The 111,807-nt window shown below is 44.0% G+C and carries 120 protein-coding genes and 3 pseudogenes (1 of these 123 only partly in view); 92 read left to right on the top strand and 31 right to left on the bottom strand.

All coding sequences use genetic code 11. The features are described 5' to 3' along the window. From CYJ37_RS27045 to CYJ37_RS04660, 6 genes are all read left to right on the top strand, one after another. Window positions 1-93, top strand: the 3' portion of a protein-coding gene (locus CYJ37_RS27045) for a hypothetical protein (protein WP_022544001.1). The gene continues 69 nt to the left of window position 1, outside the view; the window shows 93 of its 162 coding nt (coding positions 70-162); its start codon lies beyond the left edge, outside the window; it ends in the stop codon at window positions 91-93. Window positions 94-442: 349 nt separating this feature from the next. Then, window positions 443-1,804, top strand: a complete 1,362-nt coding sequence (locus tag CYJ37_RS04680) for an MATE family efflux transporter (RefSeq protein ID WP_101548218.1) — start codon at window positions 443-445, stop codon at window positions 1,802-1,804. 14 nt (window positions 1,805-1,818) lie between these two features. Further along, a complete protein-coding gene (locus CYJ37_RS04675; protein ID WP_101548217.1) occupies window positions 1,819-2,319 on the top strand; it encodes a GNAT family N-acetyltransferase in 501 nt (166 codons plus the stop codon). Window positions 2,320-2,553: 234 nt separating this feature from the next. Next, a complete protein-coding gene (locus CYJ37_RS04670; RefSeq protein ID WP_050767296.1) occupies window positions 2,554-2,823 on the top strand; it encodes a hypothetical protein in 270 nt (89 codons plus the stop codon). Between the two features lie 119 nt (window positions 2,824-2,942). Next, a complete protein-coding gene (locus CYJ37_RS04665; RefSeq protein WP_101548216.1) occupies window positions 2,943-3,563 on the top strand; it encodes a YdcF family protein in 621 nt (206 codons plus the stop codon). A 15-nt stretch (window positions 3,564-3,578) separates the two neighbouring features. After that, a complete protein-coding gene (locus CYJ37_RS04660; RefSeq protein WP_035402266.1) occupies window positions 3,579-4,289 on the top strand; it encodes a peptidase E in 711 nt (236 codons plus the stop codon). Window positions 4,290-4,594: 305 nt separating this feature from the next. Here the strand turns inward: CYJ37_RS04660 and CYJ37_RS04655 are convergent, their stop codons facing one another. Beyond that, window positions 4,595-5,185 (bottom strand): YhcN/YlaJ family sporulation lipoprotein, encoded by a 591-nt coding sequence (locus CYJ37_RS04655; protein ID WP_101548214.1) that lies wholly within the window; start codon window positions 5,183-5,185, stop codon window positions 4,595-4,597. Between the two features lie 169 nt (window positions 5,186-5,354). On the opposite strand from CYJ37_RS04655, the gene CYJ37_RS04650 reads away from it, so the two are divergent. From CYJ37_RS04650 to CYJ37_RS27610, 8 genes are all read left to right on the top strand, one after another. Next, window positions 5,355-5,567 carry a helix-turn-helix transcriptional regulator gene (locus CYJ37_RS04650; RefSeq protein ID WP_101548212.1) on the top strand — a complete coding sequence of 71 codons (213 nt, stop codon included), beginning with the start codon at window positions 5,355-5,357 and terminating at the stop codon, window positions 5,565-5,567. Then, window positions 5,564-5,845 carry a hypothetical protein gene (locus tag CYJ37_RS04645; RefSeq protein ID WP_101548209.1) on the top strand — a complete coding sequence of 94 codons (282 nt, stop codon included), beginning with the start codon at window positions 5,564-5,566 and terminating at the stop codon, window positions 5,843-5,845. Before CYJ37_RS04650 ends, CYJ37_RS04645 begins: the two co-directional genes overlap by 4 nt. Then, on the top strand, window positions 5,846-6,034 hold the full coding sequence (locus CYJ37_RS04640) for a hypothetical protein (protein ID WP_101548207.1): 189 nt from the start codon (window positions 5,846-5,848) through the stop codon (window positions 6,032-6,034). A gap of 131 nt (window positions 6,035-6,165) precedes the next feature. Further along, window positions 6,166-6,732, top strand: coding sequence for an RNA polymerase sigma factor (locus CYJ37_RS04635; protein WP_101548205.1), 567 nt, complete (start codon window positions 6,166-6,168; stop codon window positions 6,730-6,732). Beyond that, on the top strand, window positions 6,710-8,314 hold the full coding sequence (locus tag CYJ37_RS04630) for a DUF4179 domain-containing protein (protein ID WP_101548203.1): 1,605 nt from the start codon (window positions 6,710-6,712) through the stop codon (window positions 8,312-8,314). The genes CYJ37_RS04635 and CYJ37_RS04630 overlap by 23 nt, the downstream gene beginning before the upstream one ends. A gap of 785 nt (window positions 8,315-9,099) precedes the next feature. Beyond that, a complete protein-coding gene (locus CYJ37_RS04625) occupies window positions 9,100-10,164 on the top strand; it encodes a hypothetical protein (RefSeq protein ID WP_142385221.1) in 1,065 nt (354 codons plus the stop codon). Between the two features lie 39 nt (window positions 10,165-10,203). Then, a complete protein-coding gene (locus CYJ37_RS04620) occupies window positions 10,204-10,686 on the top strand; it encodes a hypothetical protein (protein WP_101548199.1) in 483 nt (160 codons plus the stop codon). A gap of 32 nt (window positions 10,687-10,718) precedes the next feature. Next, window positions 10,719-10,844: a hypothetical protein gene (locus CYJ37_RS27610; protein ID WP_257964171.1), complete on the top strand. Its 126-nt coding sequence runs from the start codon at window positions 10,719-10,721 to the stop codon at window positions 10,842-10,844. A gap of 227 nt (window positions 10,845-11,071) precedes the next feature. Here the strand turns inward: CYJ37_RS27610 and CYJ37_RS04615 are convergent, their stop codons facing one another. After that, window positions 11,072-11,410, bottom strand: a complete 339-nt coding sequence (locus CYJ37_RS04615) for a YlbF family regulator (RefSeq protein WP_101548198.1) — start codon at window positions 11,408-11,410, stop codon at window positions 11,072-11,074. A 138-nt stretch (window positions 11,411-11,548) separates the two neighbouring features. On the opposite strand from CYJ37_RS04615, the gene CYJ37_RS04610 reads away from it, so the two are divergent. From CYJ37_RS04610 to CYJ37_RS04595, 4 genes are all read left to right on the top strand, one after another. Then, window positions 11,549-12,391, top strand: a complete 843-nt coding sequence (locus CYJ37_RS04610; protein ID WP_101548196.1) for an alpha/beta fold hydrolase — start codon at window positions 11,549-11,551, stop codon at window positions 12,389-12,391. Further along, window positions 12,384-13,268, top strand: coding sequence for a GNAT family N-acetyltransferase (locus CYJ37_RS04605; protein WP_101548194.1), 885 nt, complete (start codon window positions 12,384-12,386; stop codon window positions 13,266-13,268). Before CYJ37_RS04610 ends, CYJ37_RS04605 begins: the two co-directional genes overlap by 8 nt. 14 nt (window positions 13,269-13,282) lie before the next feature. Further along, window positions 13,283-14,296 carry an SDR family oxidoreductase gene (locus CYJ37_RS04600; protein WP_180827245.1) on the top strand — a complete coding sequence of 338 codons (1,014 nt, stop codon included), beginning with the start codon at window positions 13,283-13,285 and terminating at the stop codon, window positions 14,294-14,296. Between the two features lie 138 nt (window positions 14,297-14,434). Continuing rightward, window positions 14,435-16,123: a methyl-accepting chemotaxis protein gene (locus CYJ37_RS04595; RefSeq protein WP_101548190.1), complete on the top strand. Its 1,689-nt coding sequence runs from the start codon at window positions 14,435-14,437 to the stop codon at window positions 16,121-16,123. 35 nt (window positions 16,124-16,158) lie between these two features. Here the strand turns inward: CYJ37_RS04595 and CYJ37_RS04590 are convergent, their stop codons facing one another. Beyond that, window positions 16,159-16,494: a hypothetical protein gene (locus CYJ37_RS04590; protein WP_101548189.1), complete on the bottom strand. Its 336-nt coding sequence runs from the start codon at window positions 16,492-16,494 to the stop codon at window positions 16,159-16,161. 313 nt (window positions 16,495-16,807) lie between these two features. On the opposite strand from CYJ37_RS04590, the gene CYJ37_RS04585 reads away from it, so the two are divergent. Next, complete coding sequence (locus tag CYJ37_RS04585; RefSeq protein WP_101548187.1) at window positions 16,808-17,395, top strand: DUF2441 domain-containing protein; 588 nt, start codon at window positions 16,808-16,810, stop codon at window positions 17,393-17,395. A 42-nt stretch (window positions 17,396-17,437) separates the two neighbouring features. Here CYJ37_RS04585 and CYJ37_RS04580 read toward each other — a convergent pair whose 3' ends face one another. Further along, entirely contained in the window at window positions 17,438-17,764 is a 327-nt protein-coding gene (locus tag CYJ37_RS04580; RefSeq protein WP_101548185.1) for a hypothetical protein, read from the bottom strand. Between the two features lie 239 nt (window positions 17,765-18,003). Between CYJ37_RS04580 and CYJ37_RS04575 the strand changes: the two genes are divergently transcribed. From CYJ37_RS04575 to CYJ37_RS04560, 4 genes are read left to right on the top strand one after another with little or no spacing between them, the layout of a single operon-like run. Further along, complete coding sequence (locus CYJ37_RS04575) at window positions 18,004-18,720, top strand: response regulator transcription factor (RefSeq protein WP_101548184.1); 717 nt, start codon at window positions 18,004-18,006, stop codon at window positions 18,718-18,720. After that, window positions 18,710-20,185 carry a sensor histidine kinase gene (locus CYJ37_RS04570; protein WP_101548183.1) on the top strand — a complete coding sequence of 492 codons (1,476 nt, stop codon included), beginning with the start codon at window positions 18,710-18,712 and terminating at the stop codon, window positions 20,183-20,185. The genes CYJ37_RS04575 and CYJ37_RS04570 overlap by 11 nt, the downstream gene beginning before the upstream one ends. Next, complete coding sequence (locus tag CYJ37_RS04565; RefSeq protein WP_101548182.1) at window positions 20,175-21,236, top strand: LolA family protein; 1,062 nt, start codon at window positions 20,175-20,177, stop codon at window positions 21,234-21,236. Before CYJ37_RS04570 ends, CYJ37_RS04565 begins: the two co-directional genes overlap by 11 nt. Before the next feature lie 12 nt (window positions 21,237-21,248). Continuing rightward, window positions 21,249-22,949, top strand: a complete 1,701-nt coding sequence (locus tag CYJ37_RS04560) for a M56 family metallopeptidase (RefSeq protein WP_101548181.1) — start codon at window positions 21,249-21,251, stop codon at window positions 22,947-22,949. A 56-nt stretch (window positions 22,950-23,005) separates the two neighbouring features. Here the strand turns inward: CYJ37_RS04560 and CYJ37_RS04555 are convergent, their stop codons facing one another. Continuing rightward, complete coding sequence (locus CYJ37_RS04555) at window positions 23,006-23,779, bottom strand: class I SAM-dependent methyltransferase (protein WP_101548180.1); 774 nt, start codon at window positions 23,777-23,779, stop codon at window positions 23,006-23,008. 1,029 nt (window positions 23,780-24,808) lie between these two features. On the opposite strand from CYJ37_RS04555, the gene CYJ37_RS04550 reads away from it, so the two are divergent. From CYJ37_RS04550 to CYJ37_RS04515, 8 genes are all read left to right on the top strand, one after another. After that, on the top strand, window positions 24,809-25,501 hold the full coding sequence (locus CYJ37_RS04550) for a response regulator transcription factor (RefSeq protein ID WP_101548179.1): 693 nt from the start codon (window positions 24,809-24,811) through the stop codon (window positions 25,499-25,501). Then, entirely contained in the window at window positions 25,479-27,716 is a 2,238-nt protein-coding gene (locus CYJ37_RS04545; protein WP_257964170.1) for a sensor histidine kinase, read from the top strand. Before CYJ37_RS04550 ends, CYJ37_RS04545 begins: the two co-directional genes overlap by 23 nt. 11 nt (window positions 27,717-27,727) lie before the next feature. Continuing rightward, window positions 27,728-28,243 (top strand): RNA polymerase sigma factor, encoded by a 516-nt coding sequence (locus tag CYJ37_RS04540; RefSeq protein WP_101548178.1) that lies wholly within the window; start codon window positions 27,728-27,730, stop codon window positions 28,241-28,243. Window positions 28,244-28,438: 195 nt separating this feature from the next. Then, window positions 28,439-29,290, top strand: coding sequence for an AraC family transcriptional regulator (locus CYJ37_RS04535; RefSeq protein ID WP_101548176.1), 852 nt, complete (start codon window positions 28,439-28,441; stop codon window positions 29,288-29,290). Between the two features lie 368 nt (window positions 29,291-29,658). Further along, the gene (locus CYJ37_RS04530; RefSeq protein ID WP_101548174.1) at window positions 29,659-30,393 is read left to right on the top strand and encodes a hypothetical protein; all 735 of its coding nucleotides are present in this window, start codon (window positions 29,659-29,661) and stop codon (window positions 30,391-30,393) included. A gap of 78 nt (window positions 30,394-30,471) precedes the next feature. Then, window positions 30,472-31,410, top strand: coding sequence for a catalase family peroxidase (locus tag CYJ37_RS27605; RefSeq protein ID WP_101548172.1), 939 nt, complete (start codon window positions 30,472-30,474; stop codon window positions 31,408-31,410). Continuing rightward, on the top strand, window positions 31,328-32,341 hold the full coding sequence (locus tag CYJ37_RS04520) for a halocarboxylic acid dehydrogenase DehI family protein (RefSeq protein ID WP_308302643.1): 1,014 nt from the start codon (window positions 31,328-31,330) through the stop codon (window positions 32,339-32,341). Before CYJ37_RS27605 ends, CYJ37_RS04520 begins: the two co-directional genes overlap by 83 nt. A gap of 254 nt (window positions 32,342-32,595) precedes the next feature. Next, a complete protein-coding gene (locus CYJ37_RS04515; protein WP_101548168.1) occupies window positions 32,596-33,888 on the top strand; it encodes a histidine--tRNA ligase in 1,293 nt (430 codons plus the stop codon). Between the two features lie 50 nt (window positions 33,889-33,938). On the opposite strand, the gene CYJ37_RS04510 is transcribed toward CYJ37_RS04515, so the two are convergent. Continuing rightward, a complete protein-coding gene (locus tag CYJ37_RS04510) occupies window positions 33,939-34,196 on the bottom strand; it encodes a hypothetical protein (protein WP_101548166.1) in 258 nt (85 codons plus the stop codon). Window positions 34,197-34,395: 199 nt separating this feature from the next. On the opposite strand from CYJ37_RS04510, the gene msrA reads away from it, so the two are divergent. The 3 genes from msrA (at window position 34,396) to CYJ37_RS04495 (ending at window position 36,847) form a co-directional block, all read left to right on the top strand. Continuing rightward, complete coding sequence (msrA, locus tag CYJ37_RS04505; protein WP_101548164.1) at window positions 34,396-34,926, top strand: peptide-methionine (S)-S-oxide reductase MsrA; 531 nt, start codon at window positions 34,396-34,398, stop codon at window positions 34,924-34,926. A 265-nt stretch (window positions 34,927-35,191) separates the two neighbouring features. Next, window positions 35,192-35,734, top strand: coding sequence for a GNAT family N-acetyltransferase (locus CYJ37_RS04500; RefSeq protein ID WP_101548163.1), 543 nt, complete (start codon window positions 35,192-35,194; stop codon window positions 35,732-35,734). Next, window positions 35,735-36,847 carry a DUF1835 domain-containing protein gene (locus CYJ37_RS04495; RefSeq protein ID WP_101548161.1) on the top strand — a complete coding sequence of 371 codons (1,113 nt, stop codon included), beginning with the start codon at window positions 35,735-35,737 and terminating at the stop codon, window positions 36,845-36,847. It begins immediately after the preceding gene. Window positions 36,848-36,853: 6 nt separating this feature from the next. Here the strand turns inward: CYJ37_RS04495 and CYJ37_RS04490 are convergent, their stop codons facing one another. Beyond that, window positions 36,854-37,330, bottom strand: coding sequence for a small multi-drug export protein (locus CYJ37_RS04490; RefSeq protein WP_101548159.1), 477 nt, complete (start codon window positions 37,328-37,330; stop codon window positions 36,854-36,856). 241 nt (window positions 37,331-37,571) lie between these two features. Between CYJ37_RS04490 and CYJ37_RS04485 the strand changes: the two genes are divergently transcribed. The 5 genes and pseudogenes from CYJ37_RS04485 to CYJ37_RS04465 all read left to right on the top strand — a co-directional run bounded on the left by CYJ37_RS04485 (window position 37,572) and on the right by CYJ37_RS04465 (window position 42,982). Continuing rightward, a complete protein-coding gene (locus CYJ37_RS04485; RefSeq protein WP_101548157.1) occupies window positions 37,572-38,273 on the top strand; it encodes a response regulator transcription factor in 702 nt (233 codons plus the stop codon). A gap of 1 nt (window position 38,274) precedes the next feature. Continuing rightward, window positions 38,275-39,303: a sensor histidine kinase gene (locus tag CYJ37_RS04480; protein WP_101548154.1), complete on the top strand. Its 1,029-nt coding sequence runs from the start codon at window positions 38,275-38,277 to the stop codon at window positions 39,301-39,303. A gap of 64 nt (window positions 39,304-39,367) precedes the next feature. Continuing rightward, window positions 39,368-40,132, top strand: coding sequence for an ABC transporter ATP-binding protein (locus CYJ37_RS04475; protein ID WP_101548451.1), 765 nt, complete (start codon window positions 39,368-39,370; stop codon window positions 40,130-40,132). Continuing rightward, a complete protein-coding gene (locus tag CYJ37_RS04470; protein ID WP_101548153.1) occupies window positions 40,107-41,987 on the top strand; it encodes an FtsX-like permease family protein in 1,881 nt (626 codons plus the stop codon). Before CYJ37_RS04475 ends, CYJ37_RS04470 begins: the two co-directional genes overlap by 26 nt. A gap of 135 nt (window positions 41,988-42,122) precedes the next feature. Next, window positions 42,123-42,982 (top strand): annotated as a pseudogene (locus CYJ37_RS04465) (DMT family transporter). Between the two features lie 49 nt (window positions 42,983-43,031). Here the strand turns inward: CYJ37_RS04465 and spoIIP are convergent. Further along, window positions 43,032-44,165, bottom strand: coding sequence for a stage II sporulation protein P (spoIIP, locus tag CYJ37_RS04460; RefSeq protein ID WP_257964169.1), 1,134 nt, complete (start codon window positions 44,163-44,165; stop codon window positions 43,032-43,034). A gap of 203 nt (window positions 44,166-44,368) precedes the next feature. Here spoIIP and CYJ37_RS04455 point away from each other — a divergent pair, with 203 nt between their 5' ends. Both CYJ37_RS04455 and CYJ37_RS04450 read left to right on the top strand, forming a co-directional pair. Beyond that, window positions 44,369-44,827 carry a hypothetical protein gene (locus tag CYJ37_RS04455; RefSeq protein WP_101548151.1) on the top strand — a complete coding sequence of 153 codons (459 nt, stop codon included), beginning with the start codon at window positions 44,369-44,371 and terminating at the stop codon, window positions 44,825-44,827. Between the two features lie 28 nt (window positions 44,828-44,855). Further along, window positions 44,856-45,338 carry a hypothetical protein gene (locus CYJ37_RS04450; protein ID WP_101548149.1) on the top strand — a complete coding sequence of 161 codons (483 nt, stop codon included), beginning with the start codon at window positions 44,856-44,858 and terminating at the stop codon, window positions 45,336-45,338. A 33-nt stretch (window positions 45,339-45,371) separates the two neighbouring features. On the opposite strand, the gene CYJ37_RS04445 is transcribed toward CYJ37_RS04450, so the two are convergent. Beyond that, window positions 45,372-45,563: a hypothetical protein gene (locus CYJ37_RS04445; protein WP_101548147.1), complete on the bottom strand. Its 192-nt coding sequence runs from the start codon at window positions 45,561-45,563 to the stop codon at window positions 45,372-45,374. Between the two features lie 265 nt (window positions 45,564-45,828). Here CYJ37_RS04445 and CYJ37_RS04440 point away from each other — a divergent pair, with 265 nt between their 5' ends. Both CYJ37_RS04440 and CYJ37_RS04435 read left to right on the top strand, forming a co-directional pair. After that, entirely contained in the window at window positions 45,829-46,647 is an 819-nt protein-coding gene (locus tag CYJ37_RS04440) for an STAS domain-containing protein (RefSeq protein ID WP_101548145.1), read from the top strand. A 162-nt stretch (window positions 46,648-46,809) separates the two neighbouring features. Continuing rightward, entirely contained in the window at window positions 46,810-47,586 is a 777-nt protein-coding gene (locus tag CYJ37_RS04435; protein ID WP_101548143.1) for a LysM peptidoglycan-binding domain-containing protein, read from the top strand. A gap of 52 nt (window positions 47,587-47,638) precedes the next feature. Here the strand turns inward: CYJ37_RS04435 and CYJ37_RS04430 are convergent. Both CYJ37_RS04430 and CYJ37_RS04425 read right to left on the bottom strand, forming a co-directional pair. Then, a pseudogene (locus tag CYJ37_RS04430) lies at window positions 47,639-47,752 on the bottom strand (5-methyltetrahydropteroyltriglutamate--homocysteine S-methyltransferase); the annotation flags it as partial. 91 nt (window positions 47,753-47,843) lie between these two features. After that, the gene (locus CYJ37_RS04425; RefSeq protein WP_035402415.1) at window positions 47,844-48,029 is read right to left on the bottom strand and encodes a hypothetical protein; all 186 of its coding nucleotides are present in this window, start codon (window positions 48,027-48,029) and stop codon (window positions 47,844-47,846) included. Between the two features lie 741 nt (window positions 48,030-48,770). Here CYJ37_RS04425 and CYJ37_RS04420 point away from each other — a divergent pair. Then, window positions 48,771-49,214 (top strand): CBS domain-containing protein, encoded by a 444-nt coding sequence (locus tag CYJ37_RS04420; RefSeq protein ID WP_101548141.1) that lies wholly within the window; start codon window positions 48,771-48,773, stop codon window positions 49,212-49,214. Window positions 49,215-49,628: 414 nt separating this feature from the next. Here CYJ37_RS04420 and CYJ37_RS04415 read toward each other — a convergent pair whose 3' ends face one another. The 3 genes from CYJ37_RS04415 to CYJ37_RS04405 form a co-directional block, all read right to left on the bottom strand. After that, window positions 49,629-50,378, bottom strand: a complete 750-nt coding sequence (locus CYJ37_RS04415; protein ID WP_101548139.1) for a class I SAM-dependent methyltransferase — start codon at window positions 50,376-50,378, stop codon at window positions 49,629-49,631. An 876-nt stretch (window positions 50,379-51,254) separates the two neighbouring features. Next, window positions 51,255-51,767 carry a DUF3231 family protein gene (locus tag CYJ37_RS04410; RefSeq protein WP_101548137.1) on the bottom strand — a complete coding sequence of 171 codons (513 nt, stop codon included), beginning with the start codon at window positions 51,765-51,767 and terminating at the stop codon, window positions 51,255-51,257. A 139-nt stretch (window positions 51,768-51,906) separates the two neighbouring features. Beyond that, on the bottom strand, window positions 51,907-53,157 hold the full coding sequence (locus tag CYJ37_RS04405; protein WP_257964168.1) for an MFS transporter: 1,251 nt from the start codon (window positions 53,155-53,157) through the stop codon (window positions 51,907-51,909). Window positions 53,158-53,526: 369 nt separating this feature from the next. On the opposite strand from CYJ37_RS04405, the gene CYJ37_RS04400 reads away from it, so the two are divergent. From CYJ37_RS04400 to CYJ37_RS04380, 5 genes are all read left to right on the top strand, one after another. Continuing rightward, window positions 53,527-54,141 carry a hypothetical protein gene (locus CYJ37_RS04400; protein WP_101548136.1) on the top strand — a complete coding sequence of 205 codons (615 nt, stop codon included), beginning with the start codon at window positions 53,527-53,529 and terminating at the stop codon, window positions 54,139-54,141. Between the two features lie 19 nt (window positions 54,142-54,160). Beyond that, window positions 54,161-55,057, top strand: coding sequence for an alpha/beta fold hydrolase (locus tag CYJ37_RS04395; protein WP_101548135.1), 897 nt, complete (start codon window positions 54,161-54,163; stop codon window positions 55,055-55,057). Then, a complete protein-coding gene (locus tag CYJ37_RS04390; RefSeq protein WP_101548134.1) occupies window positions 55,057-55,968 on the top strand; it encodes an aminoglycoside phosphotransferase family protein in 912 nt (303 codons plus the stop codon). Before CYJ37_RS04395 ends, CYJ37_RS04390 begins: the two co-directional genes overlap by 1 nt. Before the next feature lie 103 nt (window positions 55,969-56,071). Beyond that, complete coding sequence (locus CYJ37_RS04385) at window positions 56,072-56,905, top strand: STAS domain-containing protein (protein WP_101548132.1); 834 nt, start codon at window positions 56,072-56,074, stop codon at window positions 56,903-56,905. A 231-nt stretch (window positions 56,906-57,136) separates the two neighbouring features. Beyond that, a complete protein-coding gene (locus tag CYJ37_RS04380) occupies window positions 57,137-57,985 on the top strand; it encodes an STAS domain-containing protein (protein WP_257964167.1) in 849 nt (282 codons plus the stop codon). Window positions 57,986-58,044: 59 nt separating this feature from the next. Here the strand turns inward: CYJ37_RS04380 and CYJ37_RS04375 are convergent, their stop codons facing one another. Together CYJ37_RS04375 and CYJ37_RS04370 are read right to left on the bottom strand one after the other, a co-directional pair. Further along, window positions 58,045-58,845, bottom strand: a complete 801-nt coding sequence (locus CYJ37_RS04375; RefSeq protein ID WP_257964166.1) for a cytochrome c oxidase assembly protein — start codon at window positions 58,843-58,845, stop codon at window positions 58,045-58,047. Beyond that, entirely contained in the window at window positions 58,832-59,335 is a 504-nt protein-coding gene (locus tag CYJ37_RS04370; RefSeq protein ID WP_101548129.1) for a DUF2243 domain-containing protein, read from the bottom strand. Before CYJ37_RS04370 ends, CYJ37_RS04375 begins: the two co-directional genes overlap by 14 nt. A gap of 150 nt (window positions 59,336-59,485) precedes the next feature. Between CYJ37_RS04370 and CYJ37_RS04365 the strand changes: the two genes are divergently transcribed. Next, window positions 59,486-60,055: a DUF6434 domain-containing protein gene (locus tag CYJ37_RS04365; protein WP_101548127.1), complete on the top strand. Its 570-nt coding sequence runs from the start codon at window positions 59,486-59,488 to the stop codon at window positions 60,053-60,055. Window positions 60,056-60,081: 26 nt separating this feature from the next. On the opposite strand, the gene CYJ37_RS04360 is transcribed toward CYJ37_RS04365, so the two are convergent. Then, window positions 60,082-60,255, bottom strand: coding sequence for a DUF4083 domain-containing protein (locus CYJ37_RS04360; RefSeq protein WP_101548125.1), 174 nt, complete (start codon window positions 60,253-60,255; stop codon window positions 60,082-60,084). A gap of 299 nt (window positions 60,256-60,554) precedes the next feature. On the opposite strand from CYJ37_RS04360, the gene CYJ37_RS04355 reads away from it, so the two are divergent. After that, entirely contained in the window at window positions 60,555-61,076 is a 522-nt protein-coding gene (locus CYJ37_RS04355) for a DinB family protein (RefSeq protein ID WP_101548123.1), read from the top strand. Between the two features lie 30 nt (window positions 61,077-61,106). On the opposite strand, the gene CYJ37_RS04350 is transcribed toward CYJ37_RS04355, so the two are convergent. Together CYJ37_RS04350 and CYJ37_RS04345 are read right to left on the bottom strand one after the other, a co-directional pair. Continuing rightward, a complete protein-coding gene (locus CYJ37_RS04350) occupies window positions 61,107-62,102 on the bottom strand; it encodes a TIGR03943 family putative permease subunit (protein WP_101548121.1) in 996 nt (331 codons plus the stop codon). Between the two features lie 14 nt (window positions 62,103-62,116). Next, on the bottom strand, window positions 62,117-63,112 hold the full coding sequence (locus CYJ37_RS04345; RefSeq protein WP_101548119.1) for a permease: 996 nt from the start codon (window positions 63,110-63,112) through the stop codon (window positions 62,117-62,119). Between the two features lie 516 nt (window positions 63,113-63,628). Here CYJ37_RS04345 and CYJ37_RS04340 point away from each other — a divergent pair. The 10 genes from CYJ37_RS04340 to CYJ37_RS04295 all read left to right on the top strand — a co-directional run bounded on the left by CYJ37_RS04340 (window position 63,629) and on the right by CYJ37_RS04295 (window position 72,290). Further along, window positions 63,629-64,801 carry an FAD/NAD(P)-binding protein gene (locus CYJ37_RS04340; protein WP_101548117.1) on the top strand — a complete coding sequence of 391 codons (1,173 nt, stop codon included), beginning with the start codon at window positions 63,629-63,631 and terminating at the stop codon, window positions 64,799-64,801. 41 nt (window positions 64,802-64,842) lie between these two features. Then, the gene (locus CYJ37_RS04335; protein WP_101548115.1) at window positions 64,843-66,021 is read left to right on the top strand and encodes a GTP-binding protein; all 1,179 of its coding nucleotides are present in this window, start codon (window positions 64,843-64,845) and stop codon (window positions 66,019-66,021) included. 136 nt (window positions 66,022-66,157) lie between these two features. Further along, complete coding sequence (locus tag CYJ37_RS04330) at window positions 66,158-66,457, top strand: DUF5316 domain-containing protein (RefSeq protein WP_101548113.1); 300 nt, start codon at window positions 66,158-66,160, stop codon at window positions 66,455-66,457. A 4-nt stretch (window positions 66,458-66,461) separates the two neighbouring features. Beyond that, entirely contained in the window at window positions 66,462-66,944 is a 483-nt protein-coding gene (locus tag CYJ37_RS04325; protein WP_101548111.1) for a tetratricopeptide repeat protein, read from the top strand. Between the two features lie 259 nt (window positions 66,945-67,203). Further along, the gene (locus CYJ37_RS04320; RefSeq protein ID WP_101548110.1) at window positions 67,204-67,494 is read left to right on the top strand and encodes a hypothetical protein; all 291 of its coding nucleotides are present in this window, start codon (window positions 67,204-67,206) and stop codon (window positions 67,492-67,494) included. Window positions 67,495-67,514: 20 nt separating this feature from the next. Further along, window positions 67,515-67,961: an SRPBCC family protein gene (locus tag CYJ37_RS04315; RefSeq protein ID WP_180827243.1), complete on the top strand. Its 447-nt coding sequence runs from the start codon at window positions 67,515-67,517 to the stop codon at window positions 67,959-67,961. A 54-nt stretch (window positions 67,962-68,015) separates the two neighbouring features. Next, window positions 68,016-69,227, top strand: coding sequence for a TolB family protein (locus CYJ37_RS04310; protein ID WP_101548106.1), 1,212 nt, complete (start codon window positions 68,016-68,018; stop codon window positions 69,225-69,227). Between the two features lie 899 nt (window positions 69,228-70,126). Continuing rightward, the gene (locus CYJ37_RS04305) at window positions 70,127-70,330 is read left to right on the top strand and encodes a helix-turn-helix transcriptional regulator (RefSeq protein ID WP_101548104.1); all 204 of its coding nucleotides are present in this window, start codon (window positions 70,127-70,129) and stop codon (window positions 70,328-70,330) included. Further along, window positions 70,327-70,758 (top strand): hypothetical protein, encoded by a 432-nt coding sequence (locus tag CYJ37_RS04300; protein ID WP_101548102.1) that lies wholly within the window; start codon window positions 70,327-70,329, stop codon window positions 70,756-70,758. The genes CYJ37_RS04305 and CYJ37_RS04300 overlap by 4 nt, the downstream gene beginning before the upstream one ends. Before the next feature lie 14 nt (window positions 70,759-70,772). Then, window positions 70,773-72,290, top strand: a complete 1,518-nt coding sequence (locus tag CYJ37_RS04295) for a CPBP family intramembrane glutamic endopeptidase (protein WP_101548100.1) — start codon at window positions 70,773-70,775, stop codon at window positions 72,288-72,290. 30 nt (window positions 72,291-72,320) lie between these two features. On the opposite strand, the gene CYJ37_RS04290 is transcribed toward CYJ37_RS04295, so the two are convergent. Both CYJ37_RS04290 and CYJ37_RS04285 read right to left on the bottom strand, forming a co-directional pair. After that, the gene (locus CYJ37_RS04290) at window positions 72,321-72,911 is read right to left on the bottom strand and encodes a protein kinase (RefSeq protein ID WP_101548098.1); all 591 of its coding nucleotides are present in this window, start codon (window positions 72,909-72,911) and stop codon (window positions 72,321-72,323) included. A 31-nt stretch (window positions 72,912-72,942) separates the two neighbouring features. Beyond that, complete coding sequence (locus CYJ37_RS04285; RefSeq protein ID WP_101548096.1) at window positions 72,943-73,380, bottom strand: hypothetical protein; 438 nt, start codon at window positions 73,378-73,380, stop codon at window positions 72,943-72,945. Window positions 73,381-73,786: 406 nt separating this feature from the next. On the opposite strand from CYJ37_RS04285, the gene CYJ37_RS04280 reads away from it, so the two are divergent. Together CYJ37_RS04280 and CYJ37_RS04275 are read left to right on the top strand one after the other, a co-directional pair. Then, window positions 73,787-75,808 carry an LTA synthase family protein gene (locus tag CYJ37_RS04280; protein ID WP_101548443.1) on the top strand — a complete coding sequence of 674 codons (2,022 nt, stop codon included), beginning with the start codon at window positions 73,787-73,789 and terminating at the stop codon, window positions 75,806-75,808. 284 nt (window positions 75,809-76,092) lie between these two features. Continuing rightward, a complete protein-coding gene (locus tag CYJ37_RS04275; RefSeq protein ID WP_257964165.1) occupies window positions 76,093-76,530 on the top strand; it encodes a hypothetical protein in 438 nt (145 codons plus the stop codon). A gap of 39 nt (window positions 76,531-76,569) precedes the next feature. On the opposite strand, the gene CYJ37_RS04270 is transcribed toward CYJ37_RS04275, so the two are convergent. Beyond that, window positions 76,570-77,031 carry a BsuPI-related putative proteinase inhibitor gene (locus tag CYJ37_RS04270; RefSeq protein WP_101548094.1) on the bottom strand — a complete coding sequence of 154 codons (462 nt, stop codon included), beginning with the start codon at window positions 77,029-77,031 and terminating at the stop codon, window positions 76,570-76,572. A gap of 154 nt (window positions 77,032-77,185) precedes the next feature. Here CYJ37_RS04270 and CYJ37_RS04265 point away from each other — a divergent pair, with 154 nt between their 5' ends. The 6 genes from CYJ37_RS04265 (at window position 77,186) to CYJ37_RS04245 (ending at window position 82,463) form a co-directional block, all read left to right on the top strand. Beyond that, entirely contained in the window at window positions 77,186-77,374 is a 189-nt protein-coding gene (locus tag CYJ37_RS04265) for a hypothetical protein (protein WP_009793387.1), read from the top strand. A gap of 58 nt (window positions 77,375-77,432) precedes the next feature. Next, window positions 77,433-79,223, top strand: a complete 1,791-nt coding sequence (gene pepF / locus CYJ37_RS04260) for an oligoendopeptidase F (RefSeq protein WP_101548092.1) — start codon at window positions 77,433-77,435, stop codon at window positions 79,221-79,223. Window positions 79,224-79,327: 104 nt separating this feature from the next. Then, window positions 79,328-80,326: a DUF3231 family protein gene (locus CYJ37_RS04255; protein ID WP_101548090.1), complete on the top strand. Its 999-nt coding sequence runs from the start codon at window positions 79,328-79,330 to the stop codon at window positions 80,324-80,326. Window positions 80,327-80,415: 89 nt separating this feature from the next. Beyond that, window positions 80,416-81,282: a DUF2268 domain-containing putative Zn-dependent protease gene (locus tag CYJ37_RS04250; protein WP_101548088.1), complete on the top strand. Its 867-nt coding sequence runs from the start codon at window positions 80,416-80,418 to the stop codon at window positions 81,280-81,282. 35 nt (window positions 81,283-81,317) lie between these two features. Then, a complete protein-coding gene (locus CYJ37_RS27040; protein WP_180827242.1) occupies window positions 81,318-81,494 on the top strand; it encodes a hypothetical protein in 177 nt (58 codons plus the stop codon). Window positions 81,495-81,593: 99 nt separating this feature from the next. Then, on the top strand, window positions 81,594-82,463 hold the full coding sequence (locus CYJ37_RS04245; RefSeq protein WP_101548086.1) for a GNAT family N-acetyltransferase: 870 nt from the start codon (window positions 81,594-81,596) through the stop codon (window positions 82,461-82,463). Window positions 82,464-82,657: 194 nt separating this feature from the next. Here the strand turns inward: CYJ37_RS04245 and CYJ37_RS04240 are convergent, their stop codons facing one another. Further along, window positions 82,658-82,855 carry a hypothetical protein gene (locus tag CYJ37_RS04240; protein WP_101548084.1) on the bottom strand — a complete coding sequence of 66 codons (198 nt, stop codon included), beginning with the start codon at window positions 82,853-82,855 and terminating at the stop codon, window positions 82,658-82,660. 175 nt (window positions 82,856-83,030) lie between these two features. On the opposite strand from CYJ37_RS04240, the gene CYJ37_RS04235 reads away from it, so the two are divergent. Then, entirely contained in the window at window positions 83,031-83,585 is a 555-nt protein-coding gene (locus CYJ37_RS04235) for a GNAT family N-acetyltransferase (RefSeq protein WP_101548082.1), read from the top strand. A 174-nt stretch (window positions 83,586-83,759) separates the two neighbouring features. Here the strand turns inward: CYJ37_RS04235 and CYJ37_RS04230 are convergent, their stop codons facing one another. Then, the gene (locus tag CYJ37_RS04230) at window positions 83,760-84,272 is read right to left on the bottom strand and encodes a CBO0543 family protein (RefSeq protein ID WP_101548080.1); all 513 of its coding nucleotides are present in this window, start codon (window positions 84,270-84,272) and stop codon (window positions 83,760-83,762) included. Window positions 84,273-84,416: 144 nt separating this feature from the next. Between CYJ37_RS04230 and CYJ37_RS04225 the strand changes: the two genes are divergently transcribed. The 4 genes from CYJ37_RS04225 (at window position 84,417) to CYJ37_RS04205 (ending at window position 88,736) form a co-directional block, all read left to right on the top strand. After that, entirely contained in the window at window positions 84,417-84,941 is a 525-nt protein-coding gene (locus tag CYJ37_RS04225; protein ID WP_101548078.1) for an NUDIX domain-containing protein, read from the top strand. A gap of 618 nt (window positions 84,942-85,559) precedes the next feature. Further along, on the top strand, window positions 85,560-86,003 hold the full coding sequence (locus tag CYJ37_RS04215; protein ID WP_101548074.1) for a hypothetical protein: 444 nt from the start codon (window positions 85,560-85,562) through the stop codon (window positions 86,001-86,003). Between the two features lie 430 nt (window positions 86,004-86,433). Beyond that, window positions 86,434-88,101 (top strand): ribonuclease J, encoded by a 1,668-nt coding sequence (locus CYJ37_RS04210; RefSeq protein WP_101548072.1) that lies wholly within the window; start codon window positions 86,434-86,436, stop codon window positions 88,099-88,101. 281 nt (window positions 88,102-88,382) lie between these two features. Continuing rightward, window positions 88,383-88,736: a hypothetical protein gene (locus CYJ37_RS04205; protein WP_101548439.1), complete on the top strand. Its 354-nt coding sequence runs from the start codon at window positions 88,383-88,385 to the stop codon at window positions 88,734-88,736. Window positions 88,737-88,834: 98 nt separating this feature from the next. Here CYJ37_RS04205 and CYJ37_RS04200 read toward each other — a convergent pair whose 3' ends face one another. Continuing rightward, window positions 88,835-89,686 carry a pentapeptide repeat-containing protein gene (locus tag CYJ37_RS04200; RefSeq protein WP_101548070.1) on the bottom strand — a complete coding sequence of 284 codons (852 nt, stop codon included), beginning with the start codon at window positions 89,684-89,686 and terminating at the stop codon, window positions 88,835-88,837. A gap of 232 nt (window positions 89,687-89,918) precedes the next feature. On the opposite strand from CYJ37_RS04200, the gene CYJ37_RS04195 reads away from it, so the two are divergent. From CYJ37_RS04195 to mgrA, 9 genes are all read left to right on the top strand, one after another. Continuing rightward, window positions 89,919-90,527 (top strand): alpha/beta hydrolase, encoded by a 609-nt coding sequence (locus CYJ37_RS04195; RefSeq protein ID WP_101548068.1) that lies wholly within the window; start codon window positions 89,919-89,921, stop codon window positions 90,525-90,527. A 117-nt stretch (window positions 90,528-90,644) separates the two neighbouring features. Beyond that, the gene (locus CYJ37_RS04190; RefSeq protein ID WP_101548067.1) at window positions 90,645-91,229 is read left to right on the top strand and encodes a GNAT family N-acetyltransferase; all 585 of its coding nucleotides are present in this window, start codon (window positions 90,645-90,647) and stop codon (window positions 91,227-91,229) included. Between the two features lie 127 nt (window positions 91,230-91,356). Next, a complete protein-coding gene (locus CYJ37_RS04185) occupies window positions 91,357-92,796 on the top strand; it encodes a glycoside hydrolase family 1 protein (RefSeq protein WP_101548065.1) in 1,440 nt (479 codons plus the stop codon). Between the two features lie 353 nt (window positions 92,797-93,149). Further along, the gene (locus CYJ37_RS04180) at window positions 93,150-94,460 is read left to right on the top strand and encodes an ABC transporter substrate-binding protein (RefSeq protein WP_101548063.1); all 1,311 of its coding nucleotides are present in this window, start codon (window positions 93,150-93,152) and stop codon (window positions 94,458-94,460) included. A 63-nt stretch (window positions 94,461-94,523) separates the two neighbouring features. Further along, complete coding sequence (locus CYJ37_RS04175) at window positions 94,524-95,489, top strand: carbohydrate ABC transporter permease (RefSeq protein ID WP_101548061.1); 966 nt, start codon at window positions 94,524-94,526, stop codon at window positions 95,487-95,489. Beyond that, window positions 95,486-96,328: a carbohydrate ABC transporter permease gene (locus CYJ37_RS04170; protein WP_374703140.1), complete on the top strand. Its 843-nt coding sequence runs from the start codon at window positions 95,486-95,488 to the stop codon at window positions 96,326-96,328. The genes CYJ37_RS04175 and CYJ37_RS04170 overlap by 4 nt, the downstream gene beginning before the upstream one ends. A gap of 90 nt (window positions 96,329-96,418) precedes the next feature. Continuing rightward, window positions 96,419-97,435, top strand: a complete 1,017-nt coding sequence (locus tag CYJ37_RS04165; RefSeq protein WP_101548059.1) for a LacI family DNA-binding transcriptional regulator — start codon at window positions 96,419-96,421, stop codon at window positions 97,433-97,435. An 18-nt stretch (window positions 97,436-97,453) separates the two neighbouring features. Next, window positions 97,454-98,407: an ROK family protein gene (locus CYJ37_RS04160; protein ID WP_257964164.1), complete on the top strand. Its 954-nt coding sequence runs from the start codon at window positions 97,454-97,456 to the stop codon at window positions 98,405-98,407. A 129-nt stretch (window positions 98,408-98,536) separates the two neighbouring features. Beyond that, on the top strand, window positions 98,537-99,529 hold the full coding sequence (gene mgrA, locus CYJ37_RS04155; RefSeq protein ID WP_101548057.1) for an L-glyceraldehyde 3-phosphate reductase: 993 nt from the start codon (window positions 98,537-98,539) through the stop codon (window positions 99,527-99,529). Between the two features lie 31 nt (window positions 99,530-99,560). Here mgrA and CYJ37_RS04150 read toward each other — a convergent pair whose 3' ends face one another. Together CYJ37_RS04150 and CYJ37_RS04145 are read right to left on the bottom strand one after the other, a co-directional pair. Further along, window positions 99,561-100,121, bottom strand: coding sequence for a membrane-spanning protein (locus CYJ37_RS04150; RefSeq protein WP_101548055.1), 561 nt, complete (start codon window positions 100,119-100,121; stop codon window positions 99,561-99,563). Beyond that, window positions 100,122-100,739 (bottom strand): DUF421 domain-containing protein, encoded by a 618-nt coding sequence (locus CYJ37_RS04145; RefSeq protein ID WP_101548053.1) that lies wholly within the window; start codon window positions 100,737-100,739, stop codon window positions 100,122-100,124. It lies immediately after the preceding gene. Window positions 100,740-101,062: 323 nt separating this feature from the next. On the opposite strand from CYJ37_RS04145, the gene CYJ37_RS04140 reads away from it, so the two are divergent. After that, on the top strand, window positions 101,063-101,440 hold the full coding sequence (locus CYJ37_RS04140; RefSeq protein ID WP_101548051.1) for a DUF4181 domain-containing protein: 378 nt from the start codon (window positions 101,063-101,065) through the stop codon (window positions 101,438-101,440). A 14-nt stretch (window positions 101,441-101,454) separates the two neighbouring features. Here the strand turns inward: CYJ37_RS04140 and CYJ37_RS04135 are convergent, their stop codons facing one another. Beyond that, window positions 101,455-102,678 carry a Bcr/CflA family efflux MFS transporter gene (locus tag CYJ37_RS04135; RefSeq protein ID WP_101548433.1) on the bottom strand — a complete coding sequence of 408 codons (1,224 nt, stop codon included), beginning with the start codon at window positions 102,676-102,678 and terminating at the stop codon, window positions 101,455-101,457. Between the two features lie 319 nt (window positions 102,679-102,997). Here CYJ37_RS04135 and CYJ37_RS27035 point away from each other — a divergent pair, with 319 nt between their 5' ends. Then, on the top strand, window positions 102,998-103,144 hold the full coding sequence (locus CYJ37_RS27035) for a hypothetical protein (RefSeq protein WP_180827241.1): 147 nt from the start codon (window positions 102,998-103,000) through the stop codon (window positions 103,142-103,144). Window positions 103,145-103,269: 125 nt separating this feature from the next. Here CYJ37_RS27035 and CYJ37_RS04130 read toward each other — a convergent pair whose 3' ends face one another. Continuing rightward, window positions 103,270-103,758 carry a DinB family protein gene (locus CYJ37_RS04130; protein WP_101548049.1) on the bottom strand — a complete coding sequence of 163 codons (489 nt, stop codon included), beginning with the start codon at window positions 103,756-103,758 and terminating at the stop codon, window positions 103,270-103,272. Window positions 103,759-103,903: 145 nt separating this feature from the next. Between CYJ37_RS04130 and CYJ37_RS04125 the strand changes: the two genes are divergently transcribed. The 6 genes from CYJ37_RS04125 (at window position 103,904) to CYJ37_RS04100 (ending at window position 109,490) form a co-directional block, all read left to right on the top strand. After that, window positions 103,904-104,374: a GNAT family N-acetyltransferase gene (locus tag CYJ37_RS04125; protein WP_101548047.1), complete on the top strand. Its 471-nt coding sequence runs from the start codon at window positions 103,904-103,906 to the stop codon at window positions 104,372-104,374. 47 nt (window positions 104,375-104,421) lie between these two features. Next, on the top strand, window positions 104,422-104,994 hold the full coding sequence (locus CYJ37_RS04120; protein ID WP_257964163.1) for a GNAT family N-acetyltransferase: 573 nt from the start codon (window positions 104,422-104,424) through the stop codon (window positions 104,992-104,994). Next, the gene (locus CYJ37_RS04115) at window positions 104,987-105,562 is read left to right on the top strand and encodes a histidine phosphatase family protein (protein WP_101548045.1); all 576 of its coding nucleotides are present in this window, start codon (window positions 104,987-104,989) and stop codon (window positions 105,560-105,562) included. Before CYJ37_RS04120 ends, CYJ37_RS04115 begins: the two co-directional genes overlap by 8 nt. 57 nt (window positions 105,563-105,619) lie before the next feature. Further along, window positions 105,620-105,820: a hypothetical protein gene (locus CYJ37_RS04110; RefSeq protein ID WP_101548043.1), complete on the top strand. Its 201-nt coding sequence runs from the start codon at window positions 105,620-105,622 to the stop codon at window positions 105,818-105,820. Window positions 105,821-106,057: 237 nt separating this feature from the next. Continuing rightward, window positions 106,058-107,671, top strand: a complete 1,614-nt coding sequence (locus CYJ37_RS04105) for an aminotransferase class V-fold PLP-dependent enzyme (protein WP_101548041.1) — start codon at window positions 106,058-106,060, stop codon at window positions 107,669-107,671. After that, on the top strand, window positions 107,658-109,490 hold the full coding sequence (locus CYJ37_RS04100) for an LTA synthase family protein (RefSeq protein WP_101548040.1): 1,833 nt from the start codon (window positions 107,658-107,660) through the stop codon (window positions 109,488-109,490). The genes CYJ37_RS04105 and CYJ37_RS04100 overlap by 14 nt, the downstream gene beginning before the upstream one ends. Window positions 109,491-109,501: 11 nt before the next feature. Here CYJ37_RS04100 and CYJ37_RS04095 read toward each other — a convergent pair whose 3' ends face one another. Continuing rightward, window positions 109,502-110,365, bottom strand: coding sequence for a hypothetical protein (locus tag CYJ37_RS04095; RefSeq protein ID WP_101548039.1), 864 nt, complete (start codon window positions 110,363-110,365; stop codon window positions 109,502-109,504). A 108-nt stretch (window positions 110,366-110,473) separates the two neighbouring features. Between CYJ37_RS04095 and CYJ37_RS04090 the strand changes: the two are divergent. Beyond that, window positions 110,474-110,953: pseudogene (locus CYJ37_RS04090) on the top strand (NUDIX hydrolase). Window positions 110,954-111,245: 292 nt separating this feature from the next. On the opposite strand, the gene CYJ37_RS04085 reads toward CYJ37_RS04090, so the two are convergent. After that, window positions 111,246-111,566 (bottom strand): hypothetical protein, encoded by a 321-nt coding sequence (locus tag CYJ37_RS04085; RefSeq protein WP_101548038.1) that lies wholly within the window; start codon window positions 111,564-111,566, stop codon window positions 111,246-111,248. Window positions 111,567-111,807: the final 241 nt, after the last annotated feature.

Below are 111,807 nucleotides of genomic sequence, written 5' to 3'. Positions count from 1 at the left end.
GCTCCTTTCCGCAGCTTTGCCATACTGCCAATATTGGTTATGTGGGTTGTCTATTATTTGTGGATTTATGTTGAGAATAAGAACAGTCATTAGCAATAGTCTGCAGCAGCAGGCTTTTTTGCTTATAAATGAGGGCTGTTGATTTCCGTTCCAGGCACTTCGCTTTCCGCGTGGCGGCGCTGAGCCTCCTCTTCGCTTCGCTCATGCGGGGTCTCAGCCCTGCCGCTGCCTCCCGCAGGAGTCTGCGTGCCCTCCACTCCAATCAACAGGCTGCTATAATTTGATTGGCAAGAGCTATCCATAAATGGTAAAAGCTTTTACAGCCAGCATCCTGCCCTTCCTTTCTACAGGAGATTTTCTAACAATTACATTTTTTCCGCCCGCAGATGCTTTCTTTGGCTTATAATTATCCTTGTGACTTTGATTACCAAGGAGTACCATCATGAATCAGACTTTTACAGTAAAAGAAAAAATCAAACAGATCTTCATATTATTGATTCCCATCTTGATTACGCAGCTTGGGATGTTTTCAATGGTTTTCTTTAATACCATTATGTCCGGTAAATACAGTGCTTCCGATCTTGCAGGGGTTGCTATTGGGTCATCGATTTGGAATCCTGTTTTTACAGGGCTGAGCGGAATTCTCCTGGCTGTTTCGCCGATCGCGGCGCAGCGGTTTGGCGAGAAAAAGCATGGAGAAGTTGCGGCAGTTGTCAAAAACGGCATGTATCTGGCAATCATGATTGCACTGGCTGTCATTGCGGCCGGTTTTTTCCTGATAGGACCCATCTTGGACCGGATGGATCTGGAGAGCGGTGTTGAACAGACGGCAAGAGGTTATTTGGTTGGATTAAGCTTTGGAATCATTCCTCTATTCTTATTCAATGTTCTGCGCTCGTTCATTTATGCTCTCGGGAAGACACGGGTCGTTATGGTCATTCTTCTCTGTGCGCTTCCTGTTAACTTCTTCCTGAACTTTGTCCTGATCTTTGGATACTGGGGCTTTCCTGAGCTTGGCGGGGCAGGGGGAGGCTATGCTACTGCTGCCACCTATTGGGTAATACTAGCGCTGACGATTTTCATTATCAGAACACAGCAGCCGTTTGCAGTGTATAAGGTGTTTTCCAATTTGGGAGACTTCTCATGGTCCCAATGCAAGGAAATTTTAAAAATCGGTGTTCCGATGGGTCTGTCGATCTTTTTTGAAACAAGCATGTTTGCGGTGGTGACGATTCTGTTAAGCCGTTTCAGTGTGGAGACGCTTGCCTCCTATCAGTCGGCACTCAATATCGTTTCCTTCCTTTATATGATTCCGATCAGCATTTCGATGGCACAGACTGTGCTGGTCGGCTATGAGGTGGGGGCAAAGAGGAATAGAGATGCAAAGGCGTACAGCTGGATCGGCATTTATTTGTCGGTTGTCATTGCACTTGTCACTGGCCTTCTTGTTGTCCTTTTCCGCTATCAGGTTGCAGGCTTTTACTCCAATGATGCAGCAGTAATATCCCTGACGGCACATTTCCTGATTTATGCTTTGTTCTTCCAGATTTCAGATGCCATCCAGGCAACTGCCCAGGCAGCGCTAAGAGGCTATAAGGATGTTAATCTTGCATTCATCATCACGCTTATTGCCTATTGGCTGATCTGCCTGCCGCTCGGATATGGGCTGGCCCATTATACCAGCCTCGGTGCCCCGGGATATTGGATCGGACTTACCGCCGGTCTTTTGGCAGCGGGCATATGCCTGTCAGCAAGGCTGATTTATATCCAAAAGAAAAAATTCGCTCCGGCCGAAGGGGTATAATTGGAGGAAATGACATGTTGATCCGCAAGCTTGTACCAGAGGATGGAGAAGCTTTTGCCGAGCTTATTAAAGATGTGGAAAATGAATCGTCATATATGCTGTATGGGCCAGGGGAACGGAATGTTTCCGCAGACATTCAAAAAAAGATGATCGAGGCGCTTTCCAGCCGGGATAATGCCGCCATTTTCGCAGCTGAAGAAGACGGCCGTCTGGCGGGGTATTTAATTGTCAATGGCGGAATGGCCGGCAGGGTGCGCCACTCTGCTGCCCTCGTTATAGGCATTAAAAAAGACTTTCGGGGTCAAGGAATCGGCTACAGTCTTTTTCAGAAGCTTGACAGCTGGGCGAAGGAAGCCAGCCTGTACAGATTGGAGCTTTCAGTGGTCAGTGAAAATGAAAATGCGCTTGCGTTATATAAAAAAGCAGGATTCGAAGTTGAAGGTGTTAAGAAAAACTCCTTACTCATAGATGGGAACTATCATGATGAATATATAATGGCAAAGCTTTTAAAATAAGTTCTGGCAAGAACCTGTCTTTTCAGCAGGTTCTTATTTAATTTGTCCTGAATAAGGAATTTATAATTTTTGCCTCCAATCCTGGGTAAATGTCTATTCAACGAGGCCTTCTCTGACATATTCTAGACTGAAACCTATACGATGAGGGGGCTTTGACATCATTGTTGCTGCCCCTCATATGGAAAAAAAAGATAGAATATGAGAGGAGAAGGCATGATGAATCAACAGCAGTTTATGTATCGCCCTGAAGCAGCAGCTTCTCATGGAGATTTGAGCCGCTTTGGCTTTGGCCGTCCAGGCTTTGGCAGATTCGGCTTCGGCCGCCCGTTTGGATTCGGGTTTGGCCGTCCGTTTGGATTTGGGTTCGGACGTCCATTTGGCTTTGGGTTCGGTTTCCCATTCCTGGGAGGGTTAGCAGGAGGCCTGCTATTGGGAAGCGCCCTCGCCGGACCGTATGGATACGGCTATCCTTACCCTTATCCGCCTTACCCATACTATTATTAAAAATGGTTTAAGGCGGGACGGCGGAAAAGCAGCCCGCCTTTCTTACATAAAATATAAATATGACAGGAATTTCAGAGAGGCTGGAGAATAATATACTTGTGAGTAAAGAGGGGCAATCCATGAAAACACTAATATCAAAGCTTAATTTCAATCAGTTATCAGACAGGCAGATTGGGGATCTTCTTTATAAAAATATCGCGGATGATAAAAAATCGGGAGAATGCATATTCGTCCTGGGAAGCAGCAAGGCTGCTGAATACAGACTGCCAAAGGCGCTCGAGCTGTATAACAGCGGCAGGGCAGGCAAGCTGCTTTTTTCCGGCGGCGTAGTCTGGGCACCGTCCCGGCTATGCGAGGCAGACCTTTTAAAAGAGAAAGCTCTGGCACTTGGTATCCCGGCAGCAGATATTTTAATAGAAAATCAATCTCTCCACACAAAGGAAAATGTGCTTGCTTCACTGTTGGTCCTTGACCGGGAGTTCAATCTCCACAAAATAAAAAGGATATTGGTTGTGACAGCTTCCTGCCATATAAGAAGGGCATATCTGGCCATGAAAACCTATATGCCGGACTGGATAGAATACTCGCTTTGCCCTGTGGACGACATCCATACAATAGAAGGGAACTGGCAGCTTTCAGAAGCAGGCAGGCTGAGGGCAAAGAGGGAAGCGGAAAAACTGATCTACTATGTTAAACAAGGAATCATCATAGACACTGAGGTTGAGATTTCAGATTCTTAAAGAGAGGAAATGAAAATGAGGCAGATCATCGCAATGGGAGGAGGAGGATTTTCCATGGAACCTGAAAACCTCCTTCTTGATCAATATATCATTGGGCAGTCGCAAAATAAGAAACCAAAAATATGCTTTCTGCCAACGGCAAGCGGAGACCAGCAAAACTATATAGACCGATTTTATGAAGCATTCGAAAAAATGGAGTGCATACCGGCCCATCTGTCGCTGTTTGAGCCAAACTTCAATGATGCTGAAGAATTTTTGCTTGGACAGGATATCATCTACGTTGGAGGCGGGAATACCCGCAATATGATGATTCTTTGGAAAGAATGGGGACTGGATAAGCTTCTGTTGAAATGCTATCAAAAAGCAATCATTTTGGCCGGCATAAGCGCAGGAAGCATCTGCTGGTTTGAAGAAGGCCTTACAGATCCTCTTAACGGACCGCTGTATCCCATTAAAGGTTTGGGCATCCTAAAAGGCAGCCATTGCCCGCACTATGACGGGGAGAATAAGAGAAAGCCAGCTTACAGAAAATATATCAGGGAAGCGCTCATGAAGCCGGGCTATGCGGCAGATGATGGGGCTGCACTTCATTTTGTGGATGGGTCGCTTTATCAAACGGTCTGCTCCAGAAGGAATGCCAGCGCTTATTATGTAGAAGTCAATGATAACAAAGCTGAAGAAACAAGACTCGATTGCATTTATCTGGCAGACCTTTCCTATACATGAGTGGTATCTTTTGATGGCCGTCATGCATTGAATGGGCCATGATCTATACATGAGTGGCTTCTTTTGAGGGTTGTCATGCATTGAAAGGCCCTGATCTATACATGATTGGCTTCTCTTAAGGGTCTTCATGCATTGATTAGGCCTCTTTCTATACATGAGTGGCTTCTTTTATATGCCATGATGCATCGACTGGCTCTCTTCCTATCTATCAGAGTGACTCAGTGCAAATAGGATATACTATTGTTTGAACCCTGCAGTATCAAATAAAATCGCCCGCTTCCTATTTGGAAACGGGCGATTTACTGTTATCGTAATTCAGGGAAAATTCTTTGCACTGTTTCGGAAAATTGATCAAATAATCCTCTTACAGGGTTACCATTCTGAATATCATCCCTATATCCGAGCATGCGTTCCATGAAATCAGGATTGCTTGAAACAAAAACTTCATTGATATTTTGATCTGCTGCCTGAACCTGATCGGAAACCTTCTTTTTCATTTCATCATTTACATCAGCATTTTCCCCATTTGCGAGCTTTACAGCTGCATATGCCTTGCTTCCGGCTGTAATGACTACCGCCTTATCAACTTCTTTCATGGCTTCAACTTTCTGCTGGGCATCTTCTGAATTGCGAAGATCATTCTGATCGCTGCCATTCTGTTCATTGCCGTTCTGCCCATTATCTTCCAGTCCATTGTTATACTGCTTGTTGTTATTTTGTTCGTCGTCCATTAAGTTATTGTCATTGTCAGTTGCATCGCTGTCGGTGACATTTCTCATGGATAATGTGCCGGATTGGCCGTCATTTCCATCCTGGCTGCCCTGGTTGGATGAGGCACAGCCGGTAATCAGCACAGACGCAGCAGCGCCTATTAAAAGCCATCTTAACTTTTTCATTCTAATACCTCCTAATTAATATTCATGAGTAATTTTTCCAAAAACATAAATGTTATACACTTTTTTTAGGTCAATGTTAAATGGGCTTTACATAATGTAAAGTCTTCTATACAATTGACTTAATTGATGTTAAGTTGACTTAACAAAGAGACGGTGAATGAGGTGCTTTATGGAAATTGGCAATTGTGTCAAAGAGCTGCGTGCCAGAAACAGCTGGACACAGGAAAAGCTGGCCCAGGCTTCAGGTGTGACGAGGCAAACAATCGCAGCACTTGAAAAAGGGGATTATATCCCATCACTGCTGCTTGCCCTGAAGATATGTGAGGCATTCCAGCTGAAGATGGAAGAAGTATTCTGGCTAATAAAGGAGGAAGAAAGTTGAAAACGAATCGGACAGTTTTATTAAGCTTTGTTTTATATGCCCTGTTTGCCTGGGCCATGATCGCGATGTACGATGCCCAGACCCAGTTTGCGGAAGTGCTACGGAATCCTGAGCCGCCATGGTCACTGACAATTAATTTCACGCCGGTTGCAGTTTTTTTGCTGATAGGGGGAGTGATCAGCTGGTTTCTTTACAGCAAGAAGAAGAAAAAGCGGTCAAGTATAAGTGCTCTGCTTCTCCTGCCGCCTGAGTTCGAGGAACAGGATGAACGGGAATAAATGATGACTGCCAGAGCCTGCAGAAGCTCATATATCTCCCTGTATTTTGCGGTACCCCTCACAGCGGCCCTTATGCTTTTCTATCCTTTGCTCGAGGATAAAGTCCCGTTCTTCCCGATTCTGGTCATTCTGCTGATCCCGGCCATTCAGATGCTTTCTTATTATCTGTCCATACGAAAAAGTCTGTGAAAATAGTAAGGCGGCTGCAAATATCCTGCAGCTGCTATTTTTTTTTGAAAAAACTTGAGATTTTTTTACCTCTGTATCCGTTATTATAGAAGAATCGGACAAAAGGACATGAGAAGGAACGGGAGGTACATATGGAAGAGGAAGCAATATGGATAAAGAAGGTGCTGGCCGGAAACAAGCAGGCTTACGGGCATATCATCAATAAATACAAAAACCCTTTGTACGCAACGATACTGAGGATGACAAAAAACCCGCAGGATGCCCAGGATCTGGTCCAGGAGGCATTTATCAAAATTTACAATCAGCTTGGCAAGTATGACCATAAAGGGGCATTCTCAAGCTGGCTTTACCGGGTTGCGGTGAATCACTGCATGGATGAATTCAGGAAGAAAAGCTCCCAAATCAAGCAGGCGGAAATAAACGAGGCCTCTGCCATCAACACAAAGCACCCGGAAGTCATTCTTCTGAAAAAAGAGAAAAACAGGCAGGTAGAAAAGCTGATCAGCACACTGCCGGAGGATGAAAGGATTATTATACTCCTTCGCTATGCCAATGAATTGCCATATGAGGAAATTGCAGAAACGACAGGCATGCCCTTATCCATGGTCCGGAACAAGCTTCACAGGGCCAAAAAGAAAATGAGGGAAACAGTAAAAAAACAGGGAGGCTATTATAATGAATTGTCCAACGGCGGATAAAATCTCTCAATATACCGATCAGCTTTTAACCGAAAAGGAACAGTCTGAACTGAAAAGCCATATCGCAGGCTGTCCGTCTTGTGCTGAAGTTGCTGGTTTATTTGAACATGAAGCTGAATTCATGAAAGAAACCCTGCAGATGCCGAAGCTTCCCGACGATTTTGCAGAGGTCATCATTGGGCAGCTTGAATCATACAGACCAAAAAGAAAGTTTGTACCAGGGAAACGGATTGCCGCAGCGGCAGCCGGACTGCTCCTGGCTGCAGGAATCAGCACGGTCCCCGGTTTTGCAGACTGGGTGGGAGGGTTATTTTCCTCCAGTGAGGTAGATGACGGTCTGAGACTGGCATCTCAAGAAGGACTGGCGACCCGGGTGGATATTGCTGCAACAGATCAGAACACAACGTTCAAGATAGAGGATGTAGTCGCGGATACATCAAGAATTGCGCTTTCTTTTAAAGTATTGGATTCAAACGGTAAACCGCTTGATACCAGTATCAGTATGGATGACACAGAAAACAGGATCGCAGCATATGACCAGAACGGCAAAGAAATTGAAGGCCACGCGATGCGCTGGACAGAAGACTCCGAGTATGGATTGATAGAGTTCTCATTGAGGGATCGGAACGACTTGGAAAACGTCCTCGTTAAAATCGATCTTAAGGAGCTGAACGGAAAACAGGGGAACTGGAATGTTGAAGTTCCTGTTGATTTGAAAGAAAAACAAAAGTATACCAGCAGGCTGGCGCTTGATGAGCACAGCACCACTTCCAATGGAGTCTCCATTAACCTCAAGGAAGTGCAATTTGCACCTTCTTCAAACGAGCTGATCTATGAGACAGCTTTTACGAAAGAGGAAAAAGCTGAAGTGGAAGCCAGAATTAAAGACCTTGAAGAGAAGTTTTGCAAGGAAAATGTAGGGATGTTCTCCGGATTCGGAACGGCGATTCAATATCATATTGTGAATGATAAAAATGAAGCTGTTTATAAGCATAATACCTTTGCTGAGGGGCAGGGCCATCCCAGCGATGAGGGCTCCATATCAGGTTCCGGCAAAGATCTTGACGAACTTGGGGCTGTACGATGGAATGAATCATTTATCCCGCAGAAAAATAGAAGCAGCTATGCCATGGTACTCGATGGCGTAATCAAAACCCTGCCAGCCGATTTTTCAATTAAAATTAAACCGGACGATCTCAGGAAGAAACCAGTCAGCTTTGAATACGAAGGCAATCACTTAACGATCAAAGAAGCAAAGAAGAAAAATGACTACTCGCTGCGAAAATCGCTGCTGCCAATTCAAAAGGAAACCTATTTTGAAATCGAGATGGAGGGTGGCAAGGAAGTACCTTCCGCTGATTTTGAGTCATGGGTGATGACGGATGATAAAGGAAATGTCTATCCCCTGTATCATAGTGGTTCCATATTAAATGAAAAAGACAAAAATGGGCGCTTCAAAACTTCTATCGATCTCAAAGCGTATGATCTGGAGAAAGAGCCGGAAGAACTGACATTGCATCTCATATCTGTAACCCGATATTATGAAGCGGATAAAGAATGGAGAGTCCCGCTCTCTAAATAAATCCTTACAAGGAAAACAGGCAGAAAGATGCCTGTTTTCTTTTGGCTCTTTTAGTAAAGAATGTTGCCATTTTATTAAGAAAATATTTTTTACATTTTATGGTATTGTAACCTAATAGAGTGGCCCGGAAGCCTTAATATAAGGGGAGGTTCTCCGGTTAAACTGCTGATTATGGCACGGGTAGGTATTAATAAGCGGAGAATTTCCGGTTAAGCGTAGCAAAGTTGTCCATTTTCCTGTTTTTTGAGTCGATAGGCGGAATTTCTCCGTCTATATAAGCCAATTTCAGGGTTTTTTCGAAATTAGGGGAAATTGCTCCGCTTATTTTTCAATCTGTTACTAATCCTCATTCAGGGGCGGGAAGGTCCGCTCTTTTTTTGCTGGGGGGGAAGAACCCGCCTCATGAAAGAAAGAGTACTCTCTCCGACTTATAAGGATGGCAAGACAGAAGCAACCAATAAGAAAAGAGCCTTTCTTTTTTATAGGAAGGGAATATTTGCAACTTTTTGGAATCTTATTCGTATATAAATTAACTTGGTTTGGCTGTACAGCTGCAGGGGGGGATATTCATGGAAGGAAAAAGTACAAAGAGAAACACAAAATGGCAGCGTCCCATTTTATGGGGATCCGGCGCATTATTGATCATAATGGTGATGCTATATTTTGACAAAGAAAAGGTTTTTAAGGAAGAAAAGCCGCCCATGCCAGTGATTACAGTCGGGAGCACCGAGGTGCAGGCCATCTTGGGGTCTTATCGGTGGAATGATGGACTCGTGGAGAGAGAGATGAAGGATATTACCAAATCTCTGAAATATCAGCATGTATACGAAAATGAGGAAATGAAGGTTGATTTTCCCGACGAAGGTGACATCCCTGTTTTTATAGGAAAAAGCACTCTGATGCCTAACGGAAAAAAATTTCCTGACTTATTGCCGAGTATATTGGGAGAAAACGGCTTATTCAGTGAAGGCGAGGGAATTCGAACAGCAGTCTTACAGGCATATTGGAAGGATGGAAAAACAGCTGAGTATTATCTTCCTATAAAAATTGAGAAACAGCCCCAGAAAGAACCTTATTTTCCAAGGTTCAAAGGCCAGTATTCCATCGTGATAATAGAAGAAGAGGTCACCCTGGAAAAAGATTTGGAGATAAGAGCGAAGTTAATACAGCAGTATCCCCCTTCATTTATAACAATAGGGGGGTATACAGATTTACAAAGAGCAGAAGAAGAGCTATCGGAATTAAATATTAAAGAAGTACCTTCCTATATACTATTGGACGAGGAAGGAGAAGTTTTCCGCAGCAAAGAACTCGGGTCAATGGAAAAATTTATTGATGAAAATGTACTTCCTGAAGCAACCAGCAAGGAAGGAATTGTAACCGAAGTCAACCGTGAACAGGGCTTTATTAAAATAGATGAGGTTCCATTCTGGATTGATAAGGGAGCAAAGTATCATACAGGCCAGAAACTTGCACTTAAAGCGAGATATCCAGAAGACGGTCAATTATGGTTTCCAATTCTGGAAGAAGTCAGGGTTCTCGAGGAACAGGATAAAATCTTTAATGGCAGTAACTGGCTGTCGAATGAAAGTGGTAAACTGTCCATACTTGCTATCGGAAATAAATCAAAAGAGAAAATGGACTTTTTGAAAAAAGAGGGAATTAAAACTGTTGTGAAGACTTCAGCTGAAAACTCTCTTAAAATGGAGAACGGAAAAGAGCTGACCGATTATACAGTTTTTGTTTTTAACGAAAAAGAGCTTATTTTTCAGACAGATGTTTATGATAAATTGCTTAAATTCCTATACTCTAAAGAGAACTTAGATACACGAATGAGTATCATTCCCTAATGAAGGTATTTTAGGAGCGGTAAAAGGAGGAATCAATAATTGAGGCTTAGAAAGCTGATCCAGAGAAAATTGACTGCTTCGTTTGCTGTCTCAGCAGCCGTCTCCATACTGTGTGCTTTTTTTACTGTCTATGATACTGAATCTGCCCCTGGACTAGGGACTGCCTTTCTAAGCTGGCTTCTGTTTTTTATGCTCTATGCCGGAACTATTATCTTTTTATACGGAAACCTTGTTTCGTTTCTGCTTGAAACTCTGCAGAAACGGGTAGCTATCCTTAGGAAAGACTGGTTTTATATTTTTCTCCACGGACTTTTCGGATTGGCAAACGGACTGCTTTTTCAGAATACGATTGCAGCATTATGGGGTACGGGAGCTGCTCTTTTATACGCTCTACTGGACAGGCGGCTTTTCAAAAAAGAAGGCAGTACTTTATTTATTGTATTGCCTCTCTTATGCGCCGGTTTGCTATGGGGCTATTTCCTGCTGGCATCAGATCCGCTGCCCCCTTTTACTGAGAAGTAACGCTTGATTTTGCTTCACAGGGAGAAGGGTCGATGACTGATCACTTTACCAAGAGCGAAGGAAAATGGAAAGGCAAGATTAAAGGTTATCAGGTGGTAAAAGAAACGTCATCGAAAAAAATAGGGAGAGAAAAATTCATTATTACATATAAAGAATGATGGGAAAAAGTTGAAAGTCCGGTTCATGGTATTTTTCGTATGAAGTTGGCCGCCAATCTTTAAATGGCAAAGGATGGGTAGGAGAGGAGCCGCCATATTATAAGGAAGAGGGCTGACCATAAATTGGCACAGCTTGTACCTCATTTAAAAGGAAAGCAAATATGCTTTCCTTTTTTTAATATGGAAACTGAACTAATCTATAAAGCATATTGCCTGACGATCTTCACTCAGCCATAAATTTCTTCCATCGGCCTGGCCAAAATCATATTCAGTTCCTGGATGGCCTGGAAGATTTGTTCTTCTGCCTGCAGGTAAGAAGCGGTTTTTTGATTTTGCATCAGACTGGATTCCAGCATCTGCAATTTTTGAATATCAGCAGCGCCAAGATTTTCCCCGCGGATTTGCTTTTCCTGCAGTAAGTGGTGGATGCTGCGGAAATCCTCGATCAGCTGCCTTGCTGCCGGATCAGCATTAATTTCTGCTGCCAGCTTCCTCAGCAGCTGGTATTCCCTGCTTCCGCGTATAATGGTTTCCAATGCAGGCCCCTGCTCTAATAAAGCTCTCATTGTATCCCCTCCATTAGCCTAGATAATACAGCGTATGTGCAAATGAAAAAAAAGTTCGAGTAGCCAAAAATAGCTGGATTAAATTCAGAATAAAATGATAATATTAAATAGACTAACTAGTTTATTTGGGGGGGACCTATGGAATCTGCTCTTGTTACGTTAAGAAATGAATCTATTTTTGTTAAGCAAATGGGGGAAGGTAAACCAATCGTGTTTTTGCATGGGGGCCCGGGAAGTGAGCACCGTTTCTTTCTTCCTCATCTTGAACCTTTGGCCTCACAGTTCCAACTGGTATTTTATGATCAGCGAGGCTGCGGTGAGTCTTCTTTTAGTGAAGAAGCGGTTTACACCATGGAGGAAGAAGTTGAAACTTTGGAAGCGCTTAGGCAGCATCTTGAAATCGGCAGGCTGAATTTGGTCGGGGAGTCGTGGGGTTCCATGCTTGCACTGCTGTATGCCTCAAAATATCCGGCAAACGTAAGCAGGTTATTTCTAACCGCGGCAGTCGGAGCAAAAACAGAAGGATATGAGAATTTTGGCCGTTTGCTGATGGAAAGGCTCTCTGAAGAAGAGCAGGAGCGGTTCCATCAAGTTACAGAGGACTACAAAAAAGGCAAGGCAGCTGCCGCAGATATCTTTCAGATCATTGATCCGTATTATTTATATGATAGTGATAATCTTGCCAAGAAAACTGCGACGATTAGCAATAGCATTGTAAATTCACAGATCGGGGAAGATATTCTGCAAAACTACGAATCCCGTATCAGTCCGGCCGCACTGGCTGATATTCCTGTTATGGCAGCACAGGGTGAAGGGGATATCCTGACTCCCGATATGCTGGAGGAGCTGCTGCTTCCCCTTATTCCACATGCGGCAATTGAAGTGATACCTAAGTGCGGCCACTGGACTGCTATTGAACAGCCGGCAATACTAATGGAAAAAATAATAGATTTTTTTTCAAAGGAGAAGAGAAATGATTGAAATCAGACGCTTGTCAGATTGCTCGATAAATGAAGCGGTAACAGCCTGGAACAAAGGGTTTGAAGGATATTTCTTCAATGCAGCTACAACACCGGAAAAGTTTGTTGCAAGGATGGCAGCTGAAGGCCTGTCGCCGGATTTGTCGATTATCGCTTTTGCAGAAGGAGAGCCAATCGGCATTGTTAAAAGCGGCATCCGGGAATTCAGGGGAAGAAAGATTGCCTGGAATGGCGGCACAGGTGTTGCTTCTTCCTGGCGCAGCAAAGGGGTCGGACGGAGGCTGATAGAAGAATCTATAAAAATATATAAAGAAAAAGGTGTCCAAATTGCCACGCTTGAAGCAATCAGTGAGAATACGAAAGCCATTAGCCTTTATGAAAAATTGGGGTATCAAAAAGTGGATGACCTTGAATATTTAGAGCTGAAAGGACGATTGGAGAAAAATCCTTTATCACTGGCTGATCAGAAATTTTACGAAGTAATGTCAGTATATCCTCAAGAGGTATCCGCCCTGGACTTTTACAAGGGAACAGATCCATGGCAGACTTGCTGGCAGAATGCAGCAGGCGGCGAATCATTGATTGCATTAGAAGGTGGAAATGCCATTGGGTATGCTTTCTTCCGCAAGGGCTTCTCTGCTGAAGGAAGTCATATGGCAACCACCCTGTTCCAGCTGGAAGCGGAACAGGGCAGGAATGATCGGCGGGAAATAGGCGCTTATCTGCTGTCCAGAGTATTTGGGGATTTTAGCGATGATATTCGAAGAGTTATACCTAACTTTCCTGTAAGCGGCAATAAAGAAATCTATGAACTATTGTCAGCTATAGGATTTACGCCTGCCGTAAACCAGGTTTATATGATGAAAGAGTTATCATAAAGGGGGTCATGCGAATGAAGGTTTTAATCATTGGCGGTACAAAATTCATGGGTCCGTATGTGATAGAAGAGCTTTCTCAAAAAGGCCACAAAGTTGCTGTTTTTAACAGAGGGCAGACAGAAGCATCCCTGCGGGAGGATATTATTCGCATCCACGGTGATATCAGTGAAATTAATAATCACAAAGATGAGCTTAGGGGCTTTCGTCCGGATGTTGTCCTTGATATGATTCCCTTCACTGAAAAGCATGCTGAGACTGTGAGGGATATTTTCGAAGGAACCGCAGACCGGCTTGTGGCAATCAGCAGTGCAGATGTATACCTCAGCTTTGGCCGGCTGCTTGGAACAGAACCCGGAGAACCAGTTCCCACACCTTCCAGAGAGGATTCTCCATTGAGGGAAAAGCTTTATCCCTACAGAGAAAATGTAAGCGAGGAACACTTTTATTATCATTATGACAAAATTCCCGTAGAAAAAGTGTATATGGAAAGCGAAAAACTTAAAGGCACAGTCCTGAGGCTTCCGATGGTGTATGGGCCTGGCGACAGACAGCACCGACTTTATCAATATATTAGGAGGATGGCAGATAAAAGGCCGTATATATTATTGGATGAAGTTCACAGCAGGTGGAAGACCTGCAGAGGGTATGTTGAAAATGTCGCCCATGCAATTGTCGCTGCTATTGAAAATCCCATGGCTGCAGGAAAGATTTATAATGTTGCAGAAAATAATTTTTCAGAGAAGGAATGGGTCGGCAAAATTGCAGAAGCAATGGGGTGGCAAGGTTCAATAGAGGAGGTTGAGGAAGGGAAACTTCCTTTAGGCATGAATGCCCGCCAGAGCATTGATCTTTCATCCGAAAGGATTAGAGAGGAACTGGGTTATAAAGAAATCATCCCATTAGAAAATGGGCTCCAGAAAACCATTGAATGGGAGCTTGAAAATCCGCCTGAAGATTCTGCTTCACAAGATATTGATTACGATAAGGAAGACAGCATAATGAGGGATAGAAAAATTCATAAAGAATAGGCATTTCAGGAGAATGAAAAAAAGATTTTAACTACTTCAATAACTGAATAATTCGAATTCAACATATTGACTGAAAATCCTGCAATATCTGCCGATATGTCATATGAACAAGCTGACAACAGAGAGAGAGGGAGCTTAATGAGAATGACAATCGGGAGAAAGCTGTTTGCGGGGTTTTCAGGAGTTCTGATTCTGCTGGCAGTCATGTCGGTGATCAGTATTACGCAAATTAATTCAATCGACAGCCAATATTCGGAGCTGATAGACGATCAGGCTGCAAAGCTTATGAAAATCAAGGAGCTTAACATTAATATTGCAGAGCAGCAGAGCAATCAGGGCAGCTACCTGGCGCTTGGCGAAGAGAAGTATTTGAAGCAGTTTGAGGAAGGGCACTCTGCCTATCAAAAATCAGGCAAAGACCTTCAATCCACTATCAAACAGGAAAAATCGAAGGAATTATTAAAGGATCTGAATAAACTTGAGCTGCAATATTATCTTTTCTCGCAATCAGTGTTTCAATTAAAGCAACAGGGAGAAATGGAGCAATTGGCAACACTTGTTTCCAAACAGCAAATTGTAGAAAACTTTAATAAAAAAATTAAAGAACTCTCCCAGTATCAGGAAGGTCTTATGGCAGATGGGCAGTCAGCGGTATCAGAGAAATCCGGGCAAATTATGCTGGCAGTTTCTTTGATCGGGCTTGCAGCTATGATTATAGGAATTCTTGCCGCTTATCTGACAGCAAGGATCATTTCAAGGCCTGTCAAGCTTCTATCAGTTGAAGCAAAGGAAATTGCAGGCGGAAATCTGGCAGTCCGGAAGCTGAACGTGCGGAATAAAGATGAAATCGGCCTTTTGGCAGAATCTTTTAATCTAATGGCACAAAATTTGAGGAATGTGATTCAAAGAACTGTTGAAAATGCCGAACAGGTGGCTGCTTCCGCCGAACAGCTGACAGCTGGTGCAGAGCAGTCAGGGGCTGCTGGCAGACAGATTGCTGCTGCCATGAATAATGTGGCGTCAGGTTCTGATAAGCAGGTGCAATCGGTAGAGCAGGCTTCTATTACAGTAGGGCAAATGTCTGCCGGTGTAAGGCAAATTGCAGATAATGCCGCTGCTGTTTCCGAAACTGCCGCTGGTGCAGTAGGCCTGTCAGCAGAGGGCGGCAAGGCGATCGGTTCCGCAATCGAACAAATGAGTTCTATTCATGAAACCTTTGCAGGGCTGGAAGATGTCATTAAAAAGCTTGGCCAGCGGTCACATGATATTACGCATATAATAGAGGCCATTACTGGTATAGCAGATCAGACCAACTTGCTTGCACTGAATGCGGCAATTGAAGCTGCACGTGCTGGCGAGGCTGGGAAAGGTTTTGCAGTGGTTGCAGATGAGGTCAGGAAGCTGGCAGAGCAGTCGGCAGATTCTGCCCGGCAGATTTCCGGGATCATTTCAGCCATTCAGCAGGATACAGGCAAAGCCATTTCGTCGATGGCCGATGCAGGCAAGGAAGTAGAAAGAGGAATCACGGCAGTTGGTGATGCAGGGGGAGCCTTTAAAGAGATCGGGGATTCTGTATCAGGAGTTACAGCACAGATTGAAGAGGTTTCAGCTGCTGTGCAGCAGCTTGCAGCAGGAGCCGAACATATTGTGCAGGCGATAGATGACATAGCTGCTGCAGCCGAAGAGTCAGCTTCAAGCACCCAGGAGGTTTCTGCGTCAACAGAAGAGCAGCTGGCTTCCATGGATGAAATGTCTGATTCTGCGGCATCGCTTGCAAAAATGGCAGAAGAGCTGAATGAGTCAGTCAGCCGGTTCAGATTGAAATAGCAAAGCAATTGAGCATCGCATTAGCGGTGCTTTTTTTAACATCCTTTAATCGTGATGGAAATAGGTTCGGCGGCAGGAATGATGGGCAGGTCTTCAGGTGGAGGGTCAAAAACAAAGGGGCTGGGATTGTCATTATTAAAAAGAATCTGTTCAATGGCACTTGCGGCATAATCAATCGATTGAAACCTCAAGGTCCGCTGATTGAATACAGATTCTACAGGCACGGAAACCAGCAAGGAATAACAAAAGCTTTCTTTTAAAAAACTGACCTCCATACGCAAATTCCGCTCCGTAAAGATATGGGTTATGTCACAATCCCTGTAATACATAAGATTCAGAAGCATGTTCCGAATTTCTGTTTTTGTGGTCATCCTAATTCCTCCTATCCTTCGAGATGGGATGGGACTAAGAAAAGTCTGAAGGATCCCCTAACACTTCTTGCTTTAATACTAACAGTAAATTCCAACATAATCGATAAGCATTTATGTATAATTATGGGAGCGCTTGGCGCTATTTGGCGGTTGTAGCTGAAATGCTACGGTATCTGGGGAAAAATGCAGGTGGAATGTATAAATTGGATCAGTTTAATGAGTGAAAATGTATTATTAAAGATTTTCTTGCAGACAAATTCCCAATAAAAATTAATATAATTAGAATAAATTAGAATAGTAGAGGAGGACGAAAATGGACAGTGAATTTTATGTGTATCATCTTGTGACTAACACTAAAATGGAGCCTGGGCAGCGAATCCAGTTCGACCGCAGTCAAAAAAATTCATTATATCGGTTTTTCTTTGAAAGGGAACAGTTTAATTCCAGAGGTGAAGACTTTATTCAAATCTTATATGGGAAATCTACAAATGAAGGACTGAATTTGGACAGAGAAAATACAGAGACAGCCATAAAGTATATGAGCCAGACAATTAGAGCTATTAGAGAAGTAATTGTTGAAATGGTCAGGCTCCAGGAATATCCACAGTATCCTTCCAGATTATCCTGCCTTTATGCAGCTGAAAGCTATGAAGACGTATTGAAGTGGAAAGAAATATTTGATTTTTACAATAGAAAAGTTTTACAGATCGTTAAGCTTCGAGTATTCGGGAAATCTTTTAGAGGTGATGGTGATCTTCTGCCAAAAGAGGATGGAGCTCCTTTTGCTCAGAAAATTGAACAAGCCAGAGAATATTGGAGGGGCGGCAGCAACCATGTACTCCCGGAAATATTAATAGATGGAATCATTGAAGTGACAGAAATAATGGAGGATTTTTCATAATCCCCAAAAAAAAGATGGGCAGCTAAGAGCCCATCTTTTATGCTACTGACAGCTGCAGCGGTGTAAGCGGCAATAGAGTCTGCCGCAGCGGGTGCAAACTTTATATTCCTCAGCTGGTATCTGCTCTCCGCATTCCCCGCAGGCTGCTTCTGGAGACACATGGATGCCATTATTAAAAAATAGGTCTGCCTCAAGAGAGAGGACCTGGTTTTTTTGTTCTGCAGGAGAAAGATATTGAAAGTCTACAAAATAATCTTCTGTTATTAGATTCTCCACCTTCTTGCTCCCCATATAAATACCCTTGGCCAATCTGACAAGACTATAATTTCCTCCAAAATCTTTAATAATATATAATTCTCCTGATTTCACCGAACCACTCCTTTATATACTACTTCTGCAAAAAGGGACGTATCCCTTTTTAAACCGGATTGATAGTGTTGTAATATATCAATATAATAAATAGAATAAAAGGTAAATGATGGTTTAAAATTTCAAACTGCCGGGAACAGGCCTGGCAGTTTTATTTGTTTTAAAAATTATGAAGAGTTTATAAAGTTTTCAGAGATACATTTATCATTTTTTATAATGGACTGGAAGGGGAGGGGCATATGGCAAAGCAAGCAAGACTGCTGCTCGTGGAGGACGATGGGCAGATCGCCAAAATCATTTGTGATCACTTACGGAAGGATGGTTTTAGTGTGGCATGGGCATCTACCGGAAAAGAGGGGCTGGAGGAATTTGCTGCAGAGGTCTTTGATCTTGTGCTCGTCGATCTCATGCTTCCTGAGCTGGACGGTTTCACCCTGCTGCGGACCATTCGGAAGACGCATGAAATTCCAATGCTGATCATCAGTGCAAGGTCAGAAGATGAAAGCAAAGTGAAGGGTTTTAATCTGGGAGCGGATGATTATATCACAAAGCCATTCAGCCTTGAAGAACTGAGTGCAAGGATTTCTTCCCATTTACGCAGGTACAGAAGATATCAGGGAGTAGAAGATACCAGCGAGGTGAATGTTTATCAAAAAGGCCTTTCAATCGACTTTTCTCAAAAAGCAGTTCACTTGGACGGTCAGTTGCTGAATCTGACTGCAAAAGAATATGAGCTGCTGCAGCTCCTGGCTAAAAATCCGTTTGAAACATTTACAAAAGAAGCTCTGCTTGAAATGGTCTGGAAACAGGAGGACATTTCCGCAAGCAATACGGTAACCGTGCATATCAAAAGTCTGCGCAGCAAGCTGAAGGATACTTCAAGGTCAGCTGTTTTCATACAGACGGTGTGGGGTACTGGCTACCGTTTCATTGGAGAAGAAAAGGATGAAAATTAAAAACTGGCTCAGAATCAGTTATCTGGCGGTGATGCTGCTTCCGCTGCTGTTTCTCTTCCTTTTATATCTCAGTATTTCTGAGTGGGATGAACAAAGAGATGTTATGGAATACATGGAAGTGCAGCAAAAAATGCAAGAGCTCAGTCCCAGCCTGGAAGACAAAAATCTTTATGAAATTCAGCCGGCCAGCAAGTATGAGAAGCTCAGACAGCTTTCCACCGAAAAGCTCAAAATCGCTCTCTACCGCCCAGATGGAATTTCCCTTTTTTCCTCACTGGAGGACATGTCGGTGAACAGGCTCCAGCAGAGGAGGCCGGAAGATTTGTATAAAGGGCTTAATGAAATGAACAAAAACATGAGATCTTATGTTGTAAAAAAACCAGTATTTGAGGATGGCAATTTAATAGGGATTTATGAGGTGACCTTCGCCAGGCAGACCTGGATGGAAGGCGTTGAAAACCGCACCCTTCTTTACGGGATATCATTGGCAGCATTCCTGCTGGCAGTGTATGCAGCAGCAGCGCTTCTGATAAACAGAAAGCTGAATCGTCCGCTGGAGCGGCTTGAAAACCAGATGGAGCGCTTTGCCGGCGGAATGCCAATCGAAAGGGAAAAGGCTGCAGGAGATGAAATTGGTGCACTATACGAAGGCTTCTATCAAATGAAGGCCCAGCTGGAAAAGTCCCGGGAGGAAATCATTCAGCAGCAGAAGGAGAAGGAATTTATTTTAGCAGCATTATCCCATGATATGAAAACACCGCTCACTGTCATACAGGCCTATGCAGAAGCATTGACTGGCAGCCGTCCCTTAACCGCCCAGGAAAATAGAGAATACAATGAAATTCTAATGGAGAAGCTCGGCTACATGAAGCAGCTGATCGATGATCTAGCTCTTTATGCATCCTTGCAGACCGGCCAGAAAAAAATTGAGCTTACAGATGTTGAAGGTGAAGAGTTCTTTGAATATCTTTTGTCAGGATATGAAGAGCCTTGCTTGAAAAAAGGAATCAGGCTGAAAGTGGAAACGCCGGTCACCGGAATATACAGCCTGAATGCAGGCCAGATGATAAGGGTAGCTGACAATCTAATGGCAAACGCCATCCGGCATACTGGTGAAGGAAACAGCATCCTCGCCGCAGCTGTCTCTGGAAATGAATCACTGCCTGATGCTGTTTACCCTCCATTTAGGGATGAACTGGAAGAGTGGAGAAAAGATGGAGCAATACTCCTGGTACAAAATGAAGGAAGCTATATCCCGGAAAAGCTGCAGAAGACAATTTTTCTCCCGTTTGTCCAGGGTGAAGACTCAAGGACGCATGGAGGAAGCTCAGGTATCGGGCTGAGCATAAGCAAGATGCTGATAGAGCAGCATGAGGGGAAAATTAGTGTATGGTCCAGTAAAGGCTATGGAACCTTATTTGCCTGCTGGATTAGAGAAAGGATGGTAACCAATAATGACATTTAAAAAGATGATAACAGCAGCAGGTGCAGCGGTCTTGATTCTTTCAGGCTGCAGCGGAAGCATCGATGTTTCTTCTGATGAGATCGTTTCAAATGTATTGGAATCTGGAAAAGAACCGGCAGCATATTTTGGGACAGGATCTTACAAGATTTATAGTGATGGGGAACTTGCCGAGAATGCTTCTTTTGAAGAATATGCAGATAAAGACGGAAAAAGGAAAATAATCATGGAGAACAGCGGAGAAGATGGAAAACGGTTCATTGCCATCAATGACGGCAAACAGCTCATCAGCTATGAGGAAGGAAGCAAGACGGCACAAGCAATGGACATCAGTGGGCTTGAGCTTCCAACCGCAATGACGCAAAAAGAGCAGATTACCGGAATGCTTGAAAATCTCAGCGGTACGCATTCATATGAAGTGGCCGGGGAAGAAGAGATGAGCGGAAGGGATGTTTATCATTTGAAAATAAATGCCAAGTCAAAGGAAAACCTGCTTGGCGATATGGAATTCTGGGTTGACAAAAAGACATGGTTTCCGATTAAGTCGGTTTCCAATTCAGGGGATAATCGATCAGAAGTGATCTATGAAAGTGTTGATTTTTCCCCGGATTTTGCAGCTGATGAATTTAAGGCAGATCTGCCCGAAAATGTTGAGATCGTATCGATTGATTCCAGTATGGAAGCCACTGAGGGCACGGCTGAAGAGGCTGCAGAAAAGCTTGGCATGCCTATCCTGATCCTGGAAGAAAGCTTGGAGAGAATTGAATGGACAGAGCTTGGGGGAGAGTTGGCACGGACCGAGGTGACGGCCTATTATTCCAAAGACGCTATTCCAAGCTTCAGCATCTCAACATTCCCGGTTCCTGAAGGAGAGGGCATGGAGCTTGACGGCAAAGAAGTCACTGTAAGGAATATTGCTGGTTTTTATGAAAAAGAACTCCGCATGATCAGCTGGGATGAGGAGGGACTCCGCTATGTGCTGATGATTGAACATCCTGATTTGAGCAAAGAGGAAGTCATTCAGGAACTCGAAGGCATGGAGCCTGTCAGCTAAAGGAGGAGAATCATGCTGCCAAGTATAACTGAAATGCTGGTCCCGATATTTTTGGGATCTGCGATTGCCGGAATCGGCCTGCTGACCGGCAAACACCGAAAATGGGCAGCTGCCGCAGAAATCCTGCTGGCTGCTGCTTCAATCGGCTGGCTGATCTATAAAAATGGATTTCTGGATAGCCTTTTGCTGATTTCCCTTCTTTCCAGTGCCTATTTCTCCCTTTTTCTGGCCGGATTCGGCTATAGAAAGTACCGGGAGCTGAAAGAGGAGCTGGGCCGGATTGAGGCTGAAGAATGGATGGTCAGCAGGAATGCCGCAAGAATCTGGACTGATATTCTGATCAGCCTGGCCGTCTTTCTGGGAGCCATATTATTTCTTATATACGGCCCTGAGGCCAGTCCGCTTAAGGTGTTTCTCCTTTTCGGACTCATAGCTGCCGGGGCAGAACTGGGAAAACGTGTAATTGTCTTTATTACATTAAGAATCTATTTTTCTGAAGAAAAAAATATGATATTCATTGTTTCCAAGCTCGATTGCCGGGAGCTGCCTCTTTATGCTTTGAAGGAATACAGGGAAGAAGAAGCGGCAGATATTCTGAGGCTTCACCCCCTGCTGACTCTTTTTACTTCAAACAGCGATTTTACAACGAGCCTGGGGCAAGTTCAGCGTATAGGGGCAGCAAATGAAACGATCTTCCTCAATGTAGCCGATACTGTCAGGCTGAAAGAAATCATCAGACGCTGTCCGGAATGTCAAACAGGAAAAGAAGCTCCAGCTGTTCTGCCTCTTTATCACTGGAAAAACCTGAAGCGGCTGGCGGGAAAGCTTTATTATGCAGTCACAGTAAAAGGAATATCAGCGTATACATCAATCATTCTTATCCTCTACTTCTTAGAAGCGAACTCCTGGGTAATTGCAGCCTCAGCGTTCTTGTATTGGCTCATCAATTTGTATCTGTCTGACAGAGTTTTAAAAGCAGCTATGGATGCAAAGGAAATAGAAGATGCGGAAATCAGGCAGATGGCTGAGAGAATTTTTACTAAGGCAGGAATAGCGGGAGTAAAGGTTTATGAAACTGACTCTCCGCAATATAATGGCCTGGCCACTGGCATGAACATCGGGCGCGGGATGGTAACAGTGACAACAGCTACCCTGGCTTTGCCTCCTTCAAGCATAGAAAGCATTCTTGCCCATGAAGCTATACACGTCAAAAAGAGGGATGTCCTATGGTCACAAATCTGGAGGATCGCCTACTTTGGCCTGCTGGGATTAGCTATATGGCTTCTTTTAGATAAGGTTCCCGATATTGCTGATTATCCAATTCCTGTTTTTATTGGCGTCTGGCTTCTAATGATGTTTCTGCCTATATATCAATCTTTTATTTCTCAATGGATGGAAGTAAGAGCAGACCAGCTGGGGGCACAGCTTCTTGAGGGTGGCTATAGTCAGATGGCTGAGGGGCTTGCAGACCTGGCAGAAAGGCAGGACCAGGAAGTTAATCAGTCAGCCGAATACCGTGCGGCTAAAGATGAAAAAAGGAGAGTCATCTCCTCACTTGAACGCGATAAGCTCATCTGGCGCCTCATTGAGTTCCAGTTTATGCCCCATCCGCCGATGTATTGGCGAGTGCAAAGCTTGAGAAACAGCACTTCACCTGAAGGAATGATCAGGAGATGGGCGGCAGACAGGATGAAGGAATCGTTTACAAGGTAATGGTTGAATGACCTGTGCTTTCCCGATGGAAAGTCGCAGGTCATTTTTTCTTATGGCTAAACAACTGCCCGGACGATATATCTGGAATGAGTGGCCGCAAGTCCTCCGGCTTCGGCATGCTGATTAAAAATCCTGGTAATTTCAGGTCCATATTTTTCCTCAACGAATGCTGTAATTGAAGGCAGCTGCCCAAAACAGGCAAGTCTGATGACGTCCTGCGGTGATTTGAGATATTCAATACTGGAAACCTCTTCAATTGTTGCATGAGAAAAATTGGATTTCTCTACGCGATTCTCCAGGCCTTTTAAAATGGGAGTGCCTGATTTTTCTTCAAATAGCAGCGGAAACAAGCCAGGCAACTCCCGGCTCTGACTGTCGCCAGGGTGAAGGCCCCGGATATGCCCGCCGTCTTTCACAGCTCTCTTTAAGAGAGGATAAGCTGATGTGGGTCCTTTTCTTATATAGGCGAAATCAAATTCCTTATATGTAAACGGCAGGCCGCTTTTTGTATGTGCAACGATAAAAGTTACATTATTCTTCCTTTGTCGAATTCCTTCCATAATGAACGGCTCTGCTGCATCAACCCCCACTATTTCCTTGGCAGCTGAGGCGCAATGCATGGTAAACAGGCCTTCTCCGCACCCTACGTCAAGGACTTTTTGATTGACCGCCAATTCTCCAGTTTCGCTGTCAAAAATGGATTCTCCATTCGGCTCAGCGATGAATGATTCCCAAGGGTACACATATTTCCCTTCCAGTCTTCCGAGCTGTTCATACCATTCTAATGAATGGGGTCTCAGCCAGCCTGGGATGGAAGTGAGTTTCGTCAATTTATTTCCTCCTTTTTCAATGGTCGCTAAGTATGTCTTCTTCATAAGTTTATGGTTTTCCTGTTATATGGAAAAAAGGGAAGGATACAGTTGACATATTCAAGCTGAGCGGTTTTACCGGCAAACGAAGGATTCGGGGAGTTTAATGTATTGAACATTATGTGCTGCTGGAGCCGCTATTTCGCATTAACGGCAGGATAGTAGTTCCAGCCGGAGAAGCTGGAACCACTATTTGGTGCGAAAAGAGAAATAGCGGTTTCAGCCGGGGAAACTGGAACCACTATTTAGTGCGAAAAGAGAAATAGCGGTTCCAGCCGGGGAAACTGGAACCACTATTTAGTGCGAAAAGAGAAATAGCGGTCCCAGCCGGAGAAACTGGAACTACTATTTCATGCGAAAAGAAAAATAGCGGCCCCAGCTGGAGAGGCTGGAACCACTATTTAGTGCGAAAAGAGAAATAGCGGTCCCAGCCGGAGAATCTGGAACCACTATTTCATGCGGAAAGAGAAATAGCGGTCCCAGCCGGAGAGACTGGAACCAATATTTGATGCGAAAAGAAAAATAGTGGTCCCAGCTGGAGAGACTGGAACCACTATTTGGTTCGGAAAGAAAAATAGCGGCCCCAGCTGGAGAGACTGGAACCATTATTTGGTTCGGAAAGAAAAATAGCGGTCCCAGCTGGAGAGACTGGAACCGCTATTTCATGCGGAAAGAAAAATAGCGGTCCCAGCAGAAACACTTAATCCCAAATAGCGAAAAGCTATTTAATTGCAGAGATGGCCAGCCGGAATCTTTCTTTAATAATAGTCAGCGCACAGCTAACTTTCTCCACATAAATATTGCCTTTAATTATGCTGCCCCACAGAATGCTTTTTCTTTTTCCATGCTTTCACCGCAAGATTTCTAGTATACAATAGTGGAGACAACAACCAATATTAAGAAAATCTTAAGATATTTATAAAAGGAATATTAAGATTTGCTCTTTATGATAGATACATAAGCAGCTGCTAAGAAGGTAGGAATAGGGGAATGGAAAATTATAATGTACTTGTTGTAGATGATGAAAAGGAGATCCGGGACGCGATCGAGATTTATTTAAAAAATGAAGGAATTACAGTCCTTAAGGCTGGCGATGGCATTGAAGCGCTCGAGATGCTCAGTGAACACCAGGTCCACCTGATTGTCCTGGATGTAATGATGCCGAACTTGGATGGTATTTCTGCCACCTATAAAATCAGGGAAAAAAAGAATATTCCGATCATCATCCTGAGCGCGAAAAGCGAAGATACCGATAAAATCCTGGGGCTTCAGGTCGGGGCTGATGATTATGTGACCAAGCCTTTCAATCCTATGGAACTGGTCGCAAGAGTCAAGTCACAGCTGAGAAGATATGTGTCATTCGGGACTTTTGAAGGCATCAGAAAAATCGTGGATCTGAACGGGCTGACGCTTGAAAAGGAAACAAAGGAAGTCAAGGTCAATGGCGAGCATGTCAAGCTCACACCGATTGAATATAAAATCGTAGAGCTGCTGATGCTCAATGCCGGCCGGGTATTTTCCATCCAGGAAATCTATGAACTGGTCTGGAAGGAGCCTGGCTATAATGCAGAAAATACGGTTGCCGTACATATTAGGAAAATTCGTGAAAAAATTGAAATCGATGCAAAAAATCCAAGATATTTAAAGGTGGTTTGGGGAGTTGGATACAAGATGGAAAGGTAGGCTGATGATTGGCGTCTGGGCGCTGTTATTTACAATTACTATAAACGGCGTTCTTTCAGCTTTTCTTTTAGCAAGCAATTATTCTAATCGTGATTATTTTCATACAAATACTTTCCAATATTCTGTAGATGAAGCTGCCGGTTACTTAAGCATGTTCGAGCTGTATGATCTCACATTGGAAGAGGCTAAAGACGAGATAACTGTTACTGAGGCAGATATTGAAGAACATCGTACCCGATATGGTTCCCTGCCGGCACAGATAGATAATATCAATGCACAGTACGAAGCTGTCATTATGGGTGCGGGCGATGCAGGCAATAAAGAAGCAGAGAAAGCTTTCATCAAGGAAAGAGATGAAAAAATAGCTGATATAACCAAAAACTTTCAAAGCGATGACCATGTAAGGCCTAAGGTGGTCAAGGAAAAGGAAGAAAAGCTTGAAGCGCTTTTCAAACAAAGGGAACAGTACCGGGAAGACTATCAAAGGGTGAAGAAAGATTTACTCTATTACTTTAAAAATGACCACACAGGAGAGGTTCATACAAATATTCATTTAAAGAGCGGTGAAACAGCAGAAGAGTATTTCCGCGGGGATAAGGTTCAGTATGCAGCCAATTATTATGCCGGATCGGATTTATTTTTCTATAGTTTGCCCCATGAAACTGATATGATCGACCCCCTCTTAAATTCGTTTGGGGATTTTGAGGGAAAAATAGCAGTTGCAGCTAATATTGGCCCTTCCAATTCTTATTTTTATGAAAACCAGGCATATAAGCTGGATCAAATGGTGCTGGCCATCCTTACAGCAGCAGGGTTGGCAGCTTTCCTTCTTTGGGTTTTAGTCTCTCGCAGATCAAGAGTGTTAAAAACTGAACTGGGAAGATGGGAGCCATATTATAACAAGCTACCGATCGATTCAAGAATCCTTTTTCTCCTGCTTTCTGCCATAGGTGCAATGACTTGCATGCCGGTTATTCTGGATACAATCCTGAACATGGTGGATGTCCCTTATGACAGGCTGGAATTGATAATATTTTTTCCTGCTGCCGCTGCCTTATGGGGATTGGTGATTATGCAGTGGAAATATCTATTTGCAGTCCTGAAGAACGGGGAGCGGACCAGGGAGGAATGGCAGAATAGCTTGCTTTATGAAGGCAGCCTCCTTTCAAAGAAGTTATACAAAAAATCGAATCGGGCGATGGAAGATGCTTTTATCAATAGGAGCACAGGCACCAAAATGCTCATCATGTTCATCCTCGTGTTTGGCATGGGAGCCCTCTCCATCATCATTTTTATAGATCCAATATTTATTATTGTATATCTTATCATTCTCTTTGGTCTGGGCACGCGGATTGCAATAAGCCTGGTAAAAAAGACCGGCTATTTTAACCGCATCATCCAATATACGGAGGAATTGTCTTCGGGAAATCTGGGTCCGGATCTCGAGGTTTCCGGAAGATCTGTTTTGTCTGACCTGGCTGCTAATGTCAATCTATTGAAGGAAGCGGTAAGAACTTCCCAGAGCCAGAAAGCCAAGAGCGAGCGTCTGAAAACAGAGCTGATCACGAATGTGAGCCATGATCTTCGGACTCCTTTGACATCGATTATCACTTATACGGAGCTTTTAAAGCAGGAGGGCATTGAGCCGCATGAGAGGGAGGCATATCTGGAAATCATAGACCGCAAGTCGCAAAGGCTAAAGGTGCTGATTGAGGATTTGTTCGAAGTAAGCAAGATGGCAAGCGGAAATATAGAACTTGCCAAAACGAAAGCAGATCTTGTCCAGCTTCTGCAGCAGTCCCTCGGAGAATATGATGAAATGATCCAGGGATCAAGCCTGAATTTCCGTGTCACAAAACCTGAAAAGCCGCTGGTTGCTATGGTTGATGGACAAAAAATCTGGAGGGTATTTGATAATCTGATCGGCAACATCCTGAAGTATTCCCTGGAAAACAGCCGTGTGTATATCTCTATCCGGGAGACAGGACGAAATGCGGAAATCACTTTCAAGAACGTTTCAAAATATGAGCTTAATGATAATGCTGAAGAGCTGTCCGAGAGATTCAAACGGGGTGATGAATCCCGCCATACTGATGGATCCGGCCTGGGGTTGGCCATCGCAAAATCGATCATTGATTTACATGAAGGGGAGCTTGAAATCGGGACAGATGGCGATCTCTTCAAAGTAATTCTTATATTGCCGGTGGAAGAGTAAGGAGTGGAAAAATGACTGGAGCAGAAATAGCAAATTCATATGAAACTCATAAAAAACGACTCTTCCATATCAGCTACTCTATTACAAGAGACTCTTATTTAGCCGAAGATGCTGTCCAGGAAACATTCATTAAGGCACTTAATAAGGCACACACCATTTTAGACAAGGAAAAGCTGGGAGCATGGCTGAATGTTACTGCAGCCAGAACAGCAATCGACTTTGTACGCAGAGAACGGAAGAAAAGCTGCCAGCCTATGGAAATAGAGGCAATCGATGCGCTTGGAAATGTTAAGAGCGAAGCGGTGGAGAGCATGGTAGAGGCACAGCTGATGGAGGCACAGATCAATCGGGCGATTAATACTCTGGGGGATGGCTATAGAGATATCCTGCACCTTAAAGCAAGAAAGGGTCTGAAGGAAAAAGAGATTGCAGAGATGCTTAACCTGAAGCCATGCACTGTGAAAACAAGATTGTACAGGGCAAGGAAAAGATTGAGGCCACTATTTATCGGATTAGCAAATATGTAGAACATAAAGACAAAAGGAGCCAAACATGAGCTCCTTTTGTCTTTATATTGATAGAGAAATCTTCACGCATTTAAAAGGGAGTTCGGTACTTTACATAGAATAGGTTACAGAAAAGAAATTGCTGTCATCAAAGAGCATAAATTGACAGGAGACCAGCAGGAACAGCTGCTACTATAAAAGCAGGGAGTGAGCGATATGGGATGGGCTGAGGGGCTGCAAAAAGCAATTGATTATATGGAGGACCATCTCTTGGATGAGATTTCGGTGGAGGAAATTGCAATGCGGGCCAATGCTTCTTCCTTCCACTTTCAGCGGACATTCTCGGTGCTGACGGATATCTCGATTGGAGAATACTTGCGAAAGAGGAGGCTGACGCTTGCAGCGCAGGAGCTTATAGCATCAGATGAAAAGGTCATCGATATCGCCCTGAAATATGGCTATGACACTCCTGAGGCGTTCGCAAAAGCCTTCCGCCGCCAGCATGGGCTGACACCAACAGATGCGCGGAAAAAGGCCGGACAGCTGAATGCCTATAATCGCCTGGTTATACAGGTAACCTTGAAGGGAGCGGAACCAATGAAGTACAAAATCATCGAAAAAGAAAGCTTTACAGCGGCAGGGATCAGAAAGGAATTTTCCATGGAGAACGGAGAGAATTTCAAAGGCATTCCACAAATGTGGAAGCAGGTGCATGAAGACGGCATCAATAAAATCCTTTTCACGCTCAATGAACATGTTCTTGGAATTTGTGTCGATAAAAGGGGTGAGACCGGAGAGCCAAAGATGGACTATTGGATCGCGGCTGAGTGTAAAGAAGAGAAGCCTGAAGGATTAGAAGAGCTGTTGCTTCCTGCCTCCAAATGGGCTGTTTTCGAGGTTCATGGGAAGATGCCTGATGCTATGCAGAATACCTGGAAGCAAATCTTCTCAGAGTGGTTCCCTTCCAACCCGTACGAACATGCAGGGACACCTGAGCTTGAGGTCTACAATGACAATGATCCCTACAGCCCGGACTGCTATTCTGAGATCTGGATACCGGTAAAATAAGCAGATAAAGTGAAAGAGCGGCAGAGAGCTGCTCTTTTTTTCCGTAAAGAAGTGTGTTTAGACTGTCTAGAGTCAGGTTATGGAATATTAGGCTTCGGATAGCTTGTGGTTTGTGATAAATCAAGTATTTTTATTGAGGTTTTTATATGTACAGCTGGCTTTTTAATCAATTCGGCGGTTAATTCGATCAATTCAACAAATAATTCAATCAATTCGAGGGATAATCTGCCATTTCAGCAGATATTCTGCCATTTCAAAAGATAATCTGCCAATTCGCAGTTAAAAGCCAGCCGCCCATTCAATCAAACCTGCCGTCCTGACAGTCCAGCAAGCCCGAAGCAGACACCCTACTAAAAAGGAATGATCATATGCTCTTTTGGCTCAGCATGATTTTTGCAATCGGTTTTGCGCTCATCCATTTTTCCTCGAAATATATGAATTTTATTAAGGAAACCCCAAGGAGCCGGATCCTTTCCATAGCCGGCGGCATCGCTGTTGCTTATGTGTTCCTGCATCTGCTTCCGGAATTGAATGGCTATCAGGAGAGCTTGGAGGATTTGATCGGGACGGATGCAGGAAAATATATTGAGAATCATATTTACCTGATTGCCATGATTGGACTGGCAATATTTTATGGCCTTGAACGGATTGTGAAGGTTTCGAAAAAGAAGAAGAAAGACAAGACGGGAAACCAGACTTCTGCCGGCGTGTTCTGGATTCATATCGGATCTTTTTTTATTTATAACAGCATCATCGGTTATCTCCTCATACGCGAGGAATATGAAAGCCCGTGGGGAATGTTCTTTTATTTTATAGCTCTAAGCATCCATTTCATCACCAATGACAGAGGACTCAGGCGTGATCACCGTGAAGTTTATGACAAATACGGCCGCATACTCCTGACTGCAGCCATTTTGCTCGGCTGGGTGATCGGAGCGGTTATGGAAGTTCATGATCTTATCATTTCAATTCTTGTCGCTTTCCTGGCTGGAGGCGTGGTGCTGAATGTGCTGAAGGAAGAGCTGCCGGAAGAGCGGGAAAGCAGCTTTGCGGCATTCTGCATCGGCCTTGCTGGCTATTCAGTCCTCCTTATGGTCATTTAAAAACACACACCCGTTTGTTTCTAAAAGCCGGGTCAAGGGAAGAATAGAGTAATCAAGAATAGAAAAGGGGGCCAACTGATGAGTAGCATTAAAAAGACCGATCTTGCCGGACGTGCCATAGACAGTATTGAAGGGGCAGCCGGAAAGTTCCCTGGCCGCAAAAGGGCTCATGCACGGGGAAGCTCCTATAAAGGAACCTTTAAACCAAACGGAAAAGCCGCCTATTTGACTTCTGCCCCACATCTTCAGGGAGGCGAGGTGCCGGCTATTGTCCGTTTTTCCAACAGCTCGACCAATCCTGGACACAGTGATGCGATGACTTCTCCTAAAGGAATGGCAGTTCAATTCCAGCTGCCTGATGGAGACGTTACAAATCTTGTATGCACGACCGTTCCGCTATTTTTTGCAAGGACGCCCGAATCTTTCACCCAAATTATTGAGCTGTTTGCCTCTATACGCAAAGGGAAACCTGATCTTAAATCATTGGCAGGCATTGCTAAGGACTTTCCTGAAAGCAAGGCGTTCATTGAGCTGATCCAGGAGGTAAGGCTGCCTGCAAGCTATGCAGCAGCTCCCTACTATTCTATCCATGCCTTTTACCTTACCACCAGGGAAGGAGGACGGCAGGCAGTTAAATTCATCTGGGAGCCGGAAGAAGGCGTCAGCATGTACACGAAAAAAGAAGCGGCCGGCCATCTTGCTGAAACATATCTAGAAACAGAGCTGGATGAGAGGCTGGCAAAAGGTCCTGTCCGCTTTACATTATCTGTGCAGCTGGGAGAAAAAGATGACCCGACAGATGATCCTACAGTGCTATGGCCGGGCGACAGGCAAAAGCTTGCAATAGGAGAACTGACAATCACACAAAAGAACGAAGAGCCAAATGAAATGTTTTTTGATCCAACCATTCTACCTGAAGGCATTGAATGCAGCGATGATCCTATCCTCCATTTCCGGCATCAAGCCTACCATGAATCGAGGAAGAGGCGTGAAAGCGAGAAGGAGGAAGGGCTTTAAGCTGGCTGCTGTAAAGGCAGCTATTCTTACATATTCCATTTTCCCGAGCATATGTTTAATGAAAAAGGAAACGGTGGCCATTTTGAAACAACGGCAATTCGGAATCCCGGAAATTTTTGAGGAGAGCGCTTCAGGTTCACTGCAATTGCTGTATGGTGATATTAAGCATGTATTAAAGGTACCCATTGTCAATTTTATCTTCCGTGCGCTGGCACATTATGAAAAATTCCTTTATACAGGGTGGCAGCAGGTGCGCCCCAGCATGCTCACCATTCATGCAGAAAGGGCAGCAGAAGGTTTAAGAGAGCCCGGCCTTTCTTTTGTGCCTGAACGATACAACTGGGAAAGGATTTTGGGGATGGAGCGTCTGAAGAGAGTTGAAAAAATCGTTTTTACTTTCAACTATGTTAATCCAAAGCTTCTCCTGATTGCATTGGCATGGCAGGAAAGTTTGGGGTACAGGCCGATAAAGGGCGGGGCTTTGCCCAGCGGGCTGATAGAGCCGGGGATTTTACCAGGGCTGCCATCCATTCGGCTGATTGATTTTCCGGAAGCTGACAGGAGACAAAGGGATATACTCTGGGATATCATGACTGCGAAGCACAGCTATGATACCGCCAGCGATTATCGTGCACTTGTTTTATACCCGGAATTTCTGCAGCCGGTCTGGTACGGGATGAAAGAGTATGTATCTTCTGAAGAGTTTTCACTGAGATCCAGGAATATAAAGGAGCAAGCAAGGCAGCTGGTTCATACCAGCTTTCCTTACCCTGTTGCCATCACGCCAGATGAGCTGGCAGCCATGTACTCACAGAAGGATGCTGCCGGAATAATGGCAGTGATTGCCCTTTTTTCTGATTTTCTCGCAGATCTTATCATTGAAGGTGAGTGTATCCGCCGTTTTTTGTATCCGCCGTCTAAATCCAGTTGATATAACTGTTTTTCTATGCTACATTATATGGAAATTAGAGGTGATCCTTATGCAGCCGGATAGAAGCTGTTGTCCATTTTCACAAAACCATCATCATAAAAACTAGCCTTGCTATCGATTTCTAAAAATCGCAAATAGGAAGGCTATTAATCATGAACCGCATTATTTTAAGTGTCCACTTAAAAGAGTGCGGTTTTTTTGTATTTCTAAAAGGGTGTGGATGATCTCTAAAAATTATTCTGGAGGATGAGCCGATGAAAAAGATGGATTATCAAAATGTAAAAGGCACTAAAGATTATTTGCCGGAAGAGGAGATTTTAAGGCGAAGGATCCAAAGGGAGCTGGAGGATGTATTCATTCAATACGGATGCAAACCGCTGGAGACCCCGATTCTGAACTATACTGAACTTCTTGCTTCTAAGTATGGCGGGGGAGCAGAGATACTTGAGGAGATGTATACACTGTCTGACCGCGGCGGGAGAGATTTGGCTTTAAGGTATGATTTGACCATCCCATTTGCAAAAGCTGCAGCTATGAATCCTGGATTACGGCTTCCTTTTAAGCGCTATGAAATCGGCAGGGTTTTCCGCGATGGTCCGATAAAAACCGGTCGTCTCCGCGAGTTCACACAGTGTGATGTTGATATAGCAGGGGCAGATTCCCAGCTTGCTGAAGCCGAGCTGATGGTGATGGCACTGGATGCATTCTCGAGAATTGGCTTGGATGTGACAATCCAATATAATAACCGCAAGCTGTTATCAGGCATGCTTCAGGAATTTGGAGTGCCGGAAGAGAAGAGCAATGAGGCAATCCTGGTGCTGGATAAGCTGGAAAAAGCAGGTTGGAAGAAGGTTTCTGAAGAACTGGCTGCTAAGGGAATAGGAGACGAAGCGATTCAAAGGACTGCCAGCTTTATTTCTGACACGAACATTGGAAAACTTGCCTACTATAAGGAACTGGAGGATAAAAACGTCCTCTTAAAAGAAGGATTGCAGGAATTGAAGGAGCTGGAAGGTTATCTAACCTATTTGGATTGCTGCCGGAAAGCGAATTTCAATCCTTTTTTAGCAAGAGGCCTGGACATATACACCGGCACGATATATGAAATATTCCTCACTGACAGAACGCTTGCCTCAAGCATAGGGAGCGGCGGCAGATATGATAACGCAATCGGCGGCTTCATAGGGAGCGGGAAGAAGGTAGCGACCGTTGGAATCTCGTTTGGGTTAGATGTCATTTTCACCGCAGTCAGCCAAAGCCTGTCCAGGAAGGAACCGGAAAGTACAGCAGATTATTATCTTATTCCCATTAATACGCCAAAAGAATCCCTTGCTCTTGCACAGTATCTGCGCGGAAAAGGGTGGAGAGTAGAGATGGAGCTTGGCGGCCGCAAAGTCAGCAAAGCTCTTGAGAAGGCAAACAAAGATAATATCCGGGAAGTAATTCTGCTTGGAGCAGAAGAAGTATCAAATAATCAGTACAAAATTAGGGATATGAAGACAGGGGAAGAAAAAATCGTGAAATTTGATTTTTCGAAGACTGGCTGAAAAGAGAAAACATGCAAAGCATTTGCTTTGCATGTTCCTCCAATTATTTATTAATACCAAAAGCCTGGTCGTCCGAAGCCATAGCCCCATCCAGGACGTCCATAACCCCAGCCAGGCCTGCCATAGCCCCATCCGGGACGGCCATAGCCCCATCCAGGACGTCCGTAGCCAAATCCGTAACCGCCATAGCCCCATCCAGGGCGGCCAAAACCGAACCCGCCGGTAGCTGCACCAATTGCCAGAAGCGGAAGGAACCTTTCATCATGCTGCTGATATGCATACTCAGGAATTGCCATATAAGGATTCATTTGCATAGCCTCCAGTCTCTTTTTCTCTGTATGCTATGCAGCAGGAGGGCGGTTGCCCCCAATTATGGCGGGGAATTTGAAAAATGGACATTTGCCCAGTAAAAGTTTTTAATACTAAACATGAGAATATCCAAAAGCCTTTCGAGGTGGTAAACTGGTAGAAAAGCTTCTCATATTTAATAGAAAAGGTGATTTGCGAATGACAGAGAGAAAAGAATTGGCAACTTTTGCTGGGGGCTGCTTTTGGTGCATGGTCAAGCCATTCGATCAATTTGACGGAATTCATAGCATCATTTCCGGCTATACCGGCGGGCATGTTGCTGATCCCACATACGAAGATGTGAAAAAAGGGGACAGCGGCCATTATGAGGTTGTCCAAATCGAATTTGATCCTGAAGTGTTTCCATATGAAAACCTGCTTGAACTATTCTGGCAGCAGATAGATCCTACAGATGAAGGCGGCCAGTTCCATGACCGCGGGGACCAATACCGGACTGCTGTCTTCTATCATAATGAAACTCAGAGAGACAAAGCGATTGCTGCCCGCAATAAGCTTGCTGAAAGCGGAAAGTTCAGCAAGCCGATTGTCACAAAGGTGCTGCCTGCTGATACCTTCTACCCGGCTGAAGATTATCACCAGGACTATTATAAGAAAAATTCCGCCCATTATAAGGAAGATAGAGAAAAATCAGGGCGCGATGAATTTATTAAAGAGCACTGGGAAAAGTAAAGCTCTTCCAGGCCCCGCAAACTAGGATGCGGGGCTTTTTATTTTATCTATGAAACTTCCTTGCTGCCATAACTCCAATAGCAAGCTGCATCACTTTCTCATCTTTTTCTGTGCCTGCGGTTCATGATAACAAAGTGCTTTTACTGTTAAAAAACGATAAAAGTAGTTTGCATCTTCAACTGAAAAAAACAAACCCGCTCAGCAGGAATTCCTCTATTAAATGCCGAATATTGTCAGTTGATCTGAATACAAAGGAGCATAATCAATGTATATAGAAACAGAACGGCTGATCATTAGGGATTTTCATGAGGAAGACTGGCGTGAACTTTATACTTATACCTCTGATGCAAAAGTCATGGAGTATATTCCGGAAGGTGTTTTCAATGAAGAAGCTGCCATGAAGTTTGTGAAGGAAAACATGACTGTAGCGAGAAATTATCCAGTCATTATGAAAGAAAACAGCCAGCTTGCCGGCCATATCGTTTTTCACCCCTATTTTGGAACACATACATATGAGATCGGCTGGGTGATGAACCCTCATTTTCATAACAGGGGCATAGCATCTGAAGCAGCATATGCTGTTTTGAAGCATGGGTTCGAGCAAATGAAGCTTCACAGGATCATTGCTACCTGCCAGCCGGAAAATATTGCTTCCTTTAAAGTAATGGAAAGAATCGGGATGAGAAGAGAAGGATTTTTCAAGAAATGCATTCCGCATGGTGACGGATGGTGGGATGAATACTATTATGCGATTCTTGGGGAAGAATGGCTGCAAAATCATACTGCCGCAGTAATGGAGGATGACTGAATGTCTTCAAGAATCAGATACCCTTTTGTCTATTTCTATGCTGAGCCGAACATTGTTCTTGTCTACAAAATAAAAAGTACAGGATTGCTGGATTTCAATAATTTCCATGAACTGGAGAAGCAGACCTATGAGATGGCACCTGGGGAGGATTTCTCAGATTTCAATCATGAAAACCATCAGCCTTTAGAAGGCCGGGGATATTTTATGAGGCTTGAAAACCACTATAAAATGATCAAAATAATCAACAGGGCGATTCAGCAGCATAACAAAAAGACAGAGAGCAGGAGAAATCCCGCTTATACCGCTGTCCATATTGCACCATCAGAATCCGCTGCCGGCAGCATAAGGGTTATGCTCCCTCAGCAGGTGAAAGTGATCAGCCAGATAGAACATCTTGGCATCGGGCCATTATGGAAACTGGATACAGAAGAGGGAAAGAAGCATCGTGCTGACTGGATGTTTGACCATATCAACTATCCAATAGAAGACTTTGAACTGGATCAGAAACATGACAATATGATCCTGGAAATAGCTGATATTCCTGAAGATCTGCCCATCTGCATATGGGCAGGTGAAAATGCGGACGAGCAGACCGGCTTGCGCTTTTTGATGAATCTATTAAAAGAAAAGAACAATGATATCATCGTTATAAATTCTACTGGCCTCTTTGCCGAACTGGGGCTGTCCAATGCGTGGCCTGCCCGTTATACAAACCAAATAGAGCCTGACAATCTGTCGCTCATTTTTGAAAAGGGCAAAGAAAATCTCCCTCTGACCGAAATAGAGCGTATGAAGCTGCTGAGTGAGTGGGAAGAACTTACCCGAACTCAATCTGTTTTGCGCATATGGGAGAACGGAAACATTGTCTCCGTTCAAGAGGACCATTTAGACAGCTTAATCGTGGAAACGATAATAGAAATAGAAGCAGATAGTGAAGATGACTTTGTCAAAGCAGGGCACCTTATTGGAGCTATAGCAGAAAAAGGGTTGCCGGACACAGATTCATTTTACCTGGAGTATCGTATCAGGGAGCTGGTTTACACAGGTACCCTCGAAATGAGGGGTATCCCAAAATCGATGCGCCATTACCGGGTTAAGCTGCGTCAAAGGTAACACTTCTTATGTGAATTTCAGCAAGCTGATGCCATAGGCAGAAGCGACTGCAAATATGACAGTCCATACAGCAAGGCTGACTGTCATCCATGCAAGCACCCGGGAACGGGAGGCTCCGAAGGAAAAAGCCGCAATGGCTGCAATATCTGTCCCGACTAAAATCGGCGCAAGAAGGGCAAGCCCGGGGATTCCGTATTTCTCCCAAATCTGCCGGGAGCGCTTATCTCTTTTCGTAGGGCCTGCCGCTCCTTTTTTCTCTCTTCTTGCGTTCCTCCACTTAAAGAACTGCTCAAAAAAGAGGGCTAGCAAAAGAAGCAGAAGCAGGTTGCCGGCAAATGCCGCCACACCTGTCCAAAACGGCGGGAGACCCCAAACCACTCCAAGCGGCACAACGATGGACACGTCCATCCAGGGTGCAGCTGCCAGTATGAAAATAATAACATATTGCCAGAACTCGCTGGCAGATTGAGCCCATTCAAGCATTCATTTTTTCTCCTTCCACATAAAATTAAAACCATTTATTCCCATTATAATGCCAGCAGGTTAATATAGGGTAAGCTGATGTTTAAAAATTGTTTAAAAATCAGATAGAGCTTGCTCCCGGGTGAAAACTGGGAGTTATGAGCATGTTTATGTATTACTTATGGAAAATCATTCCTGTTGCATTACTCCAAAGACCTCAATCTGATAAAATAGGAACATACTTTTTTACAGGAGAGAAGATATGCAGAAAATACTGCTTGTTGAAGATGATATAAAAATAGCAGAGCTGCTGCAGGCGCACCTCATCAAGTACGGCTATGAAGCGGTCGTATGCACAGAGTTCGGCCAGGTAGTCAAAAACTTTGAAAGAGAGCAGCCCGCTATGGTGCTGATGGATATTAATCTTCCGAGTTTTGACGGATTTTATTGGACCCGCCAGCTCAGGCAGCTGACCACCTGCCCGATCATTTTCATCTCAGCCCGTGCTGGTGAGATGGACCAGATCATGGCATTAGAGCATGGAGGGGATGATTACATAACGAAGCCATTTCATTACGAGGTGGTCCTGGCCAAAATCAGGAGCCATTTGAGGAGAGCTTATGGAGAGTATGCTCCCAAGCTGGAAGAGCGAATCGTGGAAGCGGAGGGGCTTATGCTCTATCCGGAAAGGCTCTTGCTTATGTATAGAGATAAGCAGGCTCAGATCACAAAAAATGAATGCGCCGTCCTTGAAATCCTTTTGAAGAGATATCCCCGCATTGCCAGCAGGGAAGCTCTGCTGGAAAAGCTCTGGGATGATCAGGCCTATGTGGATGAGAATACGCTGAATGTCAATATGAACAGGGTCAGGAAAAAGCTCCGGGAGCTTTCCATCACAGAGGCTGTCGAGACAGTAAGGGGAGCGGGCTATCAGCTCCACAATACCTGGAAAAGGGGCGAGTGAGGTGAAGCTCTTTTTCAAGGATCATCTTGGCATCATATTTCTTCATGCTGTCATGCTTTTCTCCGTGCTAATCATTTACCGGCTGGCCGGATTCCATGATTTGAAGGTGAGTCTGTATACTGTATTTTTTGGCCTTTTCCTGCTGTCAGGTTATCTGGTCTTCCGATATATGGGTATGAGGAAATATTATGCCCGGCTTACTGATCCGCTTGCGACACTCGATGAATCCATTTCAGCAACAGGCTTCTATCCGGTGGCTGAAGCTCTTGACCAGCTATTGCTGTTTCAATACCAGCATTATGAGAACAAGCTTGCGCAATGGGAGAAAGATAAAAATGAACACCTCATCTTCATGAACCAGTGGGTCCATCAAATGAAAACACCTCTTTCCGTTATCGAGCTGCTCCTGCAGGATGAAGATGAAATAAGCCGCGAAAGCATCAGGGAAGAAATAGACAGAATCCAAAAGGGGCTGGACACAGTGCTGTACAGTGCAAGGCTTAAGGCTTTCGAACAGGACTTTCAAGCAGAGCCTGTGGGACTGAAGGAGCTTGCTGCGAGACTAGTGCAGGTAAACAAGCGCTTATTCATCCGGAATGAAGTTTACCCAGACATTCATGCAGAATCGGAGCTTTTTGTACACTCTGACAGGAAATGGCTTGATTTTGCCGTCTCCCAAATTCTAATCAATAGCATTAAATATTCAAAGGGTACACATCAGAAGGTGACCATTTCATGCCGAAAGGAAGGTGAAACTGTCATTTTGGAAGTGAGGGATTACGGTCCGGGTATACCTGCGGGTGATATAGAGCGCGTATGCCAGCCATTTTTTACGGGAGAAAATGGGCGCCGCTTCCCGGAATCAACGGGAATGGGGCTGTATCTTGTTTCTGAGATCAGCCGGAAGCTTCATTTCCAATTGGAGCTGGAATCCGAGGAAGGAAAAGGGACTGCTGTTCGCTTAAAGTTCAATGAGCCGAACAGCATCTTACATAATTGTAAGGCAAATGAAAGGAAATTCGATAGCTGAAGCATTCTGTTCTCCTTTAACATAAAAGCAACAGAAAAAAGAGAGGAGAAGCTATATGAATAATATGCTTCAGATCAATCGGCTGAGCAAAGTTTATGCAGGCAAGGTATCTTACCGGGCGTTATCAGAACTCAGCCTTGAAATCAGCAAAGGGGAGTTCACCGGTATTATGGGCCCTTCAGGCAGCGGGAAGACTACGCTGCTGAATATGATATCTACGATTGATTCCCCTACTTCGGGCGAAATACTGATAGAAGGAAAAAATCCGAATATGCTGAAGAAAAATGATTTAGCAAAATTCCGCAGGAGGGAGCTTGGTTTTGTGTTTCAGGATTTTAACCTGCTGGAGACATTGACTGTAAAAGAAAACATTTTGCTCCCCTTAACTTTGGATGGGGTCCGCCTGAAAGTAATGGAAGAGAAAGCAGAAAAGGTGGCCGGCAAGCTTGGCATCGGTCCGATCATGAAAAAAAGGACGTATGAAATTTCGGGCGGTCAGGCTCAAAGGGCCGCGATTGCAAGGGCAATCATTCATACGCCGAAGCTGCTGCTTGCGGATGAACCGACCGGGAATCTGGACTCAAAGGCTTCACGCGATGTAATGGAGACAATGTCAGACATAAATAAAGCTGACGGAACGACCATGCTGCTTGTCACGCATGACCCACTGGCTGCCAGTTATTGTGACCGGGTCGTCTTTATCAAGGACGGCAGACTATACAATGAAATCAGGCAGGGAGACAGCCGGCAGGCTTTTTTCCAAAAAATCATCGATATGCTTTCGATCCTGGGAGGGAATGCACATGACCTTTCGTCAGTTCGCGTTTAAAAATGTGCACCGCAACAAGCGGCTGTATGCTGCTTATCTGCTGAGCAGCGCCTTTTCTGTAATGGTGTTTTTCGTGTATGCTGTCTTTGCTTTTCATCCCGGCTTGAAAACAGAAGGCATTGGCAGCCATGTCTCGGTTGGGCTGCATTTCGCGGAAGGTGTCATTTATGTGTTTTCCTTCTTTTTTGTCTTATTCAGCATGAGCGCTTTCCTAAAATCAAGAAAAAAAGAGCTGGGATTGCTCGTTATGCATGGAATGACAAGCATGCAGCTAAGAAAAATGATCTTTCTGGAAAATATCATGATCGGCCTGTTCTCGATTTTAATAGGAATCGGGACTGGCCTTGTCCTTGCGAAGGCCATCCTGCTTGCGGCAGAAAATGTTCTTGGACTAAAAGAGGCTTTGCCGTTTTATATGCCCTTTGAAGCACTGGGCCTGACTGCAGGTGCATTCGTCCTGCTGTTTGTTTTTATCTCGATTTTCACGGTTTCCATATTCAGAGGAAATCAGCTGGCAGCGTTCATTAAAGGAAGTGCCGCTCCAAAGCCTGAGCCCAGAGCCTCACGCCTGCTTGCCCTGCTGTCTGCAGTCCTTCTCGGGGCGGGATATTTGACAGCGCTTAAGGTAGAGGGTGTCTATGTGAGCGTTGCATTGGTGCCGGTCAGCACCGTTGTCATAATCGGCACCTATTTTCTCTTTACACAGCTAAGCGTATATATCATCGGCCGATTGAAGAAGAATCATTCTTTCCTCTTCAGAAGAACGAATCTGCTTCTTTTCTCTGATCTTGCCTACCGGATGAAGGATAATGCCAGAACCTTCTTCATTGTTTCCATCGTATCAACTGTGGCATTCTCGGCCATTGGCTCGCTGGTCGGTTTCAGGACAGTCATGACCAAGGCGGTTCAAGAGGAGAATCCGTTTGCTTTTGATTACAGCAGCTATGCAGGAAATAAGGAAGAAGCTGCTCAAGTCGGTCTAATCCGGACAAAGCTGCAGGAAGAGGGGATCTCCTACCGTGAATTTAGTGCTGTCGGGCTTTACCAGACAGTCGGCGAAAGGCGGGCGATGTTTGTCAAAAGCTCTGAATATAATCCGATAGCCAGAGCGGCAGGCGGCGATGCAGTAGCCCCTGTGGGAGACGAAGCAATAAAAATAGTGCCTTTGAAAACTCCTGCTGAAAAAGGAAAACAAACAAACCTCACCCTTGTAGAAAGCGGGGAATCTATTTCCGCAGCAGGAAATACACAATCGTATGCATTTCCTGCTTATGAGAGCTTTTATGTTGTTTCAGACAATAAGTTTGCTGCTCTGCAGGATTCTGCCAACGAACAGTATTTTTATATGTTTGATGTGAAAGATTGGAAGAGTACCTTGGATATTGGTGAAGAACTGGCGGAAGAGCTTCCGATCAGCAGACTGGGAAAGGAATACAGCTTTTTCCCGCTTGCTCATGAATTGGATAAGATCGTCCAATGGTATGGCGCCATCCTATTTGTCGGCCTATTTATCGGCGCTGTGTTTTTTGTAGCGGCCGGGAGCTTCCTTTACTTCAGGCTCTTTAGCGATCTTGATGAGGATAAGAAGAAATTTTCCCGCATTGCAAAAATTGGGCTGACGGATGCTGAACTGTCAAAGGTGGTTTCAGTGCAGATTGGACTCTTGTTTTTTGTACCGGTATGCGTTGCCGCTGTCCATGGTGCTGTCGCCCTTACCAGCTTGCAGAATATGTTCGGCACCTCGCTCTTCAAGGAATCTGCGCTTGTGCTGGGAAGCTTTTTACTGATTCAGCTAGTCTACTATGCATTCATACGTTCGGCGTATTTGAAAAATATTAAGAGGGCGCTCAGGTAAAAGGAAGCAGGATCTGGAATCAGGTCCTGCTTTGCTTCGCCTGCTGTGAAACCGATTAGTTGACTGTGGGTGCCTGTCTGCCTGTAGAATGAATAGGTGAACTTAGAGTTTATGAAAACAAGGGGAGATGCTGATATGAACCGCTATACCTATATATTGCTGGTCCTTTTGACTACTTCCCTAATGGGTTCGTCCTTCGCAATCGGGAAGATCGGGCTCGATTATATCTCTCCCCTAATGCTGACAGGGCTGCGCTTTACCATTGCCGGGGTGCTGATGGCAGCCATTGTTCACCGGTTGCCGCGTCCAGGCACAATGACAGACTGGTGAAAGTGTTCTCAATCGGCCTGTTTCAGACAGCAGGAGTGATGGGCTGCATTTTTCTCAGTTTAAGAACCATCACCGCGGGCGAATCGTCCATTCTTACCTTCAGTAATCCGTTGATTGTAGTAGTTCTTGGCACGCTCCTCTTCGGCCTAAAATATACAAAGATCCAATGGATTGGCGTCATTGCTGGATTTCTTGGTGTAATACTGACACTTGGATTTCAATTCCAGCTGGAATCAGGCACTCTCCTTGGTCTCGGGGCAGCTTTTTCATGGGCAATCGCTACATTGCTTATTAAAAGGTGGGGAGGGCTATTCAATACCTGGGTTTTGACTGCTTATCAGCTTCTATTCGGAGGAATCGTCCTGCTGCTTATGAGCTTGACGGCGGAAAAGATTGAACTGCACATCACGCCGCTTTCGATCTTTATTGTCTTATGGCTCGCTGTAATGGCGTCTATTGTCCAATTCGCTGTCTGGTTTTATTTATTAAGCAAAGGAGATCCGGGGAAAACGAGTGCCTTCCTTTTCCTTGCCCCATTTTTTGGCGTTCTGTCTGGATGGCTGCTTCTGGGGGAAGCTGTCCATTGGTATGTCTATGCAGGGGGAGCACTTATTTTTCTCGGAATTTTTCTTGTCAACTGGACATTCAAAAAGAGCAGAGCTTAATAAAGAGAGCCGCACCTCAGAAGGGCGGCTCTTCGCTATTCTCGGCGGATTACTCTTTGCTGCCGCCGTTTTCTTCCCAATAGATATCTGCAAAAGCTTCAGACAAAGCATCAACTGTCCTGTGGAGCTCCTCCAGATTATTGTCGACTCCGCCAAGCTCAATCAGAATGGCTCTGTTTGAGATATCCTGGTTATATACCCCGTTTCCTTCAAGCTTTGTCTTCAAGAATACCCCGCGGCTGAGGCCCGGATATTTTTCTTCAACCTTCGCATTTAGTTTTTTTGTGTATTCCAGATTGGCCTGGTAGTTTTTATTTTCCTTGCCGACGATGAAATATAGACGTGCATATGTTTTGCCGTTTATCGTCGCAGTCGTTTTATCCTTTCTGGCAGAATCGCGGTGGATGTCTATGAAATATTTTAAATTCGGATTTGCTTCTGCAGAAGCGTGGACCACTTCATTGGATACTTTATAGGAAGAAGAGTACGTCCACTCTCTCTTGAGCAATTCCTTATTAATATTGGTTTTGTCCTGGGACGCCCCAATCCCTTTTTGCAGCAGTGATTCTGAAAGCCTGCTGCCCAGGCCGACCACATTGGCCCGTTCATCTGAAGTTACGGCTTTATTGGAGTCTTTAGTATTTTTAAGCAGCGGGAGGAAAGCCTCCATATTATGTGAATGATAAATCAGCACATCCGTTTTTTCGGGCTTTTTGGCCGGTTGTGCCGGCTTGTCCGCCACAGACTGCTGCAGCTTTTCTTCTGCAACTTCACGCTCATTCATGAGCACTTCTGCGGGAGGTGCTGATTCGAATGGAAGTGTGGAAAGATCTGTTCCTTCACCGGCAACCACAATTTCTGTATCAAAATAAACAAGGCCGGGGAGCTCTGTTCCGAGGAAGGTACGGGCATCCGTAGGCTTAACGTTTGTGGCAAGGGAAAATAAAGCATCTGTCACATTTTCAAAGGTAAAAGGGTCGCTGTCAGGAGCGAAGGAATGATTGGCCGAGCTGATAAAATAAGTCAGAAGTTCATTGATTTCAATATTTCTCATAACGCGTTCCAGTGACTTTGAGCTGAATTGAGTATAGATAATGATAGAAAAGAGGAAAACGGCGGCAGCGATTAGTAGATAGATGAGATCTTTGTAATGTTTTACGTTTACTGTTACGACTTTTATCATGATATTCACCTCAATTCACCATATGCTCATTTATACGAGAGTATGCGATATGAGGGGACAATGATTTGTAAAGTTCTTAATGGGAAAGGGATTTGCAGAATATGGATGGCTATCAGAAAGGCACATGAATAACCTGCCGCCAAAAGGGAGATTTTATAAGAAAAAGAGGCAGAAGCCTGCTGATTGAAAAGTAGGGAAAAAAGATGGCCGGACTTATTATTTCAATAATTATTTTTAATATTGCAGCTGTAAAGTTCGGCAAAGCCCTGTCTGGCAATCAGAAGCTGCATATATGGACATTTACGATTGCATTTCAGCAGACCTTTGATGTCATCATAGAATTCAAGCTGCATGGATACTGGTATTTCAGCATGGATCCGGATTTTGGGGGACTGCTGGCACACACGCTGCTGCTTCCTCCTGTGAATATTCTCTTTCTCAGCCGCTATCCCTTTGGCTCTGATAGACATACAAGGATATTTTATGTCGTTTTCTGGGTGATTGCCATCCTTCTTTACGAATATTTTACTTTGCTCCCTGAACCGTGGGGATATTTTCATTACGGGTGGTGGAAGCTGTGGCATGCAGCCATTGCTGATCCGATTTTGTTCTTCTTATTGATTCAATATTATAGATGGATATGTAAACTGGAAGTTGCATGATTGTTTGGGCCATAAAAGAGGTGCTTATATGAAACCGCAAAGACTGCTTTTGGCTGTTATGATGCTTCTTTCCTGGGCTGCCATACCAGTGATTGGGAAAAGATCCTTTAAAAGATTTCTTCCGGCATCCATATTCATCTGTACTGTTGCAGCCATCATGAATATACCGGCTGCAAAACGCAAATGGTGGGTATTCCATTCCAGTATCCATCCTAAAATACGGGGAGATGTCCCGTTTGTTATCGGACCCTATTTCGTTATGTCCTTTCTCGTATTGAAGCTTATGTATGGGAAGTTTGGTTTATTTATAATCGTCAATTTTGTCCTGCATATATTATATGCATTCCCCGGCGTCCGGTTTTTAGAGTGGACAAGAATCGCTTCACTCAAGAAAATGACCAGGCAGGAATTCATCCTGCTGCAGCAGCTGAGGGCAGTCCTTTTATATTGTTTCCAAGTTCTTTATGAAAAGCTGCGGAGGTCAGAGCTCAAAAACAATATACAGGACTGAGCCCCGCTCATAGAGAGCGGGGCCTGCTGACAGCTAATCATTGCTGCGCTGATGTTCAACCCACCAGTCTATATGATCCAGATCAAAAACGATCATGCTGCCAAAAGGTCTTTGATGGGGGAGCTTCCGTTTTTGAATGAGATCCAGAATGGCCTCCTCAGACAGCGGATATTCTTTCATATCCAGATAAGCTATCAGATCTTTTATGCTATAAGCCTTCCTCAAATATTAATCACCTCCCGCCAATCCTCCTTTTTAGAAAGGAAGTCTGGCGAAAAGCACTTAATGATGGAGAAGCTTAACATACTTTTCCCCGGCTATTTTGCCTTTAATCGCATCATGGGATAAAAACTTCAAATTGAAATGAATACCTCACTAAATGAAATATTTGCCATAGTTCCGAAAAATCTGCAGTATTGGGGAATGGTTTTATTTTCAGAAAATTTGTTATAATTATAGGGAGAATACTTTTTATGGGAGTGATTTTTGGGTGGCGATTGCATTAGAAAGAGAATATGCAGAATTTTTCAGGAGCAATTCAAGCTTCTTTCAGGAAAAACTCCTGAATGAAGCAGTGAATGTACGCGAAAAAATAGAGGAAATTCTCTTGATCGGAAATATTGATCTCCTAAACAATGCCCATGCTCTTGTCTTGCACGTGTTGAAGGAAGAGAGGGAAGAGGTAAGAGAATTTGCAAAAAAGGAAGGAGTCTCTTGGGCAAAGCATAATTTGACTCTTTCATTTAAGCTGGAATGGGTACAGGCGATAAGAAGGACCATCTGGTATTTACTCGAAAAGTATAATAATGAGAGTGAAGAAAAGAAAAGGAATGAAGAATTTTACGAGCTGGAGCGGCTTATAAATGATCAGGTCGATCAGTTTTTGAATGCTTTCTTTTTAAGCTACTCAGATTATAAGGACGAATTGCTAAAGGCCCAGAAGGCAATCGTGGAGGATTTGTCTGTTCCCATCATTCCCATCAGCCCAAGTGTATGTGTGCTGCCATTGATTGGGCAGATAGATTCCTCTAGATCCCATACTATCGGGGAAAAGGCGCTTGAAGAGATTGCCCGGATCAGCATTGAAACGCTTGTGATTGATCTTTCCGGCATTGTCTATATGGAAACAGATGTCATACACCATATCATGAGGATCATCGACGGAGCGAATATGATGGGCTGCCAATGTGTGATAACCGGCCTTCGTCCGGCCCTTGTCCAAAAAATCACTTCACTTGGCCTTTCATTTGAGAGTAAAGCAGTTACCAAGGCAACCCTTCAGCAGGCACTGGAAGATTTCTTAAATTGATTCAAGCTCTGAAAAGCTGGTTCCTAAATAGAATCAGCTTTTTAAATTAGTTTTAAAAGCAAAAAAATGGGTTTGTCCCTGTGAAACCGTTATTCTTTACCCCCGTCTAATATGGTGTAAGAATAAAATTACATCAAGATTGACAGAAGGGGGTTATTAAAAATGAAAAAAGTAAAAAAACTGGCTGCTGCAGGACTGATGGCATTAGGAATCATTACATTCAGCCAGGGCCATGCAGCAGCCGAGGAATTTTACCAGATAAAGAAAGGGGACACTCTTTACAGCATTGCCAGGAAATACGGCAGTACAGTCGGCCAGCTCAAGCATATCAATAAATTAAAGAGCGATAGAATTTATGCGGGCAGCAAACTGGAGGTCCCAGGAACGATTACGGTAAAAAAAGGAGACACACTGTGGGGAATCGGCCAAAAATACGCTCTCAGCGTCACTGAACTCAAAAAAATAAACGTGCTGAAGAGCGACCTGATTGTAATCGGACAAAAGCTGTCAGTCAATAAGGGTATTATTGCTTCATATGATGCTGATAAGGTGAAAGTGTCCGTTTCCGTAAAGAAAGGTTATACATTCCATGCAGAAGAGCCGCGCCGCTTCCTTTTGGAATATGGGAAGAATGCCCGGTATTTTGCCAGGGTGGAAGTTCTTGACGGTAAATCAGTAATGGATGAAGTAAAGAAAAATTCTCTGGATTATCTCAGGACGATCGGCAAGCCTGAAGAGATGAAATCTGTCCAGCTTCCATTTTATAGAGACAGCATGATGGTTCTGCACGCACATAACAGAACTGATCAAGCAAACATTATTGTCAAAAAAGTAGACGGTAAGCTGCTTCGAATCACAATCCATTATGTGAACCAGGAGGAATCAGAAGAGGTTTATGAGACGATGATCTCGATTCTCGGAAGCATGAAAGCAAACTGAAAATGAAGGAGGGAGGGGATCATGCGGTCCCCTCCCTTGCCATTCACAATGATTATTTCCAAACCTCTTCTGCAATGCGGACAACATGCCTGAGTTTTTCCCATTGCTGCTGTTCTGTCAGGAAATTGCCTTCCTCAGCGGAAGCAAAGCCGCATTGAGGATCTAATACTCTACATGAAAGAAGAGGGAAATGCAAGGAAGAAAATAGAGAGCTTGTGCAAGCTCTCTATCTGTACATGTTTATAGGGTATTATGCTTTATTTTGAAAACAGCTTCAGCAGCGGATGCTTATTTTTATCCTTCACCTTGATTTCCTCCATCACTATCCGATCCTGATGCTCAGAAATCCATTCTTCCATTTCTTTTTTATCTTTGCATTGTGTGTAGTAGGTTTCTCCGCCTTTTCCAACTGCATTAATGACATATCGGCAAGTGTTTCCCATAAATCCTCCCGTTGCTGTGGTGTTTAAAAGGTATTATGCATGCATTCCATCATCGTTTCTTCTACTCTCTGATACTCTTGTTTTTTACAAAATCAGAGGAAGCGAAACCCAAATTTCAAGTCATGATTTCCAATAATAAATCCTGTTCTGCCTTATCTTACTCACGAACTTAATGGCTGTCAACGGAAAACAAAAAAGAATTAAAAAAAGAAATAAACTGGTTGAAAACATGATGATGTCTTTGTAGAATAGAGGATTCACTCATTTTTTTGCCTCTTGCTGAAGGCCATATATAAAAAGGACTATGCAGAAATTTGCTTATGAGGAAAGTTGGAAGTAAAATTATTTCAACACCTAAAAATATGAATTGGCTCAATCTCATATTGAGAACGGAGGAACCGATGACCAGGGGCTAATTCTGCAGAATGCAGGAGGGATGATAACGATCTTTCGCCATCCTGCCCGTCGGCTAAAGCGAGTGAGGTCACAGGAGACCGCCTATTCAGCAGCACCCCAGCTTTCAAATCTGCTGAAGCTGCCCGCATCCAGGATAGGTATTTTTGTGCTGTATATATTCTGCGTACGTTTCAGGGCTGCTGTTTGAAGGGAAAGAAAGGGAATGTGACTGTTTATGCATTACCATTGCCAGAGACAGTTTTGTGCAGGAGAAACCGGAGTGAACAATTAAGCAGGAATAATGCTTCAGGTGTTCAGTGTTAATAAGAAGGAGAATCAGCTGTAATGAATATCGCGTTTTTTTTATTGCCTAAAAATGAACTGGTTTTTGTCTACGACCATTGGACAATGAGACAAGCCATGGAAAAAATGGAGTATCATCGTTATACAACGTTCCCGATATTGAATAAGGAAGGGAAATATGTAGGTTCTCTGTCAGAAGGTGATTTGTTATGGAAGCTCAAAAGCATGGGCAGGGTAGACTTTAATGAGATCCAGGAAGTGATGCTGAAGGATGTGCCGCTTCACAGGTCATATGAGCCGGTGCTCGTGAGCAGTGAGATGGAAGAAATCATTAATTCATCACTAAATCAGAATTTTGTCCCTGTTACTGACGACAGCGGCGTCTTCATAGGGTTGATCCGCAGAAGAGAAATTATCGATTATCTGGCAGGCAGCTATAAAGAAAGAAACTTGTCAGTTCCTGGGGAGCAGAGCAAGACAACATAAGGAAGGCTGAGCAGCCACTTTTATACAGAAAAAAAGTCCATACAATTTGGTATGGACTTTTTGGCGCCGCAAGGATCTGGGGAGGTTTTGATTCGGCATTGCTTTGTTCTTTTGGAAAATGGCATTAATTTAAGCCTTCTTTGAGGAAGTGTCATTAAAATGAAGGGGGAGCAGTCCATCTGGAAGGCGATTCACCCGACTTTTGAAGAGAACATCCCAAAATTCCGGGTAATCATGCCGGATTCATTCATAATCCTGCCTGTTTAGACAATAATCATACCGAACCTGCCATTAATCATGCCGGTTTCCGCATTAATCATTCCTAATCCCATATATTTACAAAACCCATACAACCCGCGATGCAGATGCTGCTCATGAAACACAAAGATTCATGGCGTACCCGCTTACTATACTCTAAATAGCTTTTGTGCTCTTAATAATGATTGTTGTGGGAAGATATTGTGCTTTTTCATATGAATACCAGCGGTTGCTGTGCCTTTTCCTGTCTTCCTCTGATAGGCGTGCTTCTTCTATAACTCTCTCGACTCTAAAGCCCTGGCTGACCAGGGCATTGATGTAGGTGCCTACTTTATACTGCTGCATGAAAGCAGGCGTATTCCATCCCTCATGGTTATAAACACCTTCCTCATGATAAGGCTTATCGATAATAATGGAGGAATCCTGGCTCCTGATTCTGCTGAAAAATGGATGTTCCCAGCTGAAAACGAAAGTGCCGCCAGGCTTTAAATATCTGTGTATATTAGCCAGCGTTTCCTCAAGGCTTGTGGTCCAGCCGAGAGCATAGATGGAATAGACAATATCAAAGTAATTAATTGGGAGCCCGGGATCATTCTCCATAGGGGATTCAAAAAGCCTTACAGGCGCTTCAGCCGCGCCGAGCACATTCTGTGCCGTATGTATCTGCTTAGGAGACAAATCGATCCCCCAAAGCTCGGCTGCACACCGTCCGTCCATATAGAGGAGGGAATGCCCGCTGCCGCAGCCGATATCCAGCACCTTTTTCCCGGAAGGGTCGCCAAGCAGATGCAGCTCATCTTCCACAGGGGCCAGGGGACCATACTCAGGCAGCGGATTACGGCCGAAAAAGCGCTCTGCTGAAAGGTTCCAGCTTTCTTTGTTTTTCTCTAGAATCTCTGTTTTCATTAAAATCATCCTTTTTATAGTTTAAAAAAGGCTCCAGATCATCTTTCTGCAAGCCTCCTCAAATATTCTATATTTATCCAGAGTTTTCCTTTATTCTACAAAATGGATTTACAGGTGTTTCATTGATTTCTTCTTATTTCATCTGAAACTTGCAGTGTGGATTACATGGGGAATATGAAAGCCGGGGGCAGCATGATAGGAAATACTGAGATATATGGTGCACCATAATGAAAATAATGCACCACTGCGCCGGGGTACAAAGAGAAGGAGTGGTGCAGCTGAAAGAGCTTGCTTTATGAAACGGTATATTTTACATTACTTGGGGCCGGGCAATGATTTCTCTTTTCCTTTGATTGGTGAACTCTACAAAAAATAAATAAGCGGACGTTTTCCCGCTAAATAAAGAATGGAGTTTGTTCTGAGGTAAATAAGGGGAGATTTTCCGGTTAGGTAAAGCAAATTATCATATTTTCACATTTTTTGATTCAATAAGCGGAATTTCTCCGTCTATTTGGGCTGTTTTTTATAAAAATTACTAATTAAGCGGAATTCTTCCGTCTATATACAGACAGGGTCCTTAACCTGATCGCCTAACCGAAAAGAACGTTTTGAGTTCCGGATGATGGAATCAGCAATATTTTCAGACTAGTGTGAAAGTACTTTATTAGCTTCTTGTCACATAGGTATAAATATTTTTCGACTCCTATTGGAGAATGTCTTCCCTTTTCGAATTACTAGCCGAAGCACTTTCTTTTCAAGAAAAGACACAAAACAGAAACAGCCCCGGCAGTGTTTCCTTTGAGGCTCAGGGCTGAATCAATGGCGAATATTGGATAAATACCAGGGAGAGCGTCTTTGTTCTCCCTTTCAATGCTTCTAGCAGTCCTTCCCTTTAGACAGGTGCAGGGGAGGAGGAATCAGCCAGCCTTTTTCTTTATTCAGGCGCAAGACCTTGGCGCCAAGCTGTGCCTTTTGTGTGTGGAACTGCCCATACATCATGGCTACATCTTCACGGATCGACATGCCGATAACCTGGCTGCAGGCAACAAGCCCTGCGGCAATGTCAGCTGAAAGTGTTCCCGCTATCTCCATATCGGAAACCCTTGCGCCAACGGGGATGTCATCCAGGCACGCATCCGGCCGTTCAGGCAGTGCCGGCGGAAGACCGACGCCATTTTCCTTTAGCAGTTCTTCCACCTGCCTGCGATTTTCCATGCCTAGTTCAATCGCTTCTGCAAGCAGCTTCTTAAGATCATCATCACCTGCGTGGTTCATCATGGTCTGATAGCCTGCAATCATCGCATTTCCTGCAAGCTGGGAGGACCAGATACTAAATACTTCGCCATAATGCAGCGGTTCATCCTTTGGGTTTCCGCTTAAAATTCCCATCATAAACCTCCTTAAATTATCTCTCATCAGAGTGCCGCCTTTCTGTTGCACAAGCGTAGTATTGCCCATCTGCCTGTAGATCATTTCATCTTTTTCAAAAGCAAAAAAAAACTTGAGGCTAATCGCCTCAAGCTTTATGTTATATTTCTTCGCTCACTCCAGATTTAACAGAGTTTCTGCCCATGATTGGCAGGAGAATGAGAATTCCAATCGCCAGGAGTACAGCTGACGCTTCATATATCAGTACAATGGAAAGCTTGCTGAGCAGCCAGCCGGACATCGACATGGTAATGACGGTTGCTCCCATAAAGAGGGGATTCAGGATGCCATTGACCCTGCCGATAAAGTGTTCTTCTGTATTTTGCAGAATCATCGTATTAATGCCGATATGGATGCAAGGCATAAACAGACCGGAGAAAAATTGTGCAGCAAGTGTGAGCCAGAAAGCGGTCGACAGGCCCATTCCTATGAAGCCGATTGCGCTGGCCGCCATTCCAAGCGCAAGAAGCAGCTGGGGCTGTGCCTTCTTTGAAATAGCAACTGTCACGCCTCCGCCAAGGATCATACCGGCCCCAAAGGCAGTCATCAGCCATTGCAGCTCCTCTTTTGGAAGGCCAAGCCTGTCAGTTATGAGAAAGACGCCGAGCGGCTGGGTAAGGCCGATAGCAAGGCCGGCAGCAGCAAAGCAGCCTCCGAGCAAAGTCAGTGGCTTGCTGCTCCAGACATAGCGAAAACCGTCCTTCATCTCCATAAACAGCGATTTTCTATCGGTTGTTTCATCCAATTCCCTGTCAGCTGGCAGCATAAGCAGAATGAGGGCAGAAAGGATGAAAGCAACACCCATGACCGCAATGGCTGTCATAATGCCGAAGCGCTGATAGACAAAGGTTCCGATTACAGGCCCCAGGATCATGAAAAGCGCAAATACAGTCTGGTAAATAGACATTCCCATCTGAACCAATTCTGCCGGAACATGGAGTTTGAAAAGCTTCATGCCGGCAGGCTGGGAAAATTGGGACAAGATCGAGGAGACAAGAGTCGCAAAGAATATCACTTTCCAGCTTCCGAATAGCAGGGTGAGCAGCACTGCAAAAATGGATAAGGCACTCAATAAGTCGCACCATACCATGGTCCTTTTCGGCCTCCACCGGTCTGCAAATGTTCCGCCGATAAAAGAAAACAGGAAAATGGGCGCAAATTCAGCGACTGATATAAGAGACACCGCTACCGGGTTTTCATTTGTTTTTTCAATTACATAAAGAAGGATCGAGTAATTACGGACCCAGATTCCGATTTGCAGGAAAAAGACAGACAGCAGGATGGTTCTGATAACGCGATTTTGAAAGAGCGCACCAAAGCCTGCTTTTTCTGCAAGCATATTTTCAGTCATAAAAAAACCTCCTGCCTTTTCTGGGCAGGAGGCTCCTTGGGTGTATGGCTGGTCAGAGGTATTCTGCCTGCTTTCACAAAAGGGGTGCACTAATCCTGTCCAGAAAAGAATCGTATAAATAAATTACGAATATTTCCCAAAAAGAATTAGCTGTTCATCGCCCTTTTGTCACCCTTCCGGTAAATTAATATCCATATATTACCGGAATCCGCTGGAGAAGGCAAGGGAATGCATGGAATAAAAAATCGACATATTCAGCAACATGATATTGTTTTAAAAACAATAACAGAAAGTTTAAAATAATCTTTAAGAATGGTTTCCGGTGGCTCTCACTGTCCTGAAGCATAGTTTTTTTAAGGAGGAAGCTGTATGTGTAGAATAAAGCAATTCCGTTATCCAGAGCATTATGACCAAAGGGCTGCACCATACGATGAAAAGTTTCTTTCATTGTTGATTGAAAGGAAAACGGCAGCTGACAATAAACCGGGCACCCCGCCAGAAGACCAGCTTGAACAGTGGGCTGAAAAGTACGGACTTTACCCGGATTTTGTTAAAGCTATTTTCGGGACAATACGCATGGAAGAGGAATTAAGGCCCCGGGCGGAACCGGAAGATTTTATTAAATATGTCCCTGTAATGAGGAGTGTAGAAAGAGACGGGAAGCTTTATAGCATGACCGCGGTCAAACAATACAGCAATGCGAGTGTCATTACCATGGCAGTTGAGTGGGACGGAACGGCTGAAGAGCACGTACCCGGCAGATATGATCTAATGGGACATTTCAGGTTATATATTGAAGGAGGCTATGATTGCAGAGCGCGCGGTGCGAAAGGAGGAAACGGCAGCATGTCTTACACCTTTACAGTTGTGCCGCCACTGCCGGAGAACCTGGAAGAAATATCTTTCGTGTTCGAAAGATTTGAGGATCCATTCGGTCAGGAGCCATCCGGGTTTGAATTAAAGTTTAACCCGATTCGAGAATAGAACGAGAAAGGGGACTGTCATGAAGGAAGAAAAGATTCAATTGCCAAATGGGATAAGTATAAATGTGGCCCATAGTCTTTCTGAAAAACCAGTCATTCTGTTTCTGCATTTCAGCGGAGGGACATGGGAGGCCTGGCATGGAATCATACCGCATTTCTCTGCAGACTATAGTGTGATTGCACCAGACATCAGGGGACATGGTAAATCAGAAAAACCGGAAAGCGGCTACCATATTGACGAAATGGCTGAAGATATCATTTACCTTCTGAATGAACTGGGCATTGAATGCTGCCATATCATTGGAAGCTCCATGGGGGCTGAAGTGGGGCTCAGCATAGCAGCCTCCCATCCTGGAATGGTCAAATCGCTTGTTTGTGAAGGCGGATTATATGATCGCTGGGGAGAATACAGCTTGCTGGAAGGAACAAAAGAAGAGGCAGACATAGAAAGAACAGAGCTTCTGGCAAGCATTAATAATGAAGAAGAACTTGTTTTCGCTTCAGCCGAAGAGTATATTTCGGCAATGGAGAAAGTATTCAAGGAAGCGGATATCTGGAACAGACATGCAGAAGCGTTCATTAGAAGCACTATGGAACAAAGAGAAAACGGACACTTTGCGAATCGCTTTACAAAGAATGTCCTTGCCGGCTTTATTTCATCATGCTGGGATATCAGGCTGGAGGACTATTACTGTAAAATCAGCTGTCCTGTTCTCTTTCTGCCAAGCCAGGAGGAGTCAGAAAACAGACTGGCAGAAAAAAGCATCAATCATTTTTCTTCCCTTCTCCGGGAACATAAAATGATTTATATACCGGATTCACTGCATGCATATGTTTGGCTGCAGTTTCCCTTCCAGGCGGCAGAAGCCGTAAAATCTTTTTATAAAAGCTTAAAAACAGGGAGGCTATCTGTTTAATGGACTTGCCTGAAGCGTTTAAAAGAACCATCAGGAATGTACATAAAGAAAAAGGCAAAGAATGGCTTTCGAACTTTGATTCTTTAATAGAAGAATGCGAGCAGCGATGGAAACTTAAAATCAGGGAGCATTATAAGCTTTCTTATAATTTTGCCGCGCCCGTTATTATGGCAGATGGAACAGAGGCTGTTCTTAAACTGTCCGTCCCGGGAGGGGAATCAAAAGGAGAGGCATATGCACTGGAGCAGCTTAAAGGTCCGGGTGTCGTAAAGGTATATGAAGCTGATGTGGAAAAAGGCATTCTCCTCCTTGAAAAGGTGGCCCCCGGTTCAACACTTGCTGGAGTAGAAGATGATGAAAAAGCCGCAGGGATTGCCGCAAATCTGATGAAAACCCTTTGGGTTCCTGCGCCGCTATCATCTGATCTGCCTGGGATGGAGGAGCGGCATCAAAGCCTTAAGCGGATTCTGAGTGAAAATCCGGAAGGGCTGGGACCGATAACAGCTTCGATGCTGAATGAAGCAGACGCCATATTTGCTGAGAATATAAGAAATACTACAGCACATTTCCTTCTTCATGGAGATCTGCATCATTTTAATATCCTGGATGGCGGGAAAAATGGCTGGGTCATCATTGATCCAAAAGGGCTGATAGGGGAAAGAGAATATGATGTCATTCAGTATCTTCTCAATCGGCTGCCTGAAACAGGGGGAGAGTCTATTATATCAAAAAGGATTGACCTATTCGCAGAGAATGTGGGCCTGAAAAGGGAAAAGCTGATCAGCTGGGGCTATGCCCATTCAATCCTCTCAGCTTCATGGAGCTGGGAAGAAAATGGCAGATGTGAGCCTTCTTTTTTTAACTGTATTGGGGTATTTGAAGCGCTGATAAAAGAAAGCAGGAAGGTCTGAAAGGAAACAGCTTTCCGATGCAGTTTAAAAGATGACCCTTGTAAGCAGAAATGCTACAATAGTAAAGAAAAATATCTTAAATAGAGAGGTCTCAGGGGAAGCTATGCATAGAAATAAAGATTTACATGAGTTTTTAGTAGATAAAACATGGCAGCTAACAGAAGACTGGTATACTTCATTGGATAAAAGCGATCCAAAAGGGGTATACAGCTCGACCAATCCAGATGTAATCCGGACGATAAAGCAGCAGAACCATGATTTTCATGAACATTTCTGCAAGATTTTTATCATGGAGGAAGATGCCTTCTTCCGTGAGTTCGAACAGTGGATTTTATCCATTGCCCAGGATGAAGAGCACTTGAGTACTCCTGTCCATTTTATCTTAAGAGAGTTTTTCAATACTCAGGAACAGTATCTTGATTTAATGGAAGAATATGCGAAGAAAAACGATAAAAAGTATACGCAGGATCAGATCAATACTTGGAACAGACTGATCATTAAGGCTTTCAGCAAAGTGATGACCTGGTTCACACAGGAAAACCATAAATATTCTGAAGCCAGATTGAAGGCCAGCCAGGAAATGATCAATGAACTCAGCTCGCCGGTCATTTCTCTTAATAATAATGCAGCGTTGCTGCCGCTTGTTGGCGATATTGATACAGCAAGGGCCAAGTTCATCCTTGAGCATACGCTGCTCGAATGCAACGAGAAAAAGGTTAACCATCTGTTCATCGACCTGTCGGGAGTGGTCATGATTGATACTATGGTTGCACACCAGATATTCCAGCTCATAGAGACGCTAACACTGATTGGCGTGAAGAGCACTTTATCAGGCATCCGCCCTGAAATTGCCCAGACGGCAGTGCAGCTGGGAATCTCATTCGATAAGATTAGTGTTACCTCCACCCTGGAGAGGGCCATCAATTCTCTTAAATAAATTTATCCTTTGGAAGCTGCCAGTATGCAGCTTCCGTTTCTTTATTTGCACAAGAATCCTGCAGGATATATATTTTTCAAAAGGCGTTTAACCAGCCAGAAAAACGGTTAAATGTATATTGGAAAAAAGCATAATTAGTTATCGAAAAGCTAGGAAATTTGAAATCGTGCCGGTATAATAATAGAAAATAAACTAATAAAGATTCTTTGTATATTTATGTTGGGGGAGCTTATGACAAGAGAACTTGCACATATAGGGGAAAGAATTAACCAGGAAAAAATGCAGATTGCCAAACAGGTCCAAACAGAGCGATTTGCTGATCTGACAGCTATAGAAAGAGAAGAAATCAGCAAATATGAAACAGAAATTTTGAATTTAAGAGCTTCTTTTATCAGCATGTTTGGAGACAGTCTCATCAAGTCCTCCGAAGGGGAGGAAGTAACAGACGTTTTCGAAAACTGGGGAGCTGAAACGGGAAAGAATCTGTGTGTTCAAGGAGTGTCGCTGGATGAGGCGCTTATGGATACGGCTTTATACAGGAAATACATATGGAAAGTAATTAAAAAAGAAGTTCTTAAAAACGAATTGTCAGCAGAAACTGTTTTTGAAATAATAGAAACAATTGATCCATTGCTGGATATCGCGGTCCACGCCTTCAGCCTTGCATATGTGAAATCATATACAGAAACACTGAATAATTCAAAAAAAGCGTTCCTCGAACTCTCTGTACCGGTTGTCCCGATTACAGACTCTGTGGCAATCCTGCCGCTGATTGGAGATATTGATACTGACAGGGCGCAGCTTTTAATGGAAGAAACTCTTGAGAAATCAAGGGAGTTGGGCATTTCCCATTTGATTCTGGATGTCTCGGGCGTGATGATTGTAGATACGATGGTGGCTAATGAGCTATTTAAAGTCACTGATGCGCTCAGGCTTCTTGGCATCAAGGTGATCTTTACAGGTATCCGTCCTGAAATAGCGCAAACTATGGTTAATCTGGGACTTGAGGTGGACGGGCTTGTCTTCCTGGGCAGCCTGAAAAAGGCACTGACACATCTGAATAAACAGGACGTTCTATAGAACAAGAAAAGAGCACTGCCCAGTTGGCAGTGCTCTTCTTATTCTATGCTGCCCCCATGCTAAAAGGGTACGGTGCCAACACCTGATTCCCTCGGGCGCCTTGCTTTATACCATTCAAGGCAGAAAAAAATGATGATGAACAGATCTATTATATCTCCGCCATAATACATGAGGACAGCGCCGCTCTGAGCCTGTTCCATTGAAACGCCTGAAGGGGGATGGGCGTAGAGGTATTTTGACAATATCCCATGACCTGCCAGGGCTGTGATCAGGATGGCTGCCCTAGGCACAAAGCTCTTTTTATGCGAAGAAGGCTCAATTGAGATGAATGATGCCGTAAATAGATATCCTGCCAGAAAGACATGCAAATGGACCAGCAGGTAAAGCACAGGCTGTTCATGCATCCTTGTAAACAAATCGGTTGTATATAGCAGCCAAAGCCCTCCTATATTTAAGGTTGCTGCTGCTGCGGGATGGGAAATAACACAGAAAAAACGGGATTTTAGCAATCTGGCCCCTCTTCTTGCATATGCAGCAGGCAGCATTCTCAAAGCCAAAGTGACAGGCGCGGAAAGGACCATCAGCAGGGGACCGAGCATACCGAGGAGCAAATGGCCCATCATATGCATTGAAAATTGATTGTGGGACCAGGAAGCTATTGGACCTGCCGCCGCTATGCAGCAAAGGATGCCGGCAACCCAGAGAACGGTCCTGTATAAAGGCCAATCACGTTTCCCGAAATATTGGACTGCAAGGTAGATGAGAAGCAGCCAAACAAAAAACACAATTAGGGCACCTTGGGCAGCGATTAATCCAGCACCACCCACTGCTTCGTGGTGCTGATGGCTATTGCCGTGCATCTGGTGCAGCACCTGCCTTTCGCAGCTGTTTGTTCGTCTTGAGGAAAAGAATAGTTCCCAAAAGAATGAAAAAGAGCGCAATAGCATTCCAAACCAGATCATAAGGCAATATTTCAACCTCATAGCGAATTTGATGGATTCTCATCACCTTATGCTGGATAGTCCCGTCATAAAAATTAAAGCCACCTGAACCCAGCATGACGCCGCTCATCCATCTCTTTCGCCACCAGGCTGCCCTCCGGCGGAGATCTGCAAGCATAAATAAAGCTGCTACTGTGGCAAACCAGCTGAAAGCATGAAAAAATCCGTCAGAAACCAGTCCTGCGGCTGTGGTGGAAAGGTCATAAAAATGGTGCCAGTGCAATAGCTGGTGAAAAACAGCTTCATCCAAAAAAGCTGCCAGGCCCACTCCAAACAAAACACCAGAACCCAGGTTCCTGCCGGCAAACCTGGCCTGATCTTGGGAAAGGCTTTTGTCCATTCTTGCCATCAGCCAACCTCCTATCCTTTAAAAAGTCCTTTTCTCACCAATCTACCCATAATAACGCATATTTAAGCAGAGGAATTATTTTCCTTAACCCTTGTAAAGAAAGAACATCCGTTCTATAATTTAATTGATAATAAGCTGATGGAGGAATATATGAGGCCGGAACTTACCAGCAAAATAAGCTTTTTTGAATTCAGTGAATATTATTGGCTTAAAACAGAGCTTCAGGCATTCTGCAGGGAAGAAGGGATGAGTACGTCAGGCGGAAAGGCAGAGCTTTCGGAAAGAATTAAGATCTTTTTGACGACAGGGGAGAAAAAAGGTCCGATGAGAAAAAGAAGGCCAAAGCCCTGCGCAGCCAAAGCCCCATTAAGCCTTGATACGGTTATTTCTGAGAATCACACTTGCTCACAGGAAGTCCGTGCATTTTTCAAGAATGTCATAGGTTCACAATTTCACTTTTCTACTTATATACAAGATTATTTTAAGTATAATCCCGGAAAGACCTATAGCGATGCTGTATCAGCGTGGCATGAGGAAGAAAAACGGAAAAAAGATCCTTCCTATCAACGCGAAATTGGCCGGCAGTTCGAATATAATCGGTTTATTCGTGATTATTATGCAGACCCGAAAAATCAGGGGAAAAGCAGAGATGACGCTATTGCCGAGTGGATGCATATAAAAAGCAAGCCTGGGAGCAATGAATATAAATTCGAGGAATAGATTTCTTCATACGCCAGGACGGGAGGCTAGCTTTTTTTGTCCTCCTCCAGCAGCTCGATGATTCTGTCCAGCTTCTGCTCCATTCTGGATTCAGGTTTTCCGATAACCAGCCAGCGCACGAGAAAATAGACAGCAAAAACCATTCCAGCCATAATGGCAAACATAAGAATCTGAAATATAGCATCTCCACTGTTAAACATATGTATCACAACCTTTCTTTTTTTCAGTATAACATTTTATTTGTATGAATATGGAAGGATATTCGAATTTACATTACATATTGGAATTTAAGAATATATTTTACATACACCTAAATCAGCGGCGATTATTGCGGCGAAAAGAGGAATTTATACTTGAGGTATAAGAATTTATTATGTTTGGTGATCTAGAGGAGCAATGGTCAACTTAAGTATACCATGTATATTCTTCAATATTCAGTCTATAATTTCTCTCCTTATTTGATAGGATGAAGATAGCAGATGTTGAAGGGGGAGTTTTTTTGATTGATTACCGGATAATGCCTGCCGCGGGATACAGCAAAAGAGTTGCTGATGTGGTGAGTATGCTAGAACATTCAAGATCTGTAACACTTAGTGAAATACAGGGGCTGGATCAATCCCGGCTCGATTTTTTGCTCGACGATGCTTCTAATTCAATTGGTGCCCTGCTGATGCATGTGGCTGCAATTGAATTTGTGCATACCATCATAACTTTTGAGCAAAGGGACTTAAATGAGGATGAAAGATCAAATTGGGGAACTGCGCTGGAACTTGGGAGCCTGGCCAGGGAAAAATACAGAGGCAAGGATCTGGATTTTTATGTGGCCGAACTTGATGCAGTCCGGAGAAATACATTGGATAAACTGAAGGAGGCTGATGAAGACTGGCTCCTTAAGGATCTTCACTGGGAAAATGGGCTGGCATATAATCACTATTGGATGTGGTTTCACGTTATAGAGGATGAAATCAGCCATAGAGGACAGATTAAGCTGTTAAAAAGACTCGCGGACAGACAAGTATGAAAAAGGGCGGATCTAAGTGACCGCCCCTCTTTATAAGACCTTGATTGTTATTGGATAAATATATGGCTGATCGGGCTCACTGATCGATTCCCATTCAGTCACTTTAAGGAGCGGCAGCATTGTACCATTATATTCAGCCTTTTCAATTGTTCCTTTTGCTTTTATCCAGCTGTCAGCTTCCAGCCCTGAGGCTTCTTGAAATTGTGATAAAAAGCCGACAATGCTTGCGTCTGCCACACAATGGGAAACAAGGAACCTTGAGATGACAAGCTGGTCCTCGTTAAAGCCTTCTTCCTTATAGACAAACCCCTTCAGCTCGATCTCTTTTCCCACAAAGCTGTCCAGATCTTCATGCATGCTCTCATAATAGGCGGCATACACATCATCGTTCAAAAGGATGCTATTGCTTTTTGCCAGTCTTTTTTTGTACGCGGTGTATTCATCATTTGTCATGACAGGCTGATTCTCCAGATTTGGATCCGGTTCGTTTTCGTCTATAGAGTCTCCCTCTTTATCCTCAAGCCGCTCCTCCGTTTCTGCTTCATCCTTGTCAGTCTGCCGCTCATCTGTTTCAGCATTATCCTGTTCAGCCTTCTGCTTTCCTTGTGATAATATGGCCATTCCCCCTTTTTTATCCGCAATCGATGCGTCCAGTACCTTGGGCGGTAGGAGGAAGCCCGTAATCAAGGGAAAGATGATGATGCTGTAGGATAGCAGCTTTTTGGCTGTAAACGGGGAGGTCCCGTGATCATGATGGTGCCCGCAGTCATGGCCTCCATCATCATGCTGGCAGCATTCCATTTCACCATCATGGTGATGATGATGCTTTTTTTCCTTTTGTCCCCATATGCGAGTGATTTGAATAAAAAACAGGACGAGAAAAATAACAGATGCAATTTGGCTCAGGCTCTCATATTTAGGGTTGATATATTTGCTGATCTCTCCAGTATAATGCAGCTTGAAGATCAATGCAGAAAAAATAAGCAGTATTAATGCCCTTAAACCCTGCTGATAGTGTATGACCATTTATTCTCCCTCCCTTACCATAAACCCTGTACAATGAGCAAAGTTACGAAAACGGCTGCTGCGACAATTAGCAGTACGGATAAGACAAATCTTTTCCGGAAGACGCTCAGCATCATCAGAGTGTTTTTTAAATCAATCATAGGACCGAAAATCAGGAAGCCCAAAACAGAGGCAGAAGGGAAGATGCTGCCGAATGACGCTCCGATGAATGCATCGGCCTCCGAGCATAAAGAAAGAATGAAAGCAAGGCCCATCATCACCAGCAGAGAAGCGACAGGGCCGCTCCCTGCCTCGAGCAGTGTTCTTGCAGGCAAGTATACCTGGACGAATGAAGCCAGAAAAGCCCCCAATATTAAATATTTTGCCATATCAAAGAACTCATCAATAGAATGTGTCAGCATCAACCAAAGCCTGTCCATAAAGGGAGCTTTGCTCATCGATTGCGCGGACTCTGTATGAAGACCTTTTTTAAATTGATTGCCTTTGAAGAAGAGGCTGACAGCAAAAGCGGATGCCAGTGCAATGACAAAACCCAGCCCCATCCTAAGACCGGCCATCTTCGCATCATTGCCAAATGCCATATATGTAGAAGCAATAACAATCGGGTTGATAAGGGGTCCGGTGAGCATAAAGCCAATTCCCGCATAAATCGGCACCCCTTTGCCAACGAGCCTTCGAATAATTGGAACAATGCCGCACTCACATGCTGGAAAAAGGGCTCCCGCCGTACAGCTCATTAGAATCGCCAAATACTTATTCTTCGGTATCCATTTTTTAATATGGTCCTCAGTCACAAAAATCTGTATAAACCCGGCTATAAGAACGCCGATCAATACAAATGGAAGCGCCTCTATCAAAATACTGATAAAGATCGTATTCAAATTGAGCAATGATGAGGGAAGCTCCACTGCTTCTTGAAAACTGACAATCGAAAAGATAAACAAACCTGCTGTAACGGCGATAATCAGACCTGTTAATTCGCCCATATTACTTTTTATTATGCGATCCATATAAACCTCCTAAATAACAGCACCCTGGGTAATGAAATTAAAGTAACCGTAATAATTACGCTTTACATTCTAAGCTAACTATATGTGTTTGTCCATGGGAATATACCTGTCCATTTTATAACAGTTAAGGAGGCTGGAATACCTGTTTATTCAGGGGAAGAGATGCGTCAATCGTCCCAGGAAGATCTCTTAGGGGATAAAATTAGGGGAGCGCAGGCACAAAGAACGTTAGAGAACCTTACCAGGAGTGGGGATTGAATAAGTTTAAAAGTTGTGGTTTAATTATCAAATCGTAATTATTACGTTTTATTCCAGGCTATAGTTTGCGTTGTAGTTGCTAATAAAACTGAATAGTTGCTAATAAATTGGAAAAGTTGCTAATAAAAGAAAAAAGTTGCTAGTAAACTGGAAAAGTTGCTAATAAAAGATGAAACTTGCTAATAAACACAGAAAGCTGAGGCAGAATTTTACATAAATCACATCAGCCAAGCGCTTTTTTCAAGGAGGATTCAAAAGATGAAAGAATGGGTCATTGTCGGCGGGGGAATACAGGGTGTTACACTTGCTGCATTCTTGCTGAGAAAGAAAAAAGTATCCTTAGAAGGACTGTCCATTATTGATCCGCATCACGAGCCGCTATCCAATTGGAAGCATTGCACAGCTGCCATTTCAATGCCTTACTTGAGATCGCCCTCTGTGCATCATATCGATGAAGGGCCTTTCAGCCTGCAGAAATTTGCCGGGAATACCGAACAAAACGGTGCATACTTCGGCAGATATAAGAGACCTTCACTGAAATTATTCAACGAGCATTGCCAGCATGTTATCCAGGATACTGAAATGAAGGATTCATGGGTGCAGGGCAGGGTAATAGAAGCAATGGAGACAGAGGGAGGCTGGCGTGTTGCCCTTCAGGAAGGACGAACATTAGAAACAAAAAATCTAGCCATTGCAATCGGGATTGGAGAACAGCCTTTACTTCCTGAATGGGCCATCAGTCTAAAAGAAGAGGGCTGTCCTTCCATTTATCATATTTTCGAAAAAGGCATGCCGGTTCTTGAACATCTCCAGGTTCCTATAACGGTCCTTGGCGGGGGAATATCAGCGGTACATTTGGCCATAAGCTTAAGCACACAATATCCCGGCCAGGCAGCATTGCTTAAGCGTCACCCTTTCCGGGTGCATGATTTTGACAGTGATCCAGGGTGGCTCGGACCCAAAAAACAATATGGCTTCCGCAAGCTTGAATCCTGGAAGGAAAAGCGCCGGCAGATTATAAAAGCAAGGAATAAGGGATCCCTTCCATTTGAACTTCTGGCAAAAATCAAGCATTTGGCTAAAGAGGATCTGCTTTACCTTATTGATGGCCATGTTGAGCGGGCTGAATGGAGCGGAAAGGGTATTTCTATGTTCAATGAAAAAGGGGAGCTCATCCATCAGACTGGGACTGTTGTTTTGGCCACCGGCTTTCAGGCCGGCCTTCCGGGAAAAGAGTGGCTTACCCCTTTTATTGAAAAGCATAGCCTGCCTTGTGCAAAGTGCGGTTATCCTATCGTTGGCCATTCACTCCAATGGTCTCGTGGACTTTATGTTACAGGAGCACTGGCCGAGCTGGAGATAGGGCCTATTGCCCGCAATATCTCAGGGGCACGACAGGCAGCAGAAAGAATTACAAGCAGCTTATTATAAGTATTAAATCGTAATGAATACGTTTAAAAAGGGAGATTTTAATGAGTATAAAGAGAATACCTGTTACTGTCTTGAGCGGTTATCTTGGCTCAGGAAAAACATCTTTGCTCAATCACATTCTGGCAAATCGTGAGGGCTTGAAGGTGGCTGTAATTGTCAATGATATGAGCGAGGTCAATATTGATGCTGCAATGGTGAAGCAGGGCGGCTTCTCAAGGACAGATGAAAAGCTGGTTGAAATGCAGAATGGCTGCATATGCTGCACGCTGCGCGAGGATTTAATGATAGAGGTTGAGAAGCTTGCTGCCCAAGGCGATATTGATTATATAGTGATTGAATCAACAGGGATCAGCGAACCGGTTCCTGTTGCTCAGACCTTTTCATATGCTGACGAAGATTTAGAAATTAATCTGTCCTCCATCTGCAGGCTGGATACAATGGTGACAGTTGTGGATGCTTACCGTTTTTGGCAGGACTTTTCTTCAGGAGAAAGCCTTCTGGACAGGCAGGAGGCGGCAGGGGATTCAGATGAGCGCGAAGTGGTGGACCTGCTGATCGATCAGATTGAATTTGCCAATGTGATATTACTGAACAAAATTGACTTAACAGAAAGGAAGGCTGCTGAAGAGCTTACAGCCGTCCTCCGCAAGCTTAACCCGGGAGCAGATATTATTGAAACAATACATGGGGCAGTACCGCTGGACCGCGTGCTGAATACAAAGCTTTTTGACTTGGAACAAGCTGGACAAAATGCAGGATGGATAAAAGAGCTTAATCATGAGCATATACCGGAAACCGAGGAATATGGGATTTCTTCCTTCGTCTATAGAAGAAGAAAGCCGTTTCATCCTGGCAGGTTTATGCAATGGCTTGAACGATGGCCTGCTGAGATTGTCAGATCAAAGGGCTTCATTTGGGTTGCAGGCAGGGAAGATACTGCCGGCCTTCTTTCTCAGGCTGGACCTTCGCTTATCCTGCAAGGGGCGGGTGCATGGATCGCATCGCTTCCCGAGGCCGAACGAGAACAAATTCTGTCAGAAGATCCCGGGCTTAAGGAAAGCTGGGATGAAATAACAGGGGACCGGCAGACAGAGCTGGTAATGATCGGCATAAAAATGGATCGCCGTGCCATTGAGGATTCGCTTGATGTTTGTCTGATTTGTGAAGAGGAAGCTGAGGTGGACTGGAAGACTTTTGAGGACCCTTTGCCTGTTTTCTAAAATCGTAAGATGCTGCACTAAAATGTCGCGGCCCTTTTTTTCAAAAGAGGAAGGATAAAGTTCATTTAAAAAAGAAGAATACAAGATTAACGGCTCTTTCCCTTCATAAATATAATGAAGAAAAGGGGATGTTTTGATGAGAAAAGCATTATTGTCAGGAATAGTACTGGCGGGTCTTGCGGCGGCTGGTTCTTATGGAGAGGAAAACTGGAATCTTTTATGGATGCTGAGCGGGACTGTATCTATAGCTTCCATTTTAATTAGCGGGTTATTGTTTGGTGTTTTCATCAGCGGGGAACAAAACAGGGCAAATTTTCACACAGAAAGCAAGAATGATAGAAAGAAGCGGCAAAAAATAGGGGGCGGTGTCCTGCTGTTCGGCCTCCCGAATATGATAGCAGTATTGGTATATTATCTTGTGTCAGGCGGAGGATAAATCTATGGAAGAACTTGAATTTGCAATTAACCTTAGGGGATCGGGAGAGCTCAAGAAGTCAAACCTTATCCTCAAGAAGCTTGCTGACAGAAATCCCAGCGATGCGCTGATCAGCTATCAAACTGCCTGGAGCTTTGATTTGCTGGGGGAAGAAGCGGATGCAGCTCCCTATTATGAAAGAGCCATCAGCCTCGGACTTCCAGATAAAGAGCTGGAGGGGGCACTGCTCGGATTGGGGAGCACTTACCGTACATTAGGAGAATATCAGAAGGCAAGATATACGCTTGAGAAGGGGATGGAAAGATTCCCTGATAACCGTGCAATGAGCGTTTTTTATTCTATGGTGTTGTACAATTTAGGAAGCCATGGAGAAGCAATGGGCCTTCTGCTGGAAAGCCTGGCGGAAACATCTTCAGACGAAGGCATTCAGCAGTATAGGAAGGCGATTTTCTTTTATGCAGATAAGTTGGATACAGTCTGGAATTAAGGGCCTATAACAGGTCCTTTTTTCTTTGATGAAAATTGAAACTTACTGTTCTTTTTTTCGTCAAATCTATTATAAAAGTCAGAAGGCAATGAAAAAGCAGCAGAAGTGTTTGTAATCGAGCTGTCTGAAACAGAACAAGGAATACATAAGATCATCTTTTAAAAAGAAGCGAAGGGGACCTCAAGCATAGGGAAAGTATTGTGCCATATCCCTTTTCAGCGCAGCATGAACAGTCAGATTTGAGAGGAAAGGTTTTATTATGAGAAGAAAACTAGGAGCGAGCGCAGGTTTATTTATCCTGGGATCACAGCTTTATATACTATTTTTATGGATGGCAGACTGGGAAAGGCTGACGACTGTGTCCGGTTTAATGCTATGGGGGGCAGCTATCGTTCTGGGGCTCCTGGTATCACTCATTTACCACCAGCTCAGGGAGCCTGAAAAATATATAATGATAAGCAAAAACATATTATTCAGCAGTACGATTATGACCATTCTGCTGGCTGTATTGGCATTGGTCATTGAGCTCATTTCAAGCTCTATGCCTTAATGGATTGGGGGAATAGTAAAATGCCGGAGATCAATCATAAAATATTGATCAGAAAAGATAGACATGATATTTATCGGGTTTTGACGACTGCTGAAGGCTGGAACAGCTGGTTTACCGATGGGACTGAACTTAATCTGAACTCGGATGGCACAGGTGATATCCGCTTGAAATGGAACAATTATGGTCCAGAAAAACTGGTGCTTGAGGATGGGGGGAGGGTACTTCATGCAGAGCCGGTCAGCCGATTCATCTTTCAATGGACCCCCGGTGAGAGTACGACCACGGTGTCGTTTACACTGGAGCCTGCTGAGGAAGGAACGATTGTCAGTGTGCACGAGACGGGATATTCCTCCTCCCTCAAAGACCTTCAGGCATGCGTAAATTGTGCAGCCGGCTGGGGAGAGGCACTCGTCCTCCTCAAGCTTTATGTAGAGCATGCTCTTGTCTGCAAGCAGGATTTAGGCTGAATATTGGAATCATCATCCTTAATCGGGACACCCTAACGGCAGGAGGGATTTTCCATGAGATTAAGGATTTTTTTATGCTTTCTGGCCATTTTTGCAAGCATGCCTATTTCCAGCCAGGCTGAAGGGGGAGTAAAGGCAGCTTTTATAAGAGACGGAAATTTGTGGATTGCTGAGGGGAAAAAAGAAAACCGTTTGACCGAAGCAGGACAGGCATCGGATCCGAAATGGTCATATGATGGAAGGTTCATTGCTTATCTGGCTGCAGAAGGTGATCAGCGTTATCTGTATGTCTATGATTTGCAGAAGAACCGGAGCTATCAGCCCTATAAAACAATCGAGACCTATCACTTTGAATGGTCCCCGGATGCCAATACAATCGCTTACACTTCCAGGGGAGTTCTTAATATCACAAAAACTAAAAACGGTATACCTATGGGCTTTGAAAATGTCTCTTTGGGTGTAAGTGATTTTACATGGATGCCGGATGGCAAGGGATTTATTGCTTCGTCACAAGCGGAACTGCTGCCCACTGGATGGGGGCCGGTTAGGCTGTTCAAAATAAAGAAAGATGCCGGACTGAACCCCAAAAAAATAAAGCCATTTTATACAATAAAAACGGACCCGGACAAACTGTTTGCGATTGATGCAAATCATTTCAAGTGGAGCACAGACCGGAAGTGGATAAGCTATCTTGGAGTCCCGACCGCATCATGGTCGGCCGACAGCAACACGCTCATGGTATTGTCTGCGGGAGGTACCCGGTTCCAGATTATCGGAAAGATGCTGAACCAGCCGGATTGGTTTAAATGGTCCCCGAAGGAAAATAAAATCGCGTATATTTCTGGTGAAGGAAGATTTTTTGTACAGGATAAAAGGACGTCGGTAGCAGATATTCCAATTTCAGCCGGCCAAAAGGATTATACGCCAGAAGGCTATGTAGATATTGACCTCGCGTGGCTGACCGGAGACGAGGTGATCTCGGCCCGGGCAAGGGAAAATAAAGAATGGAAGGAAGGGCCGGTCCCGGAGCTGTATTCAAAGCTATACAACATCAATATCAAATCAGGCATCCAGAAGCAAATTACATTCCCTAAACCAGGCAGCATGGATATCAAGCCTCAAGTAACAGGGAGCTATTTAACATGGATGCGAAAAGAAAGCGGCGGAACGCAGGGAGATATCTGGATCAAAGAGAGAGCAGGCGGCAAAGCAAAGGTATGGCTTGAAAGAGTGGACGATGCACCGGTATTTTACAACAGCAAGTAGAGGAAAGCCCATTCGCTGAGGATGGGCTAAAATTATTTGAAGAATGCAATCTAAGCCAGGGTTGAAAAGAATGATATTTTTGAATAGAGGCTAATCAATACATGAGATGATAAAAAAGCAGTCCGCCATGCATTGAATAGAGGCTAATCAATACATGAGATGATAAAAAAGCAGTCTGCCATGCATTGGATAGAGGTTAATCAATACATGAGGGGATAAAAAGCAGTCCGCCATGCCTAGAATAGAGGCTAATCAATACATGAGGAGATAAAAAAGCAGTCCCTGATGCATAGAAAAGAGGCTGATCAATACATGAGGAGATAAAAAAGCAGTCCCTGATGCATAGAAAAGAGGCTAATCAACACATGAGGAGATAAAAAAGCAGTCCCTGATGCATAGAAAAGAGGCTGATCAATACATGAGATGATAAAAAAGCAGTCCCTGATGCATAGAATAGAGGCTAATCAATACATGAGATGATAAAAATGCAGTCCCTCATGCATAGAATAGAGGCTTATCAACACATGAGGGGATAAAAAAGCAGTCCGCCATGCATAGAATAGAGGTTAATTAACACATAAGGGTATTTAAAAGCAGGCCCCAGTGCATCTATTTAATAAAAAAGCAGTCACTCACATCGAATAAAAGCAAATCAATACATGCATTGCCATTTAAGCAGCGGTCAAGCCCCGACTGAGTTCCCCAATTTGTTTATGAAAAGCCCCCCAATAACTTTCAAATTACTCCCTTGTTACAGCAATCCTCCCTATCTTTTTCCTTCCAAAAAACCAAATTTTATTATTCTAATTGTTACAACATTATGGATAAATGACAACTATCGTTTACATTATGACAATAATCCTTTACTCTTAAGATGACATAGGGAGGGGAAATTTACCATGTTAAAAAATTCCGTTCGTGAAATGAGGGCGAGATTCCGATTCACACAGCAGGATCTGGCAGATAAGATCGGTGTTTCACGGCAGACGATCGGGCTGATTGAAAAGGGCGATTACGCTCCGTCCATCACACTCGCGCTGAAGATATCCTCTGTGTTTGGAGTCCCGGTCGAACAGATATTTCATTTAGAAGGGGAAGAATGACCATGCTAAAAGCTATTTTTCAATCTCCACTTTTTAATTGCCTGCTGATCCTGGGCCTTGGGATCATAATGATTGGCAATTATTATACTGACGATGTTCCTGGGTGGATGAATATTGATCCGCTGTTTCTCGGCATTCCGATTCTCTTCCTTGTTGCTTCCATACCTGTCTACAACAAGCTGAACCCTGGCAGCAAGGTGAAACCGCAGATTATCCCAATGGAGTTGAGAGAAGATGACGAAGGGCAGCAGTGGATCACCTATAAGGCAACCAGGAAGGTGTATATCTTTTTTGCTTCATTTATACCGGTTGCGATTGCCCTGACCGCATTTTTGAACCATATTCCTTACTTCCCAGTCATGCTTCTAGCCGCGATGGGCATTGTACAATACTTGATTTTTTGGCTGGAGCTGAGAAGACACCGATAAAAGGGGGAGCTTACATGGATAAACAGATGCTGATTTCACTTTCTATACTGGCTGTATTGCTCGAGGCTTTTCTGATTTTTGTTTTTATCAAATATAAACAGGGAAGGATTGATCACAATCCATTTGGAGCGATGGTGTTGAAAGAAGGAAAGATTCTGTATTACAGCATTTTCCAATGGGGGAAGAGGAAGCCTGTAAATCAGGCAGCTGTTTTTCCATTATTGAAAGGCTCCAATTATTTTTGGCTGTTCCTCGCTCTTTTGCATGAACAGATTCTTGAAATGATTGTTTTCCATATCTACCTGAGAAATGAGGAGCCAGCCCTTGCTTACACTATTTCAGCGGTCCATATTTATAGCATCATTTATATGATCGGCGAATATAACTGGCTCCGCAATACACCCATTACAGTCAAAAATAACAGGGTTGATATGAAAATTGGGGCGAGAAGGGAATTGTCCTTTCATATCAGCGAGATTGATAAAATACAGAAAGCATCCCTTCAGTATAACAAAAGCGGAGGGATCATTTACGAAAACGGCGTCTTTCATGCAACCGCTTTCCCGAGAGTGCTGACCAGGATATTCGGAATGGGTGATGAGCTGAGGCATGAAATAATCTTTAAGCATCCTGTTACGGCAAGGGGTTATTTTGGATTAAAGAAAGAAGTGAAGAAAGCCTTCATTTATATTGAGCAATCAGACGAACTGGCTGAGCTGCTGAAGCGGAAAATGGAGGAATGTTCAGATGAAAAAGCGGAGATCCAGGTTCAATCCAAAAGAGAGCCGCTTGTTAACTGGAGGATGTATTTCCTGCTTCTTGCAATCAATCTGGCAGGAGCATTGGCATTAGCTCCTTATGCTATTGCCAGGGAAGGGTTCCATAAGGAAATGGGGGTGTCGGCAGGAGCTTTTACGCTGATATTTGCTGGCCAGACCTTAATAGAGGCTGGCATTCTAATCCTGCTGGCTCTGCTGATGGCAAGAACGGCAGCTGTTAAAATTCCCATGCTGGAATCTTTTATCAGGCGTTCAGGAAATTGGAGGAAGCATGCAAAAGATGCAGGAAAGGCAGTCTTTTACGGAGTTCTGACAGGTATTGTGATTTGTATCACAAGCTATTTTATATCGAAGCCGCTCGGTATTGATAACTCCAGCATAAACGAACCGGATTGGAAGCTGGGTCTTTTAGGCTCTTTCGGAGCGGGTACCACAGAAGAAACAATGTTCCGATTGTTCTTTGTCACGCTGCTTCTCTGGTTAACAGCGAAGATTAAGAAAAAGAAGCCAGGGAAGACTGCCATTTGGGTCAGCATCTTCAGCGCAGCACTCTTATTTGGCGCTCTGCACTTTGGAGTCGCTGCTTCAGCTTTCGACATGACTCTTGGACTTATTCTTGGAATGCTCCTTATAAATGGAATAGGGGGTGTAGTGTTCGGAGCCATATTCGTGTATGCAGGGCTGGAATATGCAATGATCGCCCATATCTTTGCTGATATTGTCATACATGTTGCTGCCCCGCAATTTTTATGAGAGGTTAATAGTCTCCGGTGCCTCATTGCTTCATTCTTTCCCGCACTGCAGGCACCTTTTGTCTTCATCATGATCTCCATACATGCGGAGCTCTCTTTCTATCCCGCATGAGATGCACCGTTCAAAATATATTTGCGGCAGGACCCCGCTTTCAGCCAAAGGGACCCACTCATTTTCATAAAGCTTCTTTGTCATCCCGTAATCGATGAATACGAGCTGCTTCTTGCCATTAATACCGTAATTGCTGCTGTCTTTAACATCAAAAGAGTCAAATTCAGCATCAAGGATCCGCAATGCTTTTTCATAACCGGAAGGGAGGAAGGCTCTGTCTGAATCTTTATCAATCTCGTAAGACTGATTATTGATCAAGGGGACGGGCTGATAATATCTTTGCACAGAAACAGACCGATCAACATAGAAAGCTTCAGCAAACAGGCTGCCCAATCCTTCAGCTTTCATAAATTGATAAATTTCCATCTCTTTTAAAGATTGCTTGAACCCGAGTGGATGGAGATTCACTTTGATGGCATATTCCTTATGCAGGTACACCTTTCTTGTAGAACCGATTCCTATAAAATTTTCCTCGGTGCAATATTTCCGCCAATTTTCCTCAATGTGCATAGGAATAAAATTCACCTCAATTTAATAATCGTTATTTGAAGATTTCTTCTAAGGACAGTTTTAAGCCTGAATGGGAGAGTTTGTAAGTATTGCTTCGGGAGTTCTTGTCCTGGAAGCTGTACACAGTTATATAATCACTTTCAAATATCGTAAGAGCCAGCCTTTTGCCGCTTTTCGAGGAGATCGTCAGCCAATAGCTATCTTCATCTGATAGTTGAGCAAAATTATTTTTATTCATTTTCAAACCGGTAAAGTTCTCCATTAAGCGTTGGATATCTTGTCTTCCAGTTAAATATTTCCGCTCATCCTTCCAGCCGCTGATAATTTCGATCGATTCAATATCGGAGATTAATATATCCTCTTTGGCAAGAACCTCATCAAATTTTTCCTCGCCAAATGAAAAGCTGACTATGAAGTAAAGAAGAACAAAGGCAGCAGGGATACAAAACAAAAGCAAATTCTTCCTCAATCTTTCACCTCCAGCAAATATGACTATATCTTACCATTAAATGGATTAGCAGAGTAATACCTTTGGCACTGAGATGAGTGGAACATCTTCAATTTTTTTATGATTCTAGGAATATCTTTCTATTCATGGGTATATATATTTGAGTCTATTTCATTTTCTGTCCAAAGCATGGCTGAAACTTTTTGGGCTGTTTATACGTATAATATATGTGAGCTTTTTGTGAACAAGCCGGATTTGGATCGGTTTCCAGTTCATTTTTGCACAGAAACATGGTACACTTACACATTATGTTGTGCTGCAATCGCAATGTAAGGGCCAAAGATGTTAAACGGGAAATGGCTTCCCCTGTGCAAGATTTCGATTTTGCAATAGAAAGAGGGTATTATACTTGAAGAAAACAAACTATATGAATGCCAATATACTAACTAAATTCTCAGGCTTTTATGCATTGGCGGTCCTGATGCTGTGGATTAAGACTTACACAGTACAGGCCCATGAATTCAGCCTTGGAATTGATAACGTCCTGCAGCAATTCCTGCTTGTGCTGAATCCGCTTGGATCAGCGATGCTGTTCCTCGGGATCGCTTTTTTCTTTAAAGGGCGGAAGAAATACTTTGCATTAATCGGAATCGACTTGCTCATGTCATTCCTCCTGTATGCAAATGTGCTTTTTTACAGGTTTTTTAATGACTTCCTGACCTTGCCGACATTGACTCAGACGCAAAACTTCGGCGATGTGAGCGGAAGTGTGACATCTCTGCTGAAGCCGCATGATATCCTTTATTTTGCTGATCTGCTGCTTCTGGCTGTATTGCTGGCAAGCCGTTTTGTAAAAATGGATATGGCTGCTGTACCGCGCAGGAAAGCAGCTGCATTGATGTTCCTGTCCCTGGCTATTTCCAGCTTCAATCTGGGACTGGCTGAGTCAGACCGTCCGCAGCTGCTGACGAGGGGATTTGACCGCAACTATATTGTCAAATATCTCGGAATGTACAATTATACGATCTATGATGCTGTTCAAAGTACAAAATCAACTGCACAGAGGGCCTTTGCCGACAGCAATGATGTGACAGAAGTCATCAACTTTACTAAATCAAACCATGCCAAACCGAATGAAAAGTATTTCGGAGCCGGGGAAGGGATGAATGTCATTTACCTTCACCTTGAGTCTATACAGAACTTCCTGATTGACTATAAGCTGCATGGCGAAGAAGTAACACCATTCCTGAACTCACTCACAAGTGAGCAGAATACGATGTACTTCGATAATTTCTACCACCAGACTGCACAGGGGAAAACGGCCGATGCGGAGTTCATGCTTGAAAATTCCCTTTACGGTCTGCCTCAGGGATCCGCTTTTACAACAAAGGGGACGAACACGTATCAGGCTGCACCTGCCATCCTGGGCCAGCATGGGTATACATCCGCTGCTTTCCACGGCAACTCCGGCAGCTTCTGGAATAGGGATGAAATTTACAAATCCTTTGGCTTTGATCATTTCTTTGACTCAAGCTATTATGATATGACTGCCCCTCAGGCAGAATACGGCCTGATGGATAAACCGTTCTTTGAGCAGTCGATGGACAATTTACAATCACTGAAGCAGCCTTTCTATACAAAGTTCATTACGGTAACACACCATTATCCTTATAAGATGGATCAGGCTGAAGCTACGATTGCCCCTCACACAACCGGGGATAAATCAGTCGATAATTACTTCCAGACCGCCCGTTATGCAGATGAGGCGCTGGAGCAGTTTTTCGAGGATCTGAAGGAAGCAGGCCTTTACGATAATTCCATTATTATTATGTACGGAGACCATTACGGAATATCCGAAAACCATAATAAGGCAATGGAAGAGGTGCTTGGACATGAAGTCGATGACTTTGTCAGCCAAGGATTGCAGAGGGTGCCTCTGTTCATCCGTGTGCCTGGCATGGAGGGCGGCGTCAATCATGAATATGGCGGCCAGATCGATTTGCTGCCAACCGTACTTCACTTGCTTGGAATAGAGAATAAAGACAATATCCAGTTTGGAACAGACCTTTTATCAGAGGAGCATGATGATATTGTTCCTTTCCGAAATGGAGATTTTGCCAGCCCTGAGATTACTTCGACAGGCGGGAAGTTCTATGATTCCAAGACGGGCGAGCTGCTGGACGAAAGCAGGCTTGAAGAGGCGGAAAAATACAAGCTGAATGTAGAGCAGAAGCTTAAGCTTTCAGACAAAGTTGTTAATGGAGACCTTCTCAGATTTTACACACCGGAAGGGTTTGAACCGGTGGACCGCTCGAAATATCAATATAAGCTGAATGAAGATACTGCGGTAAAAGAAGCAGATGAAGAAAATATAGAAGAAGAAAAAACAGGCACAGTAAAAATGTCTGAAGACAAAACAGAAGAAGGTAATTCAAGCAAGGCTGAGTAGCAGGAAAGGCTGTCCTTAAAAGGGCAGCCTTTTTCATTTAGCAATAAAAACTGGCAGAATAGCAGGAACTTTTACCTCTGAAGGATCGTAATAAGGATATGGACTCAATTTGGAGGTCTACTATATGAATTCATGATTCTCCTGGCCATTAGCAGCAGGCTATATTTGAAAAAAAGCAGGAGGCAGAGTCTAATGCTTCTGATGACAGCGGCAGCAGGTGCAGACATAAATTACTGCTATTATTTTAATAGTTAATACGGTAACAAAAATGGAGCAAAGGTATCATGGTTTGGAAAGGAAAGTATATGCGTTATAAAGACTTAATGGAGATGAAGGATATCGATATTTCATTTGAACAAATCTTCGAGCCTAGAACGGAAGGAGCTATGCTGCGCATTTCGGTTCTTATAAGCAAAAATGCCACAGATCTGCTGATCTATCCCCATCCTGACAGCAGGGCCGTCAGGGCAGAGATTGAGTTTCAAAATTATGTTACTTATTCTGTCGCTCATGATGATTTTACGGTTTGGAATGATGAAGATGTGTTTGAGGGAGAAGCCTTTAGGGTTTATGCCGAGTCAACGCTGCTGGATTTCGTAAAGAAAGAATATGTTTATCAGAAAGTATCAGAAGGAAGAGAGCTAACGCATTATTCTATTGCATGTTTTGAGCATCACGTTCATGTGTTTTCCTTTCATGAGCCTGTGATAAGAATTATATAAAAAATACCCCTGCAAGGATGTAAATGCAGGGGCCATTATCTATTGAATAGTGATTTCCTCGGTGACTTTATAGTCTTCCCCGTCCTGCTGTGTCATCCAGGCTTCAAGGGTGTACGTCCCTGGAGCGAGCTTCAGCTGGCTGAGGTTAATATCGTAATTCAGCTCTTCAGCAGGCTTCAAAACTTCTTCTCCCTCAGCCTGCAGGAAAAATGCAGCACTTGAAAACAGGAATACTTCTGCTCCATCCTTATCTTTTACAGAATAGTCAAAACGCTGGGAAGTTGGAAATTTCATTTTAACTTCTTTTTCTGTCTGGTTTTTAATGATGTATATATAATTCAATGAGCTTTCCTTTTGAAGTTCAGGTTCTACATTGCCTGCAATAATGCCGCTCCCTCCTCCGTTTGTATTATTTTCCGATCCGCTGCCCGATTCATTCTTTTCTGTGCTCGTGCCGCACCCTGTTAGAACAAGGGCAAGCACCAGGATCCATTTATACATTATGATCACCTTTCTTTGCTGCCAGGATTCCTTTTCCCTTTATATATACTGGCGTAAACAAGGGAAAGAAAGTTACAGGCAATAAAGGGAAATGAAGCATAAGCTTTGGTATTTCTTTAATGTTCTGATATCTTTTTCAAAAGGAGGTTTTTTTATGAATTTCGATCATGCCCTTTTAGGGGAAAAATATTTCAGCCTGGACGCCGCCCAGGTGGACAAAAGTCCAGATGAACTTGTGATTGCCGATCCTGAAGAATCAGGGTTTTATATCATCAGCAGGGAAAGCTATGAAGAAGGACCCCAGCTGGCAGGCTATAAAATACTTATTTCTGAAGGGGAATAGCAGCAGCGGGTTTTCCGTACATAATAAATAGAAGTATTTTTCAGAAGGAGTGAGGGGTATGACAGCATACACTTCCAGGCAGGATGTGCCTGTTGAAGAAACGTGGAATCTTAAGGATATCTATAGTGATGAAAAGCTGTGGGAACAGGATTTTGAGAAAGTCGGGAAAATGGCTGAAAAGCTTAAAGAGTTTGACGGCAATATTAATGATGCACAAGACCTATACCAATATTTAAAGCTAAGTGAAGAGCTTTCGTATACATTTACACATGTATATGCTTACAGCATGTTTAAGGCGGATCAGGATACGAGGGATACGGCTGCCCAAGCCCTGCAGGACCGCGTCAAACAGCTTGGGGTAAAAGTCGGGGCAGCCACTTCATTTTTCATGCCATATCTTCTCAGCCTTGATGAAGAAACGCTTAAAGGGTATATCGCAGAAGAAGGAGGACTGAAATATTTCGAAGAAGACCTGCTTGAATCTTTCCGCTATAAAACCCATGTGCTGACCAAAGAACAGGAAGAAGTTCTTTCACAGCTTGGAGAAGCTCTCTCATCTCCAAGCAATACGTATGGCATGATCAATAATGCCGATATCAAGTTCGGGATGGTTACAAAAGACGATGGCGAGAAGGTCCGCCTTACGCGGGGCATGTACAGCAAGCTGATTGAAGATGAAGACCGCGAAAAGCGGAAGGAGGCTTACAAAGCTTATTACAAGCCATATGTCGAACTGAAAAATACAATTGCATCCACCTTGTCTGCTGCGATAAAGAACAATGTATCGACATCCAAGCTTCGCCGCTATCCTTCTGCTTTGGAAAAAGGGCTTTTCGGGGATAATGTCCCGAAAGAAGTTTATGAAAACCTGATCCAATCGGCAAAGGATAATATTGCGCCAATGCACGAATACAACAGGCTGAGGAAAGAAAAACTCAAGCTTGATGAGCTTCATCAGTATGACTTGAGTGTCCCTCTTGTAAGCGGGGTGAAACAGGAAATTCCGTATGAAGAGGCATATGAAATTATGCTGAAGGCTTTGGCACCGCTTGGCGAGGACTATGTCAAGACATTGAAGGACTTTAAAAATGCTCGTTATCTCGATGTCCGGGAAACCCCGGGGAAAAGATCGGGCGCTTATAATATGGGTGTCTATGGTGTTCATCCTTATATCCTCCTGAACCACCAGGATGATTTGAACAGCTTGTTCACGCTTGCGCATGAATGCGGCCATGGGGTGCACAGCAAGCTGAGCAGCCAGCATCAGCCGCAGATCTCAGCGCGCTACAGCATTTTTGTTGCTGAAGTGGCATCAACGGTCAATGAAGTGCTCTTGATCAACTATCTGCTCGATAACGAGAAGGATGAGAATGTGCGCAAGCATTTACTCAATCACTTTATCGATAAGTTCAAGGGAACCTTTTTTACACAGGTTATGTTTGCCGAGTTTGAAAAGATTACCCATGAATATGCAGAGCAGGGAAAACCGCTCAATGTTGAGGTCTTCAACGGAATCTATGAGAACCTCTTCCGTGAGTATAATGGCGAAGAGCTTGTCTTTGATGAAGAGGTGAAATACGGCTGGTCCAGGATCCCGCATTTTTACCGCCCATTCTATGTGTACAAATATGCCACCGGATTTGCTTCAGCCATCCATCTTGCCACAAGGATACTCGAAGGCGATAAAGAGACGCTTGAGTCTTACATTGAGTTCCTGAAGAGCGGAAGCAGCGATTACCCGCTTGAGCTTCTAAAGAAGACTGGAGTAGATCTGACTTCCCCAGAACCAATCGAGAATTCAATGAGAAAGTTTAGCGAGCTGGTAAAGGAATTGGAGAAAACTCTATAGAGGGTAAGAGCCACAATGCTCCAGTAGCCACTCAGAATATAAATATTTATATTAGCTGAAGATTTTGGGAAAAATACCTCCATCAATATAGTGGGGGTATTTTTTTGGAAAATCATCGCATTCGCTTGACTGCATCAGAAACTGGGGGATTATGGGCCAATTATATAGCTGACAGTATGTTCATATGTGTTTATAAGTATTTTCTTACCTGTGTGGAGGACAGTGAAATTAAGGCAGTTTTAAGCCATGCACTAGATTTGTCTGAACAGCATACGAAAGTGACATCCGATATTTTCAGGGAAGAAGGGCACGCCGTTCCTATAGGCTTTACCGATCAGGATGTTTATCCCAATGCACCGAGGCTGTTTTCAGATGATTTTTTCCTTTTTTATACCGAGCAAATGGTAAAAGGGGCATTGGTAGTTTATGGGGCGATCCTGCCTCACACGTATCGGAATGATATCCGTGAACATTTTATGTCCTGCATTTCTTCTACAATGGAATTGATGAATGAGACAAAAAAGGTTCTGCTCTCGAAAGGGCTTGAAGTGAGGTCGCCTTATATTCCTCCTCTTACAGAAGCAGTAATGGTGGAGGATCAGCATTTTCTGGCCGGCTGGTTCGGCCGGCAGAGGTCACTGACAGCAGCTGAAATAAGCCATCTTTTTGCAAATATCCAAACTAATTATTTTGGAGGCGCACTTGTTTTGGGATTTGCCCAAACAGCCAAAAATGAAGATGTCAAAGATTATATGATGCGCGGTAAGGAGATTGCTAAAAAACATGCCAGGATTTTCAGCCGATTCCTGCAGGAGGAAGATCTGCCTGCCCCTGTCACTTGGGATGCTGAGATTTCTGAAAGCCAGGCAGCACCTTTCTCTGACAAACTGATGATGTTCCAGGTGAATTTAATGTCTGCTTCAGGAATAGGGAATTACGGTACAGCACTTTCGGCCAGTCCAAGGAGAGACATTGCCGGTGATTACAGCCGTCTTCTGGCAGAAGTGGGCTTGTATGCTGAGGATGGCCTGCAGATTCTTATCAAGCATGGATGGCTGGAAAGGCCTCCGCATGCTGCGGATCGGGATGAACTAGTGAAATAGAATCTTAAAGAGCTGCAATTTGCGGCTTTTTTTAAAAAAAGGATTTTCCGCTGTTATGATGAATTAAGAAAGAGAAGGAGGTGCAGCGGATGAAGCTGGTCGATGGATTTAATGATTTTAAACAAGCAGCAGAGAGGGAGCGGATTTATGGAAAATATCCAGCATGGCAGGTTTACTGCAGTAAATACCAAGCAGCATTCAATCCTCTTTTCAGCAGCCTTTACAAGCTGGATGAGGAAAGAATCCAAGCTATTGTAGAGCAATTGAATTTTCAGGATCTGCTCTTACAGTCTGAAAAAGGGCGGGTGCAATTTTCCTTCAAAAAGATAGAGGCGATTTTAAAGAAATGCTGCACCTATTTTGAATTTCACGAAAATTTCACTGTCTACCTGCTGACTGGTCTTGGTTATAGTGATGGATCCGCTCCCCCATCCAGGGATCCGTTCATTTACCTTGGACTTGAGCTCCTGGGAGAAAAAGATCCCGGAATTCTCATCCCCCATGAGTTTAGCCACATGGCCAGATTTCAACGTTTAAAAGGTAAAGAAAATTTTGACGTCCTGACTGTAGGGCAGCTGGCGGCTGCTGAGGGGCTTGCTGTGTGGACCTCATTGGAATTATCAGGCAAGGGACATGATGATGCATCAATTGCCGAGGCTTTGATGATGAGCCAAAATCATTATCAAATCTTCCAATCATCTTTATCAGAAATAGAAAAAGAAATTTTTTATGATTTGGACTGTCCTCTTGACAGGCGGATGCTTGAGAAATACTTCATAGGTACAGAGGTTGAGGGCAGGGGCGGCTATTTCGCCGGGGCTCAGATCATCAAAAGCCTGATGTCAGAAGGGATGAGCCTTAAGGAATTGACTTTTATAGAAACAGACCGGATCTTGAAGGCTTACTATTCTTCCAAAAGCTTTCATTATTTTAAAGGAATGAGGGCTGAAACATAGAATAATATGTAGAAAGAGCGATGGGAGATGGCAAAATGGCTGGAAAAGAACCGATGAATGATGCTGTAGATCATATGAAAAAGATTGAGGGGCTGCCGGATGCAGCTGATGTGCGCAGCCTTCCGAAACCGATTAAAATCATTAAATATATCATTATTGGTTTTTTCCTTGCTTCAATTGCTGCCGTCATCATATTGTCCTTCTTTAACTGAAGGCTTGCTTCGATGCGTGTGATACAGTTTGTTACAAGAATGAGCCAGGCAAGCCTTACTGAAGGATAAGCAGCTAAGAAAGAAGGTAGGAAAAAGGAAATGAAGCAGATTGCAGAAGGTATATCCCTGATAAGAATGAATGAAGATGATATACAAGGATTGATCAAGCTTTCCGCAGCGGTCGGCTGGGACTATGAACAGGAAGAAGTCTTAACGGTCCTTAAATCTGGAACTGTTCTGGGCCATAAGACTGCGGGAGGTGAGCTTGTTTCTTGTGCTGCACTCATTCCATATGACGACAGCTTGGCATGGCTCGGTATGGTGATTACAGATCCCGGCTTTAGGGGAAAGGGGCTGGCCAAAGCGGCAGTGCAGGGCTGCCTGGAATTGGCTGCTGATGGAACAAGCATCATGCTGGTTGCCACTGAAGAAGGCAGGCCTTTATATCTTAAATTAGGCTTTTCTGAAGTCGACACTATTCAGAAATATCTTTGCCAGGATTACAAGCAGGCCATTTTCTCAGAAAAAGGGAGAGTTTCAGTCATAAAGGAATTCAGCCATGATTGTTTTGATAGTCTGGTAGAGTTTGACAAACAAGCGTTTGGCAGCGGAAGGACGGTTTTTCTGAAACATAGAATTGCACAGGCAAAAGATTGCCTGCTTGCTTTTGATTCCGAAGGGAATCTTATTGGTTATGGGCTTTCAATCCAGGGCCCAGTCAATCTCATTCTTGGCCCCATTGCTGCAGAAGACCCTGAAACTGCCTCCCTTTTGCTCGATCAGCTTGCCGATGGACATCAGGGACAGCTGAGGATCGATGTGCCATCAGGTCTGGATAACTTTGTGAGTACCTTAGTAGGCAGCGGGTTTTCTCTTTCTGCGTCACCTCCCGTCATGATTTTAAATGCAGAAGCTATGCCTGCAAGAAATGGGTGTTTATTCGCTCTGGCGGCACAGGCATTTGGATGATAAATAGATAAAAGTGGACTATATAACGATAAATCTACTGGACAACGACAATAAAGCAGGGAGTGTGGCCAGGAAGAATAAGAGAAAATTATGCCAGACGGAAGTATTAATCCGTCAGTAAGGGGAGCCGTGGTCATTGACTCAACTATATTAAAAAAGGTAGAGAGCCAAATCCGGCTCTCTACCTTTATTTATTATTTTTTCCCGATTAACCGAATCGATTTTTGCCCGCTGTGGGGATGTGAAGATGCAGCGAAAAGCTGGCTTAAATACAAACCTTCCAGCTCTGTGCAGGTCATTTCCACGAGTTCTTTTTTATCCTGGAATTGTGTAATTGCCATTAATTTATTGAGAATAAGGTTTCTGCGAGATTCTTCCTTCGTTATCATCAAAATGCTCATCCCCTTCAATTATCTGCTATGGCCAAAGAATATGATAAAAGATGTTATGTACAACTATAATCCCTATATATCCGATTTGTCAAGTTGGTATTAAATTGCTCTTAAGAAAAGAAGGAATATGCCAAACTTTCATTGAAGAGGAAAGGAATGAAAGGAGAGTGAATCAATGGACTTGCAAATAGCACCAATAGTGACTGAAAGGCTAGTCATACGCCCGTTCAAGCTTTCTGATTATGAAAATTGGTATAAGGGCTTCACTGATAGAAAACCTTCATTTTATAAGTATGATGAAGGAAGGCCGGTCAGTATGGAGCATAACACCAGAGAGTGGTTTGAAAAGTGGATCAGAGGTTTTTCGGAAGCAGCTGTGAGGGATCAGATGACAAATCTCGGCATCTTCAGGAAAAAAGATAACCTTAATGTTGGTAAAGTCGAGCTGTTCACCATCCTGAGGATGGACTATCAGTGGGGGATGATGGGCTACTCCCTTCATAACCAATTCTGGAAAAAAGGCTATGGAACAGAAGCAGTGTCAGCAGCAGCCGAAGCTTTTCATGAAAAACTTGGCTTCCACCGGCTCGAGCTGCATATAAACACCGACAACCGCCCATCCATCACTCTTGCCGAAAGAAGCGGCTTCCACTATGAAGGCACAAGGAAGAAATTTGCCTTTGAGAATGGAGAATGGACAGACTTTCTCATTTATGTAAGGTATTTATAATATGTGCCTGGCACTGCAAAAAGACAAAATGGCGTAAAGTGTCCATCTGAGGTGCCTGACACGTTATTTTTTTCTGTTGAGATAGATGGCCATGGAGAGGTAAATGGTGATCACTGTGATTAGAAAAACTGGTGTGGATATTGGGTTCGGTTCCATTAAGTGCACCCCGTACTTTTACTTTAAGTCTTTTAATTGTGGGTGGAAGAAGCACAGAAGGATAATGATTAAGGGCAAGGATAAGGCTAGTGCCAGCTTTGGCTTTTTGCTGTGAAGCCTGACCATTGAGAAAAGGATGACATTGAATACTCCAGACCATAAGACATTCCATCCGTTATCGTATATAAAAAGCCCTTTTTTGTAAAAGACATATTCGATTGTCGTAAAGTAGGCGATCCAAACAGCTATATAAGGAAAACTCTTTTTGCCTTTAGGAAAAAACCGAAGGTAAATCATTAACACAACCGGCAGTACGAAAAAAGTGAAAGCCAATTCAATCAGTGTATGATTGAGCCAGTCAACCGTTACTGCATGATAACTCCACAGCGTATGATTATAGAAAAGGAAATTGTACAAAAGATTGCAGATGATGAAGTACTGGATGGTTGGATAAAATTCATTCCAGCGCTCCCAGTCGACCAGATAAACAGCAAATAAAATATAGACAAGAATAACCAGTAAAAGGTACATTTGATAAACCTCTCCTAATAGTAGTAAACATTATATCCACTAAAGGAACCACTCAATCAGAAAAGCCAAAGTTCTCACAATCCAGCATGATTTTTGCAGGATCGTGCCGAATATATTTTACATGCTTAAAAAGGGAGGGGAAATATGCCACATCATATTAGAGTCAGGGCAGGTGCCGTCATCATGGAAAAAGATTCGATCCTGTTGATTGAATTCAATGACGAAAACGGCCTCCATTACAATCTGCCGGCCGGAGGCGCTGAACCGGGAGAAACGGTCAGGGAAGCTGCCGTGAGAGAAGCAAAGGAAGAGGCATCAGTGGATGTTGAAGCAGGTCCGCTTGCATTTGTTTATGAATATGCACCGCACACAGCTGAAGGCAGGTTCGGTGAAACACACTCACTCTGTCTCATGTTTGAATGCTTATTAAAAGAAGGGTCACAAGCTAAATTGCCGGAAAATCCAGATTCGCACCAAACGGGAGTAAGGTGGGTAAAGCTATCAGAGCTTCACGAAATCATTCTTTATCCAAATATAAAGGAACATATACTGAAATACGCCCATAATAAAAGGAATCTGGAGCTTATAGAGGAACATAAGCTCGGGGATTATTCAGCAGATTCTGAGGGGAATAGATTGGAGGAGAATATGCAGAAAGCGGAGAGGTAAACAACATTATTATCGTGATTAAGGCTGAGGGGGAATCAAGGCGGCTTTGAACTGCTTTTTTAAAATTAGGATAAACCTGAGGGCTGCAGTGGAAATTACTTTTCAGCAGCCCCCTATTTTTTCCGTTTCCAGCCGGAAAGGATCCATCGCCGCTTTTCGGTGTCAAACAGGAAATCCAGGATGAAAAACAAAAATGAACAGGTGATGACTGACCCCCTTAGCAGTGGATCCTTTTGCGCCAAAAAAAAGGCTAGAAAGGTAAAAGCAGCATAAATGAAGACTGAAAATAAAGTCTGCAGTGCAATTTTCCCTTTAAAAAGAGCGGCTGGAGCAGAAGCAAGCAGGGAAACGGGCAGACCGTAAAATAAGGTCCCTGCAAGCGAAAACATTATGGTAAGAAAAAGTCCCAGCAGAGTATCAAGCAGGGATTCCGACCCTGTTAGCATAAAGCCTATCAGAAATATAGATAGAGAAAAAATCAAGGATACTGCAATGGCTGTAAGAAATTTTTGATATAACATAAGATACTTTCCCGCTATTGAATTCAATTGCCATTATAAACAATTTCCAAAAATATTGCCCCGTCCAAATTAATCCACTTCTGGAGAGATGTTGAACATGATGTTTTTTAAAGTTCTATTGATTTTGTTTTCATTGTCGTTATCTTTCTATAAAATCTTCTTGGCCTTCACTGCTGATCAAGGTGCAGCCGCCTTTGTAATCCGGCTCACAGCAGGCATAATGATGGCGTTATTAGCCTGGCTGGTCTATAAAGAGCGTCATATCACCAGGATGCAGAGGCTCCTAATATGGAAGAAAACAGAAGAACCTAAAGGCAGGGGCCTTTATCTGCTCAAATGGGCATTAGGCTGGGGAATATTGGTCGGCTTCACTGTTTTCTCCGGCTTGGCTGATTTCAGAGAAAACGAAGATTTATGGGGAGAATGCTTTTTTTATATGGCTGCCAATATGCTGGCCGGATTAGCTGCGGGCTGGCTTACTTGGCGGAATAATCAAAATGAAACCAGGAAAATAAATATGATCAATGAGGGCTGCTCCTAATTGGAGCGGCCTTTTTTATGAGACAAAAAACAATGACAGGGTAATAACATAAAAAGCAGGCGGCCGAATATTTAGGGAAAGTCCTCAAAGGCTATTGGAACCGGACAAAGAAAATGCAGTATGTCCACTTTCTAACAGCATATGTTTTTTACAGCTATATGGAAATAATATCAGCGGATTCAGGTCATATTAACGATGTAAAACGTTTTACAAGGGGGCGGATCTTGATGCATCAATGATTCGATTGGAGAAGCTGCTCTGACAGAACATAGCAGCAAGGCATCAGGGAAAGAAATACTCTATGGACCATTATTTCCAGCAGCCAATCGTACATAAGCAGATCAATGGGGATATGGTGTATGTCCCATTGAACCTGGACAGAATTTGGAATCAGCCGGGCTAGGGGCTGAATGAAAAGGAGGTTTTGCATATGAAGGATGGAGCGGTATCTATATTCGCCCTTGGCGGTGTGAATGAAATTGGCAAGAATATGTATGTTCTTGAATCCGGTGACGATATTGTAGTCATTGACTGCGGCGGTAAATTTCCGGATGAAAGCCTGATGGGCATCGATTTAATCATCCCGGACATTACTTATCTTCAAGAAAACCGTGCAAAGATAAAAGGGCTGATTATCACGCATGGACATGAAGACCATATTGGAGGCATAGGGTATTTCCTTAAAAGGGTGAATGTCCCTGTATATGGAACAAGGTTTACGCTTGGCCTTATTGAGCTGAAATTATCAGAGCACGGTATTCTCGCTGATACTGGACTTATACAAATTGAATCTGACACAGTATTGGAGCTCGGGAGCATCAGGGCAAGCTTTTTCAAGGTCAACCACAGTATTCCGGACTGCCTCGGAATTGCTTTTGATACACCGGAAGGACTGATCATTCATACAGGAGATTTCAAGTTCGACCTGACACCTATGAATGAGCAGTATGCAGATATCCATAAGATGGCAGAGTTAGGGACCAGAGGCGTGCTGGCTCTTCTTTCGGAAAGTACAAATGCGGAAAGGACAGGGTTTTCCCCGTCGGAACGGATTGTCGGTGACCATATCCTGGAGGCCTTTATCAAGGCACCGCGCAAGGTTATTATTTCTACTTTTGCTTCGAATGTGAACAGGGTTCAGCAGGTGGCGGATGCCTGCTTTAAGACAGGCCGGAAGCTCGCCCTCCTGGGCAGGAGCATGATCAATGTAGTCGGCGTCGCAATGGAGCGCGGCTACCTGACTATTCCGGAAGGCATGCTTATCCAGGGAACTGATATAGATGGGCTTCCGCCTGAAAAAGTATGCATTCTGTGCACAGGGAGCCAAGGGGAGCCTATGGCCGCTCTTGCCCGTTTGTCGACGAATAATTTCAGGGATGCCGAAGTTCTGCCGGGCGATACTGTCATCCTTGCAGCAGGTCCGATACCCGGAAACGAACGTGGTGTTACCAGGATCATCGACAATCTCTATATGCTTGGAGCACATGTTATTTACGGCTCTGGCAGTTCAACGGGTATGCATGTTTCCGGGCATGGCTATCAGGAGGATCTCAAGCTTATGCTCACTCTGATGAAGCCTAAGTATTTCATTCCAATACACGGGGAATACAGAATGCTTCACCATCACAGGCTGCTGGCTGAGTCTGCAGGTGTTGAAGAGGGCCATACATTTATTGTGAAAAACGGTGATGTGGTGGATATTGAAGATGGCACGGCCCGCCAGACCAGGGAGGTGCCAGCAGGAAATACCCTCATTGACGGAATGGGAGTGGGAGATGTCGGCGAGGTTGTCCTTCGCGACCGGAAGCAGCTGTCAGAGGACGGTATGCTCGTCATTGTCTTTACTTTCAGCAAAAAGGAAAGGAAGATTGTATCTGGACCTGATACTATATCGAGGGGCTTTGTCTACACCCGCGAGTCCGATGATCTGCTGCGGAAGGTGAATAGTATCGTCAAAAGCACGGTTAATGATCTGAGGCAGGAAAATTATTACCAAAGAAATTCAACAAAGCAGAAAATCAAGAAGGCAGTCGGGCAATATTTATTCTCCGAAACGAAACGGAAGCCGATGATCCTGCCGATCATCATCGAGATATAAATAGCCCAAGTTTCAAGGCTGCGCCTCCCTGCATATATTGCCCATATGCTCAAGCAGGGAGGCTGAATTCATGAGGATTGAAAAGCTGAAAACCTATTATGGCTATGATCTGCTGATTGACCGGGTGATATATAAAAGATGCTTAAGCTGCGAGTCCTGGTTTCCATTCGAAGATGAAATGGGTTTTTGCCGTTCTTGCATCCGTAAGGCACACAAACCGTGTAAGTAAACACTTGTTCACAGAAGGAAGGATCTGGTTGAGCAATAATTTGTTTGAAGCAATGGATGAAGAGACTAAGAAGGAAGTCAGCGAAGCAATAGCAGGATTATCATTCACTAAAAATTTCCGGTCGCCTACTGCTGAGGAATGGTATTTATTCCTGCCGGGATACCAGGATCCGCAGACAGGCGGGGCAGCAGGGAAGGCAATCATCCATTATAATATATACGATACAAAGGATTATAATATTAATACAACGATTATTTGGGATGACCCGGCACTTTACAGGGCAGAAAGGCACAAGTATGTATATGCTGTCTGTGATGAGATTGTCAATCGTCTTGTAGGCTATGCCGATACTCTGCTGTCAGTCCATTCCGGCGAAAATTCATATAATGCAGAATACAGGCAATAGGGAAATTCACAAAGAAAGAATTTCCCTTTCTTTTTTTAAAATAATAGTATTATGTAAACTAAATCTGTATTTTTCCAGTTTGCTATTCGTGTAAAAAATCACCTGTTCCAATGGGCAGGTATTTTAAGGGCAGGTGGCAGCCTAGTCGAAAGGTTTCCAATAGAAGCATTTACTTGTGCCTGTGTCAAAAACAGGCAGCCCCTCAGGTCTGCTCCGCAAATATTGGCATCCCTTAAATCAGCCCCAAGCAAATCGCATTTACGCAAATCGGCATTCTGCAGATTTCCTGCTATCAGAAGCGCCCCTCGCAGGCTGGCCCCTCTGAGATCTTCCCCTTTTACAGAGGCACCTATAAAATCTCTGCCTCTTTTCAATTTGGATAATAACTTAGGGGACCTGTTATGAGGGACATTTTTCCTATATAGTTCACTGCTTTTGTTCAGCAATTCACTGACCATGCTTCTATGCGCATTAACATCAAGGTTTGTAATGGACTTAGCCTCCAGCAGTGTCAGCGCATCAATTGTATCGATGGCAGATTGCAGTTCATCAATAATGGAATGTGTTTCCTGCAGGCTGTGTGCCTCTGTCAGATACAGCAGCATTTCATGGAGCTGCTGCATGATAGGGAATACCTCGAACATCTCGTTTGCCAAGTCAGGATTTTTCCGCCAGTCTTTGCCTGCATAAGTGAGCTGCGAGACTTTTTGCCCGGCTCCGAAACACTCATATACCGTGCAGCCTTTAAATCCTCTATCTCTTAGTGTTTCATGCGTCCTGCAGAGGAAGTTATCCTGCAGATTCGGACAAGGAGCACCGCTGCTTTTATCTATGGCAAAATCCGCAGTCTTTGCAAACGGGAGAGCCACGCAGCAAAGGCCGAAGCAGCTTCCGCAATCAGAAGAAAGGTCTTTGTATGGGTTGTTTGATTCAGTTAATTGAGCAGACAAAACGTACACTTCCTTTGAGCAATATATAGGGAATTATAACATGGTACCAGGCACAGAAGTGGATGATTTTAACAAATGAAATTTCTGGAGAATACCTCGCTGTTGACATTATCAGAGAAGCATTTTAAAATTATCTCGAATTAAAGATAAAGACTGGAAGGTTAAATATCCTAGAAATAGGGGAAATCAGAGATAGACAATACAATTAATCAATTTTTGGAAGGTGATTGGAATGGAACATATTTTTCGAAAGGGTGCGAATCCGGATAAACCGACTCTTTTGCTCCTGCACGGAACCGGGGGAAATGAGAGGGATTTGATTCCACTGTCAGTAATCATAGATGAAGAAGCCTCTGTTCTGAGTGTAAGGGGTAATGTACTGGAAAATGGGATGCCGCGTTTCTTCAAGAGATTGTCAGAAGGGGTTTTTGATGAAGAAGATCTTGTGTTCCGCACGAATGAACTGAATGAATTCCTGGATGAGGCAGCCGCCAAATATGAGTTTGACCGCGGCAATATCTTTGCGGTCGGTTATTCGAATGGCGCCAATATAGCTGCCAGTTTATTATTCCACTATAAAGATGCCTTAAAAGGTGCGATCCTCCACCATCCGATGGTGCCAAGAAGGGGTGTTGAGCTGCCTGACCTGACAGGTACCTCCGTCTTCATTGCCGCCGGTAAAAACGATCCGATCTGCCCATCTGCAGAATCAGAAGAACTCACATCTCTTCTGGAGGATGCCAATGCTGATGTTGAGCTGCACTGGGAGAATTATGGGCATCAGCTGACATCTCAGGAGGCAGAGGCTGCGGCAGAATGGTATAAGAGCAAAGTAAAATAAATAATAATGATTACTTAACAGGTGCTGGCCATGTTTATGGTCAGCCTTTTTCTTGGTAATTCTATATATAGTAAGGGGAATTATGGTAAAATAGTGAAAACTCTAGGGGGAGTATTTATGTTTCATTTGGATTTGGATCCTGAAATTTCACTTAGGCTTTATCAGCCGGAGGATGCAGAAGAACTTTTTAATCTGACAATCGAGTCAAAGGAATATTTAAAAGAATGGCTGGGCTGGCTGGATTATACCAAGACAGCAGAAGATTCAGCCGGTTTTATTCAATCTTCTCTCAGTGCGTACGAGAAGAATGGAAATCATCCCCAGGCTGCTGCCATCATTTACAAGGGGAAGATTGCCGGCACAATTGGTTTCAATGAAATCAGCCGGATTCACAAAATCGGCGTAATAGGCTACTGGCTTGGTGAGAAGTATCAGGGAAAAGGAATCATGAACAGAGCTTTTTCAGCACTTATAGAATATGGATTCTCAGAAGCAGGCCTGAACCGGATTGAAGTAAGGGCTGCTGCCGGCAATATGAAAAGCCGGGCATTGCCAAAACGGCACGGGTTCACGGAAGAAGGCATAATACGGGATGCAGAATGGCTCTATGATCATTATGTAGACCATAAAGTATATGGTCTCCTGAAAAAAGAGTATACAAGCAGAGAAACAGATGATATTTTACATAGCACGACTATTTAGAGCCGCCCTAAGCGGTTCTTTTTTATAAAAAAGTATGCGGGATTATATTTCTGAATATATTGTTTTATCAGAATTTGTTATACTATTTTAGGAAACCGGTTTCAATAAAAAGAAAGGGGCAGTTAAAATGATACATAGAGTATTGAAGGCTTTTCCGCAGAATTTCCTTTGGGGGGCTGCTTCTGCGGCCTATCAGGTAGAAGGTGCCTGGAATGAAGATGGCAAAGGTCTTTCCAATTGGGATGAATTTGTCCGGATTCCCGGCAAGACATTTAAAGGGACGACTGGCGATGTGGCTGTTGGCCATTACCGGCACTTTAAAGAAGATGTGCAGCTGATGGCTCAAATGGGATTGAAGGCATACCGTTTTTCAGTTGCCTGGACGAGAATCTTTCCTGAAGGAAAGGGAAAAGTGAATGAAAAGGGCATTGAATTTTATGATTCTCTGATTAATGAGCTGATCAAACATGATATTGAACCCATCGTTACTCTTTATCACTGGGATCTGCCGCAGGCACTGCAGGAGGAATACGGCGGCTGGGAATCCCGGCAGATCATTGAAGACTTCACGGCATACAGTACAGAGCTGTTCAGGCGTTTTGGCGATAGGGTCAAATATTGGGTCAGCCTGAATGAGCAGAATATTTTCACGATGTTTGGCTACCGTAATGCCATGCATCCGCCTGGAATCAAGGATGACAAGCTTTTTTACCAGGTGAATCACCATGCCAACCTGGCCAATGCCAGTGTTATAAAAGCATTCCGTAATCTTGTGCCGGAAGGGAAAATTGGACCCAGCTTTGCGTACACGCCTTCTTACCCGCGTTCTCCTGAACCAAAGGATATCATTGCCAGTGAAAACGCAGAAGAGCTGAACAGCCACTGGTGGATGGATGTCTATGCATGGGGCAAGTACCCGAAAGCAGCCTGGAACTATTTAGAGAATGAAGGGCTCGCCCCTGTAGTGGAAGCGGGGGACTGGGAGCTTTTGCAGGCAGGTAAGCCTGACTTTATGGGACTGAATTATTATCAGACAGCAACATTTGAAGCGAATCCGCTGGAAGGCGGCACAGCAGAAGGTGAAATGAATACTACCGGCAAAAAAGGGACCACTAAAGCCTCAGGTATTCCTGGCTTATATAGAACGGCTGACAACCCGTCCCTGGAAAAAACGAACTGGGACTGGACAATTGACCCGCAAGGGCTGCGTGTAGCACTCCGCCGGATCACAAGCAGATACCAGCTTCCTGTATTAATCAGTGAGAATGGACTGGGAGAGTTCGACAAGCTTGAAGAAGATGGCACGGTGAATGATGAGTACCGGATTGCCTTTATCCGCTCTCATATCCAGTCCATGCAGGAAGCCATTTCCGATGGAGTGGAGCTGCTTGGCTATTGCGTCTGGTCATTTACTGACCTGCTGAGCTGGCTGAATGGATTCCAGAAACGTTATGGGTTTGTATATGTCAATCAGCATGAAGAAGGGGAGCATGACCTTAAAAGAACTAAAAAGAAGAGTTTTTATTGGTATAGCGAAGTAATAAAAAGCAATGGAGAAACATTATAGGCCAACTTATAAAAAGAGGGCGTCATGCTCTCTTTTTATTTCGGAAAGCGGTTTCTATTTAGAGGGTAAACACCTGATTACGACAGAATAATAGAGTGATTCAACAATATTTTAAGTAAATATCATTATATTAGTCTAATTTTCTGAAAAATAATTAACTAAATTTTCTAAAATATAGTTGATTTCTGAAATACAGGCTCTTATAATAACAAATGAAAGCGGTTTCCACAGGAAACGGAAACCGGTTTCCATACTTATTAAAGTTAAACAGGTTCTGGAATTCTTTTGCAGGGGGTGGCTGAAGGCAGAATTAGGCAGGTTCTCAAAAGGATGGTTCAAATTACTTAACAATAATGGGGGAGATTCACTTGAAATGGAATAGCCTAAAAAAAATAGCGGCATTCGGAGCATCATCAGTTCTTGCGTTATCGCTTGCAGCATGCAGCGGCGAGGAAACTTCATCCGGAGGATCAGATGGCGGCGGCGACGTAACATTGAGCTTCTGGACTTTCGGAGCAACCAATTATGAGGAGCTTGCAAAGAAATATACAGAAGAAAATCCGAATGTCAAAATCAAAGTAAAATCATCAGAGACCGCAGATCACCATGATGCCTTATTTACTGCCTTATCAGCCGGCAGCGGGGCGCCAGACATCGCTATGCTGGAAATTGACCAGTTTGACCGGTTCAAGGCTGCCCAGGACCGATTTGAGAATTTATATGATTTAGGTGCCAAGGATGTCCAGGACCAGTATCTGGATTGGAAATGGAAGGGCGGGGAGAATGCGGATGGAGACTTCCTGTTCGGCATGCCGACCGATATCGGACCAAAGGCCTTGTATTATCGTGTTGACCTATTCGAGGAAGCCGGTCTTCCGACTGAGCCTGCCGAGGTTGAGTCACTCATCAATTCGCCAGAGGCTTTCCAGGAAGCTGGCCTGCAATTGAAGGAAAAGACAGGAAAGCCATTTGTCGACAGCATCGAAATGGCCTACCGTGCATATTTGGATGCAGCAGAAAGTACTTATCTGAATCCTGATGGAGAGCTTCTTCTTGAAGAAGATGGAAATGCCGTCAAGGAAGCTTATGATTATGCGGTTAAGCTCAATGAATTAGGCATTGTTGGAAAGTATGACATGTGGTCTCCAGAATGGTCCAACGCAGTCAATAAAGGCGAATTTGCAGCAGAGCTTGGAGCTGGCTGGCTGAAGGGCTGGATGGAAGGCAATGCGCCGGATGCAGTAGGCAAGTGGAGAGTAGCCACACTGCCGAAGGAATTCGCTGCAAACTGGGGCGGTTCTTATATAGCTGTACCGAAGGAAACCAAAAATGCACAGGCGGCTTATGACTTCATCGAGTGGCTTGTTGCGCCTGAACAGCAGCTTGAATCTTTCCAGAGCAAAGGCCTCTTCCCATCTGCACCATCTGTTTATGACATGGATGACTTCAAATCCAATGAAGATGAATTCTTCGGCGGCCAGGTAACTTCGACAGTATTTGCAAATGCTGCCCAGGATATCGAAGGTGCTGTATTTAAAGGCGAGAAATACTTCCCGGTTCATCAGGAGGTTGTAAATGCCCTGAAGAATGTCCAGAACGGCAAAGATCCTGAAAAAGAATGGAAAGCTGCCATCAAACGGGCAAAAGACTTATTAGGAAGATAAGGTATTAAAGGGGAAATGGCCTTGTGCCATTTCCTGATTTATGCATAGAAAAGAGGCGGAAACATGCAAACAGCTGCCAAAGAAAGCAAGGCGAGTACAGCCCGCACGACTGGAACTAAGAAGCGTCTGTCTGAATCAAAGAAAGATATGATATCCGGCTATTTATATATAGCACCTTTTTTTTTCATTTTTGCCATCATCGGCCTCTATCCGGCCCTATTCAGCTTGTACCTGGCTTTTCAGAAATGGAACGGGCTGAGCCCAATGACGTTTGCCGGCCTGAATAACTTCAAGATAGTACTGGAAGATCCGCTTTTTTGGAAATCGGTTTACAATACGATTGTGATGGGGCTTTTAGGAACTGCACCCCAGCTGATTGTCGGAATCATCCTGGCCTTTCTGCTCAATCTCACGTTCATCCGGTTTAAAAATTTCTTCCGGGTAACGATTTTTATGCCTTACATCACCTCCATGGTGGCAGTGGCCCTGATCTTCAGCGTCCTCTTCAGCAATCATGAAACCTCGCTGGCCAACTATGTATTGGGCCTTTTCGGCTTTGATCCGGTCAACTGGGGAGCTTCCGAATGGGGAACAAAAATCGCGATTTCCATTATGGTTTTCTGGAGATGGGTCGGCTATAATACAATCATTTTCCTGGCGGGGATCCAAAGTATTCCGAACGACTTGTACGAGGCGGCAACAATCGATGGAGCAAGCAAAACGCAGCAGCTATTTTACATTACACTTCCGCTGCTGAAGCCTTTCATACTCCTGACTGTATTCTTCTCAACTGTCGGTGCGCTCCAGCTGTTCTCTGAGCCTACTGTATTCCTCGGTGCCGGGGCATTTTCGAGGGATGAAGCAATGACGATTGTTATGTATTTGTACCGGGATGCGTTCAAGCTTCAATCATTTGGTACAGCATCTGCAACAGCCATCATTCTGCTTGTCATCATCGCTGCTTTCGCAACCATCAATACTATGCTGACATCCGGATATGGGCGTGGCAAAAGGAGGGCGACGAAATGAGCATGAACACTGCCAAAAAGAAACCCAGAAAAGGGAATCTGCCGATATACCTATTTCTTGGCATTGCGTCTTTAGTCTCCCTTTTCCCTTTTTACTGGATGTTTGTAATGGCGACAAGTCCAAGCTCTGCATATAATACGATTCCCCCTACTTTGACACCTGGGAATCTTCTGGTGGACAATTTCAAGAAAGTACTGAGCAATATTGATTTTTTCAACGCAATGTGGAATTCCTTTATCATCTGTGTGGTGGTTACGCTCGTGGTTCTGGCCATCAGTTCCCTGGCCGGTTTCGCATTTGCTAAATTCAAGTTTCCGGGGAAGAATATTCTTTTCATCTCAATCCTGGTGACAATGATTATTCCGCCGCAGCTCGGCCTGATCCCCCAGTATTTCCTGATTTCCAAAGCTGGACTTCTGGATACGCTTCCCGGGGTGATGCTCCTGTTCTTCCTGAATCCTCTAGGGATATTCCTTATGAGGCAATATGTGAACGAAGCTGTGCCGGATGAATTAATAGAAGCTGCCAAGCTGGATGGCTGTTCAAACTTCAGGATATACAGAAGCATTGTCCTGCCGATCATCCTGCCTGCATTTGCAACTCTTGGAATCATTGTGTTTACTGCAGTATGGGGCGAGTTCCTCTGGCAGTTCACGGTGCTCAGGGATCCGGAGATGTATACCATCCAGGTAGCGCTCGCTAATCTCAGCAACACACATAATATTGATTTTGGGATGATCATGTCAGGTGTATTCTGGGCTACGGTGCCCCTATTGGTCATATTCCTGATGTTTAACAAGCTTTTCATTTCCAGCATTACTGAAGGCTCTGTAAAATAATCGGAGCTTTCTTGTCTGGAGATTGAAACGTAAGGAAACAGCTAGTAATCTAGTAATATAGAACATATTTTGGAAGCAGAAGGGATTCTCATGAGCCTAACGATAAAGAATATTGCGGAAATTGCGGGCGTCTCTGCCGCAACCGTTTCAAAGGTCATTAATAATTACGGAGGCATCAGCGAAAGAACAAAGAAAAAGGTTATGGATGTTATCCTTGAGATGGATTATGAACCAAATTTTTCAGCACGGTCGCTTGCCACAAAAAAATCCAATCTTATTGGCCTGATTTATGCCGGCAAGATCAATGTTGACATGACCCACCCTTATTTCAACGAAGTCATTTCTTCTTTTAAAAAGAATATCGGCTTGCTGGGCTATGATATCCTCATGTTCTCCAACGAAAACTTCCGGCAGGACAATGGCAGCTATATGGCAAGATGCAGACATTTCAATGTGGATGGCTGTCTCGTTATTGCGGGAGAAGAAGTGGAGGAAGCGGTACATGAGCTCGCTAAGGCCGATTTTCCATGCATCGGAATTGACATTGAACTGTCCGGCCCGAAATCAGCCTTTGTCATGACTGATAACGTGAATCTTTCCCGAAAGGTCATTGAGCATCTTTACCTCAATTCTGTCAGGGATGTTGGTTTCATCGGAGGAATGAAGGGATCTGTCATTTCCAATTTGCGGAAGAAGGGTTTCCTTGAGGCTATGAACCAGTTCGGCCTGGAAATCAGGGAAGACTGGATTCAATACGGAGATTATCATGAAGACAGCGGCTATGAGTGCATGAAAAGGATCCTTGAGGGGAAAAGGAAGCCTGAAGCTGTTTTTGCAGCCTCCGATTTAATGGCGCTCGGAGCCCTAAGGGCCATTAAGGAAGCGGGTCTTACTGTTCCAGAAGATATCAGGGTGATTGGCTGCGATGATATTGCCGCCTGCCGCTACAGCGATCCCAAGCTGTCGACTGTGAAACAGGATAAAGAGAAATTCGGGAAACTGTCGGCTTATATGCTGAACGATCTCATCAACGGCAAATCCCAGCCGAGGCCTGCCCTGATTGATTCTGAGCTGATTATCAGGGAATCCTGCGGAACACATCTGTAATAGAAGGAAAATGATCCTTTGGCGGAAGGATATATGGGGGTAGAAGCATTGCGAAATTATGCAGCATTTGATGTAGGGGGCTCATCCATTAAATATGCCTTGATGGATGAATCGGGCAGCATTATAAAAAAGTCATCAATCCCGACTCCAAAGGAAGGTATAGAAGCATTTATTGAAGCGATCGGAAAAGCTGTCGAGGAAATCAGGTTTATCAGCCCTGTTGAAGGAATTGCGATGAGCATGCCTGGGGCTGTCGATGTAGTAAGCGGTACTATTCATGGCGCAAGCGCCGTCCCTTATGTTCATGGCCCCAATATCCGGGAGCTGGTGGAGAAAAGGACAGGGCTTCCGGCAGAGCTGGAAAATGACGCAAACTGTGCCGGCCTTGCAGAAGGCTGGATCGGTGCTGCAAAGGATGTCCAGGATTATATCTGCATCGTCATCGGGACGGGGATCGGCGGGGCCATTGTACTGGACAAAAAAGTCAGGCATGGAGCGAGCTTCCATGGCGGAGAGTTCGGTTATATGATCATGGAGGATTATTTAGATAAGCCTTTAGGAAGAAGCTGGAGCGATCTTGGTGCCACTGGGGCACTTGTCAATATTGCAGCAGCAAGAAAAGGAATGGATCCTGATACCCTTGACGGCCGGAAAGTGTTTGAGATGGCAGAGGGTGGAGACAAAGAAATCCAGGAAGAAATAGAGCGCTTCTTCAAACGCCTTGCCGTAGGCATTCTGAATCTTCACTATATCATCGATCCTGAAAAGATCCTTATCGGCGGTGCGATATCAGGCCGCCATGATTTTTGCGGCAGGATCAATCGAGTTCTATCAAGCATGAAATCGGATATCCATTCACTTGATGTAAAAGCAGAGGTGTGCAGGTTTGGAAACGACTCCAATCTGATTGGTGCGCTGTACCACTTTTTACAGTGCCAGAAAGCGAAAGATAAAGTGTTGGATATAAGATAAAGATTAGTTTCCGGCTAATCTTTATTTTTTCATTTTAAAAATGTCGGCACGGGCAGCTTTTTTGTGAAACGCTGTGAAAGCGTTTAATATGGTAATGAACTGCCAGTATTGCTTAAAGGAGGAAGATAGATGGTGTACCTTGCAGAGGAAAAACGCTATAATTCTATGAAATATAATCGGAGCGGACACTCAGGACTCCAGCTCCCGGCCATTTCCCTTGGGTTGTGGCATAATTTCGGCGGAACAGATACATATGAAAATGGGAGGCAGATGCTCAGGCGTGCATTTGACCTTGGCATCACTCATTTCGACCTGGCCAATAACTACGGTCCTCCAGCAGGCTCGGCTGAAGAAATGTTCGGCAGGATGATGAAATCCGACTTTGCTCCTTACAGAGATGAAATGATCATTTCATCGAAGGCTGGCTATTATATGTGGCCTGGGCCATATGGGGAGTGGGGAAGCAGAAAGTACCTCATCTCAAGCCTAGATCAAAGCCTAAAGCGGATGGGGCTGGATTATGTGGATATTTTCTACTCTCACCGCCCTGACCCGGATACACCTTTAGAGGAAACAATGGGTGCTTTGGACTCTATTGTAAGGCAGGGGAAAGCTTTATATGTCGGTATTAGCAGCTATTCCGCAGAACAGACAGAAGAAGCAGTGAAAATCATGAACAGGCTCGGGACGCCGCTCGTCATCCACCAGCCAAGCTACTCTATGCTGAACCGCTGGATTGAGGACGGCCTCCAGGATGTTCTGGAGGAGAATGGTGTGGGATCGATTGCCTTCTGTCCGCTCGCTCAGGGGCTTTTGACGAAAAAGTATATCAACGGAATTCCCGAGGACAGCAGGGCTGCCAGCAAGACCGGTGCGCTTCAAGGGGACCAGGTAACAGAGCAGACAATTGAAAAAGTCAGGAAGCTGCATGAACTCGCCTCCGAACGCGGACAGAGCCTTGCACAGATGTCCCTTGCTTGGGTCCTTCGCGGTGGGAGAGTAACATCTGCTTTGATCGGTGCGAGCAGGGTGTCACAGATTGAAGAAAATGTCGCTGCGCTGAATAATCTGGAATTTACTGCTGAAGAGCTTAACAGAATCGAAGATATACTAAAAAGCTGAAATTTCGGCCGGTTCCTTTAGGAGCCGGCCGTTATAGTTTCCTGAACCTCAAGATATTGTATATGCCAGCCAGTAATGCACCTGAAGTGCCGGCAATGAGATCTATCATGGTATCTTTATTGCCGCCGCGCTGCATCGTTTCCGTGACAAGCTGGTCGCCGGCAAACTCATATATTTCCCAGAGGACGCTGGCTGCAGCAGACAAGGAAAAGCTGAATACGAATAAAAGTGAGCGGGAATTTCCTTTTCCCCCGGAAAATATCTTAAAGATAAAGACGGCAGCTATGCCCACAAAGATTCCTTTATAAAGGTGAAGCGTGCTATCCCACCAGGCAGATTTGAGATAGAAGCTCTTGATCGACCCCAGATAGATGGAGCAGAATACGAATAAAAAATAGCCGAAGACCAGGGCGGTCGGGAACGGTTTTTTTAATAAGATCAGTAATAAGGGAAGTGCGCTTACAATGATTCCTCCGAGAGCTACCTGCCAGCGGGAGGAATCGTCTTTAAAAAGATAAAAAATACATAAGCCTGCAAAAAAGACGATAAAAACAGGTGATAGAACAACTAAAAGCCTATTTTTAGCCGCCATCTACTGGAGATGCTTTGGCGGCTCTGTAGTATGGGATTTTCTCGCCACTTCGGCAAATAGATCCTGCTTCGCTGAGTCATTGGCAGGCATAGGTGCTGCATTCCCCTTCAGGAGCATGAGTATTTGGTTCATCTGCTGCTGAAGCATATGGATATCCTTATTCAGTGCCGGCTTTGCTTCTTCCTTCAGCTCGAATCCAATTTGCCCGTTAGGCTCCAAAGTTGCCCATTTTACATCCTGCAGGCTGGAAACATTGTTCTGCCTGAGTTTCATCTCCAGCTGGTCAACCGTCAATCTTACCTTTTTTAGGCCTTTCTCATCAAGATTCCCATTGTTGATCAATACTTTTGCTCTTCCGGTAATGAATTTCTCGACTTTATCAAACTTTACCTGTAAAAGCTCCATGACAACCAGGGTTACTACAAGAATGGCTCCCACAATGATTGTTGTCCAAATGTTTTTTCCGGCGAGCGGCTGTATCAATAAAGAGCCTATTCCAATCATGATTACAGTCTGGGCAAGTGTCATTTGGGATATTGATTTTCTGCCGGCGATCCTGAGCAGCAGGGTGCCTGCCAATACGATCAATATCGATTTCCATATCCAATTCAAATCCATTTACATCACCCTTCAGAAAAATCTTTTAACATAGTCATCTGCAGTTCAACATGAATATATTCCTGCGGGCCGTACAGACGGGTATGTGGCATGCTAAGGTGTGTTTTCTTATTTTATGTAAAAATATGTATTATTTGTAGAATAACAGCAAATTTATGTAGAATCCGTTCTTTTTTATGCAGAATCATATCCTTTTTATGTAGAAAAAAGGAAAATTTATGCAGAATTATTTGTACAAGCGATTGTATTTATGTGCAACTTAAGCTTTTTTATTTCATAATAATAATCATTCGAAGAGATTTTCCTTAGAAGGGAGCCCGGTAATGATTAATATCTTTATTTTGGCAATATTCCTTATCGTAAATCTCCTCATCAGCCAAATTTATTTTAAGAGGTATCTTAACATCCCCATCAAATCGAAGGGTATTTTATCTAAAGAAAGGAAAAGGGGTTTCCAGCTGGCTGAAGCGGGTTTTTTTGTGATTTTTCTTTATATCCATTTTTTCGTACTAAATGAAGGTTATTTTCCGCTTACCGTACGAATCGCTCCCATCATCGGGTTTTTCGTATTACTCAACTTTAATCGGGGATTAGAACTCTGGCTGACCGATCGGGATAGCAAAGCTTACTACCATGACTGGCTTGCAGCTTTCATCATGTCCATCTTCTTCGCAGTTCTTGCGGCGGGGCATCACTTATAAAAAAAGGAGGGGATTCACCCCTCCGGATTAAGCTTTAAATTGGACTGTTTTTCTTTCGTCAATGTAAAGAAAAGAATGAAGCCGATGAAGGAAGTGGTGAATAAAATGCTACCCATCGGTACGGCGGATGCTTCATTGATCCCGACAAGAGGGGAAACGAGGCTGCCCAAGAGGAGCGGCATCATGCCAATGACGGCGCTCGCGCTCCCTGCGCGGTGCCCCTGATTTTTCAATGCCAGCGTAAAGGAGCTGGTAAGGACCATACCCATGGACGCCATATAAATGAAGATAGGGATGACCAGCATAAACAGCGGCCCTTTAATGATGGTCATAGTGAGCAATAATGCAGTCGCGCTCACAGCGATGCAGACGGCTGTCCGAAGCAGGGTCCTTTCCTGAACAATGCCGGCGAGGCGGCCGATCAGAAAACTCCCGGTGATGATGGCAATCCCATTGATTCCGAACAGAATGCTGAATACCTGGGGAGAGACGCCGTATATTCCCTGGTAAACAAATGGTGTACCGGAAACATAGGCAAAGCTTCCTCCATGCACAAAACCGACAATCAGGGCATATCCGATGAAAGAGCGGTCCTTAAACAGGCCGCCCATGGCCTTGACTGTGCCTCCCAGGCTGCTGGGAATGCGTTTTTCAGCAGGAAGCGTCTCAGGCAGGCGAATTGAAATGATTGTAACGATAGCCAGTCCAAGCGCACATAAAAAGTAAAAAATGGTATGCCAGCTGGCGAATGGCAGTAAAAGGAGTGCGCCGCCAGTCATAGGCGCAATCATCGGAGCGGTAGCATTTATCACCATTAATAAGGAGAAAAACTTCGTCAGCTCTGTACCGCTGAACACGTCCCTCACGACTGCCCGCGACAGGACAATGCCCGCTGAAGCGGTTAGCCCCTGAAAAAAACGGGCAGCTACAAAAGTAGTGATATTTGGGGCAAGCGCACAGAATAAAGAGGCAATGCTAAAGAGGGAAATCCCTATCAGAAGCGGTTTCCTCCTGCCTTGTGCATCACTGATGGGCCCGACGATCATCTGGCCGGCAGCGAGCCCCATCAGACAGGCGGTCAAGCTGAGCTGTACAAGGGAAGCAGAGGCATCCAGGTCTCTGCCGATATCCGGAAAGCTCGGTAAGTACATATCGATATTGAACGGCCCTAAGATTCCTAATGAACTAAGGAGAAAAGCCAGGGCAAGCCTTTCTCTTCCTGTTGGATTTTGAAGCATGATCTCAAACCTTTCTTTCCAGCAATCTGCTATTTCTTGCATAAATATGCCTAGTATACGCCAGCAGGGCAGGGTATGTCCAGCAGAGAATGATAGTTAATCACTATAGAAAACAAAGGAAGCTGGTAGTGACGCGGTGAGAATGCGGAGGCTTAATCAAGTCAGGATCTGAAATATTCTTTTAGAGGCCATACATAGATTGCCTATAATGATGCTGGCAATTGCCTATTATTTCAATGAACCAAGTTTGGCATCCTGATTTTTTTCCGTGCATTATGGTCCTTTTTTTGACACATCCTAAGGTTGGGAGGTGATATCCATGCACAAACAAGAGAAACAATCAGGCGTGCCGGCGGAAAGAAGTCAAAACACCCTTTTGGACACAGTAGACCAAACCTTCAACAGTATGATTGAGGATGTCAGAAACATGATCAGTGAAAATGACGAGCGATCCAGCCGAGAGTGATAAACGCCTGCAGGGGCGTTTATTTGCTTTCAGACACAGAATTGATGAGGAACGATAAATATGAAAATATTTTTCTGAAAAAGAAACCCTTTCTCTTTTTAAAACGTAAAAAAGAGAGGTCATGGTTATTTGGCAGGTTCTATGAAACTGGCAGTTTTCTGGTCCCTGCCTAAAAAATTCGCACTGACCGGCGCAAGTCCCAGTTCACGTGCCCAAACAGATAGCTGGCCAATATGATGGATCTCATGTGCAATGATGTGATGGAGGATTTCGTTTTTGCTAAAAATGTCATCATCCCATGGAACGGAAACGATAAAATCAGGCGCTTCTATCAGACCTTTGGCAAAATAGCTTATGATATTATTCCGGAAAGAGTCGGAGAGCTGCTTGGCCTCAGTCAGACTGCGATATTCTTCAAAATCAACGATTGTATCGCCCAGACCTTGGATAGCACGGATCCAGCTGTACTCTACGTCGGATATGTGGAGCAGTGTATGAAGTATGCTCCCGGCTCCGCCCGTCCGCTTCTTATCCAGTTCATCCTCTTCCAGCTGCTCACACCATCGGAACCACTCATCCCTGACCTGCCAGTTATAGTTGAAAAAATGGATCATTTTTTTGCCTCCTTTTTATATAAAATATTTTTGAATGGAATTCATTTTAGCATAAAATTGCCAATATTCATTGTATTTTTTAAAATATAGGAAAAACACTGCAGGACGAAGAAGCAGTACTCAATGAAAATATGGAGGCAATAAAATGCAAATAAGGCTTGCAGAAAAAAAGGATATAGATCAGCTAATTAGAATGAGGTGGGACTTTACGCTCGAAGATTATGAGGAGGGGAATTTTTCAGAAAAAGATTATCCAGAATTTCAGAAAGAATGCAGAACATTTCTGGAGGAAGCTGTTGGAGGAGGTCAATGGTATATCTGGATTGCGGAAGATCAGGGAAAAATAATATCACATATATACATGGAAAGAATCCAAAAGGTGCCAAGGCCTGGACGAATTACATATCCTTTCGCCTATATGACCAATGTCTATACTGTGCCAGGATACCGCGGAAAAGGAATTGGAAGCAGGCTGATCACGGCCATTAATGAGTGGATTGAAGAAAACCATTATGAATTCGTCATCGTCTGGCCGAGTGAGGAAGGGATCGAGTTTTATAGAAGGAACGGTTATAAACATTGCAGTGAGCCTATGGAATATTTTTCGAAAAATTAGGATGCTGGCATGGGTGTCTGCTTTTATGATGGGAGGGAGGATTAGTCATGAATGTTAATAAGCAGAAATTTTATCTGAAGAAAATGGAAAACAAAGAAGGAAACCTGGTCGAAGCTGCAAACCTATATAACCTGGTCTGGAATAAAGAGGATGATTCTTTCTTTAATAGACTGAAACGGCATGGAAGCTATGGTGGCTTCCAGGGGTATATGGCTTTTGATGGTGAAGCCAGATTGGCAGGGTTCGCATATGGCTACAACTCACAGGAAGGTCAATACTACAGGGGACTGATTGAAAGGGAGCTTTCGGAAAAAGAGAAACTAACCTGGCTGGAGGATTGTTTTGAACTGGTGGAGTTGGCCGTGCATCCGGAGAGCAGAAAGCAGGGGATCGGCCGCCTTCTTGAACAAAACCTTCTGGAGAAAGTATCAAATAAGACAGCTATCCTCACAACACAATATGATAACTTTGCCGCCCGGCAATTGTATCGCTCACTTGGGTGGACAGCAGTAAAGGAATCCTTTTTACCTGACCAGACAGGAACTGCCTACGTTATTATGGGGAAGAGACTCGCTCAAAACAGGTGCTCTTCAATAGCAGGAGACAGTGAACATGACTGAAATCTGCCTTGTACGCCATGGCCAGACTGACTGGAATGCTGAAGGCAAAATCCAGGGAAGGACTGATATTGAGTTAAACGAGATGGGTGTCCGCCAGGCAGCAGCATGCAGGGATCATCTCGCCAATGAAAATTGGGATATTATCATTTCAAGTCCCCTTTTAAGGGCCAGGCAGACTGCTGAAATCATCAACGGAAAGCTTAAGAAGCCTTTGGTGATAATGGATGAATTCATTGAAAGATGTTTTGGCAGAGCCGAAGGTCTTACAGCTGAAGAGAGGCACGCTCTTTTTCCAGACAGGGATTATCCGGAAATGGAAAGCAGAGAGGCCCAAAACACCCGGCTTAAGGAAGGGCTGGATAAAATCAGCATGCATTACCACGGAAAAAGAGTGATCCTTGTTTCGCATGGAGCATCCATAAATGCCCTGCTGTCACTGCTTTCTTCAGGCGTGATAGGTTCTGGCAGAACGAAGCTTGAAAATGCCTGCTTCTGCAGCCTTAAATACAAAGAAAAAGAGTGGCTTGTTGAGTACTATAATGAATCGGGTCACTTAAAGGCACTTTAAACAGGAAGTTTGTTGAAAAATATGATATGGTATATTAAGGAAAAGGAGGGGCTGAGAATGGGAAAGGTTTTCTTGTCTATTCTGCTGGTTCTGCTTGCTGCGGCGATTGTCAGCTTTGTATCTGGATTCCATTCTGCCGGGTATATATTTGGCTTTATGTTCGGTACATTTGCAATGGGGATAAGCTTTGTGTATTCTGCCAGGGATGATGACCGGTATAGGCCGAATTATCTGAACAACGGAGGCGGGAAAAAATAGATTGCCGCCTTAAGCAAGATCGTGAACCCAGATTTACAGCGGGTTCTTTTTTTATTACGCGGTTTGCAATATTAATAGAAAGGCTAAAAGAAGAAATATGTTAGAAAATGAAACTTTTTACTCTTTTTATTCGTTAAATTATATATAGTATTACGAGGTAGTCTATAATCTAATTATCGTAACCTATCTGCTCAGCTAGTTAAACCGGATCATCATGTCTTACATAGGAGGTTAACTGTGGAAAGTTTAACGTATAAGCTTGCCAGTGAACAGAGCGAGTTTGAACAAATCCATCAGCTTAATTATCAAACATTTGTAGAGGAAATTCCGCAGCACAGCAAAAATGATGAAAATGAATTGATTGATAAATTTCATCAGGAAAATACATATATGATTGCCAAAAAGGGAGAGGAAGTCGTTGGCATGATTGCCATTCGTGCCAAAAGGCCTTTTTCTCTTGATTATAAGCTTGAGTCACTTGATGACTGCCTCCCCGTAAAGGGAACAGCTTGCGAGGTCCGTCTATTATCAATCAAGAAAGCCTACAGAAGCAGCCGTGTCTTTTACCACTTGTGCGAAAAGCTTGTACAGTTCTGCTTAGAGAAAGGGTACACGATGGCCCTTATTTCCGGTACGGTCCGGCAGCTGAAGCTGTATCGGAGGATTGGCTTCATCCCTTTCGGCCCTTTGACAGGGGAAGAGGGTGCTCGATTTCAGCCAATGTATTTAACGAAAGAAAATTTTGAACGCTCGACAAAAGCTTTTATACGCCTGATGGCGAAAAAGACAGAGCCGACTAAGAGGATTTCATTGCTGCCAGGTCCAGTTTCGATCCATCCGGAGGCTGAAAAGGCGTTCTCAGATCCTGCCATTTCCCACCGAAGCGAAGAGTTTAAAAGAGAACTTCATGAACTCCGCCGCAGTCTATGCCATATGACAGGGGCAGTTCATGCAGAAGTCGTAGTAGGTACAGGGACCCTTTCCAATGACCTTGTTGCTGCACAGCTTTCCTGCTTTCCGGGAAAAGGGCTGATTCTTGCAAATGGGGAATTTGGCGTCCGGCTGGTCGACCATGCAAAAAGGCAGGGGCTATCCTTCCAGTCTATAGAAAAAGAATGGAATGAGCCGGTCGATTTAAATGAAATTGAACAGGCAATCAATGATAATCCTTCTATCAGCTGGATTTGGACTGTCCACTGTGAAACTTCGACAGGCTATTTATATGATTTAGATTCTCTCAAGGAGCTATGCAGACGCCGGGGGATTGAGCTATGTGTGGATGCCTGCAGCTCGGCAGGTGTTGTGCCGGTTGATCTGAAGGGAATCTATCTGGCATCATCGGTCAGCGGCAAAGGATTCGGATCCTATCCTGGTCTGGCGATTGTTTTTCACAGGGAGAAAATACTTGGTGGCAGTCATATACCAAGATATTTGGACCTGAAAATGTTTCAGGACCATGAAAGCATCCCCTATACCCATTCTTCCAATCTCGTCAGGGCGCTTAACAAAGCTTGCGGTCTCACCGATTATGAAAAAACATCAAGGATTGGAAAGCAGGCAAGGGAAAGGTTGAAGGCGAACGGGTGGAAAGTTCTTGGAGATGAGAGCTACTCCCCGGGCATCATTACAATACTCGTACCGGAAACTAAATCAAGCAGAAAAATAGGTGATTACTGCAAAAGTAAAGGGGTGCTGATCAGCTATGAAAGTGAATATCTGCTGAAAAGGAATTGGATTCAGGCAGCTTTCATGGGAAGCATAGCCGAACAAGAAGCAGCAGAGGCATTGAACATCCTTGAACAGGCTTTTGAAATACAGAACGAAAAACGGTATAAATATGAAACAGTTTAAGAACTTGACGCCGGTATGGATAGCCGTCCTCTTTATGTGGCTCAAAACAGCTGTGGTATCTTTCATCGGCTTTAATCTGCATGCTGCAAGCCTTCTTGAAGTAATGCTGATCACGATTTCACCCTTGGGGCTGCTGATGCTATTGATCGGGGGCGGCCTATTTTGGAAAAGGAAAGTGAAGCCTGCTGGAATATGGCTGCTGATGCTGGTCTTGACTGGCATCCTTTATTCCGATCTTTTATATTACCGTTTTTATACCGATTTCGTCACGGTGCCGATTCTCTTCCAATTCAAAAACGTCGGCGGCCTCGGACCGAGCACCCTGGAACTGATCAGTCCCTGGGATCTGCTGCTGTTCATAGATTTGCTATTATATTTTCTTTTAATCAGGAAAAAGAAGCTGACAAAAATGACAGTGACAGGAAAAACGGCATGGCAGTATGGTGCCGCCTGCATTGCCCTTTTCCTCATCACTGGGGTGATCGGGCTTGTAAATGCTCCTCATCTTTTCACAGAATCATACAATCGCCCGCAGCTTGTCAAAAATATTGGACTGTATCCGTATCATTTATATGATATTGGCGTAGCGGCATCATATCCCCTGCAAAAGGCATTTGCAGATGCCTCTGATGCCAAGGCTTCTGCAGAGTACGTAAACGGCAGGACAGAGGAGCCATCAGATTATTTCGGCGCTGCCGAAGGAATGAATGTTGTCCTCATCAGCATGGAATCGACTCAGGGTTTTGTCCTTAATCAAAAGGTTAAGGGTGAGGAAATCACTCCTTTCCTTAATTCTCTGGCAGAGGACAGCTTTTATTTCAATAATCTCTATGACCAGACCGCCCAGGGAAAAACTTCTGACTCTGAGTTCATGGTCGATAATGGATTATATCCCTTGTCCAGCGGCTCGGCTTTTGTCCGGAAATTCGAGAATACGTACAAAAGCCTTCCGCATATTTTGAAAGATGAAAAAGGCTTTAAGGCAGCGATCCTCCATGGGAATGAGCCTTCTTTCTGGAACAGGGAAGAAATGTATAAGGCGCTAGGTTATGACCGTTTCTTCTCTAAAGGCGATTATAAGGTGACAGAGGAAAATTCAGTGAACTACGGAATCAAGGACATACCGTTCTTCCAGCAGTCAATTCCGCACTTAAAGAGCCTTGAAAAGCCATATTATACCCGGTTCATCACATTGACGAACCACTTTCCATTCCTGCTTGAGGAAGAGGACCGGCTGATTCCGGAGGCTGATACTAGCGAGATGGTCGTTAATCGTTATGTCACAACAGTGAGATACCAGGATGAAGCGATCAAGACATTCTTCCAGGAAATGAAAGACAGTGGGGAATACGACAATACGATGTTTGTGCTGTACGGGGATCATTACGGCATTTCCGACAAATATGAACATGGTGTACTGGAGCTTTTAGAGCAGGAAGATTCGCTTGTCAACCGGATGAAGCTGCAAAAGATCCCGCTGATCATCCATATTCCGGGGCAGGAAGGAAAAATGATATCTACAATAGGCGGCGAAATCGATATAAGAGCAACGCTCCTTCATTTGCTCGGCATCAATCCCGAAGATCATTACAGCTTCAGCCGAAACCTTTTTGCCCGGAATCCCGATCAGCCAGTCATATTCCGGGATGGAAGCTTCATTGCAGAAGACTATCTTTATAAAAGCGGGAGCTGCTTGAAAGTAGACTCCGCGGAAGAAGCGGATATCAGCAAGTGTGAACCTTATCTGGAAACAGCCAGAAAAGAGCTTGGCATGTCCGATGATGTTGTGAACGGTGACCTGCTGAGATTCTTGAAATAGCAGCAATGAAATCACTTCCACCTTGGAAGTGATTTTTTGCTCTCCAGCCAAATCTGCACCTGCTCTGGGAAATCTGTCTTACACCAGGCGATTATTGCTTTTTCTTCTCCTAGCCGTTCAATCTGGCTTTGGAAAAATAAATCTCCAATAAAGTAGCCTAACCTGCTATTCCCGAATGTTTGACCGCCCCGGATGGAAAACCATTCCCTATATAGATCTTCAGGCTGATGCTTTTGGAAATCTTCGTAAAATTCCTTTTTGATCTCATTGGCATGGGACTTGGCAAAGGATAACCAGCCATCACTTTGATTATTGAAGCTGAAATAGACGGAAGAGGGAAGGCCTAGAGCGATTTTGCGTGAAAAATGGATGGCGGCGCCTTCCTGGTTAATCCAGATTAGGGGACTGTCCCATGTAACGGTCCGCCAGTCCATTCCAGCATGATCACTGAGGATATTTTGTGCAGCATGGCCGAATTCATGGGAAACGATGGCTCTTAAATGTTCTTTATCATCTGTCAGCTGCTCCAGAGCAAAGGTGATATTGGGGATGATTTGCCGCCAATTATAGGCATTTGACCCGTATAAGCCGGCAATTAGGCTGACTTCAATTGGAAACCCGACTCCATAAGCTTTTTTGAACCGAGTGGCCGTCACCTGAATAATGGGAATTATGTTTTCCTGCACTTTTTGAATATGGTTTTTTTGAGACTGCAGCTGCTCAATGCTTCTAGGAAGGCGTTCTTCATGATTCCTGCAGTGATACTGAAAATACTGCGCAAAAATATCAGGAAACTGTAGGTGGTATTCCTTGAGGGAATCAACAGAAAGATGTTCTGTTTGCAGAAAATAAGGAATCGTATCGATTATTTTCATAAAAAGGGTCTCCTTCTCTTTTTTTCACTATATCATAGAGGGGAACTCCTTTGTGGTAGTTTTTTACAAAAGTTATTTAATCTAAAACCTAAAAGGGGTGGTGCAGAAATGGGCTATATAGAAGATTTAAGGAAGGCTGTTGGCCACAGGCTGTATCCTGACAGGCAGTGTTGGGATATTGGTTGAAAAGAGGGGACAGCTGCTGCTTCAGCAAAGGAGGTTTCCGGCAGGATCATGGGGCCTTCCTGGCGGACTGATGGAACTGGGGGAGTCTGCAGAAGAAACATGCAGGCGGGAAATATGGGAAGAAACAGGGCTGATAGCCGGCTCTCTTTAGTTGATTAATGTCTATTCAGGCAAGAGTTATTTTGTGACGGCAGAAAATGGAGATCAATTTTACGCTGTCACAATTGCGTATTATACAGAAAAGTTTGACGATGAAATGATTATGGACCCCAGGAATCGATCAATATTAAATTTTTCCGCCAAGATGAGTTTCCGGTGAATATGGCGGGAAGCTATAAAAAAATCATAGAGGATTTTTTATGTAATATTTGTAAGAAGGAAAAATACGAGACAGAAAAATAGCTGTATTTGACAGCCATCATTAAGGAAACAGGATCAAAACAGGCGTAAGAATCAGCAGCCTTGCAATGAATTCAAACATAAATTCCAGCCCCCTTTGAAGGATTCTCCCTGCACCTGGCTCCTCCTTCGCCAAATGCTATGGCAGCCACGCATGCTGCCCCCGCTGATTACTATATTAATAGGGAAATATTAAGCTGGTATTTATGTTATGTTATAAAAGTTTAATAAGAGAACAGAAAGCTTAAGTGCAGAAAAAAAGGACTCTGCAAGTCCTTTTTAGGCCTTCGTTAGATTAGATGTCCTGTTCCTCCAGTTCAATTTCCATCCGCGTTTGCGGGAAACCGTTGGCTACCCATTCGGCCCTTAATGCAGAATCATACTGGGTGAGCCCTTTTTCGGCATCCACTTTATCAGCATCCACACTTTCAATCTGGTCAATCCTCTCACTGTTCCTCATGCTTGTGTCTTCTATGACACCGTCTTTGATTGTGTATGAAAAGGTTCTTGTATTGGCGGATTCTCCGCTGCGCTTTTTCATTGCCGCAATGGCAAGTGCAGCTCCGCCAGCAGAAAGCAGGATACCTGCAGCCATGTTCATTGTCGACTTTTTCATGGTTATTCCCTCCGATAATTCAAATTTTGTAGAGTAGTAATCTATTCATTTTATTCCCTTGTTTTATTACTTTAAAAAGTATTTTATTTACAATTTGATTAAATTTTTTTCGATTAGTGCTAGGCCGATTTAAAAAGTGCGCGGCAACATCGGACTTTCAGCTGAAATAAAGATCCTCGAAATATTGTTTTTTTGATTCAGGGGGGAGGTAAGAAAATGGTTTCTCTGAAAAACCAAAATA

Source organism: Bacillus sp. UMB0728, assembly GCF_002858875.1.
In the GTDB taxonomy this organism is placed as follows: Bacteria; Bacillota; Bacilli; order Bacillales; family Cytobacillaceae; genus Bacillus_AB; species Bacillus_AB infantis.
Note: the sequence above shows the minus strand (reverse complement) of the source record. Positions and strands in the feature narration are given on the sequence as shown.

What these genes read in the sequence shown, in the direction of transcription:
- CYJ37_RS04215 (WP_101548074.1), top strand. Translation starts at nt 85,560, where the DNA reads ATGATGTTTTTTAAAGTTCTATTGATTTTGTTTTCATTGTCGTTATCT.
- CYJ37_RS04380 (WP_257964167.1), top strand. Translation starts at nt 57,137, where the DNA reads ATGACAAGAGAACTTGCACATATAGGGGAAAGAATTAACCAGGAAAAA.
- CYJ37_RS04615 (WP_101548198.1), bottom strand. Translation starts at nt 11,410, where the DNA reads ATGAGAGCTTTATTAGAGCAGGGGCCTGCATTGGAAACCATTATACGC.
- CYJ37_RS04100 (WP_101548040.1), top strand. Translation starts at nt 107,658, where the DNA reads ATGAAACAGTTTAAGAACTTGACGCCGGTATGGATAGCCGTCCTCTTT.
- mgrA (WP_101548057.1), top strand. Translation starts at nt 98,537, where the DNA reads ATGGTGTACCTTGCAGAGGAAAAACGCTATAATTCTATGAAATATAAT.
- CYJ37_RS04415 (WP_101548139.1), bottom strand. Translation starts at nt 50,378, where the DNA reads ATGAAAACAGAGATTCTAGAGAAAAACAAAGAAAGCTGGAACCTTTCA.
- spoIIP (WP_257964169.1), bottom strand. Translation starts at nt 44,165, where the DNA reads ATGATAAAAGTCGTAACAGTAAACGTAAAACATTACAAAGATCTCATC.
- CYJ37_RS04390 (WP_101548134.1), top strand. Translation starts at nt 55,057, where the DNA reads ATGGACTTGCCTGAAGCGTTTAAAAGAACCATCAGGAATGTACATAAA.
- CYJ37_RS04675 (WP_101548217.1), top strand. Translation starts at nt 1,819, where the DNA reads ATGTTGATCCGCAAGCTTGTACCAGAGGATGGAGAAGCTTTTGCCGAG.
- CYJ37_RS04400 (WP_101548136.1), top strand. Translation starts at nt 53,527, where the DNA reads ATGTGTAGAATAAAGCAATTCCGTTATCCAGAGCATTATGACCAAAGG.
- CYJ37_RS04190 (WP_101548067.1), top strand. Translation starts at nt 90,645, where the DNA reads ATGTTTCATTTGGATTTGGATCCTGAAATTTCACTTAGGCTTTATCAG.
- CYJ37_RS04395 (WP_101548135.1), top strand. Translation starts at nt 54,161, where the DNA reads ATGAAGGAAGAAAAGATTCAATTGCCAAATGGGATAAGTATAAATGTG.
- CYJ37_RS04515 (WP_101548168.1), top strand. Translation starts at nt 32,596, where the DNA reads ATGAAAAAGATGGATTATCAAAATGTAAAAGGCACTAAAGATTATTTG.
- CYJ37_RS27040 (WP_180827242.1), top strand. Translation starts at nt 81,318, where the DNA reads ATGGCTGGAAAAGAACCGATGAATGATGCTGTAGATCATATGAAAAAG.
- CYJ37_RS04115 (WP_101548045.1), top strand. Translation starts at nt 104,987, where the DNA reads ATGACTGAAATCTGCCTTGTACGCCATGGCCAGACTGACTGGAATGCT.
- CYJ37_RS04560 (WP_101548181.1), top strand. Translation starts at nt 21,249, where the DNA reads ATGCTGCCAAGTATAACTGAAATGCTGGTCCCGATATTTTTGGGATCT.
- CYJ37_RS04410 (WP_101548137.1), bottom strand. Translation starts at nt 51,767, where the DNA reads ATGGGAATTTTAAGCGGAAACCCAAAGGATGAACCGCTGCATTATGGC.
- CYJ37_RS04320 (WP_101548110.1), top strand. Translation starts at nt 67,204, where the DNA reads ATGAGAAGAAAACTAGGAGCGAGCGCAGGTTTATTTATCCTGGGATCA.
- CYJ37_RS04210 (WP_101548072.1), top strand. Translation starts at nt 86,434, where the DNA reads ATGAAGGATGGAGCGGTATCTATATTCGCCCTTGGCGGTGTGAATGAA.
- CYJ37_RS04185 (WP_101548065.1), top strand. Translation starts at nt 91,357, where the DNA reads ATGATACATAGAGTATTGAAGGCTTTTCCGCAGAATTTCCTTTGGGGG.
- CYJ37_RS04475 (WP_101548451.1), top strand. Translation starts at nt 39,368, where the DNA reads ATGCTTCAGATCAATCGGCTGAGCAAAGTTTATGCAGGCAAGGTATCT.
- CYJ37_RS04570 (WP_101548183.1), top strand. Translation starts at nt 18,710, where the DNA reads ATGAAAATTAAAAACTGGCTCAGAATCAGTTATCTGGCGGTGATGCTG.
- CYJ37_RS04170 (WP_374703140.1), top strand. Translation starts at nt 95,486, where the DNA reads ATGAGCATGAACACTGCCAAAAAGAAACCCAGAAAAGGGAATCTGCCG.
- CYJ37_RS04590 (WP_101548189.1), bottom strand. Translation starts at nt 16,494, where the DNA reads ATGACCACAAAAACAGAAATTCGGAACATGCTTCTGAATCTTATGTAT.
- CYJ37_RS04540 (WP_101548178.1), top strand. Translation starts at nt 27,728, where the DNA reads ATGACTGGAGCAGAAATAGCAAATTCATATGAAACTCATAAAAAACGA.
- CYJ37_RS04385 (WP_101548132.1), top strand. Translation starts at nt 56,072, where the DNA reads ATGCATAGAAATAAAGATTTACATGAGTTTTTAGTAGATAAAACATGG.
- CYJ37_RS04330 (WP_101548113.1), top strand. Translation starts at nt 66,158, where the DNA reads ATGAGAAAAGCATTATTGTCAGGAATAGTACTGGCGGGTCTTGCGGCG.
- CYJ37_RS04630 (WP_101548203.1), top strand. Translation starts at nt 6,710, where the DNA reads ATGAATTGTCCAACGGCGGATAAAATCTCTCAATATACCGATCAGCTT.
- CYJ37_RS04640 (WP_101548207.1), top strand. Translation starts at nt 5,846, where the DNA reads ATGATGACTGCCAGAGCCTGCAGAAGCTCATATATCTCCCTGTATTTT.
- CYJ37_RS04290 (WP_101548098.1), bottom strand. Translation starts at nt 72,911, where the DNA reads ATGCACATTGAGGAAAATTGGCGGAAATATTGCACCGAGGAAAATTTT.
- CYJ37_RS04665 (WP_101548216.1), top strand. Translation starts at nt 2,943, where the DNA reads ATGAAAACACTAATATCAAAGCTTAATTTCAATCAGTTATCAGACAGG.
- CYJ37_RS04305 (WP_101548104.1), top strand. Translation starts at nt 70,127, where the DNA reads ATGTTAAAAAATTCCGTTCGTGAAATGAGGGCGAGATTCCGATTCACA.
- CYJ37_RS04600 (WP_180827245.1), top strand. Translation starts at nt 13,283, where the DNA reads ATGAAGGTTTTAATCATTGGCGGTACAAAATTCATGGGTCCGTATGTG.
- CYJ37_RS04655 (WP_101548214.1), bottom strand. Translation starts at nt 5,185, where the DNA reads ATGAAAAAGTTAAGATGGCTTTTAATAGGCGCTGCTGCGTCTGTGCTG.
- CYJ37_RS04110 (WP_101548043.1), top strand. Translation starts at nt 105,620, where the DNA reads ATGGGAAAGGTTTTCTTGTCTATTCTGCTGGTTCTGCTTGCTGCGGCG.
- CYJ37_RS04425 (WP_035402415.1), bottom strand. Translation starts at nt 48,029, where the DNA reads ATGGGAAACACTTGCCGATATGTCATTAATGCAGTTGGAAAAGGCGGA.
- CYJ37_RS04375 (WP_257964166.1), bottom strand. Translation starts at nt 58,845, where the DNA reads ATGCACGGCAATAGCCATCAGCACCACGAAGCAGTGGGTGGTGCTGGA.
- CYJ37_RS04120 (WP_257964163.1), top strand. Translation starts at nt 104,422, where the DNA reads ATGAATGTTAATAAGCAGAAATTTTATCTGAAGAAAATGGAAAACAAA.
- CYJ37_RS04310 (WP_101548106.1), top strand. Translation starts at nt 68,016, where the DNA reads ATGAGATTAAGGATTTTTTTATGCTTTCTGGCCATTTTTGCAAGCATG.
- CYJ37_RS04130 (WP_101548049.1), bottom strand. Translation starts at nt 103,758, where the DNA reads ATGATCCATTTTTTCAACTATAACTGGCAGGTCAGGGATGAGTGGTTC.
- CYJ37_RS04450 (WP_101548149.1), top strand. Translation starts at nt 44,856, where the DNA reads ATGAAACCGCAAAGACTGCTTTTGGCTGTTATGATGCTTCTTTCCTGG.
- CYJ37_RS04325 (WP_101548111.1), top strand. Translation starts at nt 66,462, where the DNA reads ATGGAAGAACTTGAATTTGCAATTAACCTTAGGGGATCGGGAGAGCTC.
- CYJ37_RS04275 (WP_257964165.1), top strand. Translation starts at nt 76,093, where the DNA reads ATGGTTTGGAAAGGAAAGTATATGCGTTATAAAGACTTAATGGAGATG.
- CYJ37_RS04610 (WP_101548196.1), top strand. Translation starts at nt 11,549, where the DNA reads ATGGAATCTGCTCTTGTTACGTTAAGAAATGAATCTATTTTTGTTAAG.
- CYJ37_RS04145 (WP_101548053.1), bottom strand. Translation starts at nt 100,739, where the DNA reads ATGGATTTGAATTGGATATGGAAATCGATATTGATCGTATTGGCAGGC.
- CYJ37_RS04485 (WP_101548157.1), top strand. Translation starts at nt 37,572, where the DNA reads ATGCAGAAAATACTGCTTGTTGAAGATGATATAAAAATAGCAGAGCTG.
- CYJ37_RS04340 (WP_101548117.1), top strand. Translation starts at nt 63,629, where the DNA reads ATGAAAGAATGGGTCATTGTCGGCGGGGGAATACAGGGTGTTACACTT.
- CYJ37_RS04345 (WP_101548119.1), bottom strand. Translation starts at nt 63,112, where the DNA reads ATGGATCGCATAATAAAAAGTAATATGGGCGAATTAACAGGTCTGATT.
- CYJ37_RS04175 (WP_101548061.1), top strand. Translation starts at nt 94,524, where the DNA reads ATGCAAACAGCTGCCAAAGAAAGCAAGGCGAGTACAGCCCGCACGACT.
- CYJ37_RS04250 (WP_101548088.1), top strand. Translation starts at nt 80,416, where the DNA reads ATGAAGCTGGTCGATGGATTTAATGATTTTAAACAAGCAGCAGAGAGG.
- CYJ37_RS04520 (WP_308302643.1), top strand. Translation starts at nt 31,328, where the DNA reads ATGATCCTATCCTCCATTTCCGGCATCAAGCCTACCATGAATCGAGGA.
- CYJ37_RS04500 (WP_101548163.1), top strand. Translation starts at nt 35,192, where the DNA reads ATGTATATAGAAACAGAACGGCTGATCATTAGGGATTTTCATGAGGAA.
- msrA (WP_101548164.1), top strand. Translation starts at nt 34,396, where the DNA reads ATGACAGAGAGAAAAGAATTGGCAACTTTTGCTGGGGGCTGCTTTTGG.
- CYJ37_RS04470 (WP_101548153.1), top strand. Translation starts at nt 40,107, where the DNA reads ATGACCTTTCGTCAGTTCGCGTTTAAAAATGTGCACCGCAACAAGCGG.
- CYJ37_RS04370 (WP_101548129.1), bottom strand. Translation starts at nt 59,335, where the DNA reads ATGGCAAGAATGGACAAAAGCCTTTCCCAAGATCAGGCCAGGTTTGCC.
- CYJ37_RS04575 (WP_101548184.1), top strand. Translation starts at nt 18,004, where the DNA reads ATGGCAAAGCAAGCAAGACTGCTGCTCGTGGAGGACGATGGGCAGATC.
- CYJ37_RS04125 (WP_101548047.1), top strand. Translation starts at nt 103,904, where the DNA reads ATGCAAATAAGGCTTGCAGAAAAAAAGGATATAGATCAGCTAATTAGA.
- CYJ37_RS04510 (WP_101548166.1), bottom strand. Translation starts at nt 34,196, where the DNA reads ATGAATCCTTATATGGCAATTCCTGAGTATGCATATCAGCAGCATGAT.
- CYJ37_RS04235 (WP_101548082.1), top strand. Translation starts at nt 83,031, where the DNA reads ATGGACTTGCAAATAGCACCAATAGTGACTGAAAGGCTAGTCATACGC.
- CYJ37_RS04295 (WP_101548100.1), top strand. Translation starts at nt 70,773, where the DNA reads ATGGATAAACAGATGCTGATTTCACTTTCTATACTGGCTGTATTGCTC.
- CYJ37_RS27610 (WP_257964171.1), top strand. Translation starts at nt 10,719, where the DNA reads ATGACTGATCACTTTACCAAGAGCGAAGGAAAATGGAAAGGCAAGATT.
- CYJ37_RS04670 (WP_050767296.1), top strand. Translation starts at nt 2,554, where the DNA reads ATGTATCGCCCTGAAGCAGCAGCTTCTCATGGAGATTTGAGCCGCTTT.
- CYJ37_RS04140 (WP_101548051.1), top strand. Translation starts at nt 101,063, where the DNA reads ATGATTAATATCTTTATTTTGGCAATATTCCTTATCGTAAATCTCCTC.
- CYJ37_RS04635 (WP_101548205.1), top strand. Translation starts at nt 6,166, where the DNA reads ATGGAAGAGGAAGCAATATGGATAAAGAAGGTGCTGGCCGGAAACAAG.
- CYJ37_RS04335 (WP_101548115.1), top strand. Translation starts at nt 64,843, where the DNA reads ATGAGTATAAAGAGAATACCTGTTACTGTCTTGAGCGGTTATCTTGGC.
- CYJ37_RS04405 (WP_257964168.1), bottom strand. Translation starts at nt 53,157, where the DNA reads ATGACTGAAAATATGCTTGCAGAAAAAGCAGGCTTTGGTGCGCTCTTT.
- CYJ37_RS04365 (WP_101548127.1), top strand. Translation starts at nt 59,486, where the DNA reads ATGAGGCCGGAACTTACCAGCAAAATAAGCTTTTTTGAATTCAGTGAA.
- CYJ37_RS04245 (WP_101548086.1), top strand. Translation starts at nt 81,594, where the DNA reads ATGAAGCAGATTGCAGAAGGTATATCCCTGATAAGAATGAATGAAGAT.
- CYJ37_RS04195 (WP_101548068.1), top strand. Translation starts at nt 89,919, where the DNA reads ATGGAACATATTTTTCGAAAGGGTGCGAATCCGGATAAACCGACTCTT.
- CYJ37_RS04230 (WP_101548080.1), bottom strand. Translation starts at nt 84,272, where the DNA reads ATGTACCTTTTACTGGTTATTCTTGTCTATATTTTATTTGCTGTTTAT.
- CYJ37_RS04265 (WP_009793387.1), top strand. Translation starts at nt 77,186, where the DNA reads ATGAATTTCGATCATGCCCTTTTAGGGGAAAAATATTTCAGCCTGGAC.
- CYJ37_RS04565 (WP_101548182.1), top strand. Translation starts at nt 20,175, where the DNA reads ATGACATTTAAAAAGATGATAACAGCAGCAGGTGCAGCGGTCTTGATT.
- CYJ37_RS04300 (WP_101548102.1), top strand. Translation starts at nt 70,327, where the DNA reads ATGACCATGCTAAAAGCTATTTTTCAATCTCCACTTTTTAATTGCCTG.
- CYJ37_RS04680 (WP_101548218.1), top strand. Translation starts at nt 443, where the DNA reads ATGAATCAGACTTTTACAGTAAAAGAAAAAATCAAACAGATCTTCATA.
- CYJ37_RS04315 (WP_180827243.1), top strand. Translation starts at nt 67,515, where the DNA reads ATGCCGGAGATCAATCATAAAATATTGATCAGAAAAGATAGACATGAT.
- CYJ37_RS04435 (WP_101548143.1), top strand. Translation starts at nt 46,810, where the DNA reads ATGAAAAAAGTAAAAAAACTGGCTGCTGCAGGACTGATGGCATTAGGA.
- CYJ37_RS04420 (WP_101548141.1), top strand. Translation starts at nt 48,771, where the DNA reads ATGAATATCGCGTTTTTTTTATTGCCTAAAAATGAACTGGTTTTTGTC.
- CYJ37_RS04650 (WP_101548212.1), top strand. Translation starts at nt 5,355, where the DNA reads ATGGAAATTGGCAATTGTGTCAAAGAGCTGCGTGCCAGAAACAGCTGG.
- CYJ37_RS04530 (WP_101548174.1), top strand. Translation starts at nt 29,659, where the DNA reads ATGCTCTTTTGGCTCAGCATGATTTTTGCAATCGGTTTTGCGCTCATC.
- CYJ37_RS04455 (WP_101548151.1), top strand. Translation starts at nt 44,369, where the DNA reads ATGGCCGGACTTATTATTTCAATAATTATTTTTAATATTGCAGCTGTA.
- CYJ37_RS04095 (WP_101548039.1), bottom strand. Translation starts at nt 110,365, where the DNA reads ATGAAAATAATCGATACGATTCCTTATTTTCTGCAAACAGAACATCTT.
- CYJ37_RS27035 (WP_180827241.1), top strand. Translation starts at nt 102,998, where the DNA reads ATGCACAAACAAGAGAAACAATCAGGCGTGCCGGCGGAAAGAAGTCAA.
- CYJ37_RS04350 (WP_101548121.1), bottom strand. Translation starts at nt 62,102, where the DNA reads ATGGTCATACACTATCAGCAGGGTTTAAGGGCATTAATACTGCTTATT.
- CYJ37_RS04225 (WP_101548078.1), top strand. Translation starts at nt 84,417, where the DNA reads ATGCCACATCATATTAGAGTCAGGGCAGGTGCCGTCATCATGGAAAAA.
- CYJ37_RS04180 (WP_101548063.1), top strand. Translation starts at nt 93,150, where the DNA reads ATGGGGGAGATTCACTTGAAATGGAATAGCCTAAAAAAAATAGCGGCA.
- CYJ37_RS04270 (WP_101548094.1), bottom strand. Translation starts at nt 77,031, where the DNA reads ATGTATAAATGGATCCTGGTGCTTGCCCTTGTTCTAACAGGGTGCGGC.
- CYJ37_RS04085 (WP_101548038.1), bottom strand. Translation starts at nt 111,566, where the DNA reads ATGAAAAAGTCGACAATGAACATGGCTGCAGGTATCCTGCTTTCTGCT.
- CYJ37_RS04135 (WP_101548433.1), bottom strand. Translation starts at nt 102,678, where the DNA reads ATGCTTCAAAATCCAACAGGAAGAGAAAGGCTTGCCCTGGCTTTTCTC.
- CYJ37_RS04360 (WP_101548125.1), bottom strand. Translation starts at nt 60,255, where the DNA reads ATGTTTAACAGTGGAGATGCTATATTTCAGATTCTTATGTTTGCCATT.
- CYJ37_RS04605 (WP_101548194.1), top strand. Translation starts at nt 12,384, where the DNA reads ATGATTGAAATCAGACGCTTGTCAGATTGCTCGATAAATGAAGCGGTA.
- CYJ37_RS04205 (WP_101548439.1), top strand. Translation starts at nt 88,383, where the DNA reads ATGGATGAAGAGACTAAGAAGGAAGTCAGCGAAGCAATAGCAGGATTA.
- CYJ37_RS04550 (WP_101548179.1), top strand. Translation starts at nt 24,809, where the DNA reads ATGGAAAATTATAATGTACTTGTTGTAGATGATGAAAAGGAGATCCGG.
- pepF (WP_101548092.1), top strand. Translation starts at nt 77,433, where the DNA reads ATGACAGCATACACTTCCAGGCAGGATGTGCCTGTTGAAGAAACGTGG.
- CYJ37_RS27605 (WP_101548172.1), top strand. Translation starts at nt 30,472, where the DNA reads ATGAGTAGCATTAAAAAGACCGATCTTGCCGGACGTGCCATAGACAGT.
- CYJ37_RS04495 (WP_101548161.1), top strand. Translation starts at nt 35,735, where the DNA reads ATGTCTTCAAGAATCAGATACCCTTTTGTCTATTTCTATGCTGAGCCG.
- CYJ37_RS04625 (WP_142385221.1), top strand. Translation starts at nt 9,100, where the DNA reads ATGAAGGATATTACCAAATCTCTGAAATATCAGCATGTATACGAAAAT.
- CYJ37_RS04585 (WP_101548187.1), top strand. Translation starts at nt 16,808, where the DNA reads ATGGACAGTGAATTTTATGTGTATCATCTTGTGACTAACACTAAAATG.
- CYJ37_RS04490 (WP_101548159.1), bottom strand. Translation starts at nt 37,330, where the DNA reads ATGCTTGAATGGGCTCAATCTGCCAGCGAGTTCTGGCAATATGTTATT.
- CYJ37_RS04165 (WP_101548059.1), top strand. Translation starts at nt 96,419, where the DNA reads ATGAGCCTAACGATAAAGAATATTGCGGAAATTGCGGGCGTCTCTGCC.
- CYJ37_RS04280 (WP_101548443.1), top strand. Translation starts at nt 73,787, where the DNA reads ATGAATGCCAATATACTAACTAAATTCTCAGGCTTTTATGCATTGGCG.
- CYJ37_RS04595 (WP_101548190.1), top strand. Translation starts at nt 14,435, where the DNA reads ATGAGAATGACAATCGGGAGAAAGCTGTTTGCGGGGTTTTCAGGAGTT.
- CYJ37_RS04660 (WP_035402266.1), top strand. Translation starts at nt 3,579, where the DNA reads ATGAGGCAGATCATCGCAATGGGAGGAGGAGGATTTTCCATGGAACCT.
- CYJ37_RS04150 (WP_101548055.1), bottom strand. Translation starts at nt 100,121, where the DNA reads ATGGCGGCTAAAAATAGGCTTTTAGTTGTTCTATCACCTGTTTTTATC.
- CYJ37_RS04535 (WP_101548176.1), top strand. Translation starts at nt 28,439, where the DNA reads ATGGGATGGGCTGAGGGGCTGCAAAAAGCAATTGATTATATGGAGGAC.